The sequence below is a fragment of the Phyllobacterium sp. 0TCS1.6A genome (assembly GCF_026420825.1).
Taxonomy (GTDB): domain Bacteria; phylum Pseudomonadota; class Alphaproteobacteria; order Rhizobiales; family Rhizobiaceae; genus Phyllobacterium.
Window position 1 is genome coordinate 65,597 of sequence record NZ_JAPMAB010000008.1, and the last position, 114,064, is coordinate 179,660.

The window sequence follows — 114,064 nt, forward strand, 5'->3', positions numbered from 1 at the left end:
GATCGATGCCCAGAAGCCCTATCTGAGCACGGCGCAACTTGAGGCACTTCCCGCTGCCCAGGAGGCGCGCAAGCTTGAACTGCAACTCGCAGACGACAAGAAGCTGGCGGAAGGCGAGCCGGCGCAGATCGCCGAACTGTCGGACGACACACGCGAGCGGGTCAAGCTGCATCTGACGCCGGAGAAGCTTGCTGAAGTCGAAAAGGTGGAAAACGACCAGGCGAAGACGGGGGAGCAACTCGTTGCAATGTCGAAGGACGAGCGCGATGCGATCCAGGTCAATCTGACGGATGCGCAGAAGACGGCGGAACAGGAAAAGATCGACGCGATCAGGGCGATGTCGCCTGCCGATCTTGCCCGCCAGTCCGAAGCGACGCTGGCGATCTACAAGCGTCATTTGACGCAGGAGCAGACGGACGCTCTTCCGGCGGCGCGCCAATTGCTCGCAGACGACAAGAAGCTGGCGAAAGGCACGCCGGCGCAGATCGCCGAGCTGCCGGTTGAGACACGCAAGCGGGTCAAGGCGGAGCTTGCCCAGGACAACAAGGACAAGCTCGCCGAAGTCGAAAAGGCGGAAGAAATCCAGAAGCTGACGACGGCGGAACTATTGGCGAAAACGGCTGAGGCTCTGGCGGCTGTGCAGCATTACCTGACGCCCAAGCAGATCGAGGATCTCACCGTCGCCGTCGAAGCTGCTATCATGGCAGCGAATCCGACGGACGTCGCGACCGACGGGGAAAACCCCGATGCCGAGCGTGGCGTCCTGGTGCCGCAGCCGACGCCTGTGATCGAGGAGGAGGTGACGATCGATGACGGCATGGTCCTGCTCGACAGACGCATGGGCAATGCGGTGATCAAGGATGGCGGCGTGCTTAGCGGTGCCGGCACGGTTGCCTCGCTTGCGGCGCAAGCGGGCGGCGCGGTTTCGCCGGGCCATGGCATTGGTACGATGCATGTCGAGCGCGATGCAACTTTCGACAAGGGCAGCCTGCTGGATATCGAGGTCGGGAAGGCCGGCGCCGATCAGCTCGCGGTCAAGGGCGATCTCAATCTCCTCGGCGGCGTTGTCACGCTGCGGCTCGAAGATGCGTCGCAAGCCTTGACGCCACAGGAAACCGTGGCGCTGATCGGCCAGAGCCACAAGATCGTCACCTTCGAGGGCAAGCGCTCCGGCACGTTCGACAAGGCCGAGCCTGGCTATGTCTTCATCGGAGCCACGCTCGCCTATAATCCGCATGACATCACGGCCACATTGGAGCGCAACGGCACAAGCTTCAGCACCCATGGCCGCACCGGCAACCAGCGGGCGATGCTCGACGGCATCGAATCGCTCGGCTTCGGCAATGAACTGCATGATGCCATCGTCGTGTCGAAGGACAGCGCCGCGCCATCGGCGATCGCAGCACCCCTCGTTGCAGATATCCAGGCCAATGTGAAAAGTGCGCTGATCAGCGGCAGCCGTTTCATCGCCGATGCGGCAAGTGCGCGGGTGCGGGCGGCTTTCGACGGCGTGGTAATCAAGCCGCAGCAGTCCGAAGCAGCGGGAAATGGCGCGGCGCAACGACTGGCGTTCGGACCGGAGACGGGCAAGCCCGAGGGCAGCGCGGCATTCGATCTGATGAACACGGGTTCGCTGCCGGATGCGACCACCATGGCGCTATGGGGGCAGGCCTATGGCAACTGGTCCCATGTGACCGGCGATGGCAATGCGGCGGGCTATAGCGGCAGCACCGGCGGTTTCGTCACCGGCTTCGACGGCGTCGTCGCCGACAGCTGGCGGCTCGGTATCCTTGCCGCCCATGGCGATACGTCGCTGCAGAGCGCCGGCAACAAGGCTTCGATCGACAGCTATCAGGTCGGCATCTATGGCGGAACGCAGTTCGATGCACTCGGCCTTCGCTTCGGCGCCAATATCGCCCGGCATGAAATCGACAGCAAACGCAACGCCCGTTTTGGCGAGGCGAGCAATACGCATCGTGCCTCCTACGATGCGCAGAGCGTGCAATTGTTCGGCGAAGTGGGTTACCGGATCGACCGGCCCTATGCCACGTTCGAACCATTTGCAGCGGCGAGCTATGTGCATCTGCGGTCGAGCGGCTTCACGGAAGATGGCGCGATCAGCAACTTGACCGGCATGGCAGGCTCGACCGACGTGGAGACGACGGTCCTGGGGCTGCGGGTCTCGCATGATTTCGCCATCAGTAAGAGCATGACGCTGACGGCCCGTGGCATGGTGGGCTGGAGCCACACATTCGGCGACACGACGCCGGAACAGCGCCTGTCCTTCAGAGGTGGACGGGAGTTCACGGCTCAGGGCGTGGCGACCGCGCGCAACATCGCACTGGTCGAAGCCGGTATTGACGTCAATATCGGCAGGAACACCAGCGTGGGCATTTCCTATACCGGGCAATTCTCGCCGGATGCCAAGGACAACTCCATCAAGGCGGATCTGTCGGTGCAATTCTAGCGTCCATGACGATCGGCTGGCGGGTGCAGATCCGCCAGCGGAGCTTGAGCGACGCGCGCCAGGGTCGTCGTATGGTTGGTCGCGCCGCTGCAGCACGCATTTGCTTCGAAGCTGCGTATTGGTGTTTCCGGCCGTCCTGTGTCGCCGAACTGCGGCGCCAATTATTCCATTGCATAAAGTTGACATTCTTATACAAGAATTAATCGCGGGCGTGAGGGTGAACGTCCGACCTTAGAATTTGTCTAATTATTTGTGATTGCTAGGAATTTTTTTAACGTCTTTTCAATGGAAGGTTTTCCAGGGGGAGCCACATGCGTGTAGCTGAGATCAATGAATAGTCGCGTGGGGGACATCGAGAGACTTTACAATGATGAGCATTTGCGGCTCGAACGCCAGATTCGACACAAGGTCGGATGTGCGGCGACCGCCCGTGATCTCGTACAGGATATCTTCCTGCGAATCTGGGGCCGGGCGATCGAATGTACCGGTAATCAATCGGCCTTTCTCAACCGCTGTGCGCGCAACGCTGCCATAGATCACCTCCGCGCAGAAAAGGCGCGTGCGCGTTTTCTGGAAGGCATACTTCCTGAACAATATGCAGGAGCCCAGTCAACTCCGTTGGACGAAATGGTTGTGCGGGACAGCATCCGGACAATCGATCAAACATTGGCGGCGCTGCCCACCAGGACCAGACATATCTTCCTGCTCAATCGTATACACGGTCGCAGTTTCGTGGACATCGCCGGCGCTTTCGATATCTCCGAACGTGCCGTTGCCAAGCATATGTCCCGTGCCGTTTCCGCATGCGAGATGGCGCTAGCCGACAATATGGTATGAGAGTGGGTTCCTATTGTCCGAAAGACTGTTCATGCGGATCAATGTCTTGCTGGATAAGGTGACCGATCTGAGATTTCATGAAACAATCTGACACTCATATTCGCCGTGAAGCGAGGCAGTGGTTCCTCCGATTGCGTGAAACTGGCAAGGGTGTAGATCACCAGGACTTCCAGCTTTGGCTTCAGGCGAGCGAGGAGCATGAACGTGCGTTTCGCCTGGTCGAGGAAGCATGGAATGCAACAGAGGCACCCGGCGTCCGATTGGCAGAGCAAGAGGCCGCCCAACTCTCTCGGTATCTCCAGGCAATGGACCGCGGAAAAGCACAGCGGCGGGTTTCTAAACGGTTGGGTGGCGCCGCCGCTTTACTGTGTCTCTTGCTGGGGGTCGGTCTCTGGCTTGAACAGCCCAACATTCTGCAAAATCTAACCGCCGATTATAGCTCCGGCAAAGGTGAGCGTCGAAGCATCAATCTGTCCGACGGCTCGGTCGCACTTCTTGATGCTGATAGTGCGCTTGCGGTGCACTACACAACTGATGAGCGGCGCGTTCGCCTCCTGCGGGGTGCTGTCTTTTTCGACGTGAGCCATACCGGTTTGCCGTTCATCGTCGAGACGGATTTCGGTGATATCAGGGTTCTAGGGACGCGTTTTGATGTGCGTTTGCTCGACGATGAGGGGGTCGTTACGCTTGAACGCGGCAAGGTTTTGATAGCATCTGAAAATCCGCAACAACAACCCATTCTGGAACCGGGGCAGCGGGCTCGCCTCGATCGAAAAGGCGTGGCAGCAGTCGAGAACATCAGTATCGACGATGCTTTGGCTTGGCACAATGGTCGATTTGTTTTCTATCGCGCTCGCCTTTCGGATGTCGTCAAAGAGATAGAACGATACCGTCCCGGAAGGATCGTCCTTGTAACGGCCGGCCTGGCCAGTGAACGGGTTACCGGCAGCTTTTCGCTCGGCGATCCTGATGCTGCGCTTCTATCCCTGCAAGCCAGTGTCGGGTTTCAGATCAATACGGTTGCAAACCGGCTGACGATATTGCGACCGTAAATAGAAAGCCGTTCATTTACAGCGTTCCACACTCCCCCGGATTTTTTATCTCTTTTGGTTCAGTGGACGGCCATTCCAAACGTGGAGCTTACAAAGACGGTTATGTGCGACTTGCAGCCGTCTTGCCTGGTGAAGCTAAGGGGCGGCTATATGCGCGATACGAAAATAATACAGACACAGGGCTTGTTATCGGTTGCAGTTCTTCTGCTGACGGTCAGTCCGGTTTCAATCTCCGCCGCTCAGCAAGCGCCGGTGACCCAGCAGAGATTCTCATTTCACATCGCCGCCAAACCTGTACCTCAAGGTGTGAACGATATCGGCCGGATCACAGGTCTGTCAGTTGTCTTTCGTGAAAACGCGCCCATTTCAGCATCGGGAAAGCCGCTGAACGGATCAATGACCGCGCAACAGGCCCTGGTGACATTGCTGTCGGGAACCGGTCTGACCTACCGTTTTGCAAACAACAATACCGTGATGGTTTTCAATGCAGGCAAAGTAGCAGGCAATGATGGGGTTGGTGCAGATGGATCCATCGTGCTTGAACCCATCACTATCCAGGGCCGTTCGGAACAATGGGGACGAACCGATGGTTTTGTCGCGGCGAAGAGCGTAAGTGGCACAAAGACTGACACGCCGCTTATCGAAACGCCTCAGTCGGTCACAGTCGTTTCACGGAACGAAATAGAGACGCGTCAGGCGCAAAGTGTGCCCGAAGTTCTGAGTTACACGCCAGGCGTCGTCGAACCTTTCGGGCGGTCTGGCCAGCGTGACGACATTTATTCGCGTGGATTCGCGGTGAGCCAGTATCTCAATGGCCTGAGGCTGACAGATGGGACCTGGGGCATCAATCAGATCGATCCCTATCTGCTTGAGCGTGTGGAACGAATTGGCGGCCCAGCATCGGTACTCTATGGGCAAGCTTCGCCCGGTGGCGTCATCGAGCTCGTCAGCAAGCGGCCAACCGATGAACCCCTGCACGAAGTATCATTGCAAACCGGCAGCTACGGACGTGCACAGGGAACCTTTGACTTCTCAGGTCCGGTGGACAAGGAAGGTCAGTGGTCCTACCGCATCACAGGGATTGGGCGAGTGACCGATACGCAGATCGACTATACGAGGGATCGGCGCATCGCCATCGCGCCCGCTCTGACCTGGGCGCCGGATGCAGACACGACGTTGACGTTTCTTGCCTCCTATCAGAATGATCCTGACCTCGGAAATTATTATACCTTGCCTTCGCAAGGTACTGTGCTGCGCAATCCGCTGGGCCAGATACCAACCAGCTTCTATGGTGGGGATCCAAGCTTCAACGAATATTCGCGTGAGAGTACAAGCATTGGCTATGCGTTGGAACACCGGATCAATCCGAACTGGGTTGTCCGGCAGAATCTGCGATACCGCCATATGAAAGCGGTACTCGGGGCGGTATTTGATTTCGGGTTAGGCGAGGACAACCGTACACTCAAGCGCTACGCGCTGTACGATGAGGACAAGTTGGGGCAGTTCACCGTCGACAACCAGTCGGAGTTCAAATTCGACACAGGCCCGCTTCAGCATACTCTGCTGATGGGTCTGGACTATCAGCGCACCACGCTGGAACAGACTTATGGCTTGAACTTCGGCCTACCCGGTCTGGATATATTCAAGCCGGTATATAATATCGGTATAACGCGACCTGCCATCAGCGGGCACACCGACCAAGTCCGCAGCCAGTTGGGGATTTATGCGCAGGATCAGTTGAAGATCGACAATCTCTCGATTGTTGGCGGTTTGCGCCAGGACTGGATAAGCGGCAAAACAACGAACAAGATCGAAGGGGTCGTTACCGATGATGCGGATGATAACGCACTGACGGGACGCATTGGCGCGGTCTACATGTTCAGCAATGGCCTCGCGCCATATATTAGCTACTCAACCTCGTTCCAACCGACCGGAGGTACCGACGCCAACAAAAATGCCTTCAAGCCGACCGAAGGCAAGCAATACGAAGCCGGCGTCAAATATCAGCCGGATGGATACGAGAGTTTCATCACGGCTGCGGTATTCGATCTGAAGCAGACAAATGTCAAGACGACAGATCCAGACAATCCCACCTTCAGCAACCAGATTGGTGAAGTCCATGCAAGGGGTGTGGAACTGTCCGCCGTCGCCAGCGTGTTGGATAATCTCAATGTGCGGGCGAGCTACACCCATATCACCAATGTTGTATCAAGGTCGCTCGATCCCAGCTGGGTTGGCAATGATCTAGTTGGCCTGCCGCGCGACATGGCGTCAATATGGGCCGATTACACTTTTGCGGAGGGCAAGGCATCGGGGCTCAAGCTTGGGTTGGGGATCCGGTACGAAGGCAAGCGAAATGGCAATGAGACGAACACGCTGACCATTCCAGCTTTCACATTGGTGGATGCGGCAATCGGTTATGACTTCGGTATTGCGAATAGCAAGTTGAAGGGGTGGAACGTTGCGCTTAATGCCACCAATCTCTTCGACAAGAAATACGTTGCATCGTGTAATGGCGACACGATTTGTTATTACGGACTGCGTCGCAGTGTTCTGGGTACTATGTCCTATAAATGGTAACATGGCTTGCCGTTTTGAATCGCCGGCGATTTCTCCATGTGTCGGCCGGCCTGCCACTCGGCTGTACTATTGCCACAGCCAAGGCGGCGCCCAGCACGCCAAAGCCTGACCGTATCGCCGTCCTTGACTGGACCCTGGCGGAGATGGCTTTGCAACTTGGTTTGAACACGGTGGCATTGACCGAGACCGATGGCTATCATCAATGGGTTGGTTTGCCGAAACTTCCTGCCAGCACGGTCGAGCTCGGTCTACGCTCGACCCCCAACCTCGAGATGCTCATACAGGTCAAGCCTGATCTCATCCTCTTGAACGAAGGTCAGGCGGGTGCGATACCCGCGCTTGCACTCATTGCGCCCTGTATTTCAGCCGCGATCTATACGTCGAATGGTCAACCTTATGTCAAGGCGCAATCTGAACTTCGACGTTTGGGCGCTTTGTTCGGCAGAAGCGAGGCCGCCGAAATAGCAATCAACCTGGCGGAGGCAGCCATTGTTCGAGGTCGCGCCACGATGCGAGGCTATGCAAGGCCGGTCTATCTCGCCCGCTTCATCGACGAACGCAATGTGATGGTCTTTGGCCGGAACAGCCTATTTCAGGACGTGTTGGATCGCATGGGTGTCATCAATGCGTGGACCGGGAAAACCAATCCATGGGGATATGCCATTGTCGGTATAGACCGGCTGGCCAGCGCAAACGAGGCACATCTTCTCTATCTCGGGCTCAGCGATACTGACCTGATCCAGGTGGAAGCGAAAAGTGCGGTATGGAGGAACCTGCCGTTTGTCCGGCACAATCGCATCAGCGTGTTACCCGGCATGTGGTTCTTCGGTGCGGTAGCAAGCGCGGAAAAGTTTGCTCATGGTGTCGTCGCCGCCCTGCCCAGCGGCGGTGTTCCATGATCGTCGATCGAATACCGCCCGCCCGCCCAAGGCTTATCTATTCAAAGTTGACCGGTAGAGGCGCCCTGTTCTTGTTGGGGGTGTTCGCACTGATGCTGACTATCGGCAACGCAGAGAGAATCATGCCGGGTGGGCGATGGACGGCTGCGATCCTTTCGCCTGACAGCAGTGACATAAACCAGATCATCATCCACCACGGTTTCATCCCCCGCCTCGTTGTTGCAGCCCTCTGCGGCTGGGCACTGGGTCTCGCGGGTTCCATTTTCCAGCATGTCCTACGCAATCGGATAGCTGAGCCGACAACGCTTGGCGTATCTGCCGGCGCGCAACTGGCGCTGGTAATTGCTGCTCTATGGGCTCCGGGAGTGCTGGAATTCAGCCGGGAAATGGTGGCCTTCTGCGGTTCAATGGTCGCTTTGCTGATCGTATTCGCCGTGGCCTGGGATAAAGCATTGTCACCGGACAGGCTGACCCTGGCCGGCCTTTTTGTCTGCTTGTATTTTGGGGCGCTGGGCACCCTTTTCTATCTGCTGGATCAGGAAGCGATCCGTTCGTATTTCATTTGGGGCAGTGGCTCTCTGATTCAGAATGACTGGTCTGGCGCGTTCTATCTTTTGCCTCGAATTGTGGTCGCGTCGGTTCTTGCCATCGTCTTCGCAAGGCCGTTTGGTTTGCTTACGCTCAACGATGACTGCGCGACAAACCTTGGCATGAACGTATTCCTCGGTCGCCTGTCCGCCCTTGCCATAGCAACTGGTATTTCCGCCGTTGTCGTGAGTGCGGTAGGTGTGATTGGGTTCATAGGCATGGCAGCTCCGACGCTCGCCCACCTCTCGGGCGCAAGGCGATTTAGCGACGAGATATTTGTATCGCCGATGATAGGCGCCTTGCTCCTCTGGTTTGCTGATCAAGGTGTGCAGGCGCTTGCTCAGGATGGAATGGAAATACCTACGGGCGTTGCCGTTGCATTTCTTGGTGCACCATTGCTGGTGTGGCTGATTGCGAGGTCTCGCTCTGCCGAGCCGTTGCCGCAACGGCTAGTCCCACCCCGGCGCATGACTCGCCCATCTGTCTGGATAACAGTTATGAGCATTCTGCTTGCCACTGTCGTCTGGTTGAGCCTGCATTTGGGGCAAGGACCACAAGGCCTGCATCTCAGTACGTCGTCCGAACTGGTTCAGCTCTATCCGTTTCGTTTTCCGCGCGTATTGGCATCGTGTTCTGCAGGGGCCATGCTGGCGATTGCGGGGATATTGATGCAGCGACTCACGGGAAACTCCATGGCTTCGCCGGAATTTCTTGGGATTTCATCTGGCGCTTGCTTCGGTGTCATCGTGGTCATTTTCGCAACGTCGACCGTCGATTTGACAAGTCTCATGATCGGCGCTGATGTGGGCGCCTTTCTCGCCTTACTCGTGGCATTGATACTGGCCAGGCGTCATAATTTTTCTCCAAATCGACTGTTGCTGACAGGAATGGGGATTGGAACCGCACTGTCCGCCTTGGTCACTTTGCTGATTGCGAGCGGTGATCCTCGAATGCAAATGCTGCTCGGCTGGATGGCTGGATCAACTTATTATGTCGGTGAGCAACAAGCCAAAGCCGCCTTCGTTTCCTGTATTGTTCTATTGGCCATGGCAGCATCGATGTCGCGCTGGCTTGAGCTTTTGCCACTCGGCGATGCGGTCAGGCAAGCCGTCGGATTGAGCTTGGGCCGAAGTCGTTTGGCTATCGTTCTTGTAGCCGCCTTATTGACGGCCGCCGGCACCCTTGTCGTGGGACCTTTGAGTTTCGTGGGGCTGCTTGGCCCGCATTTGGTTAAACTTAGCGGTATCGGGCGACCGCTTCCGCAGCTATTGGCGGCAGCTGTCACGGGCGCGCTCATTATGACCGTTGCAGATTGGTTGGGCCGCACGTTGATATTTCCCTTCGACATACCTGCGGGGCTATTCGCCACCTTTCTCGGCGGGCCGATTCTGCTGATCCTGATGTGGTGCAGAGGCCGTTGAACAAGTTTGGGGGGATCGGGCTATCAGTATTAGGAAATCATCCACGTCGATGCCGACGCTGCGGCCACCACGCTGACCAGCAGTTCTCAAATAGCCATATCGAGGAATATTTGGCGCACCCGACAGGATTCGAACCTGTGACCTCTGCCTTCGGAGGAAGGTCGATATTGCTATATCTATTTGATGTCATTTAATAATCTCCATTTTACTATTTCACAAAAGTACTCGATTTTTCCTGGATTTGCCTTGTTGGTTTCAATGAAGTGTGTACATTTTGCGTACCGGCTAGAAGCGGTCCGCCAGGTCTTTGATGTGTTGTGGATGGTGGTGCGCATAGACCCTGCCCAAAGTTGGAACCGACATATTGAGATACGCCGAAGCATCGATCATTTTTTCGCCGCGTTGAGCGAGCCAGCTAGCACAAGTGTGGCGCAATGTGTGTGGTGTGACTTCCTTGAGGTCGGCACGTTTGCAGGCCGCTCTAAACCCTTTTACAACGCTCCCGATATGCGTATTCGGTTGCGTTTTTTGGTGGAAAACAAAGTGGCTTTTCCCTGCCGACATTCGATAACGGCGCAGAAGATGACCGTACAACTTGCGACCAATCGGAATGTGGGCTCGACGTTTGTTGGTCTCTTGAGCTGCTGATTTGTTGAAATCGATTGTACGCCGTTCAAAATCGATCTGAGACCATTCAAGCTCCATCAACGCACTTGTCCGCGCTCCAGTGTACAAGGCCATCAAGATGAAGAGTGTCAATGGAAAGCGGCTTCGGTATTCTTGTCGAGCTGCTCGCAAAAGCCGAGCTGCTTCCTGACGCGTAAGCCACCTCCTTTTCGGCTGGCTTTCTCTTGGCAATTCTATTTTTCCAAAAGGTACCATTCTGTTCATCGCCACCGCATGATTGAGTGCAGCCCGCAAGCAAGAGAGCTCACGACGGACCGTTGATTGGGAGCGGTTCGCCGATCGCAAATATCGCTTAAGCGTTTCCCGATTGATGTGATCCACCGTCTTCTCACCCCAAAATGCGAGCAAATGTGTCATAGCGTAACCGAGCCGTGTCGCAGCCGCTCGTTCATCGGCCTTAAAGTCTGCATAGTCGGCTAGCACTTCCGCTATAAGCACACGGCGATGTTCTTGAGGTCGTCCGACGCCGCGCCGTTCCTTCAAGAATTCTTCGAGAACCTCCTCAGCTTCTCTGCTGTCTGCTGCGCCCGTTGAACGATCTTTTTGCTTTCCATCGTCGTCGATGAAGCGAATGAAATAGAAGGGCTTACCTTTTCGCGTGACGAGGCGCGGTCCAGTTCTGCGTCGTGGCATGGCAGTATTTCCGTCATTTCCAAGTATTCTTCGATCGAGCCGAACGGGATGAAATATCTACCGCGAACTTTGTGATGCCGGAGTTGCTTGTCGGCGATCAGATTTCTAATGCGACGCTCCGGCCAACCAATTCGGCGTGCTAGCTGCTTGGGAGATTCAAGAGTGCTGGTCATTTCAATGTCGCCTCCATGCGTGTACCATTTCGGTATGAATGGGCCCGAATCAGGATAAATAGATCCAATCGTGCCTAAATGGAACACAAATGGATACCATATGCAAGAGCTGCAATCATTGAGAAATGTCGGCAAGCGGCTTAGCGAGGTCAGAACCCGCCTCGGGATCAGTCAGATTCCGTTCGCTGAAACACTTGGGATCTCCTCAAGCGCGTATAAGAATTATGAAAGAGGTGAGCGCGAGGTTCCCCTAAAACTCATCATAGACATTTGCGAGAAGTATGAAGTTAATCCGGCTTGGCTTATTCTTGGCAAGGGCAGTGAAACGCAAGTCGATATTGGTGAAATCATCGAAGCGTCTGTAATAGCAACTCACGAATTTCTGTCTTCCGAGCATAAGAGTATTTCCCCTGAACGAAGTGGAAAGATAGTATCGCATCTCGTGAATTATGCTCTTCAGGAGGGTGAATTGACGAAAGAGTATGCAACCAGTTTTCTGAAAGCAGCAATATAGGTCGATTCAAATGAAAACACGTGAACAGTGGGTAAGAGAACTTCGAGAACTTCTCACGGAGACCAAAGAGTACGTTAACGATAACTTTCAGATACCTAACAATGGGCGCGGCGTGAAATCGAAATCGGAGGTTTCATGGCGAAAACTGCAAGGCAAATGCGCGAGCAAATACAAATTTTCGGGAATTTTGGCGTTCGTGGCAGGAGTGATGATGCTTTGGGCCGCGGAACTCCAGGTCGAATATGCAGTTTTGGCTTCGATAGTGGGCTTCAGCATTCTGGCGTTGAGTGTGGGCCTATTTGTGTCGGCCAAGAGTTTCGAGAATACGATCAAGAATGAAGGCGGATGGACCGGGCGCCCTGGTCGCTATAGCTGAGTCAGCGTCTGTTACTGCCATCCGCCCCGCCCATCCCTACGGCCCAGTGTAAGAGAGCGGGATGATCGGGGCTAGCGCTGGCCCGAAGGCGAACGCGCCTTCGTGTTGCGCCGTAGAGAGCCGAAGGGCCAAGCGAAAAGACCCTGCGGGGACCTGTTCTCGAAGTCGATATCAAATTCCTGCGCTGATGAGGTTTCTAGGATTTTAAGGAAGAATGCCTTGACAGTTTGGTCGACATGTCGACAAGATGAAAGTATGTCGACTCAGAAACTTTCAACTACCCCACGCAAAATCATCGGCCTTAGCCTGCCCCCGGAACTCGCTCGCGAGGTAAAGGCCGAGGCGGCACGACGTGGTATTTCGTTGCGCGCACTGTTCGAAGAAATCTGGTCGCAATATCAAAAAGCTAAGTCGTCCAAGGCTAAATCATGATCGCGAGCGAGAGCCAGCTTGCGGCGCTCGCCTATGCCCTGACTGACGGCAAGGCGCAGCTGACCAAGGCAGAGCGTGCTATCGTCTCGGAAGAGGTTGGTTTTTCGGCAGAAACACTGGCCGCTTATCGAAAGCAAATACACGCCGGAGAGGATCCACTAGGAGAGGCATTCTGTGCCCTTCGCTCTCCTGAAAAGCGCCGGGGGCAAGGAGCCACCTATACGCCGCGCTCAATCGTGGATGCCATGGTCGCGTGGGCCGTCGATGAGACGGCGAAGCCGGTCCGTATTGTTGATCCGGGTGCGGGTAGTGGCCGATTCATTTTTGCGGCCGCCAAAGCCTTTCCAGACGCCGAGTTAGTGGCCGTCGAGATCGACCCTCTTGCGACCATCATTCTTCGGGCAAACGCTGCGGTGCTCAAGATCGCAGATCGCCTCACCGTTGCCCTCGCGGATTACCGAGCTTTCGACCTAACGCGCGTCGACGGGCCAACGCTCTATATTGGCAATCCGCCCTACGTCCGGCATCACGACATCAAACCGGTGTGGAAAGAGTGGTTTGGCACCACCGCGCGTTCCTTCGGCTTCCCGGCAAGCGGTCTTGCGGGGCTGCACGTGCATTTCTTCCTTCGCACTCGCCAATTAGCACGGCCGGGCGATTTTGGTGCGTTTATAACGGCCGCCGAATGGCTGGACGTTAACTATGGATCGGTCGTGCGCAAAATGTTGGCCGATGGCCTTGGTGGGGCCGCGTTGCACGTCATTGATCCAAAGGCACGCCCGTTCACCGACGCATTGGCAACAGGGGCGATAACCTGCTTTAGAGTTGGAAATCGACCGTCACAATTCACGATGCGGGCGGTCGACTCGCTAGACAAACTTGCGCCACTATCAGCAGGCAGCGCGGTCGAATGGTCCGACATCGAGGCCGCGCCGCGATGGTCCGCGCTCTTGCGGCAGGCTCCCTTGCTTCGAGAAGGGGAGATAGAGCTGGGCGAGCTGTTTCGCGTACATCGCGGACAAGTCACGGGCTGCAATGCGATCTGGATAGCGGGACCGGAGGCCGAAGCCCTTCCAGAGCGGTTCCTTTTTCCTTCGGTTACCAAGGCCCGCGACCTCCTTTCGGCCGGACCGAATCTGGATGATGCGACCGCGCTTAGGCAAGTCATTGATCTGCCCGTTGATCTGGATGTGTTGGACCCAGACGAGCGCAAGGCGGTGCGGTCGTTCCTGAAATGGGCTCGAAAGATGAAAGCCGATAAAGGATTCATCGCCCAACACCGGCGCGCGTGGTGGTCGGTGGGGCTTAGAGCGCCCGCACCCATCTTGTGCACCTACATGGCGCGGCGCGCACCGGCATTCGTACGAAATCATGCGGACGCCCGTCATCTGAACATTGCGCACGGCCTTTACCCAGTGCAGCCTCTTTCCGAGGCCGCACTAGACGACATCACTCGCCACTTGAATGAAACCGCTTGCATGTCGAGCGGTCGAACCTATGCGGGCGGCCTCGTTAAGTTCGAGCCGGGGGAGGTGTCCCGACTCCGTATTCCCGATGTTTCATCCCTTGGCGCATCAGCATGACGATTTCGAATGTCAGCCCCACTCCCTTGGTATGGACTGAAACAGAGCTGGAAACTGAGGCTCAAAAAGCGCTCGAGGAATTTGTAGAACGCCGACTTGCTGAGCCGGGCGGCAAGTATCTTGCACACGTCAATGCACGCCGCGGCGCAATGGTGCGGCTGTTCAAGGCTCTTGCTGGTGTAGACGCATCTAACCCCGATCCGGCGATGGTGCGGGCGGTCCTGCTTGACCCCCAGATGTTCGATGCACTGCGCTATGTTACCGGCCCACCTGTGTCAGAGGATGATCTAGGCGTGCTGGTGACTCGGAACGTGAAAGGGCTGAACAAGACGGATATTAAAGAGAAGGACGATATCCCAGTCGATGTTCTTAAACTGATATGCAAGCTCGCCGATCCATTCCGATTTCCGTGGGTGGCAAGTAAGCGCGTGCCGACGGGACGGGAACTGCGCACTGCGATAGCGTCCACGATGACAATGCACGCTGCACAGGCTTTACAGACAGAGCGGCGTGGCCATGGAAAGATCGTTGAGCAGCGGCTTGAAATGCGTCTTTCCGAGCTGGGTTTTGTGAAAATTTCAGGTGGGCAAAATAAACCTAAGAAGGGTGAACCGGCGTCGACATTGCCACCCTTCCCGCCACGCGGGCGCATTACGCAGCCGAGCCATCATCCGACCTATCCCTATTTCTATGGTGAGTGCGTCGTATATGGACGAAAGGTCGATTTGTTCATCGCCCTTGCTACCGGGCGGATGATCGCCCTCGAAGCAAAGGATTCCAGCTCAGGCCTTAACAGCACAAAACGGCTTTTGAACGATACTGCCGCGAAGGCGAAACACTACACCGCTGAGGCAGGTAAGAATATCATCAGTGTGGCGCTGCTTTCTGGTGTATTCAAGCTGTCCGATCTGAAGGCGGCGCAAAGTACAGGGTTGTATCTCGTTTGGGCGCATGACATGGACGGCTTTGTGGAGTGGATCAAGGCCCAGACCGCATGAGGGGTCGTGAAGCGGCGAAGCCGAGCGAAGAGAGTTCTCGACAGGGAACGGCGGTAGGATTGAAGGTACGTGCGTCGCGCTCTAACGATCCTTCAGCCACCGGGAAAATCCGACACGTCTAGTACGGAGCGTTCTTTAGCATCTCGCAAGGCTCGCTCTAGCGATCCGACAATCTCTTCTGGCCCCCCTTCGGCATCACTGAAAAACGAAATGGGTTGCTCAGTATAAGCCTTGGGTTGGCCCTTTTCGTCATAATAAACCTCGTGCAGAGCTAGATCCCCGTTTTCGTGGCGGAGGATACGATAATTCCATGTCATGAAGCCACTCCACCGGATTTAAATTCCAACACGGTTTCGAGCATCGCCAAATGCTCGTCATTCACTTCCTCTAGATGTATGGGCGGCCCTAAATTCAACCAGTCGCCTGTGCTTCCGACGGTAGCGCATGCGTTCGACTGCTGTCCTGACCGGACGGAAGCCCAAGCTCTGATCATCGGGCTCAGTGACTAGCTGTATAGCCCCACGCTCGAAGAGTTTCCATAGTTCTTGAACATGATCATCGGCCGATATCGCGACTCCGATTGCAACGGCCTCGCTTGCGGTGATCTGGAAAAGGGAATCAACCACCTTTACCATTACTTCAACCTGATTGGACGGGGTTGTGTTAATGTCCATGTGTCGTCGTTTCTGCATAGCATGCGCCACGCTCGGTCGACGCGGATTCTTGCGATCGCGCCGTAGCTTCTCTGAGTTTAATCGCCCGGTCATGCACGAGGCATACTGAGACCAGACCATGATTCTTGGCAGAAGGGCAACGCCACAGGCCAAGCGGAAATGCGGGCACGGGATTTAGTCAGAGCATGAGTGCGCAGGCGGCAGCGGTTAACAGATGGATCGCCGATGACGATTAGCGGGGTCGAGGGGAGCAGCGCCCTCGCACACTCACTTAAGCGGAGCGGTCCGGCATCGCCGGATAAGTGGTAGTGTGTTACTTTTGAAAAAAAGTAATCCTTTTTCAGGAGAGCGGAAAGTTCACATGAAAGATACCATCTATGCATCGATTCGAGTAGCAGCAATCAAAAACTTGTCACATGCTCGCGGTGGCCTCGGAGCTTCCGAACTGCATGGCAAGAGACTGGACGAAATTAGTCAAGAACGGGTTGTGAGAGCCGTCGAACCGCTTTGCTGGTCGAAGGCAGGCCACGGACTCGAACTAGAACTGACTGCCGCTTATAAAGCTCATAAGAGTGAACTTGGTGCAGTGGAACGACAGGGTGCGGCTATCGGTATGCACGTCATCGCAATCGTGTCACCAGATTGGCTGCGGGAGAACGGCGAAAGCGCGCATGATCCGGAGAACCCACGTGTTAAAGCGCTGATTAGAGAAGCGCAGGCTTGGGTGGAATCTTGGGCTGGAACTTCGTCCTGTTATGCATACCGTTTCGACATGGATGAAGCCGGATCGGGATTGGTCGATTTGTTCGTAGCTCCTGCGCGTATCCAGAAGCGAAAAACGGGAAAAGGAAACGCCGCAAAAGAGGTCAATACGATCTCGATCAGAATGGCGAAGGATGAACTGCTAAAGCAGGAACAGGCACTCGATCCGAACATCCGCAAAAGCGGTGAGGCCATGCAGTCGTCTTGGGCCAGGTGGTGCCAACAGCATCTTGACCCTCGGATTCTGCGCGGTCAGCCTAAAGCGAAAACCGGACGCGATCATATCCATGCTGAGGCTTACAAACAGGCCTATGAAGACGGTTATGCTGCCGGGGTGAAGGCGGGTGGCTTGGAAGGTTATGAGGCAGGATGGATAGAAGGCAGTGAAGAGGGGCGCCAGACTTCGCTGACCGCCGTGCAGCGAAAGCGATATGACACGCTGGCGGCGCGAGAAGCAGAGGTCGAGGCAGAAAGGCAACGGCTGGCTAGGGAGCAGCGGCAACTGGAAAAAGAGAAGGTAGAGGTCGCCAAACAGCGAAATCGCTTGTCCGAGTTGCTGCTCAAAGCCGAAAGCTATCAAGAACAGTTCGACGCGGTGTTGCCGCTCGCAGCGCGAAAAGTGCTTCCACTGCTGTTGAGGGTGCTGCGTCGCGCCATGGAAGCCGCTGGCTGGCTCGACGGGAGAGAGTACACGGCTAGCAACCCGCTAACGCCGGATGAGCGCGAACAGATCAATACTGCTGCTGGTCAAATTCGGGCGTTCAGCAGCATCGATCAGACTGCCGAAGACTTTCACAAGGCTGCCAAATCTACGAGACCGGTACAAGCGGCCCCTCCTAGTCCGGGCTTTGGATAGCAGCGTATTGTTTACATCATGAAGCTCTGGATCATGTCTGACCTGCATCAGGAATTTGCGCGACTTGCGTGGCGACCGCAGCGGGTGCCTGAACATGATGTGCTGGTACTAGCTGGTGATATTGACGTTACCTGCGAGAAGGCGATCTTTTATGCTCGGTCGATCACTGACAAGCCGGTTGTCATGGTTGCTGGAAACCATGAGTTCTATGGCCACAATCTGACAGAACAGCTGAACCACGCACAACATATCGCGGCCAAAACCGGAAATGTATCCTACCTCGAGAACAGCACGGCGATTATCGGAGATGCACGCTTCATTGGAGCGACACTATGGACGGATTTTGAGCTGTTCAGCGATTTGATGTCATGGCAGTGTCAAACCGAAGCGCTCCGGTACATGAATGATTTCAAGGTGATTGCCATCGAGGCGGATGAAATCGATCTTGAGCAGCCTCGACATGGCAGTGACGATAAAATTCACTTTACGCCTCGCCATGCAGGAAATCTGCATGACGCCAGCGTGGCCTATATCCGAGCCGAGATAGCAAAGCCTTTCACCGGCGCAACAGTCGTTTTGACGCACCATGCCCCTCATCAGAAATCGATACCAGAATACTTGCGGCACGATCTGTTATCCAGCTGCTTTGCATCCGACCTGTCGGAGCTGATCGAGAAGCAGCAGCCTGACCTATGGGTGCATGGCCATATCCATCACCAGTTTGATTACCGTGTCGCGCGCACTCGCATTGTCGCGAATCCGCGCGGGTACCCAAACGAAATGAAGGGTTTCAATGAGGAGCTGGTTGTGGAGGTCTGAGCTATCATTATTGCTGCGGTTCCTCCGCTGCCAGCGAGCTGCTAGACGTTAGCGAACCAGCTCGTTTAACTCGGATTTCACGAAGTCTGCGAGTGGTGCGCGAGTCTCGAACACACGACCCGTCATGGCCTGCCAAGCGCGATACCTGAACGCAAAGGCGTGGGTGAGGATTGGGACTGAGAAAATCCCGACCGCTATGAGCGGCGACCACGAGCCAGTGAAAGCGCCCCATGCGGCTGCCAGCGCTAGGCAGGTTAAATCGATCCGCACCAGCCGCCGCGCGTTTCGCCGATTGCGACCAGAACGTTCCGGCGCGGTTTCATCGAGCCAATGGCCATATATGATTGCCAACTCGTCCAACATGATAACTTCGCCACACTCATCGCAGCGCCGCGCCTCGGCGTGATCAGTCGGTTGAAGGTGTCCAGTCTGGCAAACCGGGCAGGATGGGCGTTCCGCCCGCAGAGCTGCACCTATCTGCGAGGCGACGAACAGATGGTCATCTTTAATAATCGAGGGTATTGGGGCGATTGGACCCCATCTGTGCGGGTTTCTACTTTGAGACATTGGCCTACCTTTCGTCGACAGAGTTCCTAATCGGACAGATTCTTCTACAATGGGGACGAAAAGGAAAGTATAATTGATCTGCGGCCTCAAATCTAAAGTTTCACATTGTTTTATTATTTCAAAACAATGTGAAACTTTTCTAGCTAGAGATTCCGCAACAATATACTATTACCTAGATGAATTGAATCTATACATTGTTTTTTAAAGTGGGAATTAATGTAAAGCTCGGTGGGGTGGGGTACATGGAAGAGCAAAATGTAGCGCAGCTTTTTACGCCGGAGGACAGTAGCGCTGCCTTGGTATTCCTGCGCCGACTGCTCGGCTGCACTTTCGATCATGTCTGGATGCCAAACAGGCAACAAGCGAATGGAAGTTGCGACAATACGAACGACATACTTGCTCTTGTGGTTACCACTGTAAATGTTGCGATGCTGGCCCTCATCGCGGTGGTCGCGACATATCTGATATTTGCGGCGTTAAAGGACACCGCCAATGACGGTGAAGTCGGCGGACGTTCGATGAATCCATCTTGGACATTGATCGGGGCCGCTCTCGCAGCGATCTTGTGTTTTCCGGCCTTCAACGGGTTTAACGCATTGCAGGTCGGAACGATGCAGGTTGCCGTATGGAGCACCGGCCTTGGCGATCAGACATGGCGAAAAGCCGGGGAAAAGATGGCGAATGCCAACGTCGTCAATTCAGCCTTTGCAAGTAAAGGCGACGAAGGCTGGTTCTATTCCGACCCCTCGACCGAGAAGGCATTGCGTGAGCAAATTGCGGCCGGGCTAGTCGCCCGTGTGGCAGGAGAAATCTGCCGGAACGCGATCGCAAAGGGCGTGGCATCGATGGCCAGCCCTAGCGGTAGCATTGAAACCGTATCACCCAACCCATCGCTCACATCCCTCGACGATGGTTACACACAGACCATGTTGACCTATCGCGCGGGCGACGGCCTCGACCAAAGTTCGGGGTTGTGCGGAGCAGTCACTGTTTCCTACGCGCTCGAAAAGGAAACGCCTTCGTCGCAAAACCTGACAGATGGGTTAGCACCAGAAAACTCAAAGAGCCAGTTGGAGATTATTAGGGCAAGTGCTCGGTTTCAGGCCGATGCCGCAAAGGCGGGCGCTGATGCGCTTCTGTCTTCCATAAAGACCGAAGGCGATAACCTTTATAAGGCCCTGTTTCCCCCAGAAGGTCGCCGATTGCGTGGCAAGGAACAGCTCACGACGATCGAAACTGCGGTGACGAATACCATAGACAAGTCAAAAAATGCCATGCGGACCGCTCTTACAAGTGCGCCCGAGGAAATCAAAAAACACACCGTCGCCGCGATGGCTGGCAATCAGGCAAATGGTTGGTTCTATGCGGTTTTGTATCAGCGAGTGCTAGTCAGCGCGACCAGTTCGCTCGGGACTCTTGGTGTAGGCGGCGTCGAAATAATTACCAGTAAACCGGTCGAAAATCTGGCGAACGTGTTTCAGTGTGGTGGCTGGCTTGGGACATCGTGCGCCAATCAGCTCGAAGTCTTCTTTAGTCAGTATAAACGCGACCTGTTGGCGTTTGCAGAGGTGGAGCCAGCATTTAGGAATGCGGCTTTAAATTCCAGCACGCATGGCGTGAATTCGATCACGGTTGGCAATGCCAATTCGGGAGGCAGCGCCCTCTCTAAATGGTTGAACGATATTATGTTGAGCTTGGCGGATGTTGAAACCTCTGGTGGTGAGGGCTATGCCGACCCAATCCCACGGCTTCAAGCAACCGGTTCAAAGATAATGGCTTATGGAGCAGGCGTCCTGTCCGCTTCGGCACTTTCGCTCGCGAAAAACCCTGTTGCAGTGGGTCTAGGTGAACTGGCTTCATTGGCTTCGCCTTTCGGCTGGGCGCTCGTGGCCGTAGGCTTCGTGCTGGCCGTCGTCGTTCCGTATATGCCGTTAGTGTATTTTTTCATCGCGGCGCTCTCATGGCTGGCCCTAGCGGTGCAGACGATCATCACAGCTCCGTTCTGGCTTATGCAGATGTTCTACCCCAACCGATCGGGTGGCATCAGCGGGACGAGTTTCGCTCGCGTGCTGATGGTCTTACTGGGTTTGTTGATCCGTCCAGCCCTCATCATCGTCGGCCTGATATTCTGTATGGTCCTGATGGGAGTTGGCATAGATTATCTCAATGGAATCATGGCGAATGCCTTCACGGCACTAGCCTATACAGGTAGCTCCCTCACTACAGGCGTCGGCAATATGGCTTTGGCGCTCGGAGGTTTCGTAATTTACATGTCGTGTGCCGTGCTTCTCGTCAGCGTTTGCTGCGGTTTCATTGATGGGGTGGCCGATTTCGTTATGGATATGGTCGAAAGCGGTGCATCGCGTATCTTCGGCTCCGAGGCGAAACACCGTTCTGACGGTGTCCTCGGCAATCCCACTTCTGTGGTTGCTGCTGGCATCGCAATCGGGCGCGGCGGCGCGCTGGCGGGCACGACTGCCCGGATAGCGACCAGAGCGCGCAACGCGTCCACCGCGATCGCTGGAACGGACAAACGCTAGGAGGCGCAGGGATCACCGCTTTTCAGAAATTACTCACTGTGTCGCTGCGGTCCATGCCGAATAGTTCACACTCACCGAGACGAAAGACAATGTAACGCCGTTCTCCATGCGGGACCGGCGCGGACACACGCCTTGGCAAAATCGATCGCTATTACTATTACAAGTGATCAGGGGCGATTTGTGCAGCACTATTCCAAGGTCCGGTTAGCCGCCGTACTTCAGCTTATCAAGTATGGATTGCTGTGTGCTTAAAAGCTTTTTCTGGATTGCCAATTGCTCCTTCTGCAGAGCGATCAGCCCATCAAGGCGCTCGTTAGCGTCGAGGCGTGCAACTTCCCCCTGCACTAACATATTCAACAATAAGCTAAAGTCGGTATCCGGCTTTTCGATCAAAATACGTCCGTCGAACCATTCTGCGTTATACTTCTCCCGCACGCTCGCGGCGGCAGTCTTAGCTGACCCTTTAAAGAGGTTGCGGATCATTGTTCTTCCTTTCAGTAGACCCGGCAACGCGGGCGAGGGTGCGGTAAACGGTAGGGCGGGAGACTGAAAACAGCTCCGCCAGATCGCTGATCGAATAGTCGCCGGTGTCATGCATGCGGTGCAGCTCTTTATGCTGCTTTTCCGAAAGTTTAGGCTGTTTGCCTCGCAACTTGCCTTTGGCGCGCGCGACTGCCATGCCTTCACGGGTCCGCATCCTGATCAAGTCAGATTCGAATTCGGCAAAGGTGGCGAGGATGTTGAAGAACATCTTCCCCATAGGGTCAGTTGGATCGTAGATGCTTGAGCCGAGCGCCAACTTGACGCCTCGCGCTGCGAGAGAGTCTGCAATGTCGCGAGCATCGGGAACTGATCGGGCAAGACGGTCGAGCTTCGGCACGACAAGGGTGTCACCAGCTCGCACTGCTGCAAGTGCCTGATCAAGGCCGGGCCGCGCTCGATTTGTGCCGGTCAACCCGTGATCCGTATAAACCCGGTCGGCTGCAACTCCGAGGGCGGCAAGCGCTGCCTGTTGGGCGGTTAGGTCCTGCTTGTCAGTGGAGCAGCGGGCATATCCAATCAACGTGTTCATCATGCCCGCTAGTGTACGATAAAGGCTCCTCAAATGCAATTTTCATCGTACTACCTATATGAGACTCTATTTTCCCTGTATTTTCAGGTGATGGCATCGGCTACGCGGGTGTCCGTTGAACGAACCCCTTACGGGCGGTAAGATATGACCCGAACTGCCGAATAGTTATTGCATACGGTCGCACAGCCGACCCGTGCTATGCCGACCACAAGAGTCAACCAGATTTCATCAATACAAGTGTGTGTTTAGTTTGGATCATAGTAGATGGCATCCAGCATCGCTACGCGAGCGTCCCATAACTCGGCCTCCCATCCAGAAGGCCGAGGCGAATTATACCAAGCCGAAATCCTGATAGGTTGTATAACGCGATCCCAATAATTGTCGAGGTTGAGCGTCGACCCCGAGAAGGCTAGTTTGCCTGCGAGACCGATCTTGTTCGGCTTGCTGATACAGACGAAGCTATCCGGCCGCTTCATCGCAAGAAGTCTCGTCGCTGTGGGCACACCGCCTATTCGGCTGGATTTTTCGAAGGCCTTCAGGAAATTGTCCCGGAAAGTTTCATATTGTGCCCGCGTTACCTCACCATGCCGCGGTATGGTATCAATTGCGCGCGCTAGCCACACATCTTGTTCCGCCACGCGATTGGCAAAGTCGCCCATCCCTTTCATGGATCCGAACCAAGCCCAATCGTGATTGTTAAGACTGCCCTCACGCTTTTGCTTGTCGCCGATCACGCCCGCGATCGCCTTCCATTCGTTGCTTGATAGTGCAGAAAACGAGCCCACCCGGGCGAACAAGCATTGGCAAGTTCGAAGAAGGCTCAGCCGCTCATCAACGTTATGATGCGGGCTAGCTTGGATCTCGCGGACATAGTCATTCCACTCCATCTTGATCAAAGGCGAGGTCAGGAAACGGCCGGCCGCGTCGCTGGTTCGTAGGATCGGATTCTTTGGTTTCGTTAGTGACTTAGCTGCATCAAATTGCAATCGATAGCTATCCGCCAATTCAGCCGTAACCGGAGTACGAAGTGCTTCATATCCCGTTAGGCAGCCCCGTAATTGTCGGAAAAACGGATCATCGACGTGACCTTTCGCGTGGACGGAAGCCTCCCAGTTCTTGCCCAACCCGCCTGCTGTAAAATTGGCGCTGCCGATAATCGCTTCTGCAACGTCATCCGTCCTGAAATAGTATAGCTTGGGATGGAAAGTTCCTCTGAAATCTTGGGCGACATAAGCGTTGCTAACGCCAACGAGACGCGAGATAAGGTCCGGGTCGGTATGACAAAAATTAACGCCGAATGTAACCGAAATGAATTTATGACTGTTACTTAGCAGGCAATCCGCCAATCGACCATTATAGCCCCATGCGACGGCAAAATGGATCTCATCGTGATTCACGATTAAAGTTTCCAACAGTTTCGAGACGGCTGTTGCGTCCAGCAATTTAACGTCCATTCATTCCCCCAGGCATTAGCAATCCGCAGCAGGATAGCGACTTGCTACAAGGTGTCGATGTTCAATCTCACCGTCAGGAATTTCTGTGCTCTATTTTCGAGGTTCTGCGTGGGGGTTTGACAATCGTGGGCACGAAAAGCAGAGACTGTCAGCATGAGCTCCTACGGCGCGCCCATCTTCAGCTTTGACCGCAGCTGCCTGCTCTCACTACCCAACTACGCCATTCGCAAACGTAGATAACCGGTTCCATCTCATGATCTAGGTCACATCAAGGAGCGACAGCCAATTCGTGTGCCTGTTCGGTGAGTGATCCTCATACGGACGCCCATTACAGATGATCTGCGTGTCACCGAGTACGGCGGCATCCGGCCTGCTCTAGAACGCAGATGCGTTCATTTGAAAGCACGCTAACGAACGCAAGAGATTTCGAAAGCTTTAACTGGACATCAAAAAGCGTCAAAGCTGTCTCGTTGCAATCAGTCTTCCCCGTTGGTCAAACCATCTTGTCATCAACGGCTAATTGTACCACGTTCGCTTTTGGGGGATTAGTTATGGCAAAAGTGAAAGTCTATTCGACACCGTTAAGACTCTATCGCTACCGTCCGTTGGGGGAAAAGCTTGATCGAGAACTCCGAGCACTAACTGAGGGCTATATCTACTGCCCGAAGTTCAGCGATATGAATGATCCTATGGAAGGAATGCATCGCGAGTCCTTGGCATACATTATGAAGGGAAGATCGAAAGGAGAGAGGCAACTTATCGCCGACGAGAAGGCGAAATTGGGCATCGCTTCGCTATCGGAGGTATTCGATCATGAACCGATGTGGGCTCACTATGCTGACCAATTCACTGGGATGTGTGTCGCATATAGCACTTCAAAACTATTGAAAGCATTGTCACCGGATTTCGACCTCGTTCGGATGGCTTACAACGAAGAACCGCCAATCATTCTCGCAACTCGCGCCTCTACTCGGGACAAAGCCAAGCTGACGTTGGCTACCAAGACCGTTCGTTGGATGTCTGAACGAGAATGGCGGCTGATTATCCCAGAAAGTGGTAAGGCCGAATATGGCGACGTCAAATGCGTCTTCCGCATTTACCTCGGGCCCCGGGTCGAACCGGAGGCCGAGAGAAGAATTCGCGCAGATATGGAGAAGCTGAAAATTCCGGTTCTAAAGATGAAAGTCGACAAATATCATGTAGCGTTCTCTGGCACGGGCAAGTGACTATTTTCAGTAGCCGTACTTATCTTGGCGATCCTTAAATGCCTTTTCCCCACCTTCCATAGTCGAGGTAATTACGGCGCAAATCGGGGATGATTCGATGGCGCCGGAACATTCGAAGCGGCGTTCACCTGCCACATTGACGTCAAGGTGCCCAACGAGTTCACTCGAACCATTGACCACGATGTTTGCGTTATGGCTTGCAAAAAGAAGCTGGCGTTTCTGTTTGGCGGAGTGCAGTTTTTCAGTGAGGTCCGCGATGATCTTGTTGTCCAGATCGCCTTCCGGCTGATCGATAATGAGCGGTCCCCCGGGCTGTTCAAGTAGCATAAAAAGGAGTGCTGCGGCACGCTGACCCTCTGATGCTTTTTCAAAAGCTATCTCCCGGCTACCGTCAGTATATGACAACCCGATCCTCGGTTTCGGCATGGAAACGGCGATGGCCTCCACGCGGACCGCGTCAAGCTTTTCCAGAAAGGTCGTTCGGATGCGTTCCGTATCTCCGAGCAACGTGAACAGCACGGTGGCGCTGGGTGCTTCTTCGCCGCTCGCAGAGCCTACTTGACGCCAGTGAAGAAGAGCGAGGCACTCGGCTCGAAGCTGATCCAGAAACTCGATTGCGCTCGTGGTTTCAAGCGCGTCCTCCAGTGCCCGAAGTCGTGTGGCTTCCTGCGAACCAGTTTTATTCGACAACGTCTCAAGAGCATCTCTGATATCAGCCAAATCGCCCGCAGCTTCAACAACGGCGCGAATTTTGCCGTTTGAAAGCGTCTCAATTTGCTGCGCCCATTCGGTGATGCGTTGGTTTCGTCTAGAGTTAAGGTCACGTAGAGATTTCAGAGCAGCGCGCAAGCCGCCGGAGGGATCTCCATCGGCATGTATGTCAGCTTCCAGGTCACCAATCTGGTTCGTAGCATCGACTATTTCTTCGCGGAGTTTGATGATTTGGGCGGTGACTGTCCGATGCGCGCTGAACTTGTCCAACACGGCATCTCGTGCCGCTCGCGCGGCCTTGTAGTCGGCCTCCCAGCTTGTTTCGGCCGTTGCAAGAAATGCACGATGCTTGGAGATGTCATCATGAAGAGTGGCAAGGCCGCTGCTAAATGTTTTGAAGAGCGCCGCATACTGCGAGCGAATCTCATCGGCTTTGCCGGGAAGCGAATGAGAGAGATCGCGTTCGTTGAGGAGTTCGGTGGCAGATGCTTCAAGCTCAGACAGCATCTGGTCAGCGTGCTTTGACGCTTGGATACGTTTTGACTCGAACTGCTCTGCTTTGTCGAAAAGATCAACAGTGGCTTGGTCTGTTTCAGAACGTGCTGGCAATGTTTTTTCGAGCGCTACTACTCGTTGGCTAAGCGAATCCCGTAGCATCGTAAGCTTATGCAACTGTGATTGACGGCTCCAATTGGCAACAAGTAATTGAATAGAGGAGCGCACCGAATTCCGAGCTGCATCTGTGTCAAGGATTAGCTTGTCGTCTTCTCGTTTGTAATCAGCGTTAACGAACTGTAGTAGATCGGACAGTTGAGTATGTTTCCCAGCTTGTTTACCGATCTCAGCCAGTTCGCCTTGGCTGTATACAACAGCCGGAAAGAGGGCACGCAGCTCCTTTGTCGTAATGAGCTGGGTCGACCCGTTTGGATAGGTAATTTGAGGTTGATAGGAAGTTCCGGGGCCGCGAACGACTCTAAAGACTGCGTTATCCTGCACGACAGCTACTGTGACTTTGGCATTCTGTGTGATGAGCGTGTCATTTATAAGATCGTGCATGCGCTGGGTGCTGGAATAGGGATCGCGCTTTAAATCGAAGCAACTTCGGCCCAGCCCAAAGGATAAATACTCCAAAAAGGAGCTTTTTCCACTGCCGCGCCCTCCTATGATTGCATTGAATTCCGGACTCAAGGACAATGACGTGTCGCTCAGAATAGACGAGCCTTCGAAATCGATCGAAGAGACTACGAGAGCTGGGAGCTGCGGAGGCATAATTCGGATGCGGGAATGATGGCCGAGGAAAGCTTGGCGGATTGCTTCGGCGGTTGGCTCCGCCAGTTTAATCCACGTGTCGTTCGTTCCGAGCGCTGCAAAGTCATGGGATCGGCTATCCGAAGTAGGTAAAGGATAGACGCGCCGCGTGCTCCAAACTGGGTCCTCGCCAGAGAGGCGCTTGATGTTCTTCGATCCCATCGTGGCGATCGTCTGCCCGTTGTCTAGATAGCCGCCAACGCAAGCCATTTTGCGAAAATCAGCATGGGCTTTGTCTACAAGTACGGTATGGCTGTTGCCCTGAGAAACATTGGGCAGCACGATGAACTTGCCCTTAAGGCCGGGGACCGTGTCGAGCTCATCTGCTATATCGGCATAGCTGTAAGCCAGTTGAGTAAGTGCGGGTGATCGAGCGGCTTTCTCGTCCAATGCGGCATAAGCGATGGAGAGTTTGCCCTGCGCCTGCTTCCACCAGTCTTCGGACAAGTCCGCATCGAATAGGATGAGGCATTGTTTGCCCCCAGTGGCAGTCAATTCCATGCCCGGGAAGAGCCATAAACCGAAGTCTGGATCGCTCGCCTGCCGAGTTGAAATTTCACGCTGCACATAGGGCACCATGAACATTTCATGGTGGTCAGTGATAGCGATCGCACCGAGACCCCGCTCGACACATTTGTCGACGAAGGACACCGCCCAAATTTGCCGCGCAGTATCAACATCGTGAGCCGTGGCCGCGAGGCCCGTTGCTGGAACAAGATCGCCAATGCCGGGTGGGCGCTGACCTGTCCAGTTCGGATCACGCGGTGTGTGAATTTGAAAATCACACTTTCTCCATGTCGCGTATGACATAATTCCCCTCCCCAGCGACAAGAAACGTCGCGGCCCGGAGAGCAAACTAGCCCAATTGCGTGGTACTTTGGAAGAAGAGGCATCGGAAGATCGCTAAGTCTCGCGACCAAGTTAACAGATTTCACGATGCTAGCCTCCGAACTTGAATATTGGCACGAGCGATCTGCATCTCCCTGTCCCGATAATACGTCAGCCATGTCGCGATCTGGTTCGGATCGGTCACCGTCGTCTCGGGATAGTAGCTGGGGAAGCTAAACCCCTCGACGCCATTGCGCCGTGCGTCAAGACGAAGCGCCTCCGGTTGCGGTAAGCCACGTTCGTGGAACCATGTTCGCCATCGATCTAGCTTGTTCCTCTCATGTTTTCCGACAAAGATGCAGGGCATTACGGGCCTTGTTTCGGAGGCAGATGATGCCCCTTCGCGCGCGTTAGGTTTTATATATTTTTCTTTCTCTTGGTTCGGTGGACATATCTGTCCTCCTTCAATGGACAATTTTGACTGCCTTTTGGGACAAGTTTGTCCCGCTAGGCTTGGGTGAAGGGTGACAACTTTGTCCGTCTTTCCTCGAAGTTCGCACGCCTGTAGAATGCTGACTTTCGAGGGGCGGTATCTTGTGCTGCGCCTTGATCCGTTACCGCGAACCACATCTAACCAGCCGCCAAGCTCAAGGTCGTGGATCGCTCTCTGAACGGTTTTGACGCTCTTGCCGGTTGCTTCGGCAATGGTTGAAAAGGACGGCCACGCCTCCTCGGTGTGGCCGTTCATATGTCTGGTAATGATATAGAGAGCCACGCATTTGGCGCTATCATTTACCCCGGCATCGCAGCTCAGTAGTTCCAGCCATTGCAGTTTTACTTCTTTAAAGGGACGGCGCTCAGACATGGGCATCGCTCCGTGTCTGGTCAGCCTTTTCGGCGATTAGGATTGGCGTAGCGTGTACATTCTGCGTACCTTGCGCGATTTGCATCAAGGTGGAAGAAGTTAATCTATTGGTTCTATGGGTGTTTTTGGCGCACCCGACAGGATTCGAACCTGTGACCTCTGCCTTCGGAGGGCAGCACTCTATCCAGCTGAGCTACGGGTGCATGGGCCGCGAAAGCTCGCATGCGCGAAGCGGTTCTAGCCGATGCTGCGTTCCGCATCAATGGCGAATTTCGCTTAACGCATGAAACCCGCAGCCGTCGCGGGCAGGCAGGGCAATTCCCGTTGCGTGCCGAGTGTCGGCGTCGGTCGTCATTCATCCACAGCTTGCATGGAGGGAAGCGACACACGCCATTGAACATAAGCACTGAAAAAGACACACTTGTTCCAGCACAGAGGAGAGGTGTCATGTCAGGAATGAGTGTTGCAACAGGCCGCAGTAGCCGCGGCTGGAACCGTTTGCGAACGGCGGCGCTGGTGGGGTCGGCATTTGCCGCGATGGCGCTGCCCGCGGCTGCACAGGACTATCCGCATGCGGGGGAGAAGATCGGCACGGTCGAGCAGATCTATGACGGGGCGATGCTGCCTGATCTTGCCGTCAGCACCTACCGCAACATAGACAGGCTCTTTCCCACCCGCATGATCAAGGCGGGCACGAAGCCTCACCCCTTGCCGCAAGCCGACAAGCAGCTCGGTGATGTCCGCTTCAAATATGAGGGCAAGGATTACGACCTCTATGACTTTGTGGCACTCGACAATATCACCGCGATGCTGGTGCTGAAGGATGGCAAGATCGCCTATGAAACCTATCAGCGCGGCAATAGCGAAAAGACGCGCTGGATGTCGATGTCGGTGGCGAAGTCCATCAGTTCCACCTTGGCCGGCATCGCCATCAAGGAAGGGCTGATCAAGGGCCTGGATGCGCAGGTGGTCGATTACGTGCCGGAACTGAAGGGCAGCGCCTATGACGGCGTCAGTGTCAGGGACGTGCTGATGATGTCGTCCGGGGTCAAATGGAACGAGACTTATACCGATCCGCAATCGGATCGCCGCGCGCTTCTGCGGGCGCAGATATCGCAGAAGCCCGGTTCGGCAGTGGAGTTGATGGGAAAGCTGCCGCGCGCCGCCGAACCCGGCACGGTCAATACCTATAGTACCGGCGAGACCCAGATCCTTGGCGAGATCGTGCATGGCGCGGTGAAGAAGCCGCTGGCCGACTATCTGTCGGAGAAGATCTGGCAGCCCTTCGGCATGGAAAGCGATGCGAACTGGTGGCTGGATTCGCCCGATGGCGTCGAGATCGGCGGCAGCGGCATCAGCGCGACGCTGCGCGATTACGGGCGGTTCGGGCTGTTCTTCCTCGGCAATGGCGTGATCGAGGGGAAATCGATCCTGCCGGATGGCTGGGTGAAGGAAGCAACCACCCCGAAGACATTGAAGGGCGGGGCCAAGCTCGACTATGGCTATATGTGGTGGACGGCCTGGACCGAGCCTTCGATCAAGCATGGGTCGTTTTCCGCCATCGGCATCCATGGCCAGAATATCTATATAGACCCGGTCGAAAACGTCGTCATCGTCACCTTCGGCGCCCAGCCGAAGCCGGTCGGCAAGGAGCCGATAGACCCGAACGTGTTCTTCGACGCGGTGGTCGAGGCGCTGAAGGATTGAGTGGCGATGCGGCGGGATGCTCAGCCAACGCGGTTGAGTATCCTGCCGAGCGGAAAGCTGGCCGGGATCATGCGTTCCGAGAGTTCGCGCAGAATCTGCCGCAGCTTCGGCATCAGCGGGCGCTCGAAATAATTGGATACCAGCCAGGAAACGAAGAGCAGCAGCGCGATCAGCGCCACGAGCGGCAATGTGCCCGTGAAACCGGTCCCGAGCTGCTGGATGGCGATATAACCGATCTGCTGGTGCAGGAGATAAAGCGGATAGGTCAATCCGCCGAGGAATGTCAGCCAGGCTGCCGGCAACAGGGGACGGTCGGCAAAGGCCGCCACGGTGAAGAGGCCATAGCCGCCGAGCAGCGTCAGCGCGGCCACCGACGGTTCGAATGTGACGCCGACGGCGTCGGTTATGGCGCGGGTGCCGACGATGGTCGCGACCATCGAATGGGCGAAGGCGGCGGCAAGGAGCAGGCGCGTGACGATGCGCCCGTCGCCGCTTCGGATACGATAGATCAGGATGCCGGCGGCGAAGAAGCCGCAGAATTCCGTCATGAACAATTGCCGGAACGTGGTGACGTTCAGCACGAATTCGGCAATGGTCGAAAAGCTGAGCCAGATGGCGATGATCGCCAGCTGGTAGCGCTGGAACAGCCCCAGGGTCAGCAGCACGAAGACCCAGAAATAGAAGACGAGCTCGAGCGTGATCGACCAATAGGCGCCGTCCATGTATTTCTGGCCGAAAGCCGGGGCCATCATGGTCAGATTGGCGAGATATTGCTGCGAGCCGGTGTAGAAATGCGGCGCGCCGAAGAGCAATGTCACCAGCGCCGTCAGGCTCATGATCAGCGCGAATGTCGGGTAGAGCCTGGTGAAGCGGGCAATGGCGAATTCGAGGGCGGAGCGGCCATTGGCGGAATAGGCGATGACATAGCCGCTGATGAGGAAGAAGACGCTGACGCCGAGATAGCCATATTGCGCCGCACCGACCATCCAGCCGCTGCGCTCCACCGCCGGTATGGTTTGCATGACCGGGCCATGGAAGACGAAATGGAACAGGACGACGGCCATGGCCGCGACGAGACGCAGGCCATCGAGGTTGTAAATCCGTTGCCCGCTCATTTCTCTCTCCGGATTGCGTGCCGAGACGCGGATGATTAGGCGCGTTTATCGCCACGGGGGCAAGGATTGGGCCGCTAATCCATTAGACGTAAGTCGCATCCTTGCAACGCCATTCGATCCGCCCGATGATCTTCATGGAACCGATCGTCACGAATTTCGGTTGAAGGCATATCCCCGACCATCCAAGGAGAAGATTCATGCAACTCAATCGCCGCCACATGCTGGCCGTGTCCGGTGCGGCCCTTGCCGCCACATTGTTCGCTCCCGCCGTGCGCGTGCGGGCGGCAGCTCGCTTCGAGCAGCCGCCGCTGCCCTATGATGAACGGGCTTTGGCTCCGGTCATATCGGCGAGGACTGTCGGGCTGCATTTCGGCAAGCATCATGCGGGCTACTTCAAGAAGCTCAACACCCTGTCGGAAAACACGCCCTTCGCCGAATTGCCGCTGGAAGAGGTGGTCGTTCGCGCCAGCAAGGAAGACAAGGCCGATATCTTCAACAATGCCGCGCAGGCATGGAACCACAATTTCTACTGGATGCAGTTCAAGGGCGGGCCCGCAGCGGCGGACGGCGCCTTCGGCGACGCGGTGAAGGCCTCATTCGGCAGTATTGACGAAATGCAGAAGCAGATCGTCGCCGCTTCAGACAAGGTCTTCGGCACCGGCTGGGTCTGGCTGGTGAAGGATGGCGATCGCCTTGCCATCACCGGCATGCAGGATGCGGGCAATCCGCTGGCGGATGGCAAGAAGCCGTTGCTGGGAATCGATGTCTGGGAACACGCCTATTATCTCGACTACGAGAACCGGCGCACGGAACATGTCGATGCGGTCTTGAAGAAGCTGGTCAACTGGCAGTTCGTCGGCGAGCAGTTCCAGGCCGCCTGACAGGCAGGGGCTCCATGCGTTCGCGCAGAGCCCCTCGTCATCATCAGTCGATGTCGAAGGACACGCCCTGTGCCAGCGGCAGGGCGGTCGAGTAGTTCACCGTATTGGTGGCGCGGCGCATATAGGCCTTCCACGCATCCGAGCCAGACTCGCGTCCGCCGCCGGTTTCCTTCTCGCCACCGAAGGCACCGCCGATTTCGGCGCCCGACGTGCCGATATTGACGTTGGCTATGCCGCAATCCGAGCCATCCGCGCCGAGGAAGCGTTCCGCTTCCTGCAGGTTCAGGGTGAAGATGGAGGAGGAAAGCCCCGCTCCGACGGCATTGTGGTCGGCAAGCGCCTGGTCGAAGTCGGAATATTTCATGACATAGAGGATCGGCGCGAACGTCTCTTCAAGCACCGGCCCTTCATGGTTCGGCATTTCGACGAGGGCAGGGCGGACATAATAGGCATTGGCATGTTCCGTCTCGACGCGGGCGCCGCCGGTGACCTTGCCGCCATGCTTGGCCGCCTCGGCCAGCGACTTCTGCATATTGTCGAAGGCAGCCTTGTCGATCAGCGGGCCGACCAGCGCCGAAGTCGTCAGCGGACTGCCGACCGATACGCTCTCATAGGCCTTCTTCAGGCGCGGAACGAGCGCGTCATAGACGCTGTCGTGAACGAAGAGGCGGCGCAGCGTCGTGCAGCGCTGGCCGGCCGTGCCCATGGCGCCGAATGCTATGGCGCGCAGCGCCATGTCGAGATCGGCCGAGGGACAGACGATGCCGGCATTATTGCCGCCGAGTTCCAGGATCGACCGGGCAAAGCGCTTGGCGAGGCGGGGTCCGACCTCGCGGCCCATGCGCGTCGAGCCCGTTGCCGAGACGAGTGCGACTTTCGGATTATCGACGAGGGCTTCGCCGACGCTCCGGTCGCCGATGATCGTCTGGGCCAGCCCGGACGGAACTTCGCCGAAACGCTTGGCGGCCCGATCAAAGATCGCCTGGCAGGCAAGGGCGGTCAGCGGTGTCTTCTCGGACGGTTTCCAGACGACTGCATCGCCGCATACGAGCGCGAGGGCCGTGTTCCAGGACCACACCGCGACGGGGAAATTGAAGGCCGAGATAACGCCGACGACGCCGAGCGGGTGCCAGGTTTCCATCATGCGGTGGCCGGGCCGTTCGGTGGCGATGGTCAGGCCGTAGAGCTGGCGGGAGAGGCCGACGGCGAAATCGCAGATGTCGATCATCTCCTGCACTTCGCCGAGACCCTCGGAAGGGATCTTGCCGGCTTCGATGGAAACGAGACGCCCGAGATCGGACTTATGGGCCCGCAGTTCCTCGCCGAACAGCCGGACGAGTTCGCCGCGCTTCGGCGCCGGCACCAGCCGCCACTGCTTGAAAGCCTCCTGGGCGAGGTCGATGGCCTTGTTGGTATCGTCGAGCGAATGGACTGCCACTTCGGCGACCTTCTCGCCGCTGACCGGACTGAACGAGGCCATCGAGCCGCCAACATAGGCGGATTCCGCCACGCCGAGCTTGGCGAGGAGCGTTTTTACGTCTTGAGCAATGGTCATTTGGTACCCTTGATTTCACACTTTGATGGATTGGCAGGGCTTTTATCAGCCTTGCCGCATTTTTTAAACGGCTGTCCCGGCCGATACTGTCAGCTTGCCAGGGCGACGGGGGAGAAATGCCGCAGGCAGGCTTCGACGGAATCCTTTTCCAGCCGGGCATAGTGCTCGAACTCGTCGAGAACCGCCGCGCCGAGATGCACCTCGAACTCTTTCTGGCTGGGACTTGCCGAAAATTGCTGGCTGGCGCCGTCGCCGAGGTTGGACTGGAAGATTCCTGCCGCGCTTACGGGAAGGAAATCCTCGTAGACGATGGGGTCGAATTGCACGGCACCGAGCGCGATCAATGTTTCGAGGTCCGAAGTGTCACCGGTCGAAACCTTGGCGCCGCTCACAGGACTATAGCGGAAATAGCCGAGACCCTGTTCGCGGATGGCCGCCCAGTCATCGGGGAAAGCCTTGAACGTGTTTGCAAGCGCGGAAATATAGGCGTCCGCATTTGAACCATCTGCCGCAGGGCGGGCAAGCTTGCGGGTCTCGGTCAGAAGCCGGTCATAGAGCGCGCGCCCCTTTGGCGTCAGCGCTATGCCGCGCTGCTCGATTTCGCCGAAACGCGCCGTATGCGAGCCTTTCTCCCATTCGCCTGTCGCATTGCGGAACGAAACCTGCTCTTCGAGCGCCTTGAATGACGTCTGGCGCAGCAATATCGGGCAAGTGCGGCTGGGCGGACCTTCGATCACCGCTTTCGGCGCTATGCCATGATCCGGCATGAGTTCCTGCACGGCATCGATGTCGAGCGTGCGCGGCGTCAGATGGTTGATGTGTGGGCCCTTGAACGAAACGACATCGGCGACGAGACGATGCGCATCGTGCAGGCGGCGGTAGAGATCGCTGCTCACGCTCGCCTGGTCGTGCCAGCGGAACGTCTCGATGATCTCCTTGACGAAGCGCGCCGCATCCTCCTCGCCGAGGCCGCCTTGCGCTTCGGCTTTTTCGACGAGCTCAAGCGCGCCGGGCGTGAAGATCCGCCTTGCCTTCAGGGTCGCCGCCGCCTCTTCGCGCAGCGCCGCATCCCCGATCAGATCGAGCCGCAGGAGCGAGGTGAAGACGCGGAACGGATTGATCTTCAATGCCGCATCGCCAACGGGACGGAAAGCCGTCGAATGGACGGGAACGCCCGCTTCGCTCAAATCATAATAGCCGACCGGGTACATCCCCATGACCGCAAAGACCCGCCGCAGCATCGACAATTCTTCCGGAGTCCCGACGCGAATGGCACCGTGGCGCTCTTCCGAGATGCGATCGAGCGTATCGGTCTGCTCGAGGCGCTGCTTCAGTCCGGGCTGCGTGTCCAGGGTCCTGCTGTTCACCTCGGCGACGAGCGACAGCAGCGTGCCATAGGCCGGCACTTCACTACGATACATGGCCGACATGGCGGAGGAGAATGCCCCGCGAATGGCATCGGCGCTGATATGGCGATCAGATTTCATGGAATGTTCCGCATAGTTTGTGTGAGAGGATATCTATCCTGTCATGCTCGATCTGGATTATATAAGGAAACGACACCAGCATATGACGACGATTCAAACTAGGTTGATGCGAGGCCAGAATGAAGTTGAGCAGACGCCTGATACCCGACATTGATATTCTGCAGACGTTCGAATGCGCCGCCCGCCATGGCAGCTTCACGCAGGCGGCAAAGGAGCTCAGCCTGACCCAAAGCGCCGTCAGCCGCCAGATGAGCGAACTGGAACATCAGATCGGCGTCCTGCTTTTCGAACGCATCCGCCAGCGCGTGGTGCTTTCCGATGCGGGACAGAAGTTCCTGCCCGAGGTCAGGCGCCTGCTGGGGCTGACGGAGGAGACGATGCTGCGCGCCATGGCGGCGTCGCAATCGGCGTCATCGCTGAGCATAGCCACCCTGCCGACCTTCGGCAGCCGCTGGCTGATGCCTCGGCTACCGGCCTTTCTGAAGAATCACCCGGAAATGGCGCTCAGCGTCGCCTCGCGCTCGCAGCCCTTCGATTTCGAGGAGGAGCCTTTCGACCTTGCCATCCATTACGGCCAGCCGGTCTGGGCCCATGCCGTCTGCACCTATCTTTGCAGCGAATCGATCGTGCCGGTCGGCAGCCCGGCTCTGATCAAGGAGAACCCGGTCGAGACGCCCGTCGCGCTGGCGAGTTCCGCGCCGCTGCTGCACCTTTCGACCCGGCCGAAGGCCTGGGCGTCATGGTTCGAGATCCAGAACGCTGAGGTCGTGAGCCCCTACAAGGGCCACCGTTTCGAGCACTTTTCCATGGTCATCGAGGCGGCGCTCGCCGGCCTCGGCTATGCGCTTCTCCCGCGCTACCTCATCGAGCAGGAACTGCAATCGGGAACGCTTCGGGTTCTTTTCGACCAGCCATTGCAGACGGAGAACAGCTATTATCTCGTGGTGCCGGACCACAAGAAGGAAAATGCGCTCGTCCAGAGCTTCATCGGCTGGATCGTCAACGAGGTCGGGCCGCAATAGCATCGGTTCATTCCGCTTGTGCATCACATCGTCAATGATTTTCATTTCCGCCGCCGGGACGTCGTTCTATAACGGCATTGGCGGCGAGGCCGCCCTTCGGCAATTTCTGGTGACACATGCTCAATGACGACCGCTCCCACGGCCTGTGGGAAAAGACAGCCCCTCCCGCGCCGGAAACGCAGCGGCTACGCAGCGATCTATCCGTCGATGTCGCCATTGTCGGTGCCGGCTTTACCGGGCTGTCGGCGGCGCTTCATCTTGCGGAAGCCGGCGCGAAGGTTGCCGTTCTCGACGCCGCGGAGATCGGCTTCGGCGGTTCGGGCCGCAATGTCGGTCTCGTGAACGCCGGGATGTGGGTGATGCCCGACGACCTGCCGAAGGTGCTCGGTTCGCTCCACGGCGAAAGATTGCTGCAACTCCTCGGCGATGCGCCGAAATCGGTTTTCCATCTCGTCGACAAGCACGGGATCGAATGCGAACTCGAGCGCAATGGCACGCTGCACTGCGCCGTCGGCGAAAGCGGCTTGCGGCAGCTCGAGGAACGGACCAGACAGTGGCAGGCCCGCGCCGCCGATGTCACGCTGCTGGATGCGGCGGAGACTGCCGCCAGGGTCGGTTCGGGCGCTTATGCCGGTTCGCTGCTGGACAGGCGTGCCGGTACGATCCAGCCGCTCGCCTATGTGCGCGGACTGGCCCGCGCGGCGATGGCGGCGGGCGCGGCTGTCCATACGGACACGAGGGTCACCGCCACCGAAAAGTCCGGCGACCGCTGGCTCGTACGCACCCCGGAAGCGAACGTCACTGCCGATTGGATCGTCATGGCCACCAATGCCTATACGACGGCGCCATGGCCACAGCTGCGCGCGGAAATCGTGCATCTGCCCTATTTCAACTTTGCCACCAAGCCGTTGACGGCCAATCTGCGCAAATCGATCCTGCCGGAGCGGCAGGGGGCATGGGACACGAAGGAGATACTCAGCTCGTTCCGCATGGACAAGGCCGGCCGGCTGGTTTTCGGCAGCGTCGGCGCCCTGCGCGGCACCGGCATGGCCGTGCATCGCGCCTGGGCCGCGCGGTCCATCCGCAAATTGTTTCCGCAGCTTGGCGAAATCGAGTTCGAAGCCGGCTGGTATGGCAAGATCGGCATGACCAGCGATCATCTGCCCCGTTTCCATGTCCTGGCGCCGAAGATCATCAGTTTCAACGGCTATAATGGCCGGGGAATTGCGCCCGGAACTGTTTTTGGACGCGTTCTGGCAGAGCACATCACCGGCACGACGACAACCGACGAGCTGCCGCTTCCCGTCAGTGCGCCGGGCGACGAGAAGTTCCGCTCGGTCAAGGAAGGCTATTACGAGGCCGGTTCGCAGGTCGCGCATCTCGTCGGAAACAGGTTCTGACGGCTTTGCGGCCGGGCGACGACGTCTTTGCTTGCCAATCAGGGGATGTGGACCTATCTCTTGTGAATGGACAGCAAGAAGCCTGCGCGGCAGTCAAAGCCCAGCGTGTCAGCCAGCATCCTAGCGGCCGTCAGGAACCGCCACAGACGCTCCGCCACCATCGAGCGCGCGCTGCGTGGCGACCTGCTCATCGCCTCGTACAATGTTCACAAATGTATCGGTGTCGACAAGCGCTTCGATCCTGATCGGGTGGCGCGGGTGATCGGCGAGATCGGCGCCGACATCATCGCCATACAGGAAGCGGACAAGCGCTTCGGCGAGCGCAGCGGTCTCCTCAACCTCGAGCGGCTGCACCGCGAAAACAGCCTCATCCCGGTTCCGGTGACTTCTCTCTATCCGCAGGGCCATGGATGGCACGGCAATCTGCTTCTGTTCCGCGAGGGCGCGGTGCGGCGGGTGCAGCAGCTGGTTCTGCCGGGGCTCGAACCGCGGGGCGCGCTTGTCGTCGATATCGATGTCGCCACCGGCCCCTTGCGCATCATTGCCGCCCATTTCGGCCTGCTCAAACATTCACGGCAGCAGCAATCGGAGGCAATCCTCAATGCGGTCGCCGCAGACCCGACGCGGCCGACGCTGCTGATCGGCGATTTGAATGAATGGCGTGTCGGCAAGGGATCGTCGCTGCATTTCCTCAGGCCGATGTTCGATCCGGCCCGGAATGCGGTGCCGAGCTTCCCGTCGCGCTTTCCGGTGCTCGCGCTCGACCGCATATTGGGCCATCCGCATGAACTCGTCAGCGCCATCGAGGTGCATGACACGCCGCTCGCACGCGTGGCGTCGGATCACCTGCCGATAAAGGCTCACATCGCGCTCAAGGATGCTCTGCCGGCGCTGGCCGTTACAGATAGGGCGAGCCTAGCCAGATAATCCGGTCGATGAGGCGCACCCAGAACGAGCGCGCGCGCAATTCCTGCAGCAGGACCGGGGTTGCTCCCTCCATGGCGTGCTCGACGAGATGGACGACGTGGGCGGCGAATTCGGCGTCCAGAACTTCGAGATCGACCTCGAAATTGAGGCGCAGCGAGCGCGGGTCGAGGTTTGAGGAGCCGACATAGGCCCAGGTGCCATCCACCGCCAAAAGCTTCGAATGGTTGAAATTGCCGCTTGCGCGCCAGATCCGGCAATGGCTCTTCAATATCTGGTCGAACTGCGCCGTCATCGCCCTATCGACCAGCTTGAGATTGTTGATCGAGGGGATGACGATATCGACCTCGACTCCGCGGCGGGCGGCGGTCACGAGCGCACTGATAAGCTCGCGGTCGGGCAGGAAATAGGGCGACATGATGCGAATATGGCTCTGGGCGATGGAAAAGGCGCCCATCAGCATGCGGTGATTGGCTTCGAGGCTCTTGTCGGGGCCCGAGGGCACGGCACGGATGAAGACGCGCTCCCCCGGCTGCTTCTCCGGCGTGGCGATATGCCAGGCTTCGCCGGCAAGCCGTTCTCCAGTGGCAAAGCGCCAGTCCTCGGAAGCGATGTGAAACAGGTCGGTGATGATCGGCCCGGTCAGTTCGAAATGCGTATCGCGGGCATTGTCCTCGCCGACGATCTCCGCCGAAAATCCCGCACGGATATTCATTCCGCCGGTAAAGGCCTTCCGGCCATCGATGACGACGATCTTACGGTGGGTGCGAAGATTGGCATAGGGGAGCCGCAGCCCCATGATGATGTTGCCGTTGAAGACATCGACCCTCACGCCGCGCCTCGACAGATAGCCGACAATGCTGGGTATCGAATATCGTGCGCCGACGGCATCGATGAGCACGCGCACCTGGACGCCGCGCTTTGCGGCGGCGATCAGCGCATCGGCGAAGCGCAGCCCGATCTTGTCGCGGTCGAAAATATAGGTTTCGACCAGGATGCTGCGTTTCGCGGCATTTATCGCGTCGATCATGGCGCGATAGGCGTCATCGCCGCTTTGCAGCATGGTTATGTCATTGCCTGTCGTCAGCTTGCAGCGGCTGACGCGGTCGCCAAGGGTCTTCATCGCGGCGAAGCGCTTCTCGAACCGGTCGAGCACATTCTGCTCGCTCGCATCGTAGCGGAGGAATTGCCCCTGGCCGATTTCGTGCAGAAAGCGGCGCTGGGAGGAGATGGAGGAGCGGCGAATGCGGTTTATGCCCACCACCGCATAGATCAACGCGCCGATGACCGGCGACAGGACGATCACGCCGACCCACCCGATGGCGGCCCGCACCTCTTCCTTGGTCATGGTGGCATGGATGGCCGCCGGCACCCCCAGTACGAATGAGAGCACGAAGAGGATTTGCGGCCAGTAGGTCGGGAGGTAGTCAGACATCGATGCTCAACTCTAGAGCCTTTCACGGTTGAATAGAAGCGGTACGGTTCCGGATGGCACAGCCATGAAGGTTCTAATGCGAGGCGGTATTGCGGCGCGAGCGCCACTCCGTGAGCGACACCGGCTGGTCTGGAATCCTGATCTCGAAGCTCGTTCCGGGTCCATCGCCGTCGCGCAGTTCGATCGTGCCGCCATGGGCACGCACCAGCTCGTGCACGATGGCGAGGCCAAGCCCGGTGCCGCCGGACCGCGCCGAGCCCTTGAACGCCGTGAAGAGGTTGTCGCGTGCCTTGGCGGGCAGGCCCGGTCCCGTATCTTCCACGCCGATGATCGACGTTGCGCCGATCTGCCCCGCGGTGATCGTCAGGCGCTTGATGATGGCGGGATCGCTCCTTGTATCGGCGGCCATCGCCTCGATCGAATTGCGGCACAAATTCGAGATGACGCGGAAGAACTGGTCGGGATCGACGTCGATCTCGAAGTTTTCCGGCACGAGGTTCTTGAACTCGATATTCGACTTGGCGTCGAGATCCAGCATGTCCTCGACATCGCGCACGATGGTGTGGAGATTGACGCGCCGACGCTGTGGCGGCGCTTCCTGCGTCGCGCCATAGGCGAGGACCGCCTGCGAATAATGCACGGCGCGGTCGATGGTGCGCACCAGCTTGGGAATGAAGCGCTGAATGGCGGGATCGCTGCTATGGGCGAGGTGATCCGACATCAATTGTGCCGATGCCAATATGTTGCGCATGTCGTGATTGATCTTGGAGACGGCGAGACCGAGATCGGCGAGATGTTTCTGTTCCGCAAGCGTGCGCTGCAATTGCCGCTGCATGGAACTCAGTTCCCGCTGCGCGATCCCAAGCTCGTCCTCGCGCTCGTCCGGCGTGATGATCCTTTGCGGATCGTCCGGCGCCTGCGCGAATTCAAGCATGTTCGTCGTCATGCGCTGGATCGGCGTGATCAGCATGCGGCTGATGGCGAGGAAGACCAGCGTGGCGGTGATCACCGAGATGAACAGGGATATCAGCGCCACATTGCGGGCATAGAGCAGCATCGCATTGCGCAATGGCGTATCGGAAGTCAGGAGTTCGATGACCTTGCCGGTGTCGCCGATCGGCCCATAGACGCGGATGACGCGATTGCCGCCATTGATGAGCTCATCGAAGGCGTCGCGGATCATCGTCACCGGGTCGGTCACCGTCATGTCTATGTGCCGCGCCACTTTCGAGGGCATGTCCGCGACCGCGAGCAGCCGCGAGGCGCCTTTCTCACGCAGCGCGATCGCCTTGGTGCCGGTCGCGAGCAATACGTCGTTCTGCACCGATTGCGGCACGTCGTCGGCGTCGCTGGCAGCGAGAACCACGCTTGCCGCGGCCACGGTGTTCAGGCGGTCCGCCAGCCAGCGCATGCGCATGTCGGCGATGGTCGGAACGAAGATCATGATCTCGGCGATCAGTCCGAAAAGCAGCGTCAGGAGCAGCAGCTTGCCGGAAAGCCGCTTCAAGACGGGCAATGGACGCGCCGAAGCGGGCGTGTCGCCATTTTCCGTATGATCCTGAGTTGACGCCATTCATGCTCCATCGACCCGGATTATGTAGGTCTATTGTTTAAAGGCACAATAAATCAGTTCCGGTCTTTTGCCTATTTCGATTCGGTACTGCATCAATTGACTTATCGACCATGCGCCTCTATAAGCCGCGCACGTCCGGGTTGACCGCCCCACGAGACGCATTAGCGGTGTTCGCACCAAATGGCGGTCCTGATATGCTCCTGTCAAAGAACAGACCACAAGAAGGGCCGCACACCGCGGTATTTAACAAATGAAGCGTACTTATCAGCCATCCAAACTTGTTCGCGCACGTCGTCACGGGTTTCGCGCCCGCATGGCAACTGCTGGCGGCCGCAAGGTAATTGCTGCCCGCCGGGCTCGCGGCCGCAAGCGGCTTTCAGCCTAAGGACGGTCCGCGCACATTGCGCGGCTGGCATTAGACTATGAATAAGATCAAGCCACTCCGCCTTCGCAAGAGAGCGGAGTTTTTGGCTGTCCGAAACGGTGAAAAGCGGCGTGGCCCGTTTTTCCTCGTCGAGATCAGGGAGCGACCGGAGGCCGATGGGCCGCCCCGCGTCGGCTTCACGGTCACCAAGAAGAATGGCAATGCCGTTCTGCGCAACCGCATCAAGCGGCGCCTGAAAGAGGCGGTGCGTGTCAATGTCGCTGATGACATGGCCGATGGAACGGATTATGTCATCGTTGCTCGCCGCGATGCCCTGAATGCGCCTTTCGCGGAACTGACGCGGGAACTCGCGAAACGGGTCTCCCGGAAATCTATGACCCGGCGTTCGCCGAAGCCCTGATGGGCTCTGGAACCCGACCCAAGGACTGACAATGGAAACGAACCGTAACTTCTTTATCACCATTGCCTTGTCCATTGTGATTCTGACGCTTTGGCAGGTGTTCTACATGAACCCCCGGGTCGAAGCGCAGCGCGAACAGGCCCAGATCGAGGCCACGCGGCAAGGACAGACGCGCGTCGACGGCCAGGCAAGCACGCCTGCCGGCACCAATCCGGAAGGCACGACGGCGCCAGGCGCCAATATTCCCGGCCAGACACAGGATCCGGCGCAGGCAGGCTCGATGACGCGCGATGCAGCGCTCGGCCAGAGCAGCCGCGTGGCGCTCGATACGCCGAGCCTCAGCGGGTCCATCAGCCTGAAGGGCGCCCGCCTCGACGATTTGCAGCTGAAGCGCTACCACGAGACCGTCGACGACCGGTCGCCCAACATCCAGCTGCTCAGCCCCGAGCAACTGGCCGACGGCCAGTTCGCCGAAATCGGCTTCATTCCCAACGACACGACGGGAACCGTTCCCGGGCCCGCTACGGTCTGGAGCGTCGAGGGCAATGACAGGCTGACGCCGGCCACACCGGTGACGCTGGCCTTCACCAACGAAAAGGGCCTGACCTTCAAGCGCACCTATTCGGTCGACGACAATTACATGTTCAGCGTCAAGGACACCGTGACAAATGCGTCCGGCGCTCCGGTATCGCTCGCCTCCTACGGCCGGGTGACGCGCTTCTCCAAGCCCGCCCATGCCAGCACCTATGTCCTGCACGAAGGCCCGATCGGCGTCGTCGGCGAGGAAGGCCTCATCGAGTACAAGTTCTCGGCCATCGAGGACGAAAAGGAAGTTTCGCCGCCCAAATCCTCCACGGGCGGCTGGATCGGCATCACCGACAAATATTGGGCGACGACGCTCATCCCGTCGACGGCCAAGCCGTTCCAGGCACGAATTTCCTATTTCCAGGAAGGCCGCCCGCGCTACCAGAGCGACTACCTCTCCGATCCGACCACGATCGAGCCCGGTCAGTCGGCGACGATCGAGAACCTCGTCTTTGCCGGCGCGAAGGAAGTCGGCCGCATCAACACCTATGAAAAGGAACGCAACATCCGCCAGTTCGATCTCCTGATCGACTGGGGCTGGTTCTACTTCATCACCAAGCCGATGTTCTACCTGATCGATTATCTCTATAAGGCGATCGGCAATTTCGGCGTGGCGATCCTGGTCGTGACCGTCATCCTGAAGGCTTTCTTCTTCCCGCTTGCCAACAAATCATACGCCTCGATGGCGCGCATGAAGCTGGTTCAGCCGAAGATGACCGAGATCCGCGAGAAATATGCGGATGACAAGGTCAAGCAGCAGCAGGCGCTGATGGAGCTCTACAAGACCGAGAAGATCAATCCCATTGCCGGTTGCTGGCCGATCCTGATCCAGATCCCGGTATTCTTCGCGCTATACAAGGTGCTCTATGTGACGATCGAAATGCGTCACGCGCCCTTCTTCGGCTGGATTCAGGATCTGGCCGCTCCGGATCCGACCTCGATCTTCAATCTTTTCGGCCTTCTGCCCTGGGCGGTGCCGGCCTTCCTGATGATCGGCGTCTGGCCGCTCATCATGGGCGTCACCATGTTCCTGCAGATGCGGATGAACCCGACACCGCCGGATCCGACCCAGCAGATGATCTTCAACTGGATGCCGTTGATCTTCACCTTCATGCTGGCGAGCTTCCCGGCAGGCCTGGTCATCTACTGGGCATGGAACAACACGCTTTCCATCATCCAGCAGGCGATCATCATGAAGCGCCAGGGGGTGAAGGTGGAGCTCTGGGACAATCTGATCGCGATGATCCGCAAGAAGCCCAAGCCGGCCGAATAGGCACGGCGAACCCCTCAAGCATCAGCAAGGCCCTGCCGCGGCGGGGCCTTTTGCTTGCGATGCAGGTTGACAATCGCCTGCTTATTATCGAAAGCAGGCGGATAGACCGCCGGACAGGAACAGCAAGTGAGCGAAGAACAGGCCAGGACGCAGTTGATCGAAAAGGGCCGCATGCTCTTTGCGCAAGGATGGGTTTTCATCCGCGGCGTCCCCTCGATGAAGTTCCTGCCGCCGGAGGGACCGCTCGAGATCGCCTTTGCCGGCCGCTCCAATGTCGGCAAGTCTTCGCTGATCAACGGCATTATCGGCCAGAAGAACCTCGCCCGCACATCCAATACGCCCGGCCGCACGCAGGAACTTAATTACTTCGTGCCCGAGGGCTATTCGGGGGAGGGCATGGACCTGCCGCCGCTCGCCGTGGTGGACATGCCGGGCTACGGTTTCGCCGAAGCGCCCAAGGAGCAGGTGGACGCCTGGACGAGGCTCGTATTCGACTATCTGCGCGGCCGTACCACGCTGAAGCGCGTCTACCTCCTCATCGATGCGCGCCACGGCATCAAGAAGAACGACGCGGAAGTGCTTGACCTGCTCGACAAGGCCGCCGTGTCGTATCAGGTCGTCCTGACCAAGATCGACAAGATCAAGCCGGCCGGCGTGCCGCGCCTGATGGAGGCCACTGCCGGGCTCATTCGCAAGCGCGCCGCGGCCTATCCGGAGATCATCGCGACATCGTCGGAAAAAGGCACCGGCCTCGATGAACTCAGGGCGGCCATCGCCAGATTGCTGGAAGAATAAGCACCTTTCCGGCGGCTTTTCCAAAACTTCGAATCGAGGGGAAAAGCCATTTGCCCCGAGCGGACTTTAACGCTAAGTAGCTGCATCCTCGCACGATGGAGTCGTCCCCACCATGTCATCCGCGATTGAAGCCGACCGTTCAGCCGAAGTCCAGGCAAGCCTGTTGTCGGCTGCATTGCCCTATATGCAGCGCTATGAGAACAAGACCGTCGTCGTGAAGTATGGCGGCCACGCCATGGGTGACGCTGCGCTCGGCAAGGCCTTTGCGCGCGATGTCGCGCTGCTGAAGCAATCGGGGATCAACCCCATCGTCGTCCATGGCGGCGGACCGCAGATCGCCTCGATGCTGTCGCGCATGGGCATTGAATCGAAGTTCGAAGGCGGACTGCGCGTCACCGATGCCAAGACCCTCGAAATCGTCGAGATGGTGCTGGCCGGCTCCATCAACAAGGAGATCGTCGCCCTGATCAATGCGGAGGGCGAATGGGCCATCGGGCTTTGCGGCAAGGATGGCAACATGGTCTTCGCCGAAAAGGCCAAGAAGACCATCATCGACCCGGATTCCAACATAGAGAAGATTGTCGATCTCGGTTTCGTCGGCGAGCCCATCGAGGTCGACCGGACCCTGCTCGATCTGCTGGCGCGCTCCGAAATGATCCCGGTCATCGCCCCCGTCGCCCCCGGGCGTGACGGAAACACCTATAATATCAATGCCGACACGTTTGCGGGCGCGATTGCCGGCGCCCTCGCTGCTTCACGGCTGCTGTTCCTCACCGATGTTCCGGGCGTTCTCGACAAGAACAAGGAACTGATCAAGGAACTGTCGGTCGGCCAGGCGCGGGAACTCATCAAGGACGGCACGATATCCGGCGGAATGATCCCCAAGGTAGAAACCTGCATCGATGCGATCAATCGCGGCGTCGAAGGCGTGGTCATCCTCAACGGCAAGACGCCGCATTCGGTTCTGCTCGAATTGTTCACGGAGCGCGGCGCGGGAACGCTGATCGTCCCCTGAGCGATTGCGTCACGCGGCCTTGCGGAAGTTGGCATGGATGAACACGCAATTGCGTCCGTGCCGCTTCGCCTCGTAGAGCTTCCTGTCGGCGATCTGGAAGTGGTCTGCCACCGTATCGGATGAAATATCGGCAGAACCGCCGATGCTGACGCTGAGAGCCACGGGCGTGTCGTCGGTCGTGACGAATACCAGCTGGCCGACTTCCCTGCGAATGTCCTCGGCGATTGCCTCCACCGTGGATGGATTGTCGGTGAGCAGGCACACACCGAATTCCTCTCCGCCGATGCGGCCCGTTATTCCATCGATGCCCATGCAATCGCATATGCAGCGCGCGATCGCCATCAGCGCGGCATCGCCGACATAATGTCCGTGAACGTCGTTGATCTTCTTGAAATGATCGACGTCGATGATCAGCAGCGAACAGGCCTGGCGGGAGCGCACATGATTGACATGGTTGAAAAACGCTTCCCTGTTGAGCATTCCCGTCATGCTGTCGCGTGTCGACTTTTCGAAAAGCTTGGCGTTCGTCGCCTCGAGTTCCTCCTTGACCAGACGCAGCGCTTCCAGCGCACGCTTCAGCTTTTCGGACTGCCAGAGGACGATGAGCGAGATCGGCGGCGATATGAGCAGGGGGCAGACCGCGGCAATGACATAGCCGATTTTGTGATAGATGCCATTGGCGGTCATGATCGTGCCGGTGATGGCCAGCGAGAAGGCCGTCGAGACGACCGCTATAATTGCGACCTTAGCAAGAATCCTGGACATCAGACCTCGACCATAGACTTTTCGTGGTATGTGGCATTGGGGAAATACCGGTTGGGAAAAATTCCAAAGTGGTCGTAGTTCGGATGCTTTTGTTCTATTTCATCCGTGATACAGAGAATTGAACGCATCTTTTGCACGACGGAAAAACAACCGCTTATGACCAATCAACCCGATCCTTTGAACTTTGCCCATATTACTGACTGGGTATTTGACCTGGACAATACACTTTACCCGCATCACTCCAATCTTTTTTCGCAGATCGACGTCAAAATGACCGACTATGTGGCGGATCTGCTCAAGCTGTCGCGCTCGGATGCGAGGACCTTGCAGAAGCAGTTCTACAAGGATTACGGCACCACGCTCAAAGGCCTGATGGATCGCTACGATATCGATTCCGACGATTTCCTGCAGAAGGTGCACGATATCGATTATTCCTGGCTGGTGCCCGATCCGTCGCTGGCTACGGCCATAAGGCAATTGCCGGGGCGCAAGTTCATATTCACCAATGGTGATCGCGGGCATGCGGAGCGGGCCGCGCGGCAGCTTGGCGTTCTCGACGAGTTCGACGACATCTTCGATATCGTCGCGGCGGAACTGAACCCGAAGCCGGCGCGCGAGACCTATGACCGCTTCCTGGCCCAGCACAGGATCGATGCCCGCGCCAGCGTGATGTTCGAGGATCTGGCGAGGAACCTGGTGGAGCCCAAGGCGCTCGGAATGACCACGGTCCTGATCGTGCCGCGCAATTTCGAGCCGACATTCTCGGAAATCTGGGAGCGCGACCCCGGCCAGACCGATCATGTCGACTATGTAACCGACAATCTCTCCTCGTTCCTCAGCGCCATCCTGCCCGGACGGGCGACCACGGATATCCCTGCGTGAAGCGGTTCACCTCGGTCGAAGAGGTCATCGACCTCGCGGCCCACAGGATACTGGATCGGCTGCCCCGGTCGGGCGTCTGGGGCGGTGCGGTCGAGTTTCTGGTGTTCGGCATCAAACAGGCCTGGGCCTGCCTCTTCGGCGGGCTGATGCTGGGCGTCATCCTCGCCACCAAGTTTTTCTGGCCGGATGATGGTGGTTTTGCCCGCTATGATTTTCTCTTCATCGCCGCGCTTCTCATCCAGCTCTCGATGCTGGCATTCAGGCTGGAAACACTCGGCGAGGCCAAGATCATCCTGATCTTCCACGTCGTCGGCACGCTCATGGAGATATTCAAGACGCATGTCGGCTCCTGGATCTATCCGGAGCCGAGTCTGCTGCGCATTGGCGGGGTGCCGTTGTTCTCAGGTTTCATGTATGCAGCCGTCGGCTCCTACATGGCCCGGGTCAACCGCATATTCGATATCAGGCTCGAGAATTATCCGCGTCTGTCGATGACCGCCATTCTTGCCACGGCGATCTATGCCAATTTCTTCACCCACCACTATATTGCCGACCTGCGTTGGGTGCTTTTCGCCGCGACCATAGCGCTGTTCGCGCGCAGCAGCATGTATTACCGCGTATTCCGCTCGCGGCACCACATGCCGCTGCTGCTCGCCTTCCTGCTGGTGGCGTTGTTCATATGGGGTGCCGAGAACATCGGCACATGGTCGCGTGCCTGGATCTACCCTTCGCAGGCGGAAGCCTGGTCGCCGGTATCGCTCTCCAAGCTCGGCTCCTGGTACCTGCTCATGATCATCTCGGTCGTGCTCGTCACCTGGATACATCCGCCCCGCATGCGCGACGCGCATGAGCGCATGGCTCAGGCACCCTGCGGCAGCGAATAGAACTCCTGGATCACCTTCCACGCCTCGCTGGCACTATCGACGAAAGTGATCAGCTCGCGATCCGTCGGCGATATGACGCCCTGTTCGGCCAGGAAGTCGAAATTGATGGTCTTCTCCCAGAAGGACTTGCCGAACAGCAGGAAGGGTATGCGCTCCATCCGCCCGGTCTGGATCAGGGTCAGCGCCTCGAAGGTCTCGTCCATCGTGCCGAAGCCACCCGGGAAAATCGCCATCGCCTTTGCCCGCATGAGGAAATGCATCTTGCGGATGGCGAAATAATGGAAGTTGAAGCACAGTTCGGGCGTCACATAGGCGTTGGGCGCCTGCTCGTGCGGCAATACGATGTTGAGGCCGATGGTTGGCGCGCCGACATCGGCCGCGCCGCGATTGCCGGCCTCCATGACGCCGGGGCCGCCGCCCGTCACGACGACGAATTCGCGATTATAGGTGCTGGACGAATAGGTCGAGCATAGCCGCGCGAACTCCCGCGCCTCGGCATAGTAGTGGGAATTGGCCTCGAGGTTCTTCTTCTGGGTCTCGTTCTTTGCTGCCCAGGCTGCAGTACCGGGTTCGGGAATGCGCGCTCCGCCGAAGAGGACGACGGTTGAGCGGATGCCGCGCTCCGTCAGCGCCATTTCGGGCTTCAGCAGTTCGAGCTGCAGGCGGACGGCGCGCATTTCCCGGCGCGTCATGAAATCGGGATCGGCAAAAGCAAGGCGGTACGTGTCCGATTGGGTTTGCGGCGTCTCCGGCGCGGTCTGCACACGGCGAACTGCCTCCGAGGAATGCGAAAAAGGCGTCCAGCCGTGCTTTTCGTCAGTATTCAATTTCTTTTTCTCCTTCTGCGGCGTCCGTGACGCTTACAGGCAGTCAACCCGATTCATTGTCCACCAATATGACGCTGCGATTGACCCCCTCGCAGACTTCACTTAGTAGCACCTGACAAGCCCCTCGCATGCCCGTCTAATGGAGTGATGACAAAATGTCCAAGCCTGATCTCAGCAGCCTCGAAGCAACCATCGACAAGGCGTTCGACGAACGGGACGCGATAAACACCGAGACCCGCGGTGAAGTTCGCGAGGCGGTGGAGGCATCGCTGCTTCTGCTCGATGCCGGTGAGGCCCGCGTGGCCGAAAGGCAGCCGGACGGCGAGTGGAAAGTCAATCAATGGCTCAAGAAGGCGGTGCTCCTCTCCTTCAGGCTCAATCCGATGGGATTGATCGAGGGCGGCCCCGGCGGCGCCCAATGGTGGGACAAGGTGCCGTCGAAGTTCGAAGGCTGGGGTGCGACCGAATTCGCCAAGGCCGGCATTCGCACGGTTCCGAGCGCTGTCGTCCGCCGCTCCGCCTATATAGCGCCGGGCGCGATCCTGATGCCGTCCTTCGTCAATCTCGGCGCCTATGTCGGCGAGGGCACGATGGTGGATGCCTGGGCGACCGTGGGTTCCTGCGCGCAGATCGGCAAGCATGTCCATCTTTCCGGCGGTGTCGGCATTGGCGGCGTGCTTGAACCCATGCAGGCCGGACCGACGATCATCGAAGACAATTGCTTCATCGGCGCCCGCTCCGAGGTAGTCGAGGGCTGCATCGTCCGCGAGGGCGCAGTCCTCGGCATGGGCGTCTTCATAGGCAAGTCGACGAAGATCGTCGATCGCACCACGGGCGAGATCTTCTATGGTGAAGTGCCGGCATATTCCGTTGTCGTCGCCGGCTCGCTGCCTGGCAAGTCCTTCCCCAACAATGAGCCGGGACCGAGCCTCTATTGCGCGGTTATCGTGAAGCGGGTGGACGAGAAGACACGCTCGAAAACCTCCATCAACGAATTGCTGCGCGACTGAGCCGAAACCGGCAGATCAGCGGCCGTTGCGGATTTCATCCACCGTGTGAGGCCGCACCGGTTTGCCTTCCGCTGCCTTGATACATGCGCTGATGCGCGCCGCGAGCGGGGCGGCCATGTTGCTGGCTTTGGCGAGGTCGATGATCGTGCCCTGCAGATAATCGATCTCGGTGGCGCGCCCATTTGCCAGGTCCTGCCACATGGAAGAGCGCGCATGCGGGTCGATGGCCAGCATCCTGCGGGCGACGATGCGGAAAAGAGCATCGGGCAGGCGGAGAAGCCACGGCAGGACAGTCGGCGGCGCGCCCTGTATCGTGATGGGCGCAATGCCGTTCGCCCTCATGATACGCAGTCCCTCGCTCATCTGGTCGGCGGCCAGTTTTCGCCAGCTTCGATCCGTGAGCTGCTGTGCAAGAGGCAGGTCGGACAGGGCGTTGAGCGCATTGTTGAGGTTCATCAGCAGCTTGCTCCACTGGACGCAGCGCATGTCCGGATGGGTTGCGACTGAAAAGCCCGGCACGGAAAGAAACGATGCCAGCCCATCCACGTCCGTCCCGATCAGCACCGTTCCGGGCATCGTGCGCCGGACGCTGATGCGGCCCTGCCCGTCCTCGGTCTGGACCACGTTGAACGGTACCATCCCGGGCACGACCGGCCCGTGCGGACCAAGTGCCGCACGGAGGATTTCCGCATTGCCAACGCCGTTTTGCAGGCTGACCACGATGCAATGCGGCGGTGCATGGCGGGCTATGAGTTCCGCGAGCTCCGCGGTCGCGCCGCTCTTCACTGCGAGCAGGATAATGTCGGCTGTGGCCAATATCGTCGCCGGGCTGCTGTCCAGCGACAGGCTGTCGCCGTCCAGGACATGCTCGGCATCGCCGAGATCAATGACATGAAGACCGTTGCTGCGCAGCGCCGCTTCGGTCCTCGGACGCGCAAGGAAGGCGACGTTGCGTCCAGCCGCGGCAAGGCAGCCGCCGGCATAGCACCCGATGGAACCGGCGCCGGCGATGACGATGCGGGCATCTCGATCGATGACGGTATTTTTCTCCATAGCCTGAACCTTATGTGAAAAGCCGATGACAGGATCGCGCTTTTGGACTATCGCATTAGCCATGATATCCTCGACCGATCCAATTCAAAACCTCGCCAAACTCATTGCCTGCCCCTCGGTGACTCCGCTGGAAGGTGGGGCATTGCAAGTGCTGCAATCCTTGCTCGAACCTCTCGGTTTCAGCGTCGAACGCCCGGTCTTCAGCGAAGACGGTACGCCGGACGTCGAAAATCTCTATGCCCGGCGTTCCGGCAACGGCCCGCATCTGATGTTCGCCGGCCACACGGACGTCGTTCCCGTGGGGGACGAGGCCGCGTGGACCTTTCCGCCGTTTTCGGCGAAGATCCATAATGGCCAGATGTATGGGCGCGGCGCCGTCGACATGAAGGGCGGGATCGCCTGCTTTCTTGCCGCCGTCGCCCGCCACATCGGGAAACATCGGGACCTGCGTGGCTCAGTCTCCTTCCTGATCACGGGAGACGAGGAGGGGCCATCGATCAACGGCACCGGCAAATTGCTGGAATGGGCGAAGCAGAAGGGCGAAAGCTGGGACGCCTCGATCGTCGGCGAACCGACCAATCCCGAACGGCTCGGCGACATGATCAAGATCGGCCGCCGCGGCTCGCTGTCGGGAACGATCGTCGTTCACGGCGTCCAGGGCCACGTCGCCTATCCGCACCTTGCCGATAATCCCGTGCGAGGTTTGACCAGTCTGGTCGAAAGCCTGCTCTACCCGGCATTCGACCAGGGCACGGAGGATTTTCAGGCGACCAATCTCGAGGTGACGACCATCGATGTCGGCAATCCCGCTGTCAATGTGATCCCTGCGCGTGCCACGGCAACCTTCAATGTGCGGTTCAATGACAGCTGGACCGACGAGACGCTGATGGCGGAGATTCATAACCGGCTCGACCGGGCTGCGGCCCGCGGCAAGCTGCGTCCCGGCAAGGCTGATCCGGTCAGTTACGAGATCGTCTGGCGTGATCGGCCGAGCCATGTTTTCCTGACCCGCGACGAGAAACTGATCGGCGCGCTGTCCTCTTCCGTAGAAGCGGTGACCGGCAAGCGGCCGCAGCTCTCGACCTCGGGCGGCACCTCCGATGCGCGCTTCATCAAGGATTACTGCCCCGTGGTGGAGTTCGGGCTTGTCGGACAGACGATGCACATGGTGGATGAACGCGTCGCTATTGCCGATCTCGAGACCCTGACCCAGATCTACGAGCGCTTCATTGCGGATTTCTTTGCGTGAGCAGCGAATGAACGACATACCCGACTGGAACGAAATTCAGGACTACCTTTTCGGCGCCTGGCGCATGATGACCGGCCATGCGGACGGGCTCGAGCGGCTGGATATTTCCGAGGACGGGTTCTGGAAGTCCTTTCACGCCATTACGATTTCATTGCCGCCGCTGATCCTCAGCTGGATCATCTTCGCCAATGACCTCATTGCGGCGCGGCCGGAGGCCGGCAGCCGCCTTTCCATCATGGGGCGCGTCGCCTTTGTCGATCTCACCGCCTGGGTGCTGCCTCTGGTGCTGCTCGCGCTCGTGGCGCGCCCGCTGGGCATCAGCAAGCGATACAGTCCCTATGTGGTCGCGACCAACTGGGGAACGGTCATCGCCGCCTGGATGATGGCGCCGGCCACCGTGCTTCGCACCCTGCTGCCGGGCTGGCCGGCCGTCACGGCGGCGCTGGGCCTTGCGCTCTACGCCATGATCATGGTGCTGACCTACAGGCTGACGCACATCGTGCTGAAGAAGTCCTATGCCTATTCGGCGGCGTTCTTCATCGCCTTGATGGTCGGTTCGCTGTTTCTGATGCTGCTGCTTCAGACCGCATTGGACATATCGGCGCCGGAAGCGGTGACCATCGGATAATCCACGCCGATGAGATAGAGCCCATAGGGCGGCGCGACCGGGCCACATGCCTTCCGGTCCCTGGCGTCGAGCGCCGCCGTCACGTCGTCTGCGCTCCAGCGCCCGCATCCGACTTCGTGCAGGGTGCCTGCAAATGATCGTATCTGATTGTGCAGGAAGGATCGCGCCGACGCTCTTATTTCGACGATTTCGCCATGTCGCTCCACCGTCAGAAGGTCGAGTGTCTTGACCGGGCTCTTTGCCTGGCACTGCGTGGCGCGGAACGTGGTGAAATCATGCGTGCCCACCAGCCGCTGGGCGGCTTCGTGCATCGCCGCCTCATCCAGTGGCTTCTTCACCCACCAGGCGCGGTTGGCTTCGAGCGGCGCGGGCGGGCGCCGGTTGATCATCCGGTAAAGATAGTGCCGCCCGAGCGCCGAGAATCGCGAATCGAAGCTTGCCGGCACCCGCTCCACATTGATGATGCTGACGGCCTCGCCGGCGACGACGAGATGCGCATTCAGCGCTTCCCGCACCTTGGAGGCGCTCCAGTCCCTGGAAAGGTCCATATGCGCTACCTGCGCGGTAGCGTGGACGCCTGAATCCGTGCGGCCGGCCGCGCCGATGGAGAGTTTCTCGCCGCAGAACCTGAAAACGGCAAGTTCGATCGCGGCCTGTACGGTATGGCCGTTTTCCTGGCGCTGCCAGCCGGCATAGGGCGTGCCGTCATACTCGACCGTGAGCTTGTAGCGCGGCATGGCGATCAGCGGTTCATGGGAGCCGCGTCCCCTGTGCGATCTTCGCCCCGCGCTGAAACTCCTGGCTGTCCATGGTCTTGCCGCCGGCGCGCTGCAACGAACGCAGCCGGACCGCGCCTTCGCCGCAGGCGATGCGCAGTTCGGCGTCGAGGACAGTGCCGGGTGCTCCGACGCCCGTCGCCAGTACCGAACGCAGCAGTTTCACGCGTTCGAGATCGTCGCCGATCTCCATCTCGCACCAGGCGCCCGGAAAGGGCGCAAGGCCGCGAATGCGATTATGGATATCGATGGCGGGCTGGCTCCAGTCGATCCGGGTTTCGACCTTGGTGATCTTGGCGGCGTAGGTAACGCCATCTTCGTCTTGCGGCGTCAGCGTCAGGCTGTCGCGCTCCAGCGCCGCGAGGGCGCGCACCATGAGATCGGCGCCGGACATGCTCAACTGGTCGTGCAATTCCCCCGCCGTCATGTCGGCGGTGATCTTGAGCTTTTCGGCCATGGCGACCGGCCCCGTGTCGAGGCCCTCATCCATCTTCATCACCATGATGCCGGTTTCGCTGTCTCCGGCCATGATGGCGCGCTGGATGGGAGCGGCGCCGCGCCAACGCGGCAAAAGCGAGGCATGGGCATTGTAGCAACCCAGTCTGGTGCCTTCGAGAATCGGCTTCGGCAGGATCAGCCCATAGGCGACGACGACCGCCACGTCCGCGCCGAGATCGGCGAAGGCCTGCTGCTCCTCCGGGTCCTTCAGGCTTTTCGGCGTGCGAACCTCGATGCCGAACTGTTCGGCATTGCGATGGACCGGGGAGGGGGTGAGCTCAAGCCCACGGCGCCCCGCCGGTCGCGGCGGCTGGCTGTAAACCGCAACGATTTCATGACCCTGGCCGATAAGGGCGTTGAGGATGGGAACGGCGAAATCCGGCGTTCCCATGAAGACGATGCGCAAGCTCATCGCCTATACCGCCAACTTGCTCGGCGGACGGTCCTTGGCCAGCTTCCTGAATTTCTTGACCACCATCTCGCGCTTCAGCCGGGATATGTGATCGATGAACAGCACGCCGTTCAGATGGTCCATCTCGTGCTGCAGGCAGGTGGCGAGAAGGTCATCCGCCTCCACCTCGTGCTTCTTCCCGTCAAGATCGAGATAGCTGACGCGAACCTGCTTCGGCCTTTCGACCTCGGCATAATAATCGGGAATCGACAGGCAGCCCTCCTCATAGACATTGCGTTCATCGCTGGAGGAGAGCACTTCCGGATTGATGAATATCTGCGGCGCCTTCGGCTCGTCTTCCTTGGCAAGGTCGATAACGAGCATCCTCAGCGGCACGCCGACCTGGATCGCCGCGAGCCCAATTCCCGGCGCGTCATACATCGTGTCGAGCATATCCTGCGAAAACTTGCGCAGGTCCGCATCGAAATGCTCCACCGGCTTGGACGTCTGGCGTAGCAGCGGGTCGGGCAGGATTATGAGTGGTTTGATAGACATGTCATTCACCTAATATCTGGACTTTGGCGCGTCAATCCGAGGCAAGCGGCAATTGCGAAAATGTTCTTGTTTTGATCTCACATTTGCCGGCCGAATCGTATAGTCTCCAGCCATGGAACCATCGAACGCTTTGAATCAGACCTTTTTTCAGCTGGGGGCGACATCCGTTTCCGTGGGCGCGGCGCTGGTCGCGGCTGCGGCGGTCATGCTGCTCGTCATCATCATAGCCTGTATCATCGTTCAGCGATCGGCAAAGGCCAGGCTTATCGCCGAAATACAGGCCGAGGACCGTGCGCGCGACGCCGAGGCCAGGATGAGCGAAATACTCAAGAGCCAGGCGGAAATGCAGGGCCGGATGCAGACGATGGCCGAGCTTTTCGGCTCGCGACAATCCGAATTGAACCAGTCCATCCGCGAAAGGCTCGACGGGATGACCGTGCGCATCGGCAATACCATGACGGAGCAGACCAAATCGACCCACGAGAATCTCGCCCGGCTGCAGGAGCGTCTGGCCGTCATCGACACGGCGCAGAACAATATCCAGTCGCTGGCGGGGCAGGTGGTGCAGTTGCAGGCGATCCTCGCCAACAAGCAGACCCGCGGTGCTTTCGGCCAGGCGCGCATGGAGGCGATCATCGCCGATGGCCTGCCGCAGGGCGCCTATGAGTTCCAGGCGACGCTGAGCAATGGCAGCAGGCCGGATTGCCTGGTGCGCATGCCCAATGGAGCGCCGAGCCTCGTCATCGATGCGAAGTTTCCGCTGGAGGCCTGGAACGCCATCCGGGCAGCTGAATCCGCCGAGGAGAAGCGCGATGCGGCGAGCCGGTTCAAGCGCGACCTCGAGGTTCACATTCGCGATGTCGCCGACAAATATCTTCTGAACGGCGAGACGCAGGACACCGCCTTTCTGTTCGTGCCCTCGGAATCGATATTCGGCGAAATCCATGAGAATTTCGAAGCGATCGTGCAGCGGGCGCATCGCTCGCGGATCGTCATCGTTTCGCCCTCCCTGCTGATGCTGTCGATCCAGGTGATCCAGGCCGTGTTGAAGGATGTGCGGATGCGCGAACAGGCGCATCTCATCCAGAAGGAGGTCGTCAGGCTGATGGAGGATGTGGGCCGGCTCGACGATCGGGTGCGCAAGCTGCAGGGGCATTTCGGCCAGGCGAGCAAGGATATAGACGATATTCTCGTCTCTTCCAGCAAGGTGACGAAGCGCGGCCAGAAGATCGAGGCGCTGGAGCTGGCCGAAGCGCCCGCCGACAGTGCCGCGGTCGAAACATCGCGATCGGCCGCTTCGGCGACAGGCCAGCTGAGGCTGCGCGTGGTCGAGGGCGACGACTGATTACTATCCGGCTTCGATGATCTTGCGGCGGCTCTCCCAGGTGCCGGTCGTTTGCGGCTTGACGAACAGCGTGACGATATCCGGATTGGCGGTTCTCAGCGCGGTCTCGATCCTTTGGACGCAGGCCTCGATTTCCGGCGCCGGCATGTGATCCTCGAACTCGACGCTCAGGCCGGCAACGATCTGCCGCGGCCCCATATGGACGGTCAGCACGCCGTTCGCCGTCTGCACGGCGGGATCGCGGTTCGCTATGTCGAGTATCTGCTGCTCCACCTCCGGGAGCGCGGCTTCGCCCATGAGCAGGCCCTTGGTCTCGCGTGCAAGGAAGATCGCCGTAGCGGCCAGTATGATCGAGATGGCCACGGATGCGACGCCGTCGAGTTCGGGCATGTTCAGAAGCTGGGCAGCCGAAATGCCGATGAAGGCGACGATCAACCCGAGCAGGGCGGCCGTATCCTCGAACAGGACGGTGAAAACGCTCGGGTCCTTGCTCTCGCGCACTGCCTCGACATAGCCGAGATCGCCCTTCGCCTGCCTGAATTCCTTGAGGGCGATATACCAGGAAGTGCCCTCGAAGAGCATCGCAAATCCCAGCACCACATAATTGATCAAGGGGTTCTCGACGGGCTCCGGCTCGAGAATATGCATGAGCCCCTCATAGAAGGACACACCGGCGCCGACAGCGAATACCAGCAGCGCCACGACGAAGCTCCAGAAATAGAGTTCACGCCCATGCCCCAGCGGATGCGACGTGTCGGCCGGTTTCGCCGCGCGCCTCAGGCCATAGAGCAGCAATCCGCCATTGCCGGTATCGACGAGCGAATGCACGCCCTCCGAAAGCATGGCGGAACTGCCGGTGAAGAGAGCGGCGATGAATTTGGTGGCGGCAATGAGCAGGTTGCCGAGGATCGCCGCATAGATGACTTTCCTGGAACCGGCATGTGCCGCTGCTGATCGTGATGCCATGTGAGGTCCCCCTGCTTGCTGTTGTGAACGCCGTGTCTGCGACAAGGTTCCGGCAGATTAGCCTGTTCGCGACCTAGCGGGGCGACGGCCCATAGGCTAATCCTGCAATAAAAAAACGCAGGTCACCATGATTCAATCTCCCCAAGAAGAAGCAATCTTTCTCGGCATTGATACGGGCGGCACCTATACCGATGCGGTGCTCTGGTCCCAGGCGCTCGGTGTGATCGCCAAGGCGAAGGCATTGACGACCCGCCATGACCTGAGCGTCGGCATATCCGGTGCGGTGGATCGCATCATGGCGGAAGCTTCAGTCGATCCCGCGGACATCAGGCTTGTTTCCATGTCGACCACCCTTGCGACCAATGCCCTCGTCGAAGGGCAGGGCGGGCGGATTTGCCTCGTCATGGTCGGGTTTTCGCAATCGGACCTTGAAAAAGCCGATCTGAAATCGGCGCTCGGCTCCGATCCTGTCATCTTCGTGCCGGGCGGCCATGACGTCTATGGCAGGCCCCAGCCGTTCGATTGTACGGAACTCGAGAAACTGCTGCCATCGTTGAGCCAGGAGGTCACCGGCTTTGCCGTCTGCGCCTATTTCGCGGTGCGCAATCCGGAGCACGAGGTGGCTGTCCGCTCTCTCGTTCACTCGGTGACGGGCCTGCCCGTTACCTGCAGCCATGAACTTTCAGCCAAGCTGAACGGACCGCGCCGCGCTCTGACGACCGTGCTCAATGCCCGGCTGATCGCCATGATCGACAGGCTCGTCACGGCCACCGAAGGTTTTCTGGTCCAGCGCAATATCCATGCGCCGCTCATGGTGGTGCGGGGCGATGGCGCGCTGGTCTCGGCAGCATTTGCCCGGCATCGGCCGATCGAGACGATCCTGTCGGGTCCGGCCGCCAGTCTTGTCGGCGCCCGCCACATGACGGGCCTCGACAATGCGTTGATATCGGATATCGGCGGCACGACCACGGATGTGGCGGTACTCGAGCAGGGCAGGCCGCGACTCGATCCCGATGGCGCCACGGTCGGCGGTTTCCGGACGATGGTCGAGGCCGTCGCCATGCGCACGTTCGGCCTTGGAGGCGATTCGGAAGTTTCGCTGGACGATAATGCCATGAAGCCCGGCATCAAGCTCGGTCCGCGCCGGCTCGTACCGCTGTCGCTGCTTGCTGCCAATCATGGCGAAGTTCGGGAACATCTGCTCCGCCAGGTGAAGGCCGCAAATGCCGGCAGGCAGGACGGTCGCTTTGCGCTGCGCACCGGCATTCCCGCGCGCATGGCGTCCGGCCTGAGCAGAAGCGAGGCGGAGCTCTTCGAGCGGATCACCAGTGAGCCTCAGCCCCTCGACAGGCTGCTCAACTCCGTGTCGCAGACCGCGGGCATCAACAGGCTGGTGGCCCGCGGGCTGATCCACCTTGCAGGTTTCACGCCATCCGATGCGTGCCATGTGCTCGGCCTCCAGGCGAATTGGGATGCCGAAGCGGCCAGATACGGCGCGATCCTCTTCGCCCGGCGCAAGGATGGTGCAGGACGGCCGTTCTGCGACACGCCCGAAGAACTGTCGGAGCGTACCTATCGTGCTTTGGTGCGCCGCTCGTCCGAGGTGGTGCTGGAGACGGCCTTTGCCGAAGATGGCCATGAGGGCGCGGAGGTGGTTTCGCATCTGCTCGTCCAGAACGCGCTGGAGCGCCGACACGGCATCGCCGGCATCAAGCTCGAGATCGACCGTCCACTGGTCGGTCTCGGTGCATCGGCCCCCGTCTATTACCCCGCCGTGGGCGAGGAACTCGGCATCGCCGCCATCGTACCCGCCGATACCGACGTCGCCAATGCGCTCGGCGCCGTTGTCGGCCAGGTGCGCGTTGCGGTCGAGGCGCTTGTCAGCCAGCCGACCGAGGGCTTGTTTCGTGTCTCGGCCGGCAATGTGCTTGCCGATTTTGCCGATGAGGACGAAGCCCTGGGCTTTGCCGAAACTGCGCTGCGCGAACAGGTCATGCTGCTTTCGCAGGAGGCCGGCACGGATGAGGCGCAGATCGGCATCCGGCGGGACATCAAGGCGGCGACGGTGGAGGACCAGCGCAAATTCATCGAGGCGGTGATCATCGCGACCGCGACCGGCCGCCCCCGCATAGCGCATTAGGCGGCCTCATTTAATCGATACAGGTTTGATGAGCGCGTTGACTGCATCGCGCTCAGCGTGTTCAAGGAAGACGAGAAACAATCAGGAGTTGGCACACATGAGCGAGCGCATCGAGATCAGCGGTTTGAAAGTGGCGCAGGAACTTTACGACTTTGTCGAGAAGGAAGCTGCGCCGGGAACCGGTGTCGATGTGCAGAAATTCTGGCATGGCCTCGCCGGCATCATCGAAGAACTCGGCCCGCGCAATCGGGCATTGCTCGAAAAGCGCGACCTGTTTCAGGAGAAGCTCGACCAGTTCTACCGCGACCGGCGGGAGAGCGGCTATGGCGACCAGGAATACGAGGCATTCCTGCGCGAGATAGGTTATCTCTTGCCGGAGGGCGGCGAATTCTCCGTCTCCACGGCCAATGTCGATCCGGAAATAGCCACCACGGCGGGGCCCCAGCTGGTCGTGCCGGTGATGAATGCGCGCTATGCGCTGAACGCCGCCAATGCAAGGTGGGGCTCGCTCTACGACGCCCTTTACGGAACCGATGCAATTTCCGAGGATGGTGGCGCCGAAAAGGGAACATCCTTCAATCCGCAGCGCGGCGCCAAGGTCATTGAATGGGCGCGGAAATTTCTTGACGAGAGTGCGCCGCTGGAAAGCGGCAGCTGGTCCGATGTGACCGGCCTCCAAGTCAAGGACGGCGCTCTCGCGATCGTTCTCGGCGACCGCGATGTCAGGTTGGCCGAGCCGGCGCAATTTGTTGGTTATCGCGGTGACGCATCGGCGCCGTCCGCCGTCGTTCTGGCCAGGAATGGGCTGCATACGGAGATCGTCGTCGATGCCGGACATCCGATCGGCAAGACCGATGCCGCGCATATTGCCGACGTCATTCTTGAATCCGCCCTGACCACGATACAGGATTGCGAAGATTCCGTTGCTGCCGTCGATGCGGAAGACAAGGTCGTTGTCTACCGCAACTGGCTCGGGCTGATGAAGGGCGATCTGGAAGACAGTTTCGAGAAGGGCGGCAAGACGGTCACCCGCAAGCTCAACCCCGACCGTACCTATACCGGTCGCGATGGCAAGCCACTCACTTTGCCTGGCCGCTCGCTGATGCTGGTGCGCAATGTCGGTCACCTGATGACGAATCCGGCCATCCTGGACAGCAAGGGGCAAGAAGTCCCGGAAGGCATCATGGACGCGGCGGTGACGGCGCTGGCGGCTCTGCACGATATCGGCGCTGGCGGCAGGCATGCGAATTCCCGTGCCGGCTCCATGTATGTGGTAAAGCCGAAAATGCACGGGCCCGAAGAGGTCGCCTTTGCATCGGAACTGTTCGCGCGCGTCGAGAAAATTCTCGGAATGGCCCCGAATACCATGAAGATGGGCATCATGGACGAGGAACGGCGTACCACGGTCAATCTCAAGGAGTGCATTCGCGCCGCAAGAGAGCGGGTGGTATTCATCAATACCGGCTTCCTGGATCGCACTGGCGATGAAATCCACACCTCCATGGAAGCCGGCCCGATGATCCGCAAGGGCGACATGAAACAGGCCGCCTGGATCGGCGCCTATGAGAACTGGAACGTGGATATAGGCCTCGGATGCGGCCTTTCCGGCCATGCGCAGATCGGCAAGGGCATGTGGGCCATGCCCGACCTGATGGCCGCCATGCTCGAACAGAAGATCGGCCACCCGAAGGCAGGCGCGAACACGGCCTGGGTTCCCTCGCCGACGGCCGCCACGCTGCATGCCACCCATTATCACAGGGTGAACGTCGCCGAGGTGCAGGCCGGCCTGAAGCAGCGGTCGCGCGCCAAGCTCAGCGATATCCTCTCGATTCCCGTCGCAAGCCGGCCGAACTGGACGCCGGAGGATGTCCAGCGCGAACTCGACAACAATGCGCAAGGCATTCTCGGCTATGTCGTCCGCTGGATCGACCAGGGCGTGGGCTGTTCGAAAGTGCCTGACATCAACAATGTCGGGCTCATGGAAGATCGGGCGACGCTGCGCATTTCCGCCCAGCACATCGCTAATTGGCTGCATCACGGTGTGACGAACGAGACCCAGGTGCTCGAAACGATGAAGCGCATGGCAGCCGTCGTCGACAGGCAGAACGAAGGCGATCCATATTACCGGCCGATGTCGCCTGATTTCGACGGCTCCGTTGCATTCCAGGCCGCGTGCGATCTCGTGTTCAAGGGGCGCGAGCAGCCGAACGGCTATACCGAACCGGTGCTACACCGCCGCCGCCAGGAATTGAAGGCCAAGCTCGCCGGTGAAACCGGGCAATAGCCGGCGCAAGCTACTTGTTTGCCGCCGCAATCTTGTTTAGGCGGTAGCAAATGAAATTGCTCGCGCTCGACACTGCCGCAAATCTCTGTTCTGCCGCTCTCCTCGACATGGAGAGCAGCACCCTGCTATCCGAGGTCAGCCATGATATCGGCAAGGGCCATGCGGAACAGCTGATGGCCGTGCTCGACGAGACCTTGCGAGGGAGCGGTCATTCCATCTCCGACATTGCCAAGATCGCCGTCAGCGTCGGGCCCGGTTCGTTCACGGGCGTCCGCGTCGGGGTTTCGACGGCGCGTGGCCTCGCCCTTGCCCTCAAATGCCCTGTCGTCGGCGTAAGCACCCTGGAAGCGCTGGCATGGGATGCACGGCAGGAGGCGCCTGGCAGGGCCGTCCTTTCGATCATCGATGCGCGGCGCGACGAACTCTATTCGCAGTTCTTTTCCGAGGCTGGCGAGCCGCTGTCGGAACCGGCCGTCAATGCGTTGCCTGCCATCATGGAAAAACTGCAGGATATGGGGCCAGTGGTCCTGTCGGGTTCTGGCGCGGCGCTCGTCAATGCACAGCTTGGGCAGGCGTTGGAAATTGCGTCGCATCGGGCCACCGGCTCGGCCGAAGCTTTCGCCCGTCTGGGCGCTTCACGCACTGCCGCCGGCGTGCCGAGCCCGCTCTACCTGCGCGGTCTCGACGTGAAGCCGCAACAGGGCTTTGTCCTCAAGCGGCAGGAGGACGCTCAATGATGGGATTTCCCTTCGATAGCCTGCGGCAGCGGCCCTTCGTCATCGAACCATTGACGCGCGAGGATGCGCGGCACGTCGCGCCGATACATGCAGCGACATTCTTCCAGCCGTGGAGCGAGGACGATATCGAAGCCATGCTGCGCGACGCAAGGACCTTCGGCTTCATCGCTCGCGAGGAAGGAAACCGCAAAGCGCCGCCCGGCGGTTTCGTGCTTGCCCGGCAGATACTGGACGAGGCCGAGATATTGACCATAGGCGTCGCGCCCGCCTCGCAGCGGCAGGGATTGGGCTATGCCTTGATGGATGCCACCCTGCGGCACCTGCACAATGCCAGGGCTGGAATGCTTTTCCTGGAGGTCGATGAATTGAATGCCGCCGCCATTGCCCTTTATCGCCGGCTCGGCTTCAAGCAGGTCGGCAGGCGGCCGGGCTATTACGAGACGGCCGCGGGGCGTGTCGCTGCCCTGACCATGCGGCGCGACCTGACGGCTGGCCGCTGACATGATCGCACGCATCAGGCTGGTCCTGGCATCGCTGGCCTTCGCCCTTGTGGTGCTTCTCCTGGTTCCGATCCAGTTCGTGCTCGTCAAGGCCGGCCTGGGGCTGCGCCGTAAGCTGCCACTGCTGTTTCACCGGTCGATGTTGCGTATTCTCGGCGTGCGCGTTCATGTCCACGGCGTGCCGGCGCAGGGGCGTCCGCTCCTGCTGGCGGCAAATCATTCCTCATGGAGCGATATCGTCGTGCTCGCTTCGCTGTTCGAGATGTCGTTCATCGCCAAGGCCGAGGTGGCGCAATGGCCGCTGTTCGGACTATTGTCGAAGCTGCAGGATACGGTCTTCGTCGAACGCAACAGGCCCGGAAAGACCCGCGCCCAGGCCAGCGAAATCGCGCGACGCCTGGCTGCCGGCGATGTCATGGTCCTGTTTGCGGAGGGCACGACCTCGGACGGCAACAGGATACTGCCGTTCAAATCCTCCCTGTTCGGCGCCGCTCAGTTCGCCACAAAGGAGACCGAGGCAAAACAGGTCGTCATCCAGCCGGTGGCCATCGCCTATACCCGCGTTCATGGTATTCCGATGGGGCGCTTCCATCGCCCGATCATTGCCTGGCCGGGCGATGTGGAACTGGGGCCGAGCCTTCTCGGCATGCTGCGCGAGGGCGCCTTCGATGTCGATGTGCGCTTTGGCGAACCGGTGATCATCGACGAGGCCAGCGACCGCAAGGCACTGACCCGCGTCATGGAGGATCGCGTGCGCCGGATGATGCAGACATCCCTGATGGGCCGCGAATTCGGCGAAGCCGACGACGAAGGCAACTCGGCTATTCTCAAACCGGCCAAAAACCGGTAGAAGCCGCGCATGGACGATATCAGCAGCATCAAGGAACTGGACGATCAGTCCGGAGCATCCACGCATGAAGCCCCGCGCGGCAATGCGCGCAAGGTCTATGTGAAGACCTATGGGTGCCAGATGAATGTCTATGACAGCCAGCGCATGGCGGACAGCCTGGCGGCGGAGGGCTATAGCCCGACCGACACCGCCGAGGATGCCGACCTCGTCCTGATCAATACCTGCCATATCCGTGAAAAGGCGTCGGAAAAGCTCTATTCCGCCCTTGGCCGGCTGCGGAAGATGAAGGATGCGCGGGCCAAGGAGGGTCGCGAGCTGACTGTCGGCGTCGCCGGCTGTGTCGCGCAGGCCGAAGGTGACGAGATCACGCGGCGCGCGCCGGTGGTCGATCTCGTCGTTGGCCCGCAGACCTATCATCGGCTGCCGCAGGCCTTGCAGCGCGTGCGGCAGGGCGAGCGCGTGGTCGAGACCGAATACGCCATCGAAGACAAGTTCGAACATCTTCCATCGCCGCCAAAGGAACAGACGAGAAGCCGTGGAGTCACCGCCTTCCTCACGGTGCAGGAAGGCTGCGACAAGTTCTGCACATTCTGCGTCGTACCCTATACGCGCGGGGCGGAAGTCTCGCGGCCGGTGAGCCAGATACTCAAGGAAGCCGAAAAGCTCGTCGATGCGGGTGTAAGGGAGCTGACGCTGCTCGGGCAGAACGTCAATGCCTGGCACGGCAAGGGCGATGATGGCCGCGAATGGGGCCTGGCGGAGCTTCTTTACAGGCTGGCCGAAATCCCCGGCCTCGCGCGGCTGCGCTACGTCACCAGCCACCCGCGCGACATGGAGGATGCGTTGATCGAGGCGCATCGCGACCTGCGCATGCTGATGCCCTATCTCCATCTGCCCGTTCAGGCCGGTTCCGACCGTATTCTCAAGGCGATGAACCGCAAGCATACGGGCAGCGACTATGTGCGTCTTATCGAGAAAATCCGCAATGCCCGTTCGGACATAGCGCTGTCCGGCGATTTCATCGTCGGTTTTCCGGGGGAGACGGAGGCGGATTTCGAGGCGACGATGCAGCTTGCGCGCGATGTGACCTATGCGGCCGCCTATTCGTTCAAATATTCACCCCGGCCGGGTACTCCCGGTGCCGATATGGCCGATCATGTCGCCGAGGAAATCAAGGATAGCAGGCTCCAGCGGCTGCAGGCCTTGCTCAGTGAACAGCAATATGCGTTCCAGCGCAGCCTCATCGGCAAGACCATGGATGTGCTGATCGAAAAGGCCGGCCGGCAGCCCGGACAGATGGTCGGACGCTCTCCCTGGTTACAACCTGTAATTATCGATGTACACGGCGGTGGAATCGGCGACATTATCAATGTACGAATCATCGATACCGGAACCAACAGCCTTATCGGCATTCGGGAGATGGATTCGGCAGGCAGCAGGGTTATATAAAGGCTGAGAACTTTAGGAGAGCCGTTTGAACGCCACCGAGAAGCTGAAACCCGCTCCGAAAGGAGCCTCAGATCTGGCGCATATCGTACTGACCTTTGACAACAATCGACTGGCGAGCGCCTTGTTCGGCCAATTCGATGAAAATCTCGCCCGAATCGAGAAGAAACTCGGCGTCGATGTACGCTCCAAGGGCAACCAGCTTGCGATCCGCGGCGAGCCGGGTGCGACCGAGCAGGCAAGGCGCGCCCTCGACCAGCTTTACGAGCTGCTGCAGAAGGGCCATGACATTTCGGCATCCGACGTCGATGGTGCATTGCGAATGGCCGTCGCTGCCGATGACCAGCTGTCGCTGCCAACAATGGAAAAGAGCAAAATGGCGGTCGCACAGATTTCCACCCGCAAGAAGACGATCTTTGCCCGCACGCCGACCCAGGACGCCTACATGCGGGCGCTCGATCGGGCCGAGCTCGTTTTCGGCGTCGGCCCGGCCGGTACCGGCAAGACCTATCTTGCCGTCGCCCATGCGGCCATGCTGCTGGAACGCGGCCTGGTGGATCGCATCATTCTTTCGCGTCCCGCCGTCGAAGCCGGCGAGCGGCTCGGCTTCCTGCCGGGCGACATGAAGGAGAAGGTCGATCCCTATCTGCGCCCGCTCTATGATGCGCTCTACGACATGATGCCTGCCGACAAGGTCGAGCGGGCGATTGCGGCGGGCGTGATCGAGATCGCGCCATTGGCCTTCATGCGCGGGCGCACGCTTGCCCATTCGGCGATCATTCTCGACGAGGCGCAGAATACCACCTCGATGCAGATGAAGATGTTCCTGACGCGTCTCGGCGAGAATGCGCGCATGATCATCACCGGCGATCCGAGCCAGATCGACCTGCCGCCCGGCCAGAAATCCGGCCTGGTCGAGGCGTTGAAGATACTGGACGACGTGCCGGGGATCGTCACCGTGCGCTTCACCGATGTGGACGTCGTACGCCATCCGCTGGTTGCGGCCATCGTCCGGGCCTATGACAAGGAAGGCGCCAGGCCCTGACCGGGTCTGGCGTGCCCGCCAGTGGCGATCGCCGACGCTAGCGAGGAATAAAGGTTTCGACCGTGATCGATATCGACATATTGATTGAAAGCGACGGCTGGTACGAGGCGGCGCAGCTTGAAGCATTGGCACGGCGTGCCGTCGCCGCCGTCTGGGACGAGTTGGACGCCGGCCGGCAACCGGAGAGCGAGCTCAGCCTCGTTTTTACCGACGACGCGCAGATCCGGGAGCTCAACAGCGACTGGCGCGAAAAGGACAAGGCGACGAACGTGCTGTCATTCCCGGCCTTCCCGGTGAAACGGGGGCAGAAGCCCGGACCCATGCTCGGCGATATCGTCATCGCGCGGGAAACGGTCGAGAGGGAAGCACTGACCGAGCACAAGCCTTTCGACCACCATCTGACGCATCTCATCGTGCACGGCCTGCTCCATTTGCTCGGATATGACCATCTGGAGACCGAGGAGGCGGAAGAAATGGAGCAGCTGGAGCGCAACGTGCTCGCGCGGCTTGCCATCCCGGACCCATATGCGCTATCGGTCATTGACGATCAACACGATTGAGGACCATGTCTGACACGTCGCACCAGAACGATCCGGCCGCAGCAGCCAAGAGCTCCAGCGGTCAGGAGAGTGATGCCGAAGGGCAAAGTACGCCCAGAGCGCCCATCCCCGAAAAGCGCTCGCTTCTTTCAACGATCTTTCCGTTCCTACGCAACCGTGCGGGCAATACCCTGCGCGAGGATATCGACGCCGCGCTGGCTGAGGAACATCATGACGATTCCGCCTTTTCGCCGGAAGAAAGGGCCATGCTTCACAACATCCTGCGCCTGCGCGAATTGCGCGTGGAGGATGTGATGATTCCGCGGGCGGACATCGAGGCCGTCGAAATCTCCACATCGCTGGGCGATCTGCTCGAAATGTTCGAGAAATCCGGACATTCGCGCATGCCGGTCTTCGCCGAGACGCTGGATGACCCGCGCGGCATGGTGCATATCCGCGACGTCGTCAATCATATCACCAAGGTGTCGCGGCCGAAGGCGGCTCGCCGGACCGCGCGCAGCGCCAAGACGACCGCCGGCGCCAAGCTCGATTTCTCCAATGTCGACCTGACGAAATCCGTGGCCGACCTGAACCTGATGCGGCCGGTGCTGTTCGTACCGCCATCGATGCTTGCAAACGAGCTCATGGCGCGCATGCAGGCCCAGCGTATCCAGATAGCGCTGGTAATCGACGAGTATGGCGGTACCGATGGACTTGTTTCGCTGGAGGACGTCGTCGAGATGGTCGTCGGCGACATCGAGGACGAGCATGATGATGACGAGGTCATGATCACTGCCGAGGCCGATGGCAGCTTTATCGCCGATGCCCGCGCCGAACTCGAGGAAATCGCTGAAGCGATCGGCCCTGCCTTCATCGTCGGCGAGCACGGGGAGGACGTGGACACGGTCGGCGGCCTCATTTTCTCGATCCTCGGCCGGATTCCGGTGCGGGGCGAAACCGTGCAGGCCGTGCCAGGCTACGAGTTCCATGTTTTGGAGGTCGATCCACGCCGCATCCGCAAGGTGCGCATCGCGCCTGTGCGGCATGGCGAACGGCGCACCAGCCGGCCCGATGCGCGCGACGAGGTCCCGCAAGACCAGTCCGCGCAAGAGCGGGAATGACCAATTCGTCGCTGCAATTGCGCCAGAAGCGGATGGACGGCCCGCAGCGGGAGAAAAGCGCGTTTCAGCTTTGGATAGGCAAGCTGGCGCTGCTGTCGGGCTGGAAGCGCGCTCTTGCGGCGTTCCTTGCCGGTGGGTGCGCCAGTTTCGCGCTTCCGCCCTATGATTTTGTCGCGGCCGCCTTCATGGCATTTCCTGTTCTGGTCTGGCTCATCGACGGAGCGACTGGCGGGCCTGATCGAGGGGGCATATGGCGGCTCCTGCCCGCAGCCCTCACCGGATGGTGGTTCGGCTTCGGATATTTCGTCCTGGGGCTCTGGTGGATCGGAAATGCGCTGTTGGTGGACGCGCAGAATTTCGCCTGGGCCATTCCCTTCGCCATACTCGGCCTGCCGGCCTTCCTTGCACTGTTCTATGGGCTCGGCGCCGCCATTGCCCGCCTCGTGTGGAGCGATGGGCTAGGCCGCATCTTCGCGCTCGCCTTCGGGCTTGGGTTGGCGGAGTGGCTTCGGTCATTCCTGTTGACCGGCTTTCCTTGGAATGCCATCGGCTATGCGGCCATGCCCGTGCCACTGCTCATGCAGTCTTCGGCGGTTATCGGCCTGTTGGCGATGAATGTGCTCGCGGTGATCGTATTCGCCATGCCGGCGCTCGTTTCCGATCGCCTCCACCGCCTTGCGGGTGCGGCGCTGGCAATCGTCCTGATCGGTTTGCATGTGGGGTACGGAGCGCTTCGCCTGTCCAATGCGACGATCGTCGACGATGGACCGCAGGTGCGTATCGTCCAGCCGTCCATTGCGCAGGATATGAAGTGGGATGCCGACGCGCGGCGTGACATCCTCGACAAATACCTCGACCTGACGCGTCAGCCACCGGCAGCGGGCGCCGCCAGTCCCCAGATAATCGTCTGGCCGGAAACTGCCGTGCCCTACCTCCTGACGAAATCCCCCGACGCGATGAAGGCGATCACGGAGACGCTTGGCGATGGGCAGACGCTCCTGGCGGGCGCGATAAGGCTGGAAGAGCCGGACGGCGACGCGGAGCCCGCTTATTACAATTCGATCTATGTGATCGATGGCAAGAACGGAATAACCGGTGCGGCCGACAAGGTGCACCTCGTCCCCTTCGGCGAATATCTGCCGCTGGAGCATATATTGCGGCGGCTCGGCCTCACCGAGGTAGTCGAGATGCCGGGCGGGTTCACGCCGGCGGCAAGTCGGCGTTCGCTTCCCGTATTGCCGGGTTTCGCGGTGCTGCCGCTCATCTGCTATGAGGCCATCTTCCCCGGCGAGATGGATTATGCAGGCCCGCCAGCCAATGCCATCGTCAATGTCACCAACGATGCCTGGTATGGCGATACACCCGGCCCGTACCAGCACTTCCGCCAGGCGCAGTTGCGGGCGGTGGAGCTCGGCCTGCCGCTGATCCGGGCTGCCAATAATGGCCTCTCCGCCGTGGTCGATCCCTATGGACGAATCATCGACGGGCTGGCGCTGAATGCGGTCGGCGTATCGGATGTCCGATTGCCGGCCAGGATACGGCCACCTATGAGCGAGGCGACGCGCAATGCTCAATTCTGGGTTGTTATTCTAGCCGTACTGGTTGCAACAATGACGTATTTTTTGCGTCACAGGAGAAGGTTCGGTTGACATTTGAGCACCGACCTGTCGAATAAGGGCCTTATTTGGTCCGTTGATACATTGATGATAAAATTAATACTCAGCCCCATTTCATACGAATGAGATTTTCATGTCCGATAATAAAAAGAGCCCGAATCCCGTTGACCTTCATGTTGGCGCAAGAATTAGACTACGCCGCAATATGATTGGCTTGAGCCAGGAGAAACTTGGCGAAAGTCTTGGCATTACATTCCAACAGATCCAGAAATACGAGAAGGGGACCAATCGCGTCGGCGCCAGCCGATTGCAGGCGATTGCGAATATTCTCAATGTTCCCGTCACCTTCTTCTTCGACGACATGCCCGGTCAGGCGGAACGATCGAAAGGCTTCGACGAGGAGAGTGAAACGACCTATGTCGTCGGATTTCTCAACAGTTCCGAGGGTATTCAGCTTGCTCGCGCCTTCGCCAGGATCGGCGACCCCAAGATAAGGCGCAAGGTGCTCGATCTGGTGCGTACGCTCGGTCAGGAGGATGACGTCGGCTGAAGCCTCCGACGTTCTGCGAAAAATAAAATCCCTGCACGGCCACAAGTTTGAAAATGAAAGCGATTGACGGAATGTCTTTGACTTGGCAAAGACTATGCGCCTTTTGGCATTTGCGAGCTTTCAAGAGGGGTTTCCCGTGACGCGCAGTTCCTACCTTTTTACAAGTGAATCCGTATCGGAAGGTCATCCGGACAAGGTCTGTGATCGGATTTCCGACGAAATCGTCGACATGATTTATAAAGAAGCCCGCAAGACGGGCGTCGATCCGTGGAGCGTGCGTGTCGGGTGCGAAACCCTCGCCACGACCAATCGCGTTGTCATCGCCGGCGAGGTCCGGGTGCCTGATACGCTGTTGAAGAAGGACAAGGACGGCAAGACGGTAAAGGATGCGCAGGGCAATCCTGTCATCAACCCATCGCGTTTTCGCGCCGCGGCGCGGCGTGCCATCCGCGCCATTGGCTATGAACAGGACGGCTTCAACTGGAAGACCGCCAAGATCGACGTGCTTCTCCACCCGCAATCGGCGGACATCGCGCAGGGCGTGGACAATGCCGCCGACCGGCAGGGCGAAGAGGGAGCCGGCGACCAGGGCATCATGTTCGGCTATGCCTGCCGCGAAACGCCAGACCTCATGCCCGCACCGATCTATTATTCCCACAAGATCCTCGAACTGCTTTCCATTGCCCGCCACAAGGGCGAGGGCGATGTCGGCAAGCTTGGACCGGATGCGAAGAGCCAGGTGACCGTGCGCTATGTCGACGGCGTTGCCAAGGAAGCGACGCAGATCGTGCTCTCGACCCAGCATCTCGATGCAAGCTGGGACTCGAAGAAGGTGCGCAAGGTAGTCGAGCCCTATATTCTCGAGGCGCTCGGTGATCTGAGGGTCGCGGATGACTGCATCTGGTACATCAATCCCACCGGTCGGTTCGTCATCGGCGGACCCGACGGTGATGCCGGGCTGACCGGGCGCAAGATCATCGTCGATACCTATGGTGGCGCCGCGCCGCATGGCGGCGGTGCTTTCTCCGGCAAGGATACGACGAAGGTTGATCGTTCGGCCGCCTATGCCGCGCGTTACCTTGCCAAGAACGTCGTTGCCGCCGGTCTCGCCGACCGCTGCACGATCCAGCTTTCCTACGCTATCGGCGTAGCGCAGCCGCTGTCTGTCTATGTCGATCTTCATGGCACGGGCAAGGTCAGGGAAGATGCCGTCGAGCGGGCGCTGCGAAGCGTCATGGACCTGTCGCCGACAGGCATCCGCAAGCATCTCGACCTCAACAAGCCGATCTATGCCAAGACGTCCGCCTATGGCCACTTTGGCCGCAAGCCGGGCCGGGATGGTTCGTTCTCCTGGGAGAAGACCGATCTCGTCAAGCAGTTGAAGAGCGCCGTGGCCGCCTGAGCGGCCACGCGTGACAATCATGACGGAGGCGAGGCGGGCAAGGTCCACGGAAGCTTTTTTCGGCAGGCGAGCGGGCAAGACACTGCGTCCGCTGCAACGTTCGATCCGGGATGAGCTTCTGCCGGTCCTGAAACTCGACCTCGACCAGCCCGCGCCGGCAGATCTGCGTTCGCTGTTTTCGGCGGAGGTCGGCGCGGTACGGCTGGAAATCGGCTTCGGCGGCGGCGAGCATCTGCTGCATGAGGCGGCGCGCTGCCCCATGGCCGGGTTCATCGGCGTCGAGCCATTCGTCAACAGTATGGCAAAGCTGGTGGTCGATCTCCATGCCAATCCGCTTCAGAACATCCGGCTTTACGACGATGACGCAACGCAGGTGCTGGATTGGCTGCCCGAGGCTTCGCTGGACGGGATAGACCTGTTCTATCCTGATCCCTGGCCCAAGAAGAAGCACTGGAAGCGCCGGTTCGTCAGCGGGAAAAATCTCGATCGCTTCGCCCGCGTACTCAAGCCGGGTGCGCGCTTTCGCTTTGCTTCCGACATAGATACCTATGTGAACTGGACGCTGCAGCATTGCGATGCGCATCCCGATTTCGACTGGCAGGCGGCAAGTCCGGCGGATTGGCATACGCCCTATGAAGGCTGGCCCGGTACCCGCTACGAGCAGAAGGCCCACCGCGAAGGCCGCGTTGGTGCTTACCTCACTTTCCGGCGGATCTAGTTGCCGCGAACGGGCCGCGCATTTCGCGTGACAGCTTCCTGACAGTTTTCTAGTATCATTTTCAGGGTGAGGAGGCTGCTGGGAGGCTGTCCGTCGCAATCACATGAGAGATCAGATCCGGTGCACATCCGGATATGAGCGGCATCTTCCAGAACTTCGAGATCAATGAAGGATAGGCGGCGCCCACGCCGCCATGGGAGGATTTCGCATGCGTAAGATGTTGCTTGCCTTTGTCGCCGCCGGAGCCGTGCTGCTTTCCGGCCAGGCCTTTGCCGCCGATTACAAGATCATGGCGCCCGCCGCGCCCGGCGGTGGTTGGGACCAGACGGCCCGCACGCTCCAGACCGTACTGCAGGAAGAGAAGATTTCCGGCAATGTCCAGGTGGTGAATGTCACCGGCGCCGGCGGCACGATCGGCCTCGCGCAATTCGTCAATTCGGGCAAGGGCGACCCGTCGCAGCTGATCGTCGGCGGCTATGTCATGGTCGGCGCCATCCTGACCAATGCGTCGCCCGTGACGCTCGACCAGGTAACGCCGATCGCCCGCCTCACCGGCGAATACGAGGCCGTCGTCGTGCCGGCCAGCTCGCCGATCCAGAGCATGAAGGATCTTGTCGAGAAGCTGAAGGCCGACCCGGGTTCCGTTTCCTGGGGTGGCGGTTCCGCCGGTGGTACGGACCACATCACGGCCGGCCTCATTGCAAAGGCCGCCGGGGTCGATCCGACCAAGGTCAATTACATCGCCTTCTCGGGCGGCGGCGAGGCCCTGGCTGCCATATTGGGCGGGCAGGTGACCGTCGGCATTTCCGGCTATGGCGAGTTCGAATCGCAGATCAAGGCCGGTACCTTGCGCATCATCGGCATTTCCAGCGACGCCAAGCTGGAAGGCATCGACGCGCCGACCTTCAAGGAAGCCGGTGTCGATGTTTCGATCCAGAACTGGCGCATGGTCGCCGCAGCGCCGGGCATCACGCCCGAACAGGAAGCTGCCATCGGTGCCGATATCGAGAAGCTGGTGAAGTCCAAGGGCTGGCAGGAGCAGCTGAAGGCCAAGGGCTGGGCCGATACCTATCTGGCCGGTGATGCCTTCAAGGCGCAGCTTGCCAAGGATACCGAGGCCACGGCCGCAATCCTGAAAGATATCGGCCTCGTCAAATGAGCCAGCAGCGCACCGGAAACACGCGCCGCCCCGATCGGGCGGCGCTGGTCATAGCAGCGTTTCTCGCCCTGCTGGCAGCCATTATCGCCTATAGCACCGCGACGGCCCATGGCGGCAGCGCCACGCTCATCGGCCCGGCTGTATTCCCCTATGCCATTGCGGGCGCGCTGTTCATTCTTTCCCTGTGGACGGTAGCGGAGGCGCTCAGAGGCGACTTCCCGGAACGCGAAGCGCAACAGGCGGGACCTGTGGTCTGGATCGTCGGCGGTCTCGCGGCGCAAATGCTCCTGCTGAACTTCGTCGGATTCTCGATTGCCACCGGCCTGCTCTTCGCAGCCACCGCGCGCGCCTTCGGCAAGAAGAAACTATGGCTGACCGTGCCGGTCGGCATCATCCTCTCTTTCGTCGTCTGGGTCCTGTTCTCGAAGGGGCTGCAATTGTCGCTCCCGGCAGGCCCGATCGAGCGGCTGGCATTCGGAGGCTGAGAGCATGGACACCTTTGCGTTGCTCATCCAGGGCTTCACCGTTGCGATGGAGCCGATCAACCTGCTCTATGCCTTGATCGGCGTCACCCTCGGCACAGCCGTCGGCGTATTGCCCGGCATTGGCCCGGCGCTGACCGTCGCCCTGTTGCTGCCCGTCACCTACAAGCTTGACCCCGCGGGCTCGCTCATCATGTTCGCGGGCATCTATTATGGCGGCATGTATGGCGGATCGACAACCTCCATCCTGCTCAACACGCCCGGGGAGAGCGCGTCGATCGTCACGGCGCTCGAAGGCAACAAGATGGCCCGGGCAGGGCGGGGCGGGCCAGCGCTTGCCACTGCCGCCATCGGCTCTTTCGTGGCGGGCCTCATCGCCACCATCGGGCTCGCGCTTATCGCGCCATGGATCGTGAAGTTCGCGCTTTCCTTTGGACCGGCCGAATATTTCGCTCTCATGGTGCTCGCATTCATGACCGTTTCGGCCGCTTTCGGCGATTCCACCTTGCGCGGGCTGACGGCGCTGTTCATCGGGCTCGCACTCGGCCTTGTCGGCCAGGATCAATTGACCGGGCAGGCGCGCCTCGCCTTCGGCATTCCGGACCTGCTCGACGGTATCGAGGTCACCACGCTCGCGGTCGCCCTGTTCGCCATCGGCGAGACGTTGAGCGTCGCGGCTTCGCGCCTCGCAGCCGATGAAAAGGTGGAAGCGGTCAGGGGATCGATCTGGATGACGAAGGAAGACTGGTCGCGCTCGTGGAAGCCGTGGCTGCGCGGCACCTTCATCGGCTTCCCCATCGGCGCCATGCCGGCGGGCGGCGCGGAAATCGGCACGTTTCTGTCCTATTCGGTGGAAAAACAGATGGCAAAGCGGCCGGAAGAGTTCGGTCATGGCGCCATCGAGGGCGTCGCGGGTCCCGAAGCGGCCAATAATGCCTCTGCCGCGGGTACGCTGGTGCCGCTCCTGACGCTCGGCCTGCCGACAACGGCAACGGCGGCAATCATGCTCGCCGGCTTCCAGCAGTTCGGGCTTCAGCCCGGTCCGCTCTTGTTTGCGACGAACCCGGCCATCGTCTGGGGATTGATCGCCAGCCTGCTCGTTGCGAACTTCATGCTGCTCGTGCTGAACCTGCCCCTGATCGGCCTCTGGGTCCGCCTGCTGTCGATTCCCAAGCCGTGGCTCTATGCCGGCATCCTGGTTTTCGCGACGCTGGGGACGATCGGCGCCAATTCGGCAATATTCCAGCTGGGCTGGCTGGCATTCTCGTTCGAGCTTGCCATGCTGATCCTGTTCGGGCTGTTCGGCTACTTCCTGCGCCAGTTCGGCTACCCGATCGCTCCCGTGGTCGTCGGATTGATCCTTGGGCCGATGGCGGAGACGCAGCTCCGGCGCGCCATCCAGATCAGCCAGGGCGATTTCACGGTTCTGGTCGGTTCGCCGATCGCTGTCGCCCTGCTGGTTCTCGCGGTCTGCGCCGTCGTCGTGCCGCTGATCATGCGGGCTCGCGGCAAGGGCAAGGTGCTCGCAGCCCTGGCAGCCAACGAGGACTGAGCGGTCGGTTCGGCAGACTTAAAGGCGTGTGATGCTACGGAACTGTATCGGATCGATCCCGAGCGCGCGCAGGTCCGACGGAGCGGGCTGATAGCCCGTGCGCGTGGCGGAAGCGGCAGCCACGGCGCTGCCGAATACGCTCAGCATGCGGGAAATGGCCTTGGGTGTGTATGCGGGCTTCATTGCATCCTCTTTGAGGTTGTTGCGTTGCAGCAAACATAGGTAGCGGCCCGGCCTTTGATAAGTGCCGGGGACGCAGGGCAGCCATGCGCCACGAGCGACGCTGCTGTCCATCGCAGGAAATCGCCGCTTGAAACACGCGCATGATTTCGGTATATAAGGCTCATATTCTTGGTCGGTTCGAACAGGGGTGGGTCCACACAGGTCCCGCTCTTTTTTGTTTCTTAAGGCCAAAACAGGGAAAATCTGCGTGACGACAAGCGTCAATAACGAACAATCACCGACACTGCCGGAAGGCACGGATGAGCGCATAATCACCGAGACGGGCGTCGATGCCCGTATTGCCGGCATTGTGGAGCCAGTATTGGAGTCGATCGGTTTCAGGCTCGTTCGCGTGCGCCTGACCGGCCTCAATGGTCTGACATTGCAGATCATGGCGGAGCGCAACGACGGCACGATGACCGTCGAGGATTGCGAACTCGTCAGCCGTACCCTTTCGCCGGTGCTGGACGTCGAAGATCCGATCGACAGGAATTACCATCTGGAAGTTTCGTCGCCCGGTATCGACCGGCCATTGGTGCGGAAGTCCGATTTTTCCAACTGGACCGGGCATATCGTCAAGGTCGATACCTCGGCCATGCTGGAAGGGCGCAAGAAATTCCGCGGCCGCATTGCCGCGATTTCCGCCGATACGGTGACTGTGGAAGCGGACCAGGCGACCTATGGCGATCAGCCTGCCGTGGCCATTCCATTCGAAATGATTTCCGACGCACGCCTCATTCTCACGGACGATCTCATTCGTGATGCGCTGCGCCGCGACAAGGATTTGCGTGAAGGCCGTATTCCCAGCGAGGAAGACGCCGATCAGCAAGATACGGACCAGAATTAGATTATTTCAACGCCCGCCGAGGAGCGTGGCGATGAACTCAAGGAGAAGAACATGGCAGTCAGTGCAAACAGGCTAGAACTTCTGCAGATCGCCGATGCGGTGGCCCGGGAAAAATCCATCGACCGCGAGATCGTTATCGCAGCAATGGCCGACGCCATCCAGAAGGCGGCACGCTCGCGCTACGGCCAGGAGACCAATATCCGCGCCGACATCAACGCCAAGACCGGCGAGATCAAGCTGCAGCGTCTCCTCGAAGTGGTCGAAGACGTCGAGGATCCGGTAACGCAGATCGGCATGGATGCGGCCCGCGACCGCAACCCCGATGCACGCCCGGGCGATTTCCTCGCCGACCAGCTTCCGCCCATGGATTTCGGCCGCATCGCCGCGCAGTCGGCCAAGCAGGTCATCGTGCAGAAGGTGCGCGAGGCCGAGCGCGACCGGCAGTATGATGAATACAAGGATCGCGTTGGCGAGATCGTCAATGGCAGCGTCAAGCGCGTCGAATACGGCAATGTCATCGTCGATCTCGGCCGCGGCGAAGCCATCATCCGCCGCGACGAGCTGATCCCGCGCGAGACGTTCCGCTATGGTGACCGCGTGCGCGCCTATGTCTATGACGTGCGCCGCGAGCAGCGCGGGCCGCAGATATTCCTCAGCCGCACCCATCCGCAGTTCATGGCGAAGCTCTTCACCATGGAAGTGCCGGAAATCTATGACGGCATCATCGAGATCAAGTCCGTCGCCCGCGACCCCGGTTCCCGCGCCAAGATCGCCGTGATTTCGAGGGATTCCTCGATCGATCCGGTCGGCGCCTGCGTCGGTATGCGCGGCTCCCGCGTCCAGGCGGTGGTCGGCGAATTGCAGGGCGAGAAGATCGACATCATCCCGTGGTCGCCGGAGCCCGCTTCGTTCATCGTCAATGCGCTCCAGCCTGCGGAAGTTTCCAAGGTCGTGCTCGATGAAGATGCCGAGCGTATTGAAGTTGTGGTCCCGGATGACCAACTATCACTTGCGATCGGCCGCCGTGGCCAGAACGTCCGGCTCGCATCGCAGCTCACGGGCTGGGATATCGATATCCTGACCGAGCAGGAAGAATCGGAACGCCGCCAGAAGGAATTCGTCGAGCGGTCCAATCTCTTCATGGATGCGCTGGACGTCGACGAGATGGTCGGCCAGGTCCTCGCTTCCGAAGGCTTCGCCAGCGTCGAGGAAATCGCCTATGTCGACAGCGACGACATTTCCTCGATCGATGGTTTCGACGAAGAGACGGCTGCGGAAATCCAGCAGCGCGCCCAGGAATATCTCGGACGCATCGAAGAAGAGCGTGATGCCCGCCGCAAGGAGCTCGGCGTTTCGGACGAACTTCGCGATCTGCCCGGCATGACCAATGCGATCCTTGTCGCGGTCGGCGAAGATGGCGTGAAGACCGTCGAGGATTTCGCTGGCTACGCGGTCGACGAGTTGACCGGCTGGCGCGAGCGCAAGGATGGTGAAACCATCGCCCATGCGGGTATCCTGTCGGCGTTCGAAGTCAGCAGGGCCGATGCGGAGCAGATGGTTCTGGCGGCTCGCCTGAAGGCCGGCTGGATCACGGAAGACGATCTGGCGACCGAGGCCGACGCTGAAGCCGAGGTGGCCGACGAAGAGGCCGCCGTCTGATCCGAGGCGGCCCGGGCGTGGTTGAGAACATGAACGACAGGACGTGCATCGTTACGCGCGAGGCGGGTTCTGCCGAGGACATGATCCGCTTCGTGGCCGGGCCCGATGGTGTGGTTGTACCGGACCTTAAGCACAATCTTCCCGGCAGGGGGTGTTGGATTAAGGCGCAACGGCGCTATATTGACGAGGCGGTAAAGCGGAAGCTGTTTCCGCGCGCCCTGAAAACCAATGTGATCGTGCCGGATGATTTCGGCCAGATTGTCGACCGAATGCTGGTAAAATCGGCTTTGGGCAGTTTTGGGTTGGCGCGCAAGGCCGGTGTTGTGATAACAGGGGCCGCAAAAGTGGATGCCGCCATACGCAATGGCACAGCCGGATTGGTGCTTCATGCGTCCGAGGCCGCCGAAGATGGCGTCCGCAAGCTTGACCAGGCCCGCCGTTCGGTTGTTTATGCGGGCGGGCCGGAAATACCCGCTCTTTCATTGTTCGAAAGCAATGAAATGGATTTGGCATTGGGCGGGGTAAATGTGATACATGCTGCCGTGCTCAAGGGAACGGCAGCTGCCGGGTTCACGAAGCGAGCCTGGCTGCTACAGCATTTTCGCGATGGTCTTGACAGCAAGGCTGACGCTAAGGCGGCGACTGTCGCGAAGGAAACGGAAACGGAATGAGCGATACAAAATCGACCGACGACAAGACGCTTGGCGTCAATAAGAAAACCCTGACCTTGAAGCGGCCCGGTGTAGAACAGAGCACAGTGCGGCAGAACTTCAGTCACGGCCGCACGAAGTCTGTTGTCGTGGAAACGAAGAAGCGCAAGTTCAATATACCGGACCAGAAGCCGGAGCCTGCACCCGCCGCTGCCGCCGCACCAGCGCCCGCTCCAGCACCTGCGCCGGCGCCGACAGTGCAGCCCGCAGCGCCGCAGACGGCTGCCGCGACCCCGGCGCCGCGCCCGGCGGCACCTGCTGCGCCGAGCCAGCCGGCCCAGGTCGCGCAACCCGCGCAGCCCTCGCAACCGGCAACGCGTGCCCCGGCAGCGCCATCGCGTGGCCAGCCGCCGCAGCGTCCCGCGCAACAGCCCTACCGGCCATCCGGCCAGCGCTCCAATGAGCGCTCGGGCATGGTCTTGAACACGCTTTCGGCTGCCGAGATCGAAGCGCGCCGCAAGGCGCTCGAAGGTTCCAAGGCACGCGACCTCGAAGATCGGGCCAAGGCCGCCATCGAAGCGAGCCGCCGCGCCGAGGAAGAGGCCTTGCGGGCGAAGGAGCGTGAGGAATCCGCACGCCGCCAGGCCGAGGAAGAAGAACGTCTGCGCCGCGAAGCCGAGGCAAAGAAGCGCGCCGAGGAAGAATCCCGCAAGCGCCAGCCTGATGCAAAGGTCGAGGACGCCGGCGCCAAGCCTGTCCAGCGCCGGCCGAACGCCGCCGAAGAGGATGAGAGCCGTCGCGGGCCGAGCGGCGCACGCCGCAGCGGTCCTGGCGTTGCAGCCAAGCCCGAAGTGCGCGCGCCGAAGGTCGTCAAGGGCGAGGACGAACGTCGCCGTGGCAAGCTCACGCTCGGTTCGGCGCTCAACGAGGAAGGGCGCAGCCGTTCCCTGTCCGCAATGCGTCGTCGCCAGGAGAAGTTCAAGCGCGGCATGCAGCAGGAAACGCGCGAGAAGATTGCCCGTGAGGTTATCCTGCCTGAAACGATCACAATCCAGGAACTGGCCCAGCGTATGGCTGAGCGTTCGGTCGACGTCATCAAGTTCCTCATGAAGGAAGGTCAGATGATGAAGCCGGGCGATCTGATCGACGCCGATACGGCACAGCTGATCGCCGAGGAATTCGGCCATACGGTTCGCCGCGTCGCCGAGTCGGACGTCGAGGAAGGTATCTTCAACGTCGAGGACGATGCGGAAGCTTTTGTTTCGCGGCCTCCCGTCGTCACGATCATGGGTCACGTCGATCACGGCAAGACCTCGCTGCTCGATGCCATCCGCAAGGCGAACGTCGTTTCGGGCGAAGCCGGCGGCATCACGCAGCATATCGGCGCCTATCAGGTCGAGCAGAATGGTCAGAAGATCACCTTCATCGACACGCCGGGCCACGCCGCCTTTACCGCGATGCGTGCACGCGGCGCACAGGCGACGGATATTGCGATCCTCGTGGTTGCGGCGGATGACAGCGTCATGCCGCAGACCATCGAATCGATCAATCATGCCAAGGCTGCCGGCGTGCCGATCATCGTTGCCATCAACAAGGTCGACAAGCCTTCCGCTGATCCGCAAAAGGTCCGCAACGGCCTGCTGCAGCACGAAGTCTTCGTGGAATCCATGGGCGGCGAGACGCTGGACGTGGAAGTTTCCGCCAAGACCGGAGCCGGTCTGGACAAGCTTCTGGAAGCCATCCTGCTTCAGGCGGAAATTCTCGATCTCAAGGCAGACCCGAGCCGCACGGCGGAAGGCGTGGTCGTCGAAGCCAAGCTCGAGCGCGGGCGGGGTTCCGTCGCGACCGTTCTCGTGCAGAAGGGTACGCTTCATCCTGGCGATATCATCGTTGCCGGCAGCGAATGGGGCCGTGTCCGCGCCCTGGTCAATGACCGCGGCGAGAACATGAAGGAAGCTGCGCCGGCAACGCCGGTCGAGGTGCTCGGCCTGCAGGGGCCGCCCCAGGCAGGCGACCGTTTCGCCGTCGTGGAGAATGAGGCAAAGGCGCGCGAGATTTCCGAATATCGCACCCGTCTCGCCCGTGAAAAGGTCGTGGCCCGCCAGGCCGGTTCACGCGGTTCGCTGGAACAGATGATGTCCCAGCTGCAGGTCACCGGGCAGAAAGAATTCCCGCTGCTCATCAAGGGCGACGTGCAGGGTTCGATCGAAGCCATCGCCGGTTCGCTCGACAAGCTTGGCACCGACGAGGTTCGTGCGCGGATCATCCATTCGGGCGCCGGCGGAATCACCGAGAGCGACATCGCGCTGGCGGAGGCCTCCAATGCCGCCATCATCGGCTTCAACGTGCGTGCCAACAAGCAGGCGCGTGATGCAGCCGAGCGGGCCGGTATCGAAATCCGCTATTACAACATCATCTACGATCTGGTGGATGACGTTAAGGCGGCCATGTCGGGACTTCTTTCGCCGGAACGGCGCGAAACCTTCCTCGGCAATGCCGAAATCCTGGAGGTGTTCAACATCACCAAGGTGGGCAAGGTCGCCGGTTGCCGTGTTACCGAAGGCAAGGTCGAACGTGGCGCCGGCGTGCGCCTCATCCGCGACAATGTCGTCATTCACGAGGGCAAGCTCAAGACGCTCAAGCGCTTCAAGGATGAAGTGTCCGAAGTGCCGGCTGGCCAGGAATGCGGCATGGCGTTCGAGAACTATGATGACATTCGCGCAGGCGATGTGATCGAGGCCTTCCGCGTCGAACATGTAACCCGTACGCTGTAATCATAGCGTTCGCATAGAAAATACGAGGATCGCCGGGCTCACCGGCGGTCCTCGTCTGCATGGAATATAATCATGGCCCGCTTTTCAACAGGATCTGGTCCCTCACAACGCCAGCTGCGCGTGAGCGAGCAGGTTCGTCACGCCGTTTCGCAGGTGCTGCAGCGCGGCGACGTGCGTGACGCGACGCTCGACAACGCCGTTGTCGCCATTTCGGAAGTGCGCATGTCGCCGGACCTGAAGATCGCAACCTGCTTCGTCTCGCCCATCGGCGCGGCCAATTCCGACGCGGTTATCGAAGCGTTGAACAAGCATGCGAAATTCATCCGCGGCAGGGCGGCAACCCATCTGCGGCAGATGAAATACATGCCGGAATTCCGCTTCCGCATCGATACCAGCTTCGACAATTACGCCAAGATCGACGCCTTGCTGCGGAAGCCGGAAGTCACGCGCGATCTCGAGGATGATCAGGACGATGATGATGGCGGCGCTCCCAATCCGGGCGACGTACCGGGCCATGGCGATAATTGAGGCGGCAACGGGCAGATGACACGTCAGCGCAAGAAGAAGGGCCGTCCGGTTTCGGGCTGGCTGGTGTTCGACAAGCCGAAGGGCATGGGCTCGACCGACGCCGTTTCGAAGATCAAATGGCTGTTCAAGGCAGAAAAGGCCGGCCACGCGGGGACGCTTGATCCGCTGGCGTCGGGCATGTTGCCCATTGCGCTTGGCGAAGCGACAAAAACCGTACCCTATGTCATGGACGGCGCCAAAATATACCGGTTCACCGTCGCCTGGGGCGCCGAGCGCACCACGGACGATCTCGAGGGCGAGGTTACGCTCACCTCGGACCAGCGCCCGGACGAAACCGCGATCAAGGCGCTGCTCCCGAAATATACCGGCGTGATCATGCAGACGCCGCCGAAGTTCTCGGCGATCAAGATTGCCGGCGAGCGCGCCTATGACCTGGCGCGGGGCGGCGAGGAAATCGAGATACCGGCACGCGAGGTCGAGATCGATCGGCTCGACCTTCTGGAATTGCCGGACGCGAACAGTGCCGTCTTTGAAGTCGAGTGCGGCAAGGGCACCTATGTCCGGTCTCTCGCCCGCGACCTGGGCCGGGAACTCGGCTGCTACGGCCACGTGACCGACCTGCGCCGTGTCGAAGTGGCGCCTTTCGGTGAAGCGGACCTCGTAACGCTGGAGGAGCTGGAGGCCGCTCATCCGGCCGCGCCGGCAGAGGATGCCGACAATTCCTATGCCGCCATTGCGGAACGCTTTTCCGTCATGGACGAGTTCCTGATCGATACGGTCGCCGCTCTGGAAGACCTGCCGCAGCTGGCCGTCTCCGAGGATCAGGCGCACAGGATACGCATGGGCAATCCCATCATCCTGCGCGGCCGCGATGCCCCGGTGGAGGCCGACGAGGCCTGTATCACCATTCGCGGCAAGCTCCTGGCGATCGGCTTTATCGAAAACGGCCAGTTCAACCCCAAGCGGGTGTTTACCGCCTGACGCGGGCGAGGGCTGAAGGTCGTGACCGCTGAGGCGCTGTCGGCCGCAGAAACATTTGCGGCTGGTAATTTGCGGCGTTTTCGACTATATGCGGCCCAGCGGCAATTGGTTTGCTGCCTAAACCGGCCCCCGCTGGACGACATCCCGGCCGTGGGCATCCCCTTTTCCTCTTCTCTAGAAAGGATATACGATGTCGGTTACCGCTGAACGCAAGCAGGCGATCATCACCGAATATGCAACCAAGCCAGGCGATACCGGTTCTCCGGAAGTCCAGGTGGCAGTTCTGACGGAACGTATCGTCAACCTGACCGAGCACTTCAAGGACCACAAGAAGGATAACCATTCCCGCCGTGGCCTGCTCAAGCTGGTTTCAACGCGCCGCAGTCTTCTTGATTATCTCAAGAAGATCGACGAAGGCCGCTACCAGACCTTGATCGGAAAGCTCGGCCTGCGCCGCTAACGCATTTGACCGGCGGTAGCGCTTCTGCGTTGCCGCCGGTTTCCCTATCGCCTCGGCGGTAGTATAAACCATGAGACAGGTCATGGGGCAGGATTGCAGGCAACTCGTGAACGGGAGTTGCGCGTTGTCTTGCCCGTGATTGGTCTGAACGAAACGGAAGGAATGCGCCCGCCAAGGGGCGGCCCGCTTTCTTCACTCAAGGACAAGATATGTTTAATCAACACAAAGTTGAAATCGAATGGGGCGGTCGTCCGCTCATTCTCGAGACAGGCAAGATCGCCCGTCAGGCTGACGGCGCGGTTCTCGCCACCTATGGCGAGACTGTCGTTCTCGCCACCGTGGTCTCCGCCAAGGAGCCGAAGCCCGGCCAGGATTTCTTCCCGCTGACCGTCAACTACCAGGAAAAGACCTATGCCGCCGGCAAGATCCCGGGTGGCTACTTCAAGCGTGAAGGTCGCCCGAGCGAAAACGAGACGCTTGTTTCGCGCCTGATCGACCGTCCGATCCGTCCGCTTTTCGCCGACGGCTACAAGAACGACACGCAGGTCGTCCTGACCGTCATCCAGCACGACCTCGAAAACAATCCCGACATCGTCTCGATGATCGGTGCTTCTGCTGCTCTCACGCTGTCGGGCGTGCCCTTCATGGGCCCCATCGGCGGCGCGCGCGTCGGCTATATCGGCGGTGAATACAAGCTCAATCCGACCGTCGACGAGATGGTGGAATCGAGCCTCGATCTCGTTGTTGCCGGTACGGGCGACGCGGTCCTGATGGTCGAGTCGGAAGCCAAGGAACTGGCCGAAGACGTGATGCTCGGCGCCGTGATGTTCGGCCACAAGAGCTTCCAGCCCGTCATCGACGCGATCATCAAGCTCGCCGAAGTCGCCGCCAAGGAGCCGCGCGAATTCGCTGCCGAGGATCTTTCCGCAGTGGAAACCGCGGTGCTCAAGGTCGTCGAAGCCGATCTGCGCGAAGCCTACAAGATCATCGACAAGCAGAAGCGCTACGCTGCGCTCGACGCTGCCAAGGCCAAGGTCAAGGCGCATTTCTTCCCCGAGGGCGTCGAGGAACCCGAATATTCGCAGGAGCAGATTGCGACCGTATTCAAGTCGGTTCAGGCGAAGATCGTTCGCTGGAACATTCTCGACACCGGCTCCCGCATCGATGGCCGCGATCTGAAGACCGTTCGTCCGATCGTTTCGGAAGTTGGCCTTCTGCCCCGCACGCACGGTTCGGCCCTGTTCACGCGCGGCGAGACGCAGGCGATCGTGGTTGCCACGCTCGGAACCGGCGAAGACGAGCAGTATGTCGACTCGCTGACCGGCATGTACAAAGAAACCTTCATGCTCCACTACAATTTCCCGCCCTTCTCGGTCGGTGAAACGGGTCGCATGGGTTCGCCGGGACGTCGTGAGATCGGTCATGGCAAGCTCGCATGGCGCGCCATCCATCCGGTCCTGCCGGCCAAGGAACAGTTCCCCTACACGTTGCGTGCCGTTTCCGATATTACCGAGTCGAACGGTTCGTCGTCGATGGCGACTGTCTGCGGCACCTCGCTGGCACTGATGGATGCCGGCGTTCCGCTGCTCCGCCCGGTTGCCGGCATTGCCATGGGCCTCATCCTCGAAGGCGAGAAGTTTGCCGTATTGTCCGATATTCTCGGCGATGAGGATCATCTCGGCGACATGGACTTCAAGGTTGCCGGTACCGATAGCGGCATCACCGCACTGCAGATGGACATCAAGATCGACGGTATCACCGAAGAGATCATGAAGGTCGCCCTGGCGCAGGCCAAGGACGGACGCGTTCATATTCTCGGCGAGATGTCCAAGGCGATCACCGAGGGCCGTTCGGAACTCGGCGAATTCGCTCCGCGCATCGAGGTCATGAACATCCCGACCGACAAGATCCGTGACGTCATCGGTTCCGGCGGCAAGGTCATCCGCGAGATCGTCGAGAAGACGGGCGCGAAGATCAACATCGAGGATGACGGTACGGTCAAGATCGCGTCGTCGTCGGCCAAGGAAATCGAAGCGGCCCGCAAGTGGATCCATTCGATCGTGGCAGAACCCGAAGTTGGTGAAATCTACGAAGGAACGGTCGTCAAGACCGCCGATTTCGGCGCTTTCGTCAATTTCTTCGGCCCGCGCGACGGTCTGGTCCATATTTCCCAGCTCGCATCCGAGCGCGTCGCCAAGACGTCGGACGTGGTCAAGGAAGGCCAGAAGGTCTGGGTCAAGCTGATGGGCTTCGACGAACGCGGCAAGGTCCGCCTGTCCATGAAGGTCGTGGACCAGGAGACCGGCAAGGAAATCGTCCAGGAAAAGAAGGCCGTCGAAGAAGACGCCGAATAATTCCCTGGCTCAATGACAAGAAAGAGCGCGCCCCATGGCGCGCTTTTTCCGTTGGAACGTCCGGCAAGACCGGAAACAGCTTCTATGATGGATTGGCCCGAGAATGACCGCTGGCGCGTTGCAGACATTGTTTCTACCCTTCCGCGAAGGCAATCTGCTTGCCCCCGCCAGCAGCGAACAATGGCTGTTTCTGGGCGCTGCGGCGAGCGCTTCCATCGATGCAGACTGGATCGGCCACCTGACCTGCGTCCAGCCTTTCCGGCCGGACTATCTCGCCCTTAGGGCGGCCGGGCTTGCCGTTGAGCCGCGACCGGCACCGGGCAAGCTGTTCGATGGCGCGCTGCTGCTGATCGGGAAGCACCGGGGCCGGAACGAGGACTGGCTTGCCGAGGCATTGCGGCAGGTGAAACCCGGCGGCATGATCGTCATCTGCGGTCACAAGAAGCTCGGCATCGAGAGCCTGCGCAAGACGGCGAAGGCGATTGCGCCGATAGGGGACAGCCTGTCGAAGAACCATGCGGTGGTCTTCTGGTTCCGCCGCCCCGAAGCGGTCGATCCGGCCGCGCTCGATGCGCTGGCGCTCAAGGAAGGGCTGCTGGATGGGCGCTTCGTCACTGCACCCGGCATGTTCTCGCATTCTGCCATCGACAAGGGCTCAGCCATGCTGGTCAGGCACTTTGCCGGTCGCATTGCCGGCCATGTCGCGGATTTCGGCGCGGCCTGGGGCTATCTCGGCTCCGAGGTCCTGAACGAAGCGGGCAAGCTGAAATCGCTGTCGCTCTACGAGGCGGATTTCGAAGCGCTCGAAGCGGCAAAGAGGAATGTCGGAACGGCAGGCGTTCCCGTCAACTACCACTGGCATGACGTCATCGGCGAGCCGATAACGGAAACCTTCGATACGATCGTCATGAACCCGCCATTCCATGCCGGCCGTGGCGCCGATCCATCGCTTGGCCAGGCCTTCATCGCGGCGGCGGCGAAGCGGCTGAAGCCCGGTGGGCGGCTATTGCTGGTCGCCAATCGGCAGATGCCCTATGAAACCGGGCTGAAAGCCCAGTTCAGGTCTGTGCAATCGCTTGAAGACAATTCGGGTTACAAGGTGATGGAAGCCCGGAAATAACGCATCGCCGAGCTTCTTTTCGGCCGGGTTCTGCCCTTATTCCTTGCCGTCGTCGGAGCTTTTGAGCTCCTCGAGGGTCGGCATCGATACGATATTGTAGCCGGAATCGACGTAGTGAATCTCTCCGGTCACGCCGTTCGACAGGTCGGAAAGCAGATAGAGCGCCGAGCGGCCGACATCCTCGATATCGACGGTGCGGCGAAGCGGTGCATTGCGCTTCTGGTAGGAGAAGATGGCGCGGGCATCGCCGATACCGGCACCGGCCAGGGTGCGGACGGGACCAGCTGAAATCGCGTTGACGCGGATTTTCTCGGGGCCGTAATCGGCCGCAAGATAACGCACCATGGCCTCCAGTGCGGCTTTCGCCACGCCCATGACGTTGTAATTGGGCATTACGCGCGTCGATCCGCCATAGGTCAGCGTCAGGATCGAGCCGCCATTCTTCATCAGCCTGTATGCGCGCTGCGATACTTCGGTGAAGGAAAAGGCGGAAATCACCATCGTGCGGCTGAAATTGTCACGCGTGGTGACATCGGCGTAGCGGCCCTTGAGCTGCGACTTGTCCGAGAAACCAATGGCGTGGACGACGAAATCGATCGATCCCCACTCCTTCTCCAGCGTATCGAACACCGCATCCACGGTCGATATGTCCTCGACATCGCAAGGCAGCAGCAGCTTCGAGCCGAGTTGCGCCGCGAGCGGGGCAACGCGCTTGCCAAAGGCCTCGCCCTGATAGGTGAACGCAAGTTCGGCGCCATTGGCAGCCAGTTCCTTGGCGATACCCCAGGCAATCGAATGGCTGTTCGCGACCCCCATGATGAGACCGCGCTTGCCCTTCATCAATTCACCCATGTTTTCCCCTCAACCCTCGTAACGCTGAAAAACCAGCGAAGCATTCGTGCCGCCGAAACCGAAAGAATTGGTCAGGACGGTATTCAATTTGACGTTGTCGATCCGCTTGCGCACGATTGGCATATCCTCGAATGCCGGATCGAGCTCTTCGATATTCGCGCTTTCCGCGATGAAATCATTATTGAGCATCAGCAGGGAATAGATCGATTCATGCACGCCGGTCGCGCCCTGCGAATGACCGGTCAGCGACTTCGTCGCCGAGATGGGCGGGCAGGCGTCGCCGGTGCCGAACACTTCACGGATAGCCTCTATCTCCTTCAGATCGCCGACCGGCGTCGAAGTGGCGTGCGGGTTGATATAGTCCACCTTGCCGGCGACATTGGCGAGCGCCATCCGCATGCAGCGGGCCGCGCCTTCGCCGCTCGGGGCAACCATGTCCGCGCCGTCGGAGGTCACGCCATAGCCGACCACCTCGCCATAAATCCTGGCCCCGCGCGCCTTGGCGTGTTCCAGTTCCTCGAGAACGAGGACGCCGGCACCGCCGGAAATGACGAAGCCATCGCGGTTCTTGTCATAGGCGCGCGACGCGACGGCCGGGCGATCGTTGAATTTGGAGGACATGGCGCCCATTCCGTCGAAGAGTACGGAGAGGGTCCAGTCGAGATCCTCGCAGCCGCCAGCGAACATCAGGTCCTGCTTGCCATACTGGATCATCTCATAGGCATTGCCGACGCAATGGTTGGACGTGGCGCAGGCGGACGATATGGAATAGTTGACGCCCTTGATCTTGAACCAGGTCGCGAGCGTTGCTGAAGCCGTGGAGGACATGGCCTTCGGCACGGCAAAGGGGCCGACCTTCTTGCTGGAGCCGGATTCCTTGGTCTTTTCCGAGGCTTCGACGATGGTGCGGGTGGACGATCCGCCCGATCCCATGATGATGCCGGTGCGCTCGTTCGAAATGAGTTCTTCCCCGAGCCCGGCATCGGCTATGGCCTGTTCCATCGCTACATGGTTCCATGCGGTGCCACCGCCATGGAAACGCATGGCGCGGCGATCGACAACGGTCGAAGGATCGAGCGTGGGCGCGCCTTTTACCTGGCTGCGAAACCCGAGAGCCGCATATTCTTCAGCGAAAACGACGCCGGATTTAGCCTCGCGCAGAGATTGCAAGACTTCCTGCACATTATTGCCGATAGAGGACACGATGCCCATGCCCGTCACAACCACTCGCCGCATTGCGATCTCCCTGAAGGCGCCCGAAACTCAGGCGGCGCTTTCCTTGAACAAGCCGACACGCAGGTCGGTTGCCTTATAGATAGTTTCTCCGTCGGCCTTTAACCAGCCGTCGGCGATGCCAAGCACCAGCCGACCGCGCATGACGCGCTTGAAGTCGATGCCATATTCAACGAGTTTCGTCTTCGGCGTCACCATTCCGGTGAACTTGACCTCGCCGGTGGAAAGGGCGCGGCCCTTGCCGGGCTCGCCGAGCCAGCCGAGATAGAAGCCGGTAAGCTGCCACATGGCGTCGAGCCCCAGGCAGCCCGGCATGACCGGGTCGCCGATGAAGTGGCAGGGGAAGAACCAGAGGTCCGGTTTGATATCGAATTCGGCGCGGATATAGCCCTTGCCATTCTCGCCGCCGGTTTCGGATATTTCGGTGATGCGATCGAACATCAGCATGGGTGGCGCAGGCAGCTGGGCATTGCCTTGGCCGAACATTTCTCCCCGAGCACAGGCCAGGAGCTCATCATACCCGTAGCTTGATTTCTGTTCTGGCATTCTTTCTCCCATCGGTAACTTCAATCCCGCACATGGTGCCGGAGCCCAGGCGCGAGACCCTATCACAGAGTGTTTCCGCCTGAAAACGCTTCCTAGAGCAAAGCGGGGGCAAATGGAACCCTTGCTTTGCATGGGAGACCTGCACGTTCCCATGGGCGAATTGCACCCTCGGACCGCCCTTTTGCCCGGACCGGCCCCGTAATTGCAGCCTATTGATCGATTCCGCAAGACCGCATATATGAATGATAAGTTTGAGTGGGTGAAATCGACGCTGGACTTGAGAAACTGGTTAACGGAGTGGCATGAGCGCCATGCATATATCGTACCAAATCGATGAGGATGTGCCGCTGGAGGAGCGCCTGCGCTTTGCCGGGCTGCGGCCGACCCGCCAGCGTATCGCACTTGCCAATCTGATCTTTTCAAAAGGCGACAGGCATCTTTCGGCTGAAGAGCTGCACGAGGAAGCGCTGGGCGCCGACGTCCCGGTTTCCCTGGCGACCGTCTACAACACGCTGCACCAGTTCACCCAGGCCGGGATGCTGCGCATTCTGGCGGTCGAGGGTGCGAAAACCTATTTCGACACCAATGTCTCCGATCATCATCACTTCTTCGTCGAAGGCGAAAATGAAGTGATCGACATTCCCGATGGCGCTGCCATGGTTGGCAATCTGCCGCCGGTGCCCGAGGGAATGGAGATCGTGAACGTCGATATCGTGATCCGCCTGCGCAAGAAGCGCAGCTGATCTTTCGCGTCGGCTGCGGCCATTATCTCAGTCTTCGAATTTTTCGCCGGGATAGGCGCCCCAGATATCCGTCTGGCGCATCCAGCCGCTCGTGCCACTGAAGACCACGCGGCAGAAATCGCCATCGCAGGTCTTGAGGGTGCCGAGCACGCCGGGCTGGACCTTGGCGACGACGGGCGCCTTGTCATCCGCGTTTCGGTAGACGTTCAGCATGAAGCCGTCCTTGTCGCGCTGCCAGGGCGCGGTCAGCGCGGTGCGCTTGCCCGAGAGCAGGGATTGGTAAACCCAGCCCTCTGTGCCCTCTGAATCGCGTATGCGCCGCCAGTTGTCATATTCCTGGATGATCTCGACGGGCAGGCCGGACTTGAGGAACAGCCAGGTCACAGCGTAGTCCCGTCCCGGACCGACGCGGAGGTTGACCCGTCCGGGCTTCAGGCTGACGAAACGGGGCAGGGGCAGGCCGCTCGGTCCCACCTGGCCCGCGGCGATCGCGCTGGTGGCACTTGGCACGCCAATGGCCGAAGCGGGCACGAGTGCAGTCGCTATTGCGGCGGCAAGGAGGTACGGGCGGAGTATCTTGGCAGTCAACAATGTCAGTCCTTCATCGCCGTCCTGGCCACGACTCCATGGGTCGATTTGACGGCGATCCTGTTTTTCTTTGTCTTTGATGCGCCGCCTTGGTAGACATTTGAACGGACGGCGCAACAGCATTGCAGTTTGCAACGACTTGGTTAAAGAGGTCTCAATAGGCTCGCTGAAAGGGAGGGGAATATTGGTTAACAAAAAGCCTCTGGTCGTCATCACCCGCAAATTGCCGGACCCGATCGAGACCCGCATGCGCGAGCTTTTCGAAGCGCGCCTCAATGTCGACGACAGGCGGCTATCAAAGGCGGAACTCGTCGAGGCCGTCGCCCATGCCAATGTTCTCGTGCCCGCCGTGACGGATCGCATCGACGCGGAGATCATCAATGCAGCCGGTCCCAACCTTAAGCTGATCGCCAATTTCGGCAATGGAACGGACAATATCGATGTCGGCGCGGCTGCGGCCCGCGGCATTACGGTAACCAATACGCCGAATGTCCTCACCGAAGATACCGCGGACATGACGATGGCCCTGATGCTGGCGGTACCGCGCCGCCTTGTGGAAGGCGCCTCCATCCTGCTCGACGACGGAAAATGGGAAGGCTGGGGCCCGACATGGATGCTAGGCCGCCGTATATGGGGCAAAAGGCTCGGCATTGTCGGCATGGGGCGGATCGGCACGGCGGTCGCGCGCCGCGCCAAGGCATTCGGCCTGTCGATCCACTACCACAACCGCAAGCCCGTAAGCCCGAAGACCGAGGAAGAGCTGGAAGCCACCTATTGGGACAGTCTCGACCAGATGCTGGCGCGGATGGACATCATTTCGGTGAATTGTCCTTCGACGCCTGCCACTTTTCATCTCCTGTCGGCACGCCGCATCGCGCTGATGCAGCCGAGCGCATTCATCGTCAATACTGCGCGCGGCCAGATCATCGATGAGCAGGCGCTGATCGAACAATTGGAAAACGGCAAGCTCTCCGGAGCTGCGCTCGATGTGTTCGAACACGAGCCCGCCGTGAACTCCAAGCTGCGCAAGCTCGCCAAGGAAGGGAAGGTCGTCATCCTGCCGCATATGGGATCGGCGACGCTAGAAGGCCGCATCGACATGGGCGAGAAGGTCATCATCAACATTCGCACCTTCATCGACGGCCACCGCCCGCCGGACCGGGTCCTGCCGAACAGGGCTTGATGGGTCTCGCTATTCGGCCGACAGCGTCCCGTCAGCGGCGATGGTGATCATCCGGCCGGCAAGATCGGCATATCCGCTGCGGTCCATCTGAATGGCGATTGGCGTCGAATGCCCCATCTCCTGCGCCACGATCAGCCCGAGGAGCAATATCGCGTCCGGCTCATGCAGGACGAGGGCCGCCGGGGCGATATCCATCGAGACAAGTTCAAGCAATATGGCGGCTGCCGACGACGAGCCGATCGTGCCGGGCAGGAACAGGACCTTGCCGCTGATCGAGAGGCCATGTTGCGGATGCCTGACATCGGCAACCATCGCCGTTTTCGGGTTGATTCCGCCCCAGAAGCTGATCGGAGCGGTGAAAATCAGGGCCGGCGCGCGGGCCGGAGTGCCGGAAACGAGGATTTTCCCGTTCATGCCGCCGCCTCGAAGACCGGCTCCCCTGCCATGGCGCTTGCGACACATTCGGCGAGGGAGCCGTAAATGACGCCATATCCGGTGTTTCCGGGGGCATAATGGGCGAATTTTCCGGAATTTGTCATCAGAACCGCGTCTTTCTTGTCCGGCAGGATGGGCGTCACCACCACGCAGGTATCGGCGACGATGACGACGCCGCATCTTTCCAGCGCAGCGCGGCGCCCGTCACGATCCAGCGCGGCGAGGGCGTGCCGCCCGGTGCAGGCATAGAGCGGGACCTTCAGGCGTCGTCCGGCGACCAATGCCTCCAGCCGCTCGAACTCTTCGATCGAAAGGTGCGGACTGCCGATGGCAACCGCATCGATGCGATTGGCACCGAGCGCGGTGGAAAGCCGCGTGCGCGAGTCGGCGACCATTTCCATGGTGACGTCGAGCCTCATGCGCGGTTCCCGGCCTTGCAGCGCTGCCGCGACGGTCGGAGCTTCGGGTGTCACGCCCGCCACATGAAACAGGCCGACCGCACCGGCCGATGCCGATGCCGCGCCGAAAGCCTTCAGCGCATCCTCGCCGGGATGACGTGCGATGCCTTCGACGACGCCGATAGCAGCGCCCACCTCGCGGCCATAGAGGCTGCCGAGTATCGGCCAGGCGCTTTCCGAGGCAAGAAAGTCCGGATTCAATCCCGATACGTCGAAAATGATCTCCGCCCGGCGATTTTCGGGGCGGTGCAAGCCATAAAAGGGCGCAACGCCCGCTATGGCGCAGGCTATGTCGAGAAAATCCCCATAGCGATTGGTCCGCGCGCCCAGTACGGAGTTGCAGAAGACGACGGCATTGGACTCGCCCCAGGCAACGTCGGTGCCAGCAGCCGGCCGGTGCCCCGCCTGATACGGCGCACAGGTCCAGCTCGGCTCGCAGCCAAGCTTGCGATAGGCATACATCATCCGGCGCGCCATCTCCCGCTCATGCGGCGGCAGCCGATTGGCGGAGCAGGCGGCAAGATCGAGCGAGCCGACATTGAGCGTGGACCGCACGCTGACGCGGGCCCCGCAATCGACCAGCCGCTCCGCGAACAAGGTGCCGGAATCGCCATGGTACAGCGCGCCGTCGATATGGGCCGAGGCGATCGGGATCAGCGACGGTGCGCCCATCAGTTCCGCTGTTGCGGCAACGATGCGCATGGCCATCGCTGCGCCTTCGCCGCTGCCGCCGTTGGCGATAGCGCGTTGTTCCGCGGTAAGCTCTAGCGCCATGGTCGCAATGCCCCGTCAATAGACGTGAAATGATCACGCTGCCGCATTGGTCTTTCCCGCCTTGTAGCGGATCGTCTCGAAGCGGGAGGTGAGGGCATCATAGAGCAGCAGCCGCCCGATGAGAGGTTCGCCGATGCCGGTGATGAGCTTGACCACCTCGGCAGCCTGCAGCGAGCCGATCACCCCCGGCAATACGCCGAGAACACCCGCTTCGGCACAGGCAGGCACGAGCCCGGCGGGCGGCGGGGTCGGAAAAAGATCGCGATAGCTGGGATTGGGCGCGCCGTCTGCGCCATCGGCATAGGGCATGAGCGTCGTCAGGGAGCCGTCGAAACGGCCGAGGGCAGCCGAGACCAGCGGGAGCCTTTCGGCCAGGCACGTATCGGCGAGCAGGTAGCGCGTATCGAAATTGTCGGAACCATCGACGATGATGTCGTAGCGCCGCACGAGATCGTCGGCATTGTCGGCAGACAAGCGGAGTTCGTGGCTTTCCACGGTGACATGAGGATTGATCGCGGCGATGGCGCGCGCGGCGCTCTCGACTTTCGGCGAACCGACGAGGTCGCTCGAATGAATGATCTGACGCTGCAGATTGCTCAGGGACACGCGATCATCATCGATGATACCGAGCGTCCCGACACCGGAAGCCGCGAGATATTGCAGGACCGGAGCACCGAGCCCGCCGGCGCCGATGACGAGGACACGGGCGCGTTTCAGCTTCTGCTGGCCGGGTCCGCCGATCTCGCCAAGGATGATATGGCGCGCATAACGCTCTATCTCGGCGGAGGAAAGCGGTGGTGTTTGTTCGCTCATGATCGGACTTTCGCAGGGCCTGGCGCCGAGGGCGTCCGCCGGTGGCGGCACGCCCCTATGCGCCGAGTTTAGGACTTGCGCCTGCCGAGGGAAACCCCCGGCCACTGCCTATGACAGAAATTTCAATCCGCCTATTCCGGCAACGATCAAGCCGATGCAGACGAGGCGCGTCACCGTTGCAGGTTCGCCGAATATGTACATGCCGAGCAGCGCGGTGCCCACCGTGCCGATGCCGGTCCACACCGCATAAGCGCTGCCGACGGGCAGCTCGCGCAGCGCGAGCCCAAGCAGAACGACGCTGACGACCATGCTGACGGCCGTCAGAACGCTGGGCACGAGTTTGGAGAAGCCTTCGGTATATTTGAGCCCGATGGCCCAGCCGATTTCGAAGAGTCCAGCGGCAATAAGAGTGATCCAGGCCATGCGACCTTCCTTCTTGTAAACGGGCCGTCCCGGATTGTCTGAAAACGCCGCGTCTGAAGGAAGCGGGTAGAGGTCGTCCTCGTGACCACTATGTAGGAAAAGCCGGGTCGATTGGCAAGAAACGCTGCTTTGAGTAATTTTGGTGTTTAAGTTCAAGGGAACAGCAGGTTCCTGCCGCCGCTTCAACACATTGGTAACCAAGTTTCTTCATCCTTGCCGGATAAATGTCCGCCGCGGCCCGCCTCTGGCTTGCCACGATCGGAAAGGGTGTATCGCGTGCAAGAGTGCAATCATGAGTAAGACGACGCTGACAGTCGATCGGAAGGCCAGGAAGCCCCGCCCGGCTCGCAATGGGTTCCCCGTTCGGGCGGCGGCGGCCGCCGGTTCCATTGCCGCGGCATGGGGATTTTTCATGGTTGCCGGCATGCCGGCCCTGGTGGAGCCAATGGCGGCGAAGGCTGCACATTCGCAGGCGAGGGGCGTCGCGCCGCTGGAATTGGCGGCCTTGCCCCGGTCAGCCGCTTTTTTCGCGCAAAGGCAGCTTCCTTCCGTCGAACATCGCGCCTGGCAGCCGAGCGCCCTGCCACAGAATGCCCTCATCACTGCCTCGGGAGAGGTGATAACGATCAAGACGGCAAAGCCTCCGCGCCAGCCGCTGGTCGCAGACCGCTTCGCAGCGCGGGCCTCCGGCGTCCAGACGGCACGCACGGAGCCCAATGCAGCAATCGTGGCGACGATCCTCGATGCTTCGGTCGAGCAGGGCACGGAGCTTGCATTTGCCTCGACGGGTTTCGAAGGCAGCACGGCGGATTATCCCTCGGTCGCAGCCACGACATTGAGCCCCGCGGCGCTGGCGCAATCGCAACCGTCCCGACCGACCCGGCAGGTGGAACTCGGGGATGGACCCTTCGCGCTGGTATTGTCCGAGCCTGACGCCGATATGGGGGCAGTACCCTTGCCCGTCACGCGGCCGCGGCGCGCTACAGGCGCCCCGGCGACCGCACTGGCCTATGCCGCGCCGGACTCGGGCATTACCGACGTCACGCCACGATATCGCGAACCGGAGGCGCCGGCGACGGCGAGCGGGCGCACGGCGGTCTACAGCATCGAGGACAAGACGGTATTCATGCCCAATGGCGAACGCCTGGAAGCGCATTCCGGCCTGGGTCCGATGCTCGACAATCCGCGCTACGTCCATAAGAAGATGCGTGGCGCGACGCCGCCGCATACCTACAATCTGACCATGCGCGAGGCCCTGTTCCACGGTGTCGAGGCCATCCGCCTCAATCCGGTGGATCCGCGAAAGATCTTCGGTCGCGATGGTTTGCTGGCCCATACCTACATGCTTGGACCGCGCGGCGATTCCAATGGATGCCTTGTTTTCAAGAACTACAAGCGTTTCCTTGCCGCGTTCAAGCGAGGCGAAGTGCGCCAGCTCGTCGTCGTGGCGCGCCTCCCGGGCGGGACATCGTCCCGCATCGCTTCGCGCTAGCAGAACAGGCCATGCGCCCCTGAGCGCACGGAAAAAGCGACACTTGCTTAATGCGGTTGATCAACGAACTTGCGCAGGCGCTCCAGTGCATCATCCCACTGCCGCGATACGCGTGCGAGATAGGTTTGTGCGTCTTCAAGCCGCTCGGGGCGGAATGTATAATGGCTCTCCCGTCCCTTTTTCTGGTGAATGACGAGGCCGGCCCCCTCGAGCACTTTAAGATGCTTCGAGACAGCTTGCCGTGTAAGCGCGATATTGGCGCAGAGGGCGGTAATCGATTGCGAGCCGCCATCGCTGAGGCGGGCGATCAGGTCAAGGCGTGTTGGGTCACCAAGTGCGGCAAACAGGGTGGAAGGGCCGGTCGCCCCATCAACGGTCGACATAGGCCTTGATGTTTTTCATCTGCTCTTCCCAACCACCCTCGTTCGACCGCATGGCCTCATCCCGGCGCTTTTCCGGAACTCCATCGAAGCCTGATTCCACGACCGTCAGCAAGGTTCCCGACTTGTGGGGCTTCAGCGTGAATTCGACGAGCGTCGGCTGTTCTGCGGAATAATCATAGTCCGGATCCACCGCATAGGGATGCCAGGTGAAGGCAAAGGCGTGCGGTTTTTCGACCTTCACCACATGCGCCTGCCATTTCAGGTGTTCGTGGCCCGGATAGGTGATGTGTCCGGTCGAAGTTTCTCCGGCGGCAAAAGGGGCATCCAGCTTCACGCGGAACCAGGCCCGGAAGGCCTCATGGTCCGTCAGCGCCTGCCATACCTTTTCGATTGGAGCATTCAGTTCGATTTGCTTTTCAATACGATCCGACATTGCGCAACCTCCTGGTTGCGTAATCCTAGCATGGAGGGAGAAAAGCGCAACCGTTAAGCTGCGCTTTTCTGTCGTGGTCGATCAAGGTGCCGTGACGATCATCCACGGGAAGGCATAGGCCTGCAGCATGACCAGGATGCCGACAAGGCAGGCAAGGACGATCGAGTGCTTGAAGACAAAGCGAAGGATCGTGCCCTCATGCCCGTACCAGTTCGTTGCCGTAGAGGCGACGACGATCGACTGGGCGTCGATCATCTTGCCCATGACGCCACCCGACGAATTGGCGGCGCCCATCAGGATCGGCGACAGGCCGAGCTGTTCCGAGGTGATCTTCTGCAGATTGCCGAAGAGCACGTTCGACGCCGTATCGGAACCGGTCAGCGCCACGCCCAGCCAGCCAAGCAATGTGCCGAAGAAGGGGTAGAGGACGCCGGTGGTGGCAAAGGCGAGGCCGAGAGTGGCATCGATGCCCGACAGGCGGGTAAGCGTGCCGATCGCCAGCATCGCCGATATGGTGATCAGCGAATAGGCGCAGAGCTTCAAGGTGCGGCCATAGCTTCGGATCAGCTCCAGCGGCGTGTAGCCCATGAGAAAGCCGGAGATGATCGCGGCGATCAGCATGCCGGAGCCCGTATAGGACAGCCATGTAAAGGCGAACACCGCTTTTTCCGGCGTTGGCGCCGGGGCGATGGGGGCCACTTTCATGATCTGGCCGTCAAGACCGGGAACGGGGAAGTTCCATGTCGCCCAGGGATTGACCAGGCCCTTGAACCAGTCGGTGCCCCAGAGGAGAAGTACGGCGCAGACGATGATCCATGGCGTCAGCGAGGCCCAGACTTCGGCGCGGGTCGGCTGCTTCTTCGACTGTACCACGGGTGGAACCTGCGATGCGGAATCGTCGCGGACACGCAGGGCCGTGGAGGTCCAGATGACCTTCGGCTGCCAGATGCGCAGGAAACCGATGAGGCAGGCCATCGAGATCAGCGACGCTCCGATATCGACGATCCATGGATTGACGAAATTGGAGATGAGGAATTGCGGCACCGCGAAGGATACGCCGGTGACGAGGATCGCCGGCCAGACTTCCTTTGTCCCCTTGAAGCCGGCGAAGGCCCATATGACCCAGAACGGCACGATGAGCGAGAAGAATGGCAGCTGCCGGCCCACCATGGCGCCGAGAAGGAACGGGTCGATACCGGTCACGCTCGATAGTCCGGCGATCGGCGTGCCGAGTGCGCCATAGGCCACGGGCGCCGTATTGGCTATCAATGAGAGACCGGAAGCGGCAAGCGGCGAAAAGCCGAGGCCGATCAGCACGGCGGCCGTGACCGCAACGGGGGTTCCGAAGCCGGAGGCGCCCTCGAAAAAAGCGCCGAACGAAAATGCAATCAGCAATATCTGCAATCTTCGGTCGCGGGTAACGCCGCCGATCGTGTTCTGCAACGTCTCGAACACGCCTTTCTCCACTGTCAGGCGGTAGAGGAAAATGACGTTGAGAACGATCCAGCCGATCGGAAAGAAGCCGGTGATGACACCAAGCAGCGATGCGCGCAGCGACAGGTCCGCCGGCATCGTGAAGATGAAGACTGCCACCAGGTTGGCGGCGATCAGCGCGATGATTGCGGCGATATGAACCTTCACCTTGTTGGACGCGATCAACGCCAGCAGGATTACCACGGGAATCGCGGCCGCCAGCGTGGATAAGACAGAACTGCCAAGAGGATTGTAGACCTGATTCCACATAATGAATGCTCTCCCATCATTAAATATGCGTCAGATCGGGACAGTAGTTACTTCATATTTCGGTGTTGCAAGTAAAACTTGCACCAAAAGACCCGCTTCGGGCGTTAATCCACTCTTATTGTCTGGTTGTGCTTGCCGAAGACTATGTTCGGGCAGCCTCGACAGCGCCGTGCGACACGGTGAAGAACTGCGCACGATCCGACAGGCTCGAGAAGAGGGCCTGATCGGTACCGGTCATGAATGCCTGGCCGCCAAGCTCGTCGATAATGTTGAAAAGTGCGGCCCTGCGGCCTTCGTCGAGATGCGCGGCGATCTCGTCAAGCAGCAGGATCGGCGCCATTCCGGAAAGTTCGCCCGTCAGTCGGCCATGCGACAGCACCAGGCCGATCAGCAGCGCCTTCTGCTCGCCGGTCGAACAGAGCGCGGCGGGCATGGCTTTCGGCCGGTGGCGGACGGTCAGGTCGGAGCGATGCGGGCCCGTCAGGGTGCGTCCTGCGGCGCGGTCGCGGCTTCGTCCCTCATGGAGCGCCCGCCGAAACGTCTCCTCTATGTCTGTCGCGGCCTCAATGCCGACGCGCTGCTCAAGCTCCCCGTCGAGAAAACAATCGGCCTTTGGAAACGGCGTATCGTCCGGCAGCTGCTCGATCATGCCATTGATCAGGCGCATCAGCTCGGCGCGGGCGGCCGCGATGGCGATGCCGAGTTCGGCCATGGGCGTTTCGATCGCATCCAGCCATGCGTCGTTGCCGCGATCTTCCGCGAGAAGGCGGTTGCGGCTGCGCATCGCCTTGTCGTAGTCGAGGACGCGCCTGCCATGCGCCGGGTCGATGGCGAGGACCATGCGGTCGAGGAAGCGCCTTCGGTCTGCCGCCGCGCCGGTGAACAGCCCGTCCATTGCCGGGACGAGCCAGAGGACGCGCGAATAGTCGAGGAGTTCATCGGCGCTCGCAACGGTAACGCCGTTGACGCGAACCCGGCGTCCCGTATCACCCGCGGCGTTGCCGGCAAGGCCGGTGCCGATCTCGACGCTGCCCTGCGGATTGTCGATCGTCGCGTGAATGGCGAAACCATCGGCGGCGCCTTCGCGCGTCACATCGGTATAGGTGGCCCGCCGCAGCCCGCGGCCGGGCGAGAGAAACGAAATCGCTTCCAGAAGATTGGTCTTGCCAGCGCCGTTCTCTCCGGTGAAAACCACGTGGGAAGGCGCAAGCTTCAGCGACAATGTCTCGTAATTGCGGAAATTCGCCAGCTTGAGCCGGCTGATCGCAACGCGCGATGGGCGCTGTCCGTCCTGATCGAGAGCATCAGCCATGAAAGATCACAGGGCTGCTACACCCCTCCATTATACCGGCGACGGAACGCGCAGCCGGCCTAGACCCGCATCGGCATCAGGACATAGAGCGAATTCGCATCGCCCGTATCGCGGACCAGCGTGGGCGAACCGGCATCGGCAAGCATGAATATGGCCTCCGATCCGCTCAATTGCGCGGTAATATCCAGCAGATACTTGGCGTTGAAGCCGATTTCGATCGGGTCCGCGTCATATTCGGCCGCAAGCTCGTCCGTCGCGCTGCCTGAATCGGGATTGTTGACGGTAAGGGTCAACTGGCCATCGGTGATTGAAAGCTTGACCGCTCGGCCGCGCTCGCTGGAAATCGTCGAAACGCGATCCACCGCGGCGGCGAAGCTCTGGCGGTCGATCGTCAGCTTCTTGTCATTGCCCGATGGAATAACCCGTTGATAGTCCGGGAAGGTGCCGTCGATCAGCTTCGAGGTGAGCACGACAGAGCCGATCGTGAAGCGGATCTTCGTCTCGGAGAGCTCGACGGTTATCACCAGATCCGGATCATCGACCAGCTTCTGCAATTCGGCCACGGTCTTGCGCGGAACGATGATGCCGGGCATGCCCTCGGTACCGGCAGGCGCTTCGAGCTCGGCGCGGGCGAGGCGGTGGCCGTCCGTGGCCACTGCCCGTAGCTTCAGGGCGCCTTCGCTCTCGATTGCATGAAGATAGATGCCATTGAGGTAATAGCGGGTTTCCTCGGTCGAGATCGCAAACTGCGTGCGATCGATAAGCGTCTTGAGCGCGCTCGAAGGAATGCGGAATGTGTGCGTGAAGGAACCGGCCGTCAGCTCGGGAAAATCCGATTGCGGCAGGCATTGCAGGCGGAAGCTGGACCGTCCCGACGTGACCGCCATCGAATTGCCGTCGGCATTGGTGGCAAGAAGCACCTCCGCACCGTCCGGCAGCTTGCGCACGATATCGTAAAGAAGATGCGCCGGCACCGTCGTCGCGCCCGACTGGTCGATCTGGGCAGCCGTCGCCTCCGTAACCTCGAGGTCGAGATCGGTGGCTTTCAGGGCAAGGCTCTCGCCTTCGGCCTGCAGGAGAACGTTCGACAGGATCGGTATCGTATTGCGTCGTTCGACCACGCGATGGACATGATTAAGCGACTTCAGGAGGTTGGAACGTTCAAGTGTTACACGCATGATAAAACCGGTCTCGCTGACTTCAGCCCTGTGTGCGGCTGTCTGTGGGAGGATATCCCTCTGGGTCAGCCAAATTGGCAGAAATCAATGTGAAAAAGCAAGTCTGCGGCGGACATCACATGCCAACGCCGCAGCCTTTCTGTTGATAAGTATCAAAGCCCGGCAAATGGGCCTTATTGAGCCTGATCGTTGATCAGGCGCTTCAGCAATTCGAGTTCCTGCGACAGTTTCTGGTCCTTGCCGACAATGTCCTCGATCTTGCGCACGGCATGCAGGACGGTGGTGTGATCCCGCCCGCCAAACCGGCGCCCGATTTCCGGCAGGGAACGCGGCGTCATCATCTTGGCCAGATACATGGCGATCTGGCGCGGCTTGACGATGGTGCGTGTACGCCGGTTGGACAGAAGATCCTGCTTGGAAACATTGTAGTGACGCGAAACGATCCGCTGGATTTCCTCGATGCGGATACGCTTTGCTTCGCCGCCGCGCATGAGATGGCTCAGGAGTTCGTCGACCCGATCGACCGAAAGGTTCGGTTCGAAGGTCTGGCGGAACAGGAGCTGGTTGAACGCTCCTTCCAGTTCACGTCCGCTGCCGGTGACCGAACGGGCCACATGGTCGAGAATCTCTTGAGCAATATCGAGCGTCTTGTCCTCTTCCTGAGCCGCGGCCAGGCGGCGCTTGAGGATTTCGAGGCGCATCGCATAGTCAGGCGCAGCCATTTCCAGCGCTACGCCACCCTGGAGACGCGAGCGGACGCGCGGATCGAGTGATTCCAGCTCCGATGGCGGACGATCCGCTGCAACGACGACCTGCTTGGCGCTGTCGAGGAGCGTGTTGATGAGGTGGCAGAATTCATGCTGGATGGATTTGCCCTGCAGGAACTGCATGTCGTCGATGATCAGCAGGTCGATGTCGCGGAGCTGCTCCTTGAAAGACAAGGCATTGTTGTCGCGGATCGCCGTAGCGAAACGCCACATGAAATATTCGGCCGTCAGATAGACGACGCGTGCACGTTCGGGACGCTTCAGCGCCTCGGCGGCAATGGCTTGCAGCAGGTGGGTCTTGCCCAGGCCGACCGAAGCATGGATGAAGAGCGGATTGAAGCGGACAGCGCTCGCGCCGGCATCGGCAATGGTGCGCGCTGCGGCCAGCGCCACGCGATTGGGCGTGCCATCGACGAAAGTGTCGAACGTGTAGCGCGGATCGAGCGGCGAGCCGAAAACGGCGTTCTGCGTCTTGTCGCTGAACGGAACGGCCGGCTTCTTGTCGTGCATGCCACCGACGGCGAAGACGGGCTTGTCACGGGCCGGACCGGCCTTGTCGCCGAGGGGCTCGGCACGAAGCGCGGCTTCGCTCTCGCAGGCCGGACGAAGCGAACGGCTGGCGCTGCGGAAGACGATCTCCACCTTGAGAACCTGCTCGTCCTCCTCGCGCCAGAGTGCGGCGATCATATCGGCGTAGTGATTGTTGATCCAGGAACGCAGGAAGGCGGTCGGTACGGAGAGACGGACGATGCTCTTGGACGTCTCGTCGAGTTTAAGGCGCCCGAACCAGCTCGAATATACCTCACTTCCAAGTTTCGCCTTCAGCTTCAGCTTGACGCGCTCGAAAATGATCTCGCCATCATTGGCGGCCAGTTCCATCTTTTTCCCCTCGTCCACCTGGAGCGGGGCAACGGCTGATTCCCGACCGTTCTCCACAATTCCGCTGTTCATGTCATCGCCTCATTCTGATATTTTTGTCGGGTCTAGCGCCCGTATATTTCTCGGTGCCGGCCCCACGCCGGACAAATGGATGCCAGCCCAGGCTGGCTTGCCTGCAATACTAATACGTCGTTTTCACTCTGAGGCAGATTTGGCTTGAAATGCGTTCGCCCATGTTCGTACTTGCCACCTTTGTGTCCTTCTCAAGTTTTGGCGCAACAAGACTCACGCCCGGCTCGCGCCAGCGCCGTCAGCACGCTCATTTGTGGAAACAGCCCAAATCCCTCAGGACCTGGGTACTGACAAAAACTACCCGTTACGCAAATCGTGATCCGCGTTTACAACCAGAATTTTATAAGCCTGTTAAATGGGTATATGCCCACCCCTTTGATGTCTGGACCTTACAAAAACCTATGCGGTGAGGGCAAGTGCGAGGAACCGGAATTTTGATGAATTAAAGGTTAACGGATTTGCGATTTTTTTAACCGTATCCGAGACAAGGGCGAAAAAACGTTCGGATTCAACGCCTTTTTTAGGCCACACATTTTGTTGCAGCGCGGAGTCCGGCGAGCAAAAAAAAATATTAAATATTCGCTTGACATCAACTGGTGCCGGAGAATCCGGCAGCGCGGTTTTAGGGGAGCCCCTCTCCTTCGACAAGCCATTGATTTTAAATAACAAAAGATGGTTGTCGCTTTTTGTATGAGGCGCCGTGTGACAAGCATATGTCAAGCATTTGGTAAGTTGTTGGTTTTGACCGGAAATGGCCGCCACCTGGCAAAAAAGGCACAATAAAAAAACCCGGCTAACGAGGTAGCCGGGTTTTTAGAAGGATTGGAACTGTTCTATCAGGCGGTCATGCCCTTCAGGCGGGCCGACAGACGAGATACCTTGCGGGAAGCGGTATTCTTGTGAATGACGCCCTTGGAAGCGGCCCGCATTACTTCCGGCTCGACTGCCTTGAATGCGAGAGCTGCTGCTGCCTGGTCACCGCTTGCGACCGCATCTTCGAACTTGCGAAGGAAGGTACGCACGCGTGAACGGCGGGATTTGTTGACTTCGGTGCGGGCTTCAATCTTGCGCGCCGCCTTCTTGGCCGAAGGAGTGTTGGCCATGTTGCCTCTCTTTTCTGTCAGCTAATCGACCGCGCAAAGCAGTCGTCACAAAATAATAGGGCGGCCAAGGGCCACCGAACGTTGACCGGGCTTATAGATGAGCTTTGCCGATGCGTCAACTTGGAATCGATGGCTGCTGGCGAAAATGCGTTCCCTGCTTGCCGCATCATTTGTTCTTGAAATTGGCAGTGCGCTTTTCGGCGAAGGCAGCCATGCCTTCTTTCTGGTCCTCGAGCGCGAACATGGAATGAAACACCCTCCGCTCGAACCGCAGGCCTTCCTGCAGGGTGGTCTCATAGGCGCGATTGACGGTCTCCTTGGTCATCAGCACGGAAGGCAGGGAGAAGGAGGCGATCTTGTGCGCCGCCTTGAAGGCCTCCTCGATGAGATCGCTCGCCGGCACCACGCGCGATACCAGCCCGCTGCGTTCCGCCTCGGCCGCGTCCATCATCCGGCCGGTCAGGCACATGTCCATGGCCTTGGATTTGCCCACGAAGCGGGTGAGCCGCTGCGAGCCGCCCATGCCGGGCATGACGCCCAAGGTGATCTCGGGCTGCCCGAACTTGGCGGTATCGGCGGCGATGATGAAATCGCACATCATGGCGAGTTCGCAGCCGCCGCCGAGGGCATAGCCGGCGACCGCGGCGATGAGCGGTTTGCGCAGCCGCGTCACGCGCTCCCATTCGCTGAAATAATCGGCGAGATAGGCGTCGGCGAAGGTGAGGCCCTGCATCTCCTTTATATCCGCGCCGGCCGCGAATGCCTTTTCGGACCCGGTGATGATGACGGCGCCGATGCGCGGGTTCTTGTCGAGCGTTTCGAGAGCTTCCGCAAGTTCCGCCAGCAGCGCCGAGTTGAGCGCATTGAGGGCCTTTGGCCGATTGAGCTGGATGAAGCCGACTTTCTCGCGCGTTTCGACCAGGATATTCTCATACGCCATTTCAATCTCCTCACTGATCAATGCTGGCAGACGGGACAATAGAATGTCGACCGGCCGCTCTGGACGATGCGGGACACCGTGCCATGGCAACCGGGGCGGGGGCAAGCGGTGCCCTCGCGATCGTAGACTGAAAAGGAGTGCTGGAAATAGCCGAGCTCGCCACTGGCCTGCCGATAGTCCTTCAAGCTGGAACCGCCGGCCTTGATGGCATCCGCAATGACGGAGCGAATGGCGTCCGCCAGGCGGTCGGACATCGCGGTCGCTTCGCCGCCGCGCCCGGAAATGCTGCCCGCCGGCCGGTCAGGCAGCAGTTGGGCGCGCCACAGCGCTTCGCACACATATATATTGCCGAGGCCCGCGATCAGCTTCTGGTCGAGAAGTGCGGCCTTGAGCGGCGCCGCCTTCCGGGAAAACAGTCGCGCCAGCAAGTCCCCATCCAGGCGGTTGCCCGTCGGGTCCACGCCGAGGTCCTTCAAGAGCGGATGGCTGTTCAACATGCCGGGCTCCGAAAGCAGCATGAAGCCGAATCGCCGCGGGTCATTATAGACAATGCGCCGTCCCGTGCCGTCCTTCGTCTCGAGATGAAAGACGACATGGTCATGCGCGCTGTTCCTGGAACGGTCGTGGTGAAACTGCCCGGGCTCGGCGTTGCCTGCCGGTTCTTCGATCCTGAAGGAGCCGGACATGCCGAGGTGGCTCAGGATATCGAGCCCATTGTCGAGATGGACGATCAGGTATTTCGCCCGCCGTTCCAGCGAAGTGATCGTGCGTCCGTTCAATCGCTGGGGAAATTCGGCCGGAAAGGGAAAGCGCAGATCCGGGCGTCGTTGTTCCACATCGGCGATGATGGCGCCTTCCACGAAGGGCTGCAGGCCACGCTTGACTGTTTCTACCTCGGGCAGTTCAGGCATTTGCTGTGCTGCCGCCGAGGAAGCTTCGGCCATGCGGCCCGGCAATTGCTCCAAGATGCGCGGCTATGGTCTCGCCAATATCGGCGAAGCTGCGCCTGACACCGAGGCTCGAACGCGGCAGGCCGGGGCCGGCACAAAGCACGGGCACGCGCTCTCTCGTATGGTCGGTGCCCCTGAAAGTGGGATCGCAGCCATGGTCGGCGGTAATGACGAGAAGGTCGCCCTCGCGCAACTTGCCCAGGGCCTCGGGCAGGCGGCGGTCGAAGGCCTCCAGCGCGGCGGCATAACCTGCCACATCGCGGCGATGCCCGTAGAGCATGTCAAAATCGACGAAATTCGTGAAAACCAGGTCACCGTCGCCAGCATCGTCCATTGCGTCGAGCGTGGTATCGAACAGCGCCATGTTGCCGTTGGCTTTGCGCACTTCGCTGATGCCCTGATGCGCAAAGATATCGCCGATCTTGCCGATTGCGATCACCTTGCGACCGGAATCCTTGAGACGGTCGAGCAGCGTCGGTTCTGGCGGCAGTACCGAATAGTCGCGGCGATTGCCGGTGCGGGTGAATTCGCCCTTCTTGTCGCCGATGAAGGGCCGGGCGATGACGCGGCCGATATTGAGCGGATCGACGAGGTCGCGCACGATGCCGCAGAGCTCATATAGCCGCTCGAGCCCGAAATGCGTCTCATGGGCGGCGATCTGCAGGACACTGTCTGTGGACGTGTAGAATATCGGCTTGCCGGAGCGGATATGCTCCTCGCCGAATTCGTCGATGATTTCGGTGCCGGATGCGTGTTTTTCGCCGAGAACGCCCGGTATCGCGGCCTTCTTTGTCGCCTCGGCCACGAGTTCGGCCGGAAAGGCAGGGATCGTCTGCGGAAAATAACCCCAGTCGAAGCTGACGGGTACGCCGGCGATCTCCCAATGGCCGGATGGCGTGTCCTTGCCCTTGGACACTTCTTCCGCCGCGCCCCAAAGGCCGGACGGTTGATAGATATCCGGCGCGAGTTCTAGCCCGGTCGACAGGTTCGCGGCATGCGCAAGCCCCAGCCGGTCGAGATTGGGCAGGGACAGCGGGCCGCTGCGCAGCCCCGGCCTGTCGGCCTTGCCCGCGGCGCATGCCTCCCAAATATGGCCATAGGTGTCGGCCCCGGCATCACCGAATGCAGCGGCATCCGGCGCGCCGCCGATACCGAATGAGTCCAACACAAACAGAAAGGCGCGCGCCATGCCATGCTCCATAGTCCTTGCTCACCAGAGATAGGCGAAACCTCCCACAAAGACAAATGCGGATGAAAGAAGCCTCAAGCGCCGCAATGGATCATTAAGCATAGCGGCTCGGAAACGCCGCCGGCGACCACGAAGCGGCGGATTTACCCTTTCCTAAGGCTGTTTCTTAAACTCAACGCAAACTGGTTTCCCTAGTTTTTCAGGCAGAGCCGACCCCTCAAACGGTGAGAGTTGCCACATGAAAAATCGCGCCGCCAGAATGTTCAACGTCCTTAAAAGTTTCCGCCGGGATGAATCAGGCGCGACCGTCATCGAATATACGCTCATCGCTTCCATCATCTGCATAGGCATCATTGGCAGTGTCGGAACGCTCGGCACCACGGCAGAAGCGCTCTATACGAGCGTTGCAAACCAGGTGGCGCAGGCAACGAACTGACGATGATCGAAGCGGCCATCCTCATTGTCTTCCCCTTTGCCATGGCCTTCGCGGCCATGTCGGATCTTCTGTCCATGACGATCCAGAATCGCGTTTCGATCATCCTCATTGCCGCCTTTGCCGCGCTTGCGCCTTTCACCGGCATGGGCTGGGACGTCTACGCCATGCATTTTGCTGCCGGGGCCGTCGTCCTCTGCGCCACCTTCGGTCTCTTTGCCGCGGGAATAATGGGCGGCGGCGATGCAAAGCTCATGACGGCCACCGCCATCTGGATGGGCTGGAACGTCGAACTCGCCAGCTACTTCATCAGCCTCTCGCTGATCGGCGGGCTCCTCGCCATCGCAATCCTGAAATATCGCAGCTCGACGGTTACGCTCGCCTATGCCAGCCGCATCGGATTCCTGCGCCGCCTGGGCGATGCGAAAGAGGGAGTGCCCTATGGTCTGGCGCTCGGATTGGCGGGGCTGCTGATCTTCCCGTCTTCGCCCCTCGGCATATGGGTCATCGACCGGCTCGCCACTGTCTGAGGCCGCTTGAATCAGACGAGAATGGACTTTAACGGGTAGATGAAGCGGGATGACCGCTCGATAATGTTCAGGAGAATTTCATGCCAGCCGAGATAACCGCGAAGAAAACGCGCACCAGCCGGCCCATCTGGTTTGTCAGGACGGGCGGCCTTGATGATGCCGGCCTCGATGCGAAGGCCATCGCCTGGGCGCGAGCCAATGGCTTCGAGGGCCAGGCCGGCAAGCTTCTGCTGCTTGCGGACGCGGCCGGCACGGTCTCGGGAGCTCTCTTCGGCATCGGCAAGGGCGAGACGCCGCTTGTGTCCGGCAAGCTCGCGACCGGGCTGCCGGAAGGGGCATGGCACATTGCCGGCACCACCGACGATCCGGAGCTTGTCGCGCTTGGTTTTCTCCTCGGCGGCTACAAGTTCACGCGCTATTTGAAGAAGGATACAAAGATCGTCAGTCTGGCGACGCCGGAAGGGGCAGGCAAGGCCGAGGTGCGGCGTCTCGCCCGTGCCGTTACGCTGGCCCGCGATCTCATCAACACGCCGACCAATGACATGGGGCCCGTCGCGCTCGAGAAGGAAGCCGAGGCGCTGGCCGGTCAGCACGATGCGGCGATTTCGGTTGTCAAGGGAGCCGCTCTCCTCAAGAAGAACCTGCCGATGATCCACGCCGTCGGGCGCGCCGGCGCCGAGGAGCCGCGTCTCATCGACCTGCGCTGGGGCAAGCGCGACGCGCCGAAGGTGACGCTGGTGGGGAAAGGCGTCTGCTTCGATACCGGCGGCCTCGACATCAAGCCGGCAAGCAGCATGCTTCTGATGAAGAAGGACATGGGCGGCGCGGCGAATGTGCTGGCGCTGGCGGGCATCATCATGGATTCCGGGCTGCCGGTGCGGCTTCGCGTGCTGATACCGGCCGTCGAGAACGCCATCTCCGCCAACGCATTCCGGCCGGGGGACGTGCTCACCAGCCGCAAGGGGCTGACGGTGGAGATCGGCAATACGGATGCGGAAGGGCGGCTGGTGCTTGCCGATGCCCTTGCGCTGGCCGATGAGGAAGAGCCCGAACTGCTCATAGACATGGCGACGCTGACCGGCGCGGCGCGCGTGGCGCTCGGCCCCGATCTGCCGCCTTTCTACACCAATGATGATGGTTTCGCGGCGGCCATGGCCGAGGCCTCGTCCGCCGTTGCCGACCCGGTCTGGCGCATGCCGCTCTGGCAGCCCTATGAAAGCAAGCTCTCCTCGCGCATCGCCGACCTGAACAATGTGACGACGGATGGCTTCGCGGGCTCGATCACGGCGGCGCTGTTCCTGCAGCGCTTCGTCAGCAAGGCCAGGGTCTGGGCGCATTTCGACATATTCGGCTGGAACCCGGTCGAGAAGCCGCACGCGCCGATCGGCGGCGAGGCACAGGCCATCCGGGCTCTCTATCACCATCTGAAACAGCGCTTCGCGCAGTGATGCTTGCGCCTCGGGCAGGATGGGGTAAGATGGAACGGAACCGAAACGATCGTGGGATCGCCCTCCATCGATGATAGAATTGAAGCCCATCCAGGCGCTCACATTGTGGAAGGATATGGCCGTATCGGAGGTTCGCGACGACGCGCATGATCTGACGCTGCGCCAGCTCGCGATACTGCTGACGATCTATCTGGAGCCTCCGCCGCACACGATACGCGGCCTTGCGGCGAAATTATCCGTTACCAAGCCGGTCATCACCCGTGCGCTCGACACAATGGGCGGCTATGGACTGGTGGACCGTCACCGGGATGACAAGGACAGGCGCAACGTCCTTGTCAGGCGCACGGTCAAGGGTGCGCTGTACGTCGAACGATTGGGCGATCTCATCATCGCCAAAGCCAGGGAATTGCCATTGTGACAGAAGAACAGGAAAAGCTGGATCCGAGGTTGAACGCGTTCCGCCCCGATCTGGCCGACGCGGCGCTTCAGGGCGAGGTGAGCGCCGAGCGTTTCGTCGAAGCCACGCCGATGCGCATCGCCGATCCGGTGGTCGACATTCGCTCGGAGCCGCGCGGCGACAGCGGGATGACGACGCAACTGCTTCTTGGCGACGACGTGCGGGTGTTCGAAGATTACAATGGCTGGTGCTGGATCCAGAACGAGCGCGACGGCTATGTCGGCTATGTGGTCGATACCAGCCTCGACAGGCGCAAGGACGAACCGACCCATATCGTCATAGCGCCGCGAACCTTCGTCTATGCCGGGTCCGATCTGCGCTATCCCCGGTTGAGGACCCTCTCGATGGGCTCATTGCTGACGGTCGTCGGCGGCCAGGAGCGGCGGGGAACGCTCTATGCGATGCTGCCGAGCGGCGAAGCGGTGATCGCCAGGCATATCGTGCCGGTCGACCAGGTAGCGCTGGACTATGTCGCGGTTGCCGAAAGCCTCATGCACACGCCCTATCTGTGGGGCGGCGCTTCCGGCTTCGGCATCGATTGCTCCGGTCTTGTCCAGTTGGCGCTGATGATGTCCGGCGTCGATGTTCTCCGCGATACGGACCAGCAGGAGCGAACGATCGGCTCGCCCTTCGAACCCAATGGGGATTACAGCAATCTCCAAAGGGGCGATCTCGTGTTCTGGAAAGGCCATGTCGGCATCATGGCCGACGACAGGATCATGATCCATGCCAGCGGCGACACGATGAGCGTCACCCGCGAACCCTTGTCCGAGGCAATCGAGCGGATCTCCTACCTCTACGGCAAGCCCACTTCCATCCGGCGGCCCTGACCGTTTGCGAGGGGAATGCCGCGCCTAATATTGCGCGGCCTTATCGACGATGTTGCGCAGTTTCTCGCCCCGCTCATAGGCTTCCATCTGCGCCACGATTTCGGGAACGAGCGCCTGCGGGCTCGAACTCGCCGCCGCATGGGGCGTGATGACGACTTGCGGATGCTTCCAGAGCGGGCTGTCCTTGGGCAGGGGTTCCTGGTTGAACACGTCGAGCGTCACCGCCGAGAGCATGCCCCTTTCGAGCGCCGCAACGATGTCCACCTCGTTCTGCAGCCCGCCGCGCCCGGCATTGATCAGCACAGGTGCACCGAGCGGTCCCTCGCTCTTCAGCTGGGCAAACATGCTCATCGACAGGATGTTGCGGGTGTCCGGCGTCAGCGGCAGCAGACAGACGATGATATCGACGTCCTTGAGGAAGTCCTTCAGCCCATCCTGGCCATAATGCGTGGTCACGCCTTCGATCGTCTGCAGGCGGCGGCTCCAGCCACTGACGCGAAAGCCCAGCATGCGCAGTTTCTGCGCGGCATCCCGCCCGAGGACGCCGAGGCCGAGAATGCCCACCGTCACCTCATGCGCGGCGGCCTGGCGGCGGTCTTCATGCCAGATGCGCTGGCTCTGCTGCTGGCGGTAGCGCAGGCCGAGCCGATGATGATCGAGAACCTGCCACACGACATATTCGCTCATGCGCATCGTCAGGTCGGGGGACACGATGCGGACGATCGGCACGTCCGGAATGTGCGGGTCGTGGAAGACGTGGTCCACACCCGCGCCGAGCGAGAAGATGACCTCCAGATTGGGCAGGTTCTGCAACGATCCCGGCTTCTGCTTCCAGACCAGCGCATAGCGAATGTTGGCGCGGTCGCTGTCCGGATCGACGACGAGCTGCCGGTTCGGCGCCGTCTTGCTGAATTCGGCTTGCCACACGTCCGGATCCCAACCCGTCAGGGCCAGGAGAATCTTGTCCCCGCTTGTCATTCGCTAACCGCTCCCTCTCCGGCTGTCTCTATTCTGAACGCTGCAGCCATCAGCGCCTTCGTGTACTCCGTCTTCGGACGGGAAAATATCTCCTCCGCCGTACCATATTCCACGGCCTTGCCATTGCGCATGACGAGCACGTCATTGGCAAGCGCCTTGACCACCTTCAGGTCGTGGCTGATGAAGAGATAGGCGAGGTTGTGCTTCTGCTGCAGCGAGCGCAAGAGATCGACCACTTGCGCCTGAACGCTCATGTCGAGCGCCGATGTCGGCTCGTCCAGCATGACGAAACGCGGATTGAGCACCATTGCCCGCGCGATGGCGATGCGCTGGCGCTGCCCGCCGGAGAATTCGTGCGGATAGCGGAACCGGTTCTCCGGGTCGAGGTTGACCTCCTTCAGCGCCGAGACGACGCGGGCATCGCGGTCCTGGGCGGAAAGGCGCGGTTCGTGCACCTCCAGCCCCTCGGCGATGATGTCGGCCACGGACATGCGCGGCGACAATGAGCCGAAAGGATCCTGGAATACGATCTGCAACTCGCGCCGCAGGGGTCGCATCTGCTTGAAACTGTACTGGTTGATATCGGTTTCGCCGAAGCGGATGACGCCCTCGGACGAGATCATCCGCGCCAGCGCCAGGCCAAGCGTCGTCTTGCCGGAGCCCGATTCGCCGACGACGCCAAGCGTCTGGCCGGCCCTTATCGTCACGTCGATGCCATCGACCGCCTTGACGTGATCGACGGTGCGCCGCAGGAAACCTTCCTTGATGGGGAACCAGACCTTGACGTTCTCGCCGCGCATGACCGGCGCCGCCGAAAGGTCGGCCCCCGGCGGATTGCCCCGCGGCTCGGCAGCCAGAAG

104 protein-coding genes and 1 tRNA gene (1 of these 105 only partly in view) are annotated in these 114,064 nt (G+C 59.8%); 64 read left to right on the top strand and 41 right to left on the bottom strand.

What is annotated here, in order from left to right; genetic code table 11:
- The 6 genes from OSJ75_RS16880 to fhuB all read left to right on the top strand — a co-directional run.
- Nucleotides 1-2,467, top strand: a 2,467-nt coding sequence (locus OSJ75_RS16880; protein ID WP_267228840.1) for an autotransporter outer membrane beta-barrel domain-containing protein, incomplete at its 5' end; no start/stop codon positions are given.
- A gap of 330 nt (nt 2,468-2,797) precedes the next feature.
- On the top strand, nt 2,798-3,304 hold the full coding sequence (locus OSJ75_RS16885) for an RNA polymerase sigma factor (protein ID WP_267228841.1): 507 nt from the start codon (nt 2,798-2,800) through the stop codon (nt 3,302-3,304).
- Nucleotides 3,305-3,381: 77 nt separating this feature from the next.
- On the top strand, nt 3,382-4,356 hold the full coding sequence (locus OSJ75_RS16890; protein WP_267228842.1) for a FecR family protein: 975 nt from the start codon (nt 3,382-3,384) through the stop codon (nt 4,354-4,356).
- Nucleotides 4,357-4,506: 150 nt separating this feature from the next.
- The gene (locus OSJ75_RS16895) at nt 4,507-6,936 is read left to right on the top strand and encodes a TonB-dependent siderophore receptor (protein ID WP_267228843.1); all 2,430 of its coding nucleotides are present in this window, start codon (nt 4,507-4,509) and stop codon (nt 6,934-6,936) included.
- Nucleotides 6,930-7,835, top strand: a complete 906-nt coding sequence (locus OSJ75_RS16900; protein WP_267228844.1) for an ABC transporter substrate-binding protein — start codon at nt 6,930-6,932, stop codon at nt 7,833-7,835. Before OSJ75_RS16895 ends, OSJ75_RS16900 begins: the two co-directional genes overlap by 7 nt.
- Nucleotides 7,832-9,844 carry a Fe(3+)-hydroxamate ABC transporter permease FhuB gene (gene fhuB / locus OSJ75_RS16905; RefSeq protein ID WP_267228845.1) on the top strand — a complete coding sequence of 671 codons (2,013 nt, stop codon included), beginning with the start codon at nt 7,832-7,834 and terminating at the stop codon, nt 9,842-9,844. Before OSJ75_RS16900 ends, fhuB begins: the two co-directional genes overlap by 4 nt.
- Before the next feature lie 285 nt (nt 9,845-10,129).
- Here the strand turns inward: fhuB and OSJ75_RS16910 are convergent, their stop codons facing one another.
- Complete coding sequence (locus OSJ75_RS16910) at nt 10,130-11,164, bottom strand: tyrosine-type recombinase/integrase (RefSeq protein WP_267228846.1); 1,035 nt, start codon at nt 11,162-11,164, stop codon at nt 10,130-10,132.
- 273 nt (nt 11,165-11,437) lie between these two features.
- Here OSJ75_RS16910 and OSJ75_RS16915 point away from each other — a divergent pair, with 273 nt between their 5' ends.
- The 5 genes from OSJ75_RS16915 to OSJ75_RS16935 all read left to right on the top strand — a co-directional run bounded on the left by OSJ75_RS16915 (nt 11,438) and on the right by OSJ75_RS16935 (nt 15,240).
- Nucleotides 11,438-11,851 carry a helix-turn-helix domain-containing protein gene (locus OSJ75_RS16915; RefSeq protein WP_267228847.1) on the top strand — a complete coding sequence of 138 codons (414 nt, stop codon included), beginning with the start codon at nt 11,438-11,440 and terminating at the stop codon, nt 11,849-11,851.
- A gap of 10 nt (nt 11,852-11,861) precedes the next feature.
- The gene (locus OSJ75_RS16920; protein WP_267228848.1) at nt 11,862-12,227 is read left to right on the top strand and encodes a hypothetical protein; all 366 of its coding nucleotides are present in this window, start codon (nt 11,862-11,864) and stop codon (nt 12,225-12,227) included.
- A 255-nt stretch (nt 12,228-12,482) separates the two neighbouring features.
- Nucleotides 12,483-12,659, top strand: a complete 177-nt coding sequence (locus tag OSJ75_RS16925) for a hypothetical protein (RefSeq protein WP_267228849.1) — start codon at nt 12,483-12,485, stop codon at nt 12,657-12,659.
- Nucleotides 12,656-14,242, top strand: a complete 1,587-nt coding sequence (locus OSJ75_RS16930; protein ID WP_267228850.1) for an Eco57I restriction-modification methylase domain-containing protein — start codon at nt 12,656-12,658, stop codon at nt 14,240-14,242. Before OSJ75_RS16925 ends, OSJ75_RS16930 begins: the two co-directional genes overlap by 4 nt.
- Nucleotides 14,239-15,240, top strand: coding sequence for a XamI family restriction endonuclease (locus OSJ75_RS16935; protein ID WP_267228851.1), 1,002 nt, complete (start codon nt 14,239-14,241; stop codon nt 15,238-15,240). The genes OSJ75_RS16930 and OSJ75_RS16935 overlap by 4 nt, the downstream gene beginning before the upstream one ends.
- Before the next feature lie 92 nt (nt 15,241-15,332).
- Here the strand turns inward: OSJ75_RS16935 and OSJ75_RS16940 are convergent, their stop codons facing one another.
- Nucleotides 15,333-15,557, bottom strand: coding sequence for a hypothetical protein (locus OSJ75_RS16940; protein WP_267228852.1), 225 nt, complete (start codon nt 15,555-15,557; stop codon nt 15,333-15,335).
- 718 nt (nt 15,558-16,275) lie between these two features.
- Here OSJ75_RS16940 and OSJ75_RS16945 point away from each other — a divergent pair.
- The 3 genes from OSJ75_RS16945 (at nt 16,276) to OSJ75_RS16955 (ending at nt 21,458) form a co-directional block, all read left to right on the top strand.
- Nucleotides 16,276-17,532 (top strand): hypothetical protein, encoded by a 1,257-nt coding sequence (locus OSJ75_RS16945; protein WP_267228853.1) that lies wholly within the window; start codon nt 16,276-16,278, stop codon nt 17,530-17,532.
- Nucleotides 17,533-17,550: 18 nt separating this feature from the next.
- Complete coding sequence (locus tag OSJ75_RS16950) at nt 17,551-18,351, top strand: metallophosphoesterase (protein ID WP_267228854.1); 801 nt, start codon at nt 17,551-17,553, stop codon at nt 18,349-18,351.
- A gap of 809 nt (nt 18,352-19,160) precedes the next feature.
- Nucleotides 19,161-21,458: a DotA/TraY family protein gene (locus OSJ75_RS16955; protein ID WP_267228855.1), complete on the top strand. Its 2,298-nt coding sequence runs from the start codon at nt 19,161-19,163 to the stop codon at nt 21,456-21,458.
- A 204-nt stretch (nt 21,459-21,662) separates the two neighbouring features.
- On the opposite strand, the gene OSJ75_RS16960 is transcribed toward OSJ75_RS16955, so the two are convergent.
- From OSJ75_RS16960 to OSJ75_RS16970, 3 genes are all read right to left on the bottom strand, one after another.
- Nucleotides 21,663-21,941, bottom strand: coding sequence for a hypothetical protein (locus OSJ75_RS16960; RefSeq protein WP_267228856.1), 279 nt, complete (start codon nt 21,939-21,941; stop codon nt 21,663-21,665).
- Nucleotides 21,922-22,533 (bottom strand): recombinase family protein, encoded by a 612-nt coding sequence (locus OSJ75_RS16965; protein WP_267234753.1) that lies wholly within the window; start codon nt 22,531-22,533, stop codon nt 21,922-21,924. Before OSJ75_RS16965 ends, OSJ75_RS16960 begins: the two co-directional genes overlap by 20 nt.
- A 242-nt stretch (nt 22,534-22,775) precedes the next feature.
- Nucleotides 22,776-23,984, bottom strand: coding sequence for a phospholipase D family protein (locus OSJ75_RS16970; protein WP_267228858.1), 1,209 nt, complete (start codon nt 23,982-23,984; stop codon nt 22,776-22,778).
- A gap of 551 nt (nt 23,985-24,535) precedes the next feature.
- Between OSJ75_RS16970 and OSJ75_RS16975 the strand changes: the two genes are divergently transcribed.
- A complete protein-coding gene (locus OSJ75_RS16975) occupies nt 24,536-25,210 on the top strand; it encodes a DUF2971 domain-containing protein (RefSeq protein WP_267228859.1) in 675 nt (224 codons plus the stop codon).
- Nucleotides 25,211-25,216: 6 nt separating this feature from the next.
- Here the strand turns inward: OSJ75_RS16975 and OSJ75_RS16980 are convergent, their stop codons facing one another.
- The 3 genes from OSJ75_RS16980 to OSJ75_RS16990 form a co-directional block, all read right to left on the bottom strand.
- Entirely contained in the window at nt 25,217-28,039 is a 2,823-nt protein-coding gene (locus OSJ75_RS16980; RefSeq protein WP_267228860.1) for a TrlF family AAA-like ATPase, read from the bottom strand.
- A gap of 121 nt (nt 28,040-28,160) precedes the next feature.
- The gene (locus OSJ75_RS16985; RefSeq protein WP_267228861.1) at nt 28,161-28,922 is read right to left on the bottom strand and encodes a helix-turn-helix domain-containing protein; all 762 of its coding nucleotides are present in this window, start codon (nt 28,920-28,922) and stop codon (nt 28,161-28,163) included.
- 126 nt (nt 28,923-29,048) lie between these two features.
- Nucleotides 29,049-29,125: transfer RNA gene (locus tag OSJ75_RS16990), tRNA-Arg, on the bottom strand.
- Nucleotides 29,126-29,369: 244 nt separating this feature from the next.
- On the opposite strand from OSJ75_RS16990, the gene OSJ75_RS16995 reads away from it, so the two are divergent.
- The gene (locus tag OSJ75_RS16995) at nt 29,370-30,629 is read left to right on the top strand and encodes a serine hydrolase domain-containing protein (RefSeq protein ID WP_267228862.1); all 1,260 of its coding nucleotides are present in this window, start codon (nt 29,370-29,372) and stop codon (nt 30,627-30,629) included.
- 20 nt (nt 30,630-30,649) lie between these two features.
- Here the strand turns inward: OSJ75_RS16995 and OSJ75_RS17000 are convergent, their stop codons facing one another.
- Nucleotides 30,650-31,744: an acyltransferase family protein gene (locus OSJ75_RS17000; RefSeq protein ID WP_267228863.1), complete on the bottom strand. Its 1,095-nt coding sequence runs from the start codon at nt 31,742-31,744 to the stop codon at nt 30,650-30,652.
- Nucleotides 31,745-31,941: 197 nt separating this feature from the next.
- On the opposite strand from OSJ75_RS17000, the gene OSJ75_RS17005 reads away from it, so the two are divergent.
- The gene (locus tag OSJ75_RS17005) at nt 31,942-32,625 is read left to right on the top strand and encodes a superoxide dismutase (protein WP_267228864.1); all 684 of its coding nucleotides are present in this window, start codon (nt 31,942-31,944) and stop codon (nt 32,623-32,625) included.
- Nucleotides 32,626-32,668: 43 nt separating this feature from the next.
- Here the strand turns inward: OSJ75_RS17005 and OSJ75_RS17010 are convergent, their stop codons facing one another.
- Together OSJ75_RS17010 and OSJ75_RS17015 are read right to left on the bottom strand one after the other, a co-directional pair.
- Nucleotides 32,669-34,180, bottom strand: coding sequence for an aldehyde dehydrogenase family protein (locus OSJ75_RS17010; protein ID WP_267228865.1), 1,512 nt, complete (start codon nt 34,178-34,180; stop codon nt 32,669-32,671).
- A gap of 89 nt (nt 34,181-34,269) precedes the next feature.
- The gene (locus OSJ75_RS17015) at nt 34,270-35,667 is read right to left on the bottom strand and encodes a VOC family protein (protein WP_267228866.1); all 1,398 of its coding nucleotides are present in this window, start codon (nt 35,665-35,667) and stop codon (nt 34,270-34,272) included.
- Between the two features lie 119 nt (nt 35,668-35,786).
- Here OSJ75_RS17015 and OSJ75_RS17020 point away from each other — a divergent pair, with 119 nt between their 5' ends.
- From OSJ75_RS17020 to OSJ75_RS17030, 3 genes are all read left to right on the top strand, one after another.
- The gene (locus OSJ75_RS17020; RefSeq protein WP_267228867.1) at nt 35,787-36,689 is read left to right on the top strand and encodes a LysR family transcriptional regulator; all 903 of its coding nucleotides are present in this window, start codon (nt 35,787-35,789) and stop codon (nt 36,687-36,689) included.
- 116 nt (nt 36,690-36,805) lie between these two features.
- The gene (locus OSJ75_RS17025; protein WP_267228868.1) at nt 36,806-38,089 is read left to right on the top strand and encodes an NAD(P)/FAD-dependent oxidoreductase; all 1,284 of its coding nucleotides are present in this window, start codon (nt 36,806-36,808) and stop codon (nt 38,087-38,089) included.
- 66 nt (nt 38,090-38,155) lie between these two features.
- Nucleotides 38,156-39,016, top strand: coding sequence for an endonuclease/exonuclease/phosphatase family protein (locus tag OSJ75_RS17030; RefSeq protein ID WP_250019218.1), 861 nt, complete (start codon nt 38,156-38,158; stop codon nt 39,014-39,016).
- On the opposite strand, the gene OSJ75_RS17035 is transcribed toward OSJ75_RS17030, so the two are convergent.
- Nucleotides 38,988-40,448 (bottom strand): phospholipase D-like domain-containing protein, encoded by a 1,461-nt coding sequence (locus OSJ75_RS17035; protein ID WP_267228869.1) that lies wholly within the window; start codon nt 40,446-40,448, stop codon nt 38,988-38,990. The two genes, OSJ75_RS17030 and OSJ75_RS17035, sit on opposite strands and share 29 nt — an antisense overlap.
- Before the next feature lie 73 nt (nt 40,449-40,521).
- A complete protein-coding gene (locus OSJ75_RS17040; RefSeq protein ID WP_250019216.1) occupies nt 40,522-42,021 on the bottom strand; it encodes a sensor histidine kinase in 1,500 nt (499 codons plus the stop codon).
- A gap of 250 nt (nt 42,022-42,271) precedes the next feature.
- Between OSJ75_RS17040 and rpmH the strand changes: the two genes are divergently transcribed.
- The 5 genes from rpmH to argB all read left to right on the top strand — a co-directional run bounded on the left by rpmH (nt 42,272) and on the right by argB (nt 46,474).
- Entirely contained in the window at nt 42,272-42,406 is a 135-nt protein-coding gene (gene rpmH, locus OSJ75_RS17045; RefSeq protein WP_040853797.1) for a 50S ribosomal protein L34, read from the top strand.
- Nucleotides 42,407-42,443: 37 nt separating this feature from the next.
- On the top strand, nt 42,444-42,806 hold the full coding sequence (rnpA, locus tag OSJ75_RS17050; protein ID WP_250019215.1) for a ribonuclease P protein component: 363 nt from the start codon (nt 42,444-42,446) through the stop codon (nt 42,804-42,806).
- A 31-nt stretch (nt 42,807-42,837) separates the two neighbouring features.
- Nucleotides 42,838-44,664: a membrane protein insertase YidC gene (gene yidC / locus OSJ75_RS17055; RefSeq protein WP_250019214.1), complete on the top strand. Its 1,827-nt coding sequence runs from the start codon at nt 42,838-42,840 to the stop codon at nt 44,662-44,664.
- A gap of 171 nt (nt 44,665-44,835) precedes the next feature.
- Nucleotides 44,836-45,459 carry a ribosome biogenesis GTP-binding protein YihA/YsxC gene (gene yihA / locus OSJ75_RS17060; RefSeq protein ID WP_250019246.1) on the top strand — a complete coding sequence of 208 codons (624 nt, stop codon included), beginning with the start codon at nt 44,836-44,838 and terminating at the stop codon, nt 45,457-45,459.
- A gap of 112 nt (nt 45,460-45,571) precedes the next feature.
- Complete coding sequence (gene argB, locus OSJ75_RS17065; RefSeq protein WP_267228870.1) at nt 45,572-46,474, top strand: acetylglutamate kinase; 903 nt, start codon at nt 45,572-45,574, stop codon at nt 46,472-46,474.
- A 9-nt stretch (nt 46,475-46,483) separates the two neighbouring features.
- On the opposite strand, the gene OSJ75_RS17070 is transcribed toward argB, so the two are convergent.
- The gene (locus OSJ75_RS17070) at nt 46,484-47,239 is read right to left on the bottom strand and encodes a GGDEF domain-containing protein (protein ID WP_250019212.1); all 756 of its coding nucleotides are present in this window, start codon (nt 47,237-47,239) and stop codon (nt 46,484-46,486) included.
- Between the two features lie 156 nt (nt 47,240-47,395).
- On the opposite strand from OSJ75_RS17070, the gene OSJ75_RS17075 reads away from it, so the two are divergent.
- Together OSJ75_RS17075 and OSJ75_RS17080 are read left to right on the top strand one after the other, a co-directional pair.
- Nucleotides 47,396-48,121 (top strand): pyrimidine 5'-nucleotidase, encoded by a 726-nt coding sequence (locus tag OSJ75_RS17075; protein ID WP_250019211.1) that lies wholly within the window; start codon nt 47,396-47,398, stop codon nt 48,119-48,121.
- The gene (locus OSJ75_RS17080; protein WP_267228871.1) at nt 48,118-49,005 is read left to right on the top strand and encodes a DUF817 domain-containing protein; all 888 of its coding nucleotides are present in this window, start codon (nt 48,118-48,120) and stop codon (nt 49,003-49,005) included. The genes OSJ75_RS17075 and OSJ75_RS17080 overlap by 4 nt, the downstream gene beginning before the upstream one ends.
- Here OSJ75_RS17080 and OSJ75_RS17085 read toward each other — a convergent pair.
- Nucleotides 48,981-49,832 carry an LOG family protein gene (locus OSJ75_RS17085; protein WP_250019209.1) on the bottom strand — a complete coding sequence of 284 codons (852 nt, stop codon included), beginning with the start codon at nt 49,830-49,832 and terminating at the stop codon, nt 48,981-48,983. The two genes, OSJ75_RS17080 and OSJ75_RS17085, sit on opposite strands and share 25 nt — an antisense overlap.
- Before the next feature lie 155 nt (nt 49,833-49,987).
- Here OSJ75_RS17085 and dapD point away from each other — a divergent pair, with 155 nt between their 5' ends.
- On the top strand, nt 49,988-50,842 hold the full coding sequence (gene dapD / locus OSJ75_RS17090) for a 2,3,4,5-tetrahydropyridine-2,6-dicarboxylate N-succinyltransferase (RefSeq protein WP_250019208.1): 855 nt from the start codon (nt 49,988-49,990) through the stop codon (nt 50,840-50,842).
- Between the two features lie 15 nt (nt 50,843-50,857).
- On the opposite strand, the gene OSJ75_RS17095 is transcribed toward dapD, so the two are convergent.
- Complete coding sequence (locus OSJ75_RS17095) at nt 50,858-51,895, bottom strand: 2-dehydropantoate 2-reductase (RefSeq protein WP_267228872.1); 1,038 nt, start codon at nt 51,893-51,895, stop codon at nt 50,858-50,860.
- 61 nt (nt 51,896-51,956) lie between these two features.
- Between OSJ75_RS17095 and dapE the strand changes: the two genes are divergently transcribed.
- Entirely contained in the window at nt 51,957-53,144 is a 1,188-nt protein-coding gene (dapE, locus tag OSJ75_RS17100) for a succinyl-diaminopimelate desuccinylase (protein WP_267228873.1), read from the top strand.
- A 7-nt stretch (nt 53,145-53,151) separates the two neighbouring features.
- Nucleotides 53,152-53,772 (top strand): hypothetical protein, encoded by a 621-nt coding sequence (locus tag OSJ75_RS17105; protein ID WP_250019205.1) that lies wholly within the window; start codon nt 53,152-53,154, stop codon nt 53,770-53,772.
- On the opposite strand, the gene truA is transcribed toward OSJ75_RS17105, so the two are convergent.
- The 3 genes from truA to def are packed head-to-tail and all read right to left on the bottom strand — an operon-like array spanning nt 53,724 to nt 55,992.
- Nucleotides 53,724-54,509: a tRNA pseudouridine(38-40) synthase TruA gene (truA, locus tag OSJ75_RS17110; RefSeq protein WP_267228874.1), complete on the bottom strand. Its 786-nt coding sequence runs from the start codon at nt 54,507-54,509 to the stop codon at nt 53,724-53,726. The genes OSJ75_RS17105 and truA overlap by 49 nt on opposite strands.
- 13 nt (nt 54,510-54,522) lie before the next feature.
- Entirely contained in the window at nt 54,523-55,452 is a 930-nt protein-coding gene (fmt, locus tag OSJ75_RS17115) for a methionyl-tRNA formyltransferase (RefSeq protein WP_267228951.1), read from the bottom strand.
- Nucleotides 55,453-55,461: 9 nt separating this feature from the next.
- Nucleotides 55,462-55,992 (bottom strand): peptide deformylase, encoded by a 531-nt coding sequence (def, locus tag OSJ75_RS17120; protein WP_250019203.1) that lies wholly within the window; start codon nt 55,990-55,992, stop codon nt 55,462-55,464.
- Nucleotides 55,993-56,104: 112 nt separating this feature from the next.
- On the opposite strand from def, the gene OSJ75_RS17125 reads away from it, so the two are divergent.
- Nucleotides 56,105-57,337, top strand: coding sequence for a DNA recombination protein RmuC (locus tag OSJ75_RS17125; RefSeq protein WP_267228875.1), 1,233 nt, complete (start codon nt 56,105-56,107; stop codon nt 57,335-57,337).
- Between the two features lie 3 nt (nt 57,338-57,340).
- Here OSJ75_RS17125 and OSJ75_RS17130 read toward each other — a convergent pair whose 3' ends face one another.
- Nucleotides 57,341-58,303, bottom strand: coding sequence for a cation diffusion facilitator family transporter (locus OSJ75_RS17130; protein WP_250019201.1), 963 nt, complete (start codon nt 58,301-58,303; stop codon nt 57,341-57,343).
- Between the two features lie 127 nt (nt 58,304-58,430).
- Between OSJ75_RS17130 and OSJ75_RS17135 the strand changes: the two genes are divergently transcribed.
- From OSJ75_RS17135 to OSJ75_RS17210, 16 genes are all read left to right on the top strand, one after another.
- Entirely contained in the window at nt 58,431-60,443 is a 2,013-nt protein-coding gene (locus OSJ75_RS17135; RefSeq protein WP_267228876.1) for a hydantoinase/oxoprolinase family protein, read from the top strand.
- Nucleotides 60,444-60,540: 97 nt separating this feature from the next.
- Nucleotides 60,541-62,727, top strand: a complete 2,187-nt coding sequence (locus tag OSJ75_RS17140; RefSeq protein WP_267228877.1) for a malate synthase G — start codon at nt 60,541-60,543, stop codon at nt 62,725-62,727.
- A 50-nt stretch (nt 62,728-62,777) separates the two neighbouring features.
- Nucleotides 62,778-63,464: a tRNA (adenosine(37)-N6)-threonylcarbamoyltransferase complex dimerization subunit type 1 TsaB gene (gene tsaB, locus OSJ75_RS17145; RefSeq protein ID WP_267228878.1), complete on the top strand. Its 687-nt coding sequence runs from the start codon at nt 62,778-62,780 to the stop codon at nt 63,462-63,464.
- Nucleotides 63,464-63,964 carry a ribosomal protein S18-alanine N-acetyltransferase gene (gene rimI, locus OSJ75_RS17150; RefSeq protein ID WP_416362583.1) on the top strand — a complete coding sequence of 167 codons (501 nt, stop codon included), beginning with the start codon at nt 63,464-63,466 and terminating at the stop codon, nt 63,962-63,964. The genes tsaB and rimI overlap by 1 nt, the downstream gene beginning before the upstream one ends.
- A 1-nt stretch (nt 63,965) precedes the next feature.
- Nucleotides 63,966-64,814, top strand: coding sequence for a lysophospholipid acyltransferase family protein (locus tag OSJ75_RS17155; RefSeq protein ID WP_267228880.1), 849 nt, complete (start codon nt 63,966-63,968; stop codon nt 64,812-64,814).
- Nucleotides 64,815-64,823: 9 nt separating this feature from the next.
- Nucleotides 64,824-66,263, top strand: coding sequence for a tRNA (N6-isopentenyl adenosine(37)-C2)-methylthiotransferase MiaB (miaB, locus tag OSJ75_RS17160; RefSeq protein ID WP_250019195.1), 1,440 nt, complete (start codon nt 64,824-64,826; stop codon nt 66,261-66,263).
- A gap of 25 nt (nt 66,264-66,288) precedes the next feature.
- On the top strand, nt 66,289-67,305 hold the full coding sequence (locus OSJ75_RS17165; RefSeq protein WP_250019194.1) for a PhoH family protein: 1,017 nt from the start codon (nt 66,289-66,291) through the stop codon (nt 67,303-67,305).
- A gap of 62 nt (nt 67,306-67,367) precedes the next feature.
- Nucleotides 67,368-67,865 (top strand): rRNA maturation RNase YbeY, encoded by a 498-nt coding sequence (gene ybeY / locus OSJ75_RS17170; RefSeq protein WP_250019193.1) that lies wholly within the window; start codon nt 67,368-67,370, stop codon nt 67,863-67,865.
- Nucleotides 67,866-67,870: 5 nt separating this feature from the next.
- Nucleotides 67,871-68,965, top strand: a complete 1,095-nt coding sequence (locus OSJ75_RS17175; protein WP_250019192.1) for a hemolysin family protein — start codon at nt 67,871-67,873, stop codon at nt 68,963-68,965.
- Nucleotides 68,966-68,997: 32 nt separating this feature from the next.
- Nucleotides 68,998-70,614, top strand: coding sequence for an apolipoprotein N-acyltransferase (gene lnt / locus OSJ75_RS17180; protein ID WP_267228952.1), 1,617 nt, complete (start codon nt 68,998-69,000; stop codon nt 70,612-70,614).
- A gap of 100 nt (nt 70,615-70,714) precedes the next feature.
- Nucleotides 70,715-71,131: a helix-turn-helix domain-containing protein gene (locus OSJ75_RS17185; RefSeq protein ID WP_250019191.1), complete on the top strand. Its 417-nt coding sequence runs from the start codon at nt 70,715-70,717 to the stop codon at nt 71,129-71,131.
- 136 nt (nt 71,132-71,267) lie between these two features.
- Nucleotides 71,268-72,533, top strand: coding sequence for a methionine adenosyltransferase (gene metK / locus OSJ75_RS17190; protein ID WP_267228881.1), 1,266 nt, complete (start codon nt 71,268-71,270; stop codon nt 72,531-72,533).
- A 19-nt stretch (nt 72,534-72,552) separates the two neighbouring features.
- On the top strand, nt 72,553-73,251 hold the full coding sequence (trmB, locus tag OSJ75_RS17195) for a tRNA (guanine(46)-N(7))-methyltransferase TrmB (RefSeq protein ID WP_250019243.1): 699 nt from the start codon (nt 72,553-72,555) through the stop codon (nt 73,249-73,251).
- Nucleotides 73,252-73,459: 208 nt separating this feature from the next.
- Nucleotides 73,460-74,410, top strand: a complete 951-nt coding sequence (locus tag OSJ75_RS17200) for a Bug family tripartite tricarboxylate transporter substrate binding protein (protein ID WP_250019189.1) — start codon at nt 73,460-73,462, stop codon at nt 74,408-74,410.
- A complete protein-coding gene (locus OSJ75_RS17205) occupies nt 74,407-74,895 on the top strand; it encodes a tripartite tricarboxylate transporter TctB family protein (protein WP_267228882.1) in 489 nt (162 codons plus the stop codon). Before OSJ75_RS17200 ends, OSJ75_RS17205 begins: the two co-directional genes overlap by 4 nt.
- 4 nt (nt 74,896-74,899) lie before the next feature.
- Nucleotides 74,900-76,444, top strand: coding sequence for a tripartite tricarboxylate transporter permease (locus tag OSJ75_RS17210; protein ID WP_250019187.1), 1,545 nt, complete (start codon nt 74,900-74,902; stop codon nt 76,442-76,444).
- Between the two features lie 18 nt (nt 76,445-76,462).
- On the opposite strand, the gene OSJ75_RS17215 is transcribed toward OSJ75_RS17210, so the two are convergent.
- On the bottom strand, nt 76,463-76,627 hold the full coding sequence (locus OSJ75_RS17215) for a hypothetical protein (protein WP_267228883.1): 165 nt from the start codon (nt 76,625-76,627) through the stop codon (nt 76,463-76,465).
- 247 nt (nt 76,628-76,874) lie between these two features.
- Here OSJ75_RS17215 and rimP point away from each other — a divergent pair, with 247 nt between their 5' ends.
- From rimP to OSJ75_RS17260, 9 genes are all read left to right on the top strand, one after another.
- Nucleotides 76,875-77,513, top strand: coding sequence for a ribosome maturation factor RimP (rimP, locus tag OSJ75_RS17220; protein ID WP_250019185.1), 639 nt, complete (start codon nt 76,875-76,877; stop codon nt 77,511-77,513).
- Between the two features lie 51 nt (nt 77,514-77,564).
- Entirely contained in the window at nt 77,565-79,172 is a 1,608-nt protein-coding gene (gene nusA / locus OSJ75_RS17225) for a transcription termination factor NusA (protein WP_250019184.1), read from the top strand.
- A gap of 29 nt (nt 79,173-79,201) precedes the next feature.
- Nucleotides 79,202-79,843 (top strand): RNA-binding protein, encoded by a 642-nt coding sequence (locus OSJ75_RS17230; RefSeq protein WP_250019183.1) that lies wholly within the window; start codon nt 79,202-79,204, stop codon nt 79,841-79,843.
- On the top strand, nt 79,840-82,596 hold the full coding sequence (gene infB / locus OSJ75_RS17235; RefSeq protein ID WP_267228884.1) for a translation initiation factor IF-2: 2,757 nt from the start codon (nt 79,840-79,842) through the stop codon (nt 82,594-82,596). Before OSJ75_RS17230 ends, infB begins: the two co-directional genes overlap by 4 nt.
- Nucleotides 82,597-82,668: 72 nt before the next feature.
- The gene (gene rbfA / locus OSJ75_RS17240) at nt 82,669-83,124 is read left to right on the top strand and encodes a 30S ribosome-binding factor RbfA (RefSeq protein WP_250019181.1); all 456 of its coding nucleotides are present in this window, start codon (nt 82,669-82,671) and stop codon (nt 83,122-83,124) included.
- 15 nt (nt 83,125-83,139) lie between these two features.
- Entirely contained in the window at nt 83,140-84,105 is a 966-nt protein-coding gene (gene truB, locus OSJ75_RS17245) for a tRNA pseudouridine(55) synthase TruB (protein WP_267228885.1), read from the top strand.
- Between the two features lie 190 nt (nt 84,106-84,295).
- Nucleotides 84,296-84,565 carry a 30S ribosomal protein S15 gene (gene rpsO, locus OSJ75_RS17250; protein ID WP_250019179.1) on the top strand — a complete coding sequence of 90 codons (270 nt, stop codon included), beginning with the start codon at nt 84,296-84,298 and terminating at the stop codon, nt 84,563-84,565.
- A 209-nt stretch (nt 84,566-84,774) separates the two neighbouring features.
- Nucleotides 84,775-86,919, top strand: coding sequence for a polyribonucleotide nucleotidyltransferase (gene pnp / locus OSJ75_RS17255; RefSeq protein ID WP_267228886.1), 2,145 nt, complete (start codon nt 84,775-84,777; stop codon nt 86,917-86,919).
- A gap of 103 nt (nt 86,920-87,022) precedes the next feature.
- Nucleotides 87,023-88,039, top strand: a complete 1,017-nt coding sequence (locus tag OSJ75_RS17260) for a class I SAM-dependent methyltransferase (protein ID WP_250019177.1) — start codon at nt 87,023-87,025, stop codon at nt 88,037-88,039.
- A 36-nt stretch (nt 88,040-88,075) separates the two neighbouring features.
- On the opposite strand, the gene fabI is transcribed toward OSJ75_RS17260, so the two are convergent.
- From fabI to fabA, 3 genes are read right to left on the bottom strand one after another with little or no spacing between them, the layout of a single operon-like run.
- Complete coding sequence (gene fabI / locus OSJ75_RS17265) at nt 88,076-88,891, bottom strand: enoyl-ACP reductase FabI (RefSeq protein WP_250019176.1); 816 nt, start codon at nt 88,889-88,891, stop codon at nt 88,076-88,078.
- Between the two features lie 9 nt (nt 88,892-88,900).
- On the bottom strand, nt 88,901-90,127 hold the full coding sequence (fabB, locus tag OSJ75_RS17270; protein ID WP_250019175.1) for a beta-ketoacyl-ACP synthase I: 1,227 nt from the start codon (nt 90,125-90,127) through the stop codon (nt 88,901-88,903).
- 27 nt (nt 90,128-90,154) lie between these two features.
- A complete protein-coding gene (gene fabA / locus OSJ75_RS17275; RefSeq protein WP_250019174.1) occupies nt 90,155-90,670 on the bottom strand; it encodes a 3-hydroxyacyl-[acyl-carrier-protein] dehydratase FabA in 516 nt (171 codons plus the stop codon).
- Nucleotides 90,671-90,981: 311 nt separating this feature from the next.
- On the opposite strand from fabA, the gene irrA reads away from it, so the two are divergent.
- On the top strand, nt 90,982-91,413 hold the full coding sequence (gene irrA / locus OSJ75_RS17280; RefSeq protein WP_250019241.1) for an iron response transcriptional regulator IrrA: 432 nt from the start codon (nt 90,982-90,984) through the stop codon (nt 91,411-91,413).
- Nucleotides 91,414-91,440: 27 nt separating this feature from the next.
- Here the strand turns inward: irrA and OSJ75_RS17285 are convergent, their stop codons facing one another.
- Complete coding sequence (locus tag OSJ75_RS17285; protein ID WP_416362580.1) at nt 91,441-92,001, bottom strand: SH3 domain-containing protein; 561 nt, start codon at nt 91,999-92,001, stop codon at nt 91,441-91,443.
- A 181-nt stretch (nt 92,002-92,182) separates the two neighbouring features.
- On the opposite strand from OSJ75_RS17285, the gene OSJ75_RS17290 reads away from it, so the two are divergent.
- Nucleotides 92,183-93,184, top strand: a complete 1,002-nt coding sequence (locus OSJ75_RS17290) for a 2-hydroxyacid dehydrogenase (protein ID WP_250019239.1) — start codon at nt 92,183-92,185, stop codon at nt 93,182-93,184.
- Nucleotides 93,185-93,193: 9 nt separating this feature from the next.
- On the opposite strand, the gene OSJ75_RS17295 is transcribed toward OSJ75_RS17290, so the two are convergent.
- From OSJ75_RS17295 to sugE, 4 genes are all read right to left on the bottom strand, one after another.
- Complete coding sequence (locus tag OSJ75_RS17295; protein ID WP_267228887.1) at nt 93,194-93,598, bottom strand: aconitase X swivel domain-containing protein; 405 nt, start codon at nt 93,596-93,598, stop codon at nt 93,194-93,196.
- Nucleotides 93,595-94,851 carry an aconitase X catalytic domain-containing protein gene (locus OSJ75_RS17300; protein ID WP_267228888.1) on the bottom strand — a complete coding sequence of 419 codons (1,257 nt, stop codon included), beginning with the start codon at nt 94,849-94,851 and terminating at the stop codon, nt 93,595-93,597. The genes OSJ75_RS17295 and OSJ75_RS17300 overlap by 4 nt, the downstream gene beginning before the upstream one ends.
- 33 nt (nt 94,852-94,884) lie before the next feature.
- Entirely contained in the window at nt 94,885-95,664 is a 780-nt protein-coding gene (locus OSJ75_RS17305; RefSeq protein ID WP_267228889.1) for a molybdopterin-synthase adenylyltransferase MoeB, read from the bottom strand.
- Nucleotides 95,665-95,772: 108 nt separating this feature from the next.
- Nucleotides 95,773-96,087 (bottom strand): quaternary ammonium compound efflux SMR transporter SugE, encoded by a 315-nt coding sequence (gene sugE, locus OSJ75_RS17310; RefSeq protein ID WP_250019238.1) that lies wholly within the window; start codon nt 96,085-96,087, stop codon nt 95,773-95,775.
- 292 nt (nt 96,088-96,379) lie between these two features.
- Between sugE and OSJ75_RS17315 the strand changes: the two genes are divergently transcribed.
- Nucleotides 96,380-97,579 carry a DUF2778 domain-containing protein gene (locus OSJ75_RS17315; protein WP_267228890.1) on the top strand — a complete coding sequence of 400 codons (1,200 nt, stop codon included), beginning with the start codon at nt 96,380-96,382 and terminating at the stop codon, nt 97,577-97,579.
- Nucleotides 97,580-97,626: 47 nt separating this feature from the next.
- Here OSJ75_RS17315 and OSJ75_RS17320 read toward each other — a convergent pair whose 3' ends face one another.
- The 10 genes from OSJ75_RS17320 to OSJ75_RS17365 all read right to left on the bottom strand — a co-directional run bounded on the left by OSJ75_RS17320 (nt 97,627) and on the right by OSJ75_RS17365 (nt 108,528).
- The gene (locus tag OSJ75_RS17320; protein ID WP_267228891.1) at nt 97,627-97,962 is read right to left on the bottom strand and encodes an ArsR/SmtB family transcription factor; all 336 of its coding nucleotides are present in this window, start codon (nt 97,960-97,962) and stop codon (nt 97,627-97,629) included.
- Nucleotides 97,949-98,395 carry an SRPBCC family protein gene (locus tag OSJ75_RS17325; protein ID WP_267228892.1) on the bottom strand — a complete coding sequence of 149 codons (447 nt, stop codon included), beginning with the start codon at nt 98,393-98,395 and terminating at the stop codon, nt 97,949-97,951. The genes OSJ75_RS17320 and OSJ75_RS17325 overlap by 14 nt, the downstream gene beginning before the upstream one ends.
- Before the next feature lie 81 nt (nt 98,396-98,476).
- Nucleotides 98,477-100,138 carry an L-lactate permease gene (locus OSJ75_RS17330; protein WP_250019167.1) on the bottom strand — a complete coding sequence of 554 codons (1,662 nt, stop codon included), beginning with the start codon at nt 100,136-100,138 and terminating at the stop codon, nt 98,477-98,479.
- 142 nt (nt 100,139-100,280) lie between these two features.
- Nucleotides 100,281-101,450 carry a DNA replication/repair protein RecF gene (gene recF, locus OSJ75_RS17335; RefSeq protein ID WP_267228893.1) on the bottom strand — a complete coding sequence of 390 codons (1,170 nt, stop codon included), beginning with the start codon at nt 101,448-101,450 and terminating at the stop codon, nt 100,281-100,283.
- 59 nt (nt 101,451-101,509) lie between these two features.
- Nucleotides 101,510-102,628: a DNA polymerase III subunit beta gene (dnaN, locus tag OSJ75_RS17340; protein ID WP_267228894.1), complete on the bottom strand. Its 1,119-nt coding sequence runs from the start codon at nt 102,626-102,628 to the stop codon at nt 101,510-101,512.
- Between the two features lie 173 nt (nt 102,629-102,801).
- Nucleotides 102,802-104,346, bottom strand: coding sequence for a chromosomal replication initiator protein DnaA (gene dnaA / locus OSJ75_RS17345; protein WP_250019164.1), 1,545 nt, complete (start codon nt 104,344-104,346; stop codon nt 102,802-102,804).
- Nucleotides 104,347-105,182: 836 nt separating this feature from the next.
- A complete protein-coding gene (rpsT, locus tag OSJ75_RS17350; RefSeq protein WP_250019163.1) occupies nt 105,183-105,449 on the bottom strand; it encodes a 30S ribosomal protein S20 in 267 nt (88 codons plus the stop codon).
- Nucleotides 105,450-105,615: 166 nt separating this feature from the next.
- The gene (locus tag OSJ75_RS17355; RefSeq protein WP_250019162.1) at nt 105,616-106,389 is read right to left on the bottom strand and encodes an enoyl-CoA hydratase; all 774 of its coding nucleotides are present in this window, start codon (nt 106,387-106,389) and stop codon (nt 105,616-105,618) included.
- Nucleotides 106,390-106,406: 17 nt separating this feature from the next.
- Nucleotides 106,407-107,300 carry a bifunctional DNA-formamidopyrimidine glycosylase/DNA-(apurinic or apyrimidinic site) lyase gene (mutM, locus tag OSJ75_RS17360; protein WP_267228895.1) on the bottom strand — a complete coding sequence of 298 codons (894 nt, stop codon included), beginning with the start codon at nt 107,298-107,300 and terminating at the stop codon, nt 106,407-106,409.
- The gene (locus tag OSJ75_RS17365) at nt 107,293-108,528 is read right to left on the bottom strand and encodes a phosphopentomutase (protein ID WP_267228896.1); all 1,236 of its coding nucleotides are present in this window, start codon (nt 108,526-108,528) and stop codon (nt 107,293-107,295) included. The genes mutM and OSJ75_RS17365 overlap by 8 nt, the downstream gene beginning before the upstream one ends.
- A gap of 238 nt (nt 108,529-108,766) precedes the next feature.
- On the opposite strand from OSJ75_RS17365, the gene OSJ75_RS17370 reads away from it, so the two are divergent.
- The 5 genes from OSJ75_RS17370 to OSJ75_RS17390 all read left to right on the top strand — a co-directional run bounded on the left by OSJ75_RS17370 (nt 108,767) and on the right by OSJ75_RS17390 (nt 112,226).
- Entirely contained in the window at nt 108,767-108,964 is a 198-nt protein-coding gene (locus tag OSJ75_RS17370) for a Flp family type IVb pilin (RefSeq protein ID WP_250019159.1), read from the top strand.
- A gap of 2 nt (nt 108,965-108,966) precedes the next feature.
- Nucleotides 108,967-109,491, top strand: coding sequence for an A24 family peptidase (locus OSJ75_RS17375; RefSeq protein ID WP_250019158.1), 525 nt, complete (start codon nt 108,967-108,969; stop codon nt 109,489-109,491).
- 80 nt (nt 109,492-109,571) lie between these two features.
- Nucleotides 109,572-110,939 carry a leucyl aminopeptidase family protein gene (locus OSJ75_RS17380; RefSeq protein ID WP_267228897.1) on the top strand — a complete coding sequence of 456 codons (1,368 nt, stop codon included), beginning with the start codon at nt 109,572-109,574 and terminating at the stop codon, nt 110,937-110,939.
- Between the two features lie 70 nt (nt 110,940-111,009).
- The gene (locus OSJ75_RS17385; RefSeq protein WP_267228898.1) at nt 111,010-111,357 is read left to right on the top strand and encodes a MarR family winged helix-turn-helix transcriptional regulator; all 348 of its coding nucleotides are present in this window, start codon (nt 111,010-111,012) and stop codon (nt 111,355-111,357) included.
- Entirely contained in the window at nt 111,354-112,226 is an 873-nt protein-coding gene (locus tag OSJ75_RS17390; RefSeq protein WP_267228899.1) for an NlpC/P60 family protein, read from the top strand. Before OSJ75_RS17385 ends, OSJ75_RS17390 begins: the two co-directional genes overlap by 4 nt.
- 24 nt (nt 112,227-112,250) lie before the next feature.
- On the opposite strand, the gene OSJ75_RS17395 is transcribed toward OSJ75_RS17390, so the two are convergent.
- Together OSJ75_RS17395 and OSJ75_RS17400 are read right to left on the bottom strand one after the other, a co-directional pair.
- The gene (locus OSJ75_RS17395) at nt 112,251-113,204 is read right to left on the bottom strand and encodes a 2-hydroxyacid dehydrogenase (RefSeq protein ID WP_267228900.1); all 954 of its coding nucleotides are present in this window, start codon (nt 113,202-113,204) and stop codon (nt 112,251-112,253) included.
- On the bottom strand, nt 113,201-114,064 hold the 3' portion of the coding sequence (locus OSJ75_RS17400; protein ID WP_267228901.1) for an ABC transporter ATP-binding protein. The gene runs 774 nt beyond the window's last position; only the last 864 of its 1,638 coding nucleotides appear in the window; the start codon falls outside the window, past its right edge; its stop codon occupies nt 113,201-113,203. Before OSJ75_RS17400 ends, OSJ75_RS17395 begins: the two co-directional genes overlap by 4 nt.

Excerpts from the sequence above, each read along its gene's own strand:
- OSJ75_RS17200 (WP_250019189.1), top strand. The coding sequence starts at position 73,460 with ATGCGTAAGATGTTGCTTGCCTTTGTCGCCGCCGGAGCCGTGCTGCTT.
- rpsO (WP_250019179.1), top strand. The coding sequence starts at position 84,296 with ATGTCGGTTACCGCTGAACGCAAGCAGGCGATCATCACCGAATATGCA.
- OSJ75_RS16995 (WP_267228862.1), top strand. The coding sequence starts at position 29,370 with ATGTCAGGAATGAGTGTTGCAACAGGCCGCAGTAGCCGCGGCTGGAAC.
- OSJ75_RS16945 (WP_267228853.1), top strand. The coding sequence starts at position 16,276 with ATGAAAGATACCATCTATGCATCGATTCGAGTAGCAGCAATCAAAAAC.
- OSJ75_RS16940 (WP_267228852.1), bottom strand. The coding sequence starts at position 15,557 with ATGACATGGAATTATCGTATCCTCCGCCACGAAAACGGGGATCTAGCT.
- OSJ75_RS17205 (WP_267228882.1), top strand. The coding sequence starts at position 74,407 with ATGAGCCAGCAGCGCACCGGAAACACGCGCCGCCCCGATCGGGCGGCG.
- OSJ75_RS17040 (WP_250019216.1), bottom strand. The coding sequence starts at position 42,021 with ATGGCGTCAACTCAGGATCATACGGAAAATGGCGACACGCCCGCTTCG.
- OSJ75_RS16980 (WP_267228860.1), bottom strand. The coding sequence starts at position 28,039 with ATGTCATACGCGACATGGAGAAAGTGTGATTTTCAAATTCACACACCG.
- OSJ75_RS16970 (WP_267228858.1), bottom strand. The coding sequence starts at position 23,984 with ATGGACGTTAAATTGCTGGACGCAACAGCCGTCTCGAAACTGTTGGAA.
- fabB (WP_250019175.1), bottom strand. The coding sequence starts at position 90,127 with ATGCGGCGAGTGGTTGTGACGGGCATGGGCATCGTGTCCTCTATCGGC.
- OSJ75_RS17300 (WP_267228888.1), bottom strand. The coding sequence starts at position 94,851 with ATGGCGCTAGAGCTTACCGCGGAACAACGCGCTATCGCCAACGGCGGC.
- dnaN (WP_267228894.1), bottom strand. The coding sequence starts at position 102,628 with ATGCGTGTAACACTTGAACGTTCCAACCTCCTGAAGTCGCTTAATCAT.
- OSJ75_RS16935 (WP_267228851.1), top strand. The coding sequence starts at position 14,239 with ATGACGATTTCGAATGTCAGCCCCACTCCCTTGGTATGGACTGAAACA.
- OSJ75_RS17260 (WP_250019177.1), top strand. The coding sequence starts at position 87,023 with ATGACCGCTGGCGCGTTGCAGACATTGTTTCTACCCTTCCGCGAAGGC.
- OSJ75_RS17135 (WP_267228876.1), top strand. The coding sequence starts at position 58,431 with ATGATTCAATCTCCCCAAGAAGAAGCAATCTTTCTCGGCATTGATACG.
- nusA (WP_250019184.1), top strand. The coding sequence starts at position 77,565 with ATGGCAGTCAGTGCAAACAGGCTAGAACTTCTGCAGATCGCCGATGCG.
- OSJ75_RS16910 (WP_267228846.1), bottom strand. The coding sequence starts at position 11,164 with ATGCCACGACGCAGAACTGGACCGCGCCTCGTCACGCGAAAAGGTAAG.
- OSJ75_RS17210 (WP_250019187.1), top strand. The coding sequence starts at position 74,900 with ATGGACACCTTTGCGTTGCTCATCCAGGGCTTCACCGTTGCGATGGAG.
- OSJ75_RS16955 (WP_267228855.1), top strand. The coding sequence starts at position 19,161 with ATGGAAGAGCAAAATGTAGCGCAGCTTTTTACGCCGGAGGACAGTAGC.
- argB (WP_267228870.1), top strand. The coding sequence starts at position 45,572 with ATGTCATCCGCGATTGAAGCCGACCGTTCAGCCGAAGTCCAGGCAAGC.
- irrA (WP_250019241.1), top strand. The coding sequence starts at position 90,982 with ATGCATATATCGTACCAAATCGATGAGGATGTGCCGCTGGAGGAGCGC.
- miaB (WP_250019195.1), top strand. The coding sequence starts at position 64,824 with ATGGACGATATCAGCAGCATCAAGGAACTGGACGATCAGTCCGGAGCA.
- fabA (WP_250019174.1), bottom strand. The coding sequence starts at position 90,670 with ATGCCAGAACAGAAATCAAGCTACGGGTATGATGAGCTCCTGGCCTGT.
- OSJ75_RS16930 (WP_267228850.1), top strand. The coding sequence starts at position 12,656 with ATGATCGCGAGCGAGAGCCAGCTTGCGGCGCTCGCCTATGCCCTGACT.
- rnpA (WP_250019215.1), top strand. The coding sequence starts at position 42,444 with ATGAATAAGATCAAGCCACTCCGCCTTCGCAAGAGAGCGGAGTTTTTG.
- OSJ75_RS17035 (WP_267228869.1), bottom strand. The coding sequence starts at position 40,448 with ATGTCTGACTACCTCCCGACCTACTGGCCGCAAATCCTCTTCGTGCTC.
- OSJ75_RS17305 (WP_267228889.1), bottom strand. The coding sequence starts at position 95,664 with ATGAGCGAACAAACACCACCGCTTTCCTCCGCCGAGATAGAGCGTTAT.
- truA (WP_267228874.1), bottom strand. The coding sequence starts at position 54,509 with ATGCCGCGCTACAAGCTCACGGTCGAGTATGACGGCACGCCCTATGCC.
- trmB (WP_250019243.1), top strand. The coding sequence starts at position 72,553 with ATGACGGAGGCGAGGCGGGCAAGGTCCACGGAAGCTTTTTTCGGCAGG.
- OSJ75_RS17130 (WP_250019201.1), bottom strand. The coding sequence starts at position 58,303 with ATGGCATCACGATCAGCAGCGGCACATGCCGGTTCCAGGAAAGTCATC.
- OSJ75_RS17125 (WP_267228875.1), top strand. The coding sequence starts at position 56,105 with ATGGAACCATCGAACGCTTTGAATCAGACCTTTTTTCAGCTGGGGGCG.
- OSJ75_RS17380 (WP_267228897.1), top strand. The coding sequence starts at position 109,572 with ATGCCAGCCGAGATAACCGCGAAGAAAACGCGCACCAGCCGGCCCATC.
- mutM (WP_267228895.1), bottom strand. The coding sequence starts at position 107,300 with ATGCCTGAACTGCCCGAGGTAGAAACAGTCAAGCGTGGCCTGCAGCCC.
- OSJ75_RS17185 (WP_250019191.1), top strand. The coding sequence starts at position 70,715 with ATGTCCGATAATAAAAAGAGCCCGAATCCCGTTGACCTTCATGTTGGC.
- OSJ75_RS16985 (WP_267228861.1), bottom strand. The coding sequence starts at position 28,922 with ATGTCTGAGCGCCGTCCCTTTAAAGAAGTAAAACTGCAATGGCTGGAA.
- yidC (WP_250019214.1), top strand. The coding sequence starts at position 42,838 with ATGGAAACGAACCGTAACTTCTTTATCACCATTGCCTTGTCCATTGTG.
- dapD (WP_250019208.1), top strand. The coding sequence starts at position 49,988 with ATGTCCAAGCCTGATCTCAGCAGCCTCGAAGCAACCATCGACAAGGCG.
- OSJ75_RS17320 (WP_267228891.1), bottom strand. The coding sequence starts at position 97,962 with ATGTCGACCGTTGATGGGGCGACCGGCCCTTCCACCCTGTTTGCCGCA.
- OSJ75_RS17355 (WP_250019162.1), bottom strand. The coding sequence starts at position 106,389 with ATGGCGTATGAGAATATCCTGGTCGAAACGCGCGAGAAAGTCGGCTTC.
- OSJ75_RS17000 (WP_267228863.1), bottom strand. The coding sequence starts at position 31,744 with ATGAGCGGGCAACGGATTTACAACCTCGATGGCCTGCGTCTCGTCGCG.
- yihA (WP_250019246.1), top strand. The coding sequence starts at position 44,836 with ATGCTCTTTGCGCAAGGATGGGTTTTCATCCGCGGCGTCCCCTCGATG.
- def (WP_250019203.1), bottom strand. The coding sequence starts at position 55,992 with ATGTCTATCAAACCACTCATAATCCTGCCCGACCCGCTGCTACGCCAG.
- OSJ75_RS17030 (WP_250019218.1), top strand. The coding sequence starts at position 38,156 with ATGGACAGCAAGAAGCCTGCGCGGCAGTCAAAGCCCAGCGTGTCAGCC.
- OSJ75_RS17005 (WP_267228864.1), top strand. The coding sequence starts at position 31,942 with ATGCAACTCAATCGCCGCCACATGCTGGCCGTGTCCGGTGCGGCCCTT.
- OSJ75_RS17315 (WP_267228890.1), top strand. The coding sequence starts at position 96,380 with ATGAGTAAGACGACGCTGACAGTCGATCGGAAGGCCAGGAAGCCCCGC.
- rbfA (WP_250019181.1), top strand. The coding sequence starts at position 82,669 with ATGGCCCGCTTTTCAACAGGATCTGGTCCCTCACAACGCCAGCTGCGC.
- OSJ75_RS17175 (WP_250019192.1), top strand. The coding sequence starts at position 67,871 with ATGTCTGACACGTCGCACCAGAACGATCCGGCCGCAGCAGCCAAGAGC.
- OSJ75_RS17070 (WP_250019212.1), bottom strand. The coding sequence starts at position 47,239 with ATGTCCAGGATTCTTGCTAAGGTCGCAATTATAGCGGTCGTCTCGACG.
- OSJ75_RS16885 (WP_267228841.1), top strand. The coding sequence starts at position 2,798 with ATGAATAGTCGCGTGGGGGACATCGAGAGACTTTACAATGATGAGCAT.
- fabI (WP_250019176.1), bottom strand. The coding sequence starts at position 88,891 with ATGGGTGAATTGATGAAGGGCAAGCGCGGTCTCATCATGGGGGTCGCG.
- OSJ75_RS16920 (WP_267228848.1), top strand. The coding sequence starts at position 11,862 with ATGAAAACACGTGAACAGTGGGTAAGAGAACTTCGAGAACTTCTCACG.
- pnp (WP_267228886.1), top strand. The coding sequence starts at position 84,775 with ATGTTTAATCAACACAAAGTTGAAATCGAATGGGGCGGTCGTCCGCTC.
- OSJ75_RS17325 (WP_267228892.1), bottom strand. The coding sequence starts at position 98,395 with ATGTCGGATCGTATTGAAAAGCAAATCGAACTGAATGCTCCAATCGAA.
- OSJ75_RS17010 (WP_267228865.1), bottom strand. The coding sequence starts at position 34,180 with ATGACCATTGCTCAAGACGTAAAAACGCTCCTCGCCAAGCTCGGCGTG.
- OSJ75_RS17105 (WP_250019205.1), top strand. The coding sequence starts at position 53,152 with ATGAACGACATACCCGACTGGAACGAAATTCAGGACTACCTTTTCGGC.
- sugE (WP_250019238.1), bottom strand. The coding sequence starts at position 96,087 with ATGGCCTGGATCACTCTTATTGCCGCTGGACTCTTCGAAATCGGCTGG.
- OSJ75_RS17155 (WP_267228880.1), top strand. The coding sequence starts at position 63,966 with ATGATCGCACGCATCAGGCTGGTCCTGGCATCGCTGGCCTTCGCCCTT.
- infB (WP_267228884.1), top strand. The coding sequence starts at position 79,840 with ATGAGCGATACAAAATCGACCGACGACAAGACGCTTGGCGTCAATAAG.
- OSJ75_RS17215 (WP_267228883.1), bottom strand. The coding sequence starts at position 76,627 with ATGAAGCCCGCATACACACCCAAGGCCATTTCCCGCATGCTGAGCGTA.
- OSJ75_RS17230 (WP_250019183.1), top strand. The coding sequence starts at position 79,202 with ATGAACGACAGGACGTGCATCGTTACGCGCGAGGCGGGTTCTGCCGAG.
- OSJ75_RS17365 (WP_267228896.1), bottom strand. The coding sequence starts at position 108,528 with ATGGCGCGCGCCTTTCTGTTTGTGTTGGACTCATTCGGTATCGGCGGC.
- OSJ75_RS17395 (WP_267228900.1), bottom strand. The coding sequence starts at position 113,204 with ATGACAAGCGGGGACAAGATTCTCCTGGCCCTGACGGGTTGGGATCCG.
- recF (WP_267228893.1), bottom strand. The coding sequence starts at position 101,450 with ATGGCTGATGCTCTCGATCAGGACGGACAGCGCCCATCGCGCGTTGCG.
- OSJ75_RS16925 (WP_267228849.1), top strand. The coding sequence starts at position 12,483 with ATGTCGACTCAGAAACTTTCAACTACCCCACGCAAAATCATCGGCCTT.
- OSJ75_RS16965 (WP_267234753.1), bottom strand. The coding sequence starts at position 22,533 with ATGATGAACACGTTGATTGGATATGCCCGCTGCTCCACTGACAAGCAG.
- fhuB (WP_267228845.1), top strand. The coding sequence starts at position 7,832 with ATGATCGTCGATCGAATACCGCCCGCCCGCCCAAGGCTTATCTATTCA.
- tsaB (WP_267228878.1), top strand. The coding sequence starts at position 62,778 with ATGAAATTGCTCGCGCTCGACACTGCCGCAAATCTCTGTTCTGCCGCT.
- truB (WP_267228885.1), top strand. The coding sequence starts at position 83,140 with ATGACACGTCAGCGCAAGAAGAAGGGCCGTCCGGTTTCGGGCTGGCTG.
- lnt (WP_267228952.1), top strand. The coding sequence starts at position 68,998 with ATGGACGGCCCGCAGCGGGAGAAAAGCGCGTTTCAGCTTTGGATAGGC.
- OSJ75_RS16890 (WP_267228842.1), top strand. The coding sequence starts at position 3,382 with ATGAAACAATCTGACACTCATATTCGCCGTGAAGCGAGGCAGTGGTTC.
- OSJ75_RS17095 (WP_267228872.1), bottom strand. The coding sequence starts at position 51,895 with ATGGAGAAAAATACCGTCATCGATCGAGATGCCCGCATCGTCATCGCC.
- OSJ75_RS17020 (WP_267228867.1), top strand. The coding sequence starts at position 35,787 with ATGAAGTTGAGCAGACGCCTGATACCCGACATTGATATTCTGCAGACG.
- OSJ75_RS17330 (WP_250019167.1), bottom strand. The coding sequence starts at position 100,138 with ATGTGGAATCAGGTCTACAATCCTCTTGGCAGTTCTGTCTTATCCACG.
- OSJ75_RS16900 (WP_267228844.1), top strand. The coding sequence starts at position 6,930 with ATGGTAACATGGCTTGCCGTTTTGAATCGCCGGCGATTTCTCCATGTG.
- OSJ75_RS17025 (WP_267228868.1), top strand. The coding sequence starts at position 36,806 with ATGCTCAATGACGACCGCTCCCACGGCCTGTGGGAAAAGACAGCCCCT.
- OSJ75_RS17375 (WP_250019158.1), top strand. The coding sequence starts at position 108,967 with ATGATCGAAGCGGCCATCCTCATTGTCTTCCCCTTTGCCATGGCCTTC.
- OSJ75_RS16915 (WP_267228847.1), top strand. The coding sequence starts at position 11,438 with ATGCAAGAGCTGCAATCATTGAGAAATGTCGGCAAGCGGCTTAGCGAG.
- rpmH (WP_040853797.1), top strand. The coding sequence starts at position 42,272 with ATGAAGCGTACTTATCAGCCATCCAAACTTGTTCGCGCACGTCGTCAC.
- OSJ75_RS17015 (WP_267228866.1), bottom strand. The coding sequence starts at position 35,667 with ATGAAATCTGATCGCCATATCAGCGCCGATGCCATTCGCGGGGCATTC.
- OSJ75_RS17295 (WP_267228887.1), bottom strand. The coding sequence starts at position 93,598 with ATGAACGGGAAAATCCTCGTTTCCGGCACTCCGGCCCGCGCGCCGGCC.
- rpsT (WP_250019163.1), bottom strand. The coding sequence starts at position 105,449 with ATGGCCAACACTCCTTCGGCCAAGAAGGCGGCGCGCAAGATTGAAGCC.
- OSJ75_RS17075 (WP_250019211.1), top strand. The coding sequence starts at position 47,396 with ATGACCAATCAACCCGATCCTTTGAACTTTGCCCATATTACTGACTGG.
- OSJ75_RS16975 (WP_267228859.1), top strand. The coding sequence starts at position 24,536 with ATGGCAAAAGTGAAAGTCTATTCGACACCGTTAAGACTCTATCGCTAC.
- dnaA (WP_250019164.1), bottom strand. The coding sequence starts at position 104,346 with ATGAACAGCGGAATTGTGGAGAACGGTCGGGAATCAGCCGTTGCCCCG.
- rimI (WP_416362583.1), top strand. The coding sequence starts at position 63,464 with ATGGGATTTCCCTTCGATAGCCTGCGGCAGCGGCCCTTCGTCATCGAA.
- OSJ75_RS17140 (WP_267228877.1), top strand. The coding sequence starts at position 60,541 with ATGAGCGAGCGCATCGAGATCAGCGGTTTGAAAGTGGCGCAGGAACTT.
- OSJ75_RS16895 (WP_267228843.1), top strand. The coding sequence starts at position 4,507 with ATGCGCGATACGAAAATAATACAGACACAGGGCTTGTTATCGGTTGCA.
- OSJ75_RS17385 (WP_267228898.1), top strand. The coding sequence starts at position 111,010 with ATGATAGAATTGAAGCCCATCCAGGCGCTCACATTGTGGAAGGATATG.
- OSJ75_RS17370 (WP_250019159.1), top strand. The coding sequence starts at position 108,767 with ATGAAAAATCGCGCCGCCAGAATGTTCAACGTCCTTAAAAGTTTCCGC.
- dapE (WP_267228873.1), top strand. The coding sequence starts at position 51,957 with ATGATATCCTCGACCGATCCAATTCAAAACCTCGCCAAACTCATTGCC.
- OSJ75_RS16960 (WP_267228856.1), bottom strand. The coding sequence starts at position 21,941 with ATGATCCGCAACCTCTTTAAAGGGTCAGCTAAGACTGCCGCCGCGAGC.
- OSJ75_RS16950 (WP_267228854.1), top strand. The coding sequence starts at position 17,551 with ATGAAGCTCTGGATCATGTCTGACCTGCATCAGGAATTTGCGCGACTT.